The sequence below is a fragment of the Victivallis lenta genome, from assembly GCF_009695545.1.
Taxonomy (GTDB): Bacteria; Verrucomicrobiota; Lentisphaeria; order Victivallales; family Victivallaceae; genus Victivallis; species Victivallis lenta.
Map to the genome: position 1 here is coordinate 230,687 of NZ_VUNS01000001.1, position 115,343 is coordinate 346,029.

Below are 115,343 nucleotides of genomic sequence, written 5' to 3' on the forward strand. Positions count from 1 at the left end.
ACGCGGGAGTATTTCACCGACGTCGCTTCGGGACTGCCGGAGGGGACCGTCATCCTGACCGCCGGATGCGCGAAATACCGCTACAACAAACTGCCGCTCGGCGATATCGGCGACATTCCGCGCGTGCTGGATGCCGGCCAGTGCAACGACAGTTACAGTCTCGCCGTCATCGCCCTGAAACTCAGAGAGGCGTTCGATCTCGACGACGTGAACCGTCTGCCGCTCTCCTTCGATATCGCCTGGTACGAGCAGAAAGCCGTCGCGGTGCTGCTGGCACTTCTGGCGCTCGGCTTCAGGAACATCCGGCTCGGACCGACGCTGCCGGCCTTCCTGTCGCCCGGCGTGGCCAAAATACTGGCCGAAACCTTCGGCCTCAAGCCGACCGCAGAGGCGAAAGCCGACACGGAAGCCATGATGCAGGGGAAATAGCCGGGAAAGCCGCCGGGCCGGAGATATTTTCCGGTCCGGTGCGTCACTCGGGCATCGGCGCCCGATACCCGGCATCCCCGCCCTGTTTCAGAAAATTCCGGTAAACCTTGAACAGCAGCAGGATGGAGAACAGCGTCAGCACTCCGCCAAGCAGGAACAGCGACTGGTAATCGTGGTCCAGCAGATCGAGAATGCCTCCGAGCAGCGGCCCCATCACCATCGAACAGAACGAGACGATCAATCCGACTGCCGAACCGAACTGCGCGAACAGCGCGCGCGGCACAAGGCGCGACGGCAGCGAAGCGGTCACCGTCATATAGCAGCCCGACAACACGCCGTGCAGGACGAAAATAACGCCGAAGCAACGTGCATCCGCCAGCAGCACCCAGCCGACGGCCATCACCAGAAAATAAGCCGCCATGGTGACGATTCCGCAGCGGATCGGGTGAAAACGGTCTGCAACCGCTCCGAGCGGATAACTCAGCAGCATGGAAACCAGATAGGTGACGACAAGATACAGGCCGTACTTCCCCATATCGATGCCGAGCTTCTCGGCGTACTGGATCGAAAAGAAGTTGACCGGCATGAAAACGATCATCCCCAGCGTGACGGCGAGCATGTACCAGCGATAATACGGCAGTTCAAAACTCTGCCGCAGGTAGGTGACCGCCGAACGCATGACCCGAAGCAGCACGGACTCCCGGCCGGCGGCGGGAGCCGGCTCCTCCGGAGGCGGCGGATATTCCCCCTCCTTCACTTTGAAGCAGAGCAGCAGCAGCCCGAGCAGATAGAGCGTTCCGATGCCGAAGAAAATCTCCGCCGCATGCGTTTTCACCCGGTCGATCAGCCAGCCGTTGTAGAGAATGCCCGCCCCGAGGCTGACTATGCGGAAGAGCCCGAAGAAACGGCCGATCAGTTCCAGCGGAACCACGTCGTTGACCAGTGCATTGAACAGAGAGCCGGAGAGCGTGGTCCCGAAATCCAGCAGGACCCATGCCGCGCAGAAGAAGAACAGCATCCCGGCATGTTCCGAAACCGCCGGAACCGCGCCGTGCAGCCGGCTGCCCAGCATCCGGGAAAATCCGAGCAGATAGAGCCCCAGCACGATGAACGGCGTCGTGAACATCAGGAACGGAATTCGCCGCCCCCACCGCCCGCGGTGACGGTCCGAAATGTAACAGATCGCGGGTGAGAGGAAAAGATTGGTGAAATTCGGGAATCCGATGATCACCAGTCCATACACCAGTTCCGACACGCCGATCTGCCGGATCAGCAGCGTCGCCGACGGCGCCACGGCGCGGTCCTTCAGCGCCCACGGGAAGTCGCCGCCCAGGAGACAGAGGCAGAGCATGAGCAAACCGCCGGCGGTATAGGAGAGAGTGCCGACGCGCCAGAGCTTTCTTCCGGGCGCAGCCGCTGTTTCCTGATTCATCTTCCGCATTCTCCGCACAATCCGTCAATCGCGGATCACGTAATTATACATGGCGGTATGGGCGATATCCCCGATGGAGACCACTCCGGCGCTGCCGTCATTGTGCGCGACGACCGCCCGGGTGTTGCCGTTGTGACGCATATGAATATTGCGCTGCGAAGCGATCGTTCCCATCATGCCCCAGCTCCCGGAATTCGGCGTATCGCGGCCGGCAAGCGAAGAGCTCTGAAGGCTGCTCGCATCGTACCCGGTCCGGGTGCTGTCTGCCAGAATGATCCGGTCCGCCGCCAGCCGCGCGGGATCGAGAAAGACGCTGTTCGCTCCGTCGGAGGTGAGGTCCTGCGCCCCGAGCTGGTAATAGGCGGTTGCATCCCAGAGCCCGTAGGTCTGGTGATAGCCGTCGAAGCCGTCGGGCTGGTAGGCTTCGCACATGATCATGGTCTTCCGCTTCCGGACCGGTTCCGGGAGGTAGCCGTTATGGCAGATCAGATATCCCCAGTATCCCTCGCTCGTACGGATGCCCGTGTCGGCGGCGTTGTAGCGGGCGGAGGGGTAGAGCCGGAAATCACCCGCGTACATGTTCAGAGCAAGGCCGACCTGTTTCTGGTTGTTGAGGCAGGTGCTGGTCCTGGCCCTCTCCCGCGCCTGGTTCAGCGCGGGCAGCAGCATGGCGGCGAGAATCGCGATGATCGCAATCACGACCAGAAGTTCGATCAAGGTGAAGTGTCGACGCATCACAGGCGGCATATGGTGTTTGCTATTCCGGCTTGACATAATGTGATTCCTTTTGTTGAACATGGTTTCCTGCCTCCGGCGGTTAATTTGTTCGTTCTGCTCTTCAACGTTGCTCATGCTGAAATCGCGGGAAAACCCGGCTTCCCCCTTTTATCTGACCGGTTCGAGATAGAGGTAAGCGAGATTCATGGAACCGGAATTCGTATTTTCCATGGACACCGTGACTTCGCCCGCGGGGAGGTCGAAAACCAGTTCCGCGCCCTCGCGTTCAAATCCCTCCAGCACCCACTCCTCCGGCGAGTGGCCGAAGCCTCCGGTCGGCGGAAAGGCAAAGATTCCGTACTCTTTCCCCGCCACCGTCAGCTTCCGTTCCGCCAGGCGGGCGCTCGCACGGAGCATGGTCAGGCGGTATTTCCCCGCTGCCGGCACCCGGAAGCTCCAGCTCAGCGCATGTCCCTTCTCATCCCAGCCGAGCATGCAGCCGTCCTTGGCGAGCGAGCGGCCCGCCTCGATCTTGACGTTCCCGCCCTTTTCGGAAGAGAACTTCGCAGCCGGAACCGTGACCGCGCCCGGAGCGACGGTGCGCGTTTTCTTCCTATACAGGGGGACCTGCCCGCGAAGAAGCCGTTCCCCGTCCCGCCCGGCGAACTCCCCGCGCACGAGAAGCCCGGTCTTCACATCACCCGATGCCGCAACCCGGGTGACGGAGACTCCGCCCGCCTTCAGGTCCACATCCCATTCTGCGGGTTCCAGCGTGACCCCGGCCGGGGCGGCAAGCCTGACCCTGCCGGCCAGCGCGCCGTGGCGCGAAGCGCTGACCGTCACCTGGATATGCGGATCGCCGCCGGAACGGTGGATCAGGCTGAAGTTGTCCGACTCCTGCGTCGGCAGACAGGGCAGACAGGCGTCGGAGGGATAGCCCTGCGCATTGTTCAGAACCCCGGTCCGGTAAGAGTGCTCCTGCATCAGCGACGGACGACGGTCCATGGCCGGAATCGAGGTCGCGTAAATCCGCACCTCGCCAGGCAGGGAGACGACCAGCTCCTCGCGCCAGTCGCCGAAAAGGTCGGCAGTCGTGACCCAGTTCCCCGCGAACATGCCGCCGACAGGACCGCCGTCGAAATCGCGGATCAGCCCGGTGCACTCCTCCTTCTCCAGATCCGCATCCCAGTAGACGCCGCGCCGCATCGGACCGACCGAGGCGCCCCGGTTCAGCAGCCTGCCGGAGCCGGAGAAGAGCCAGCGGCGCTCCTTCGAAGGACCGCGCCCGTCGAAATCGAGTCCCATGACCTCCATCCCCGGCAGCGCCGGATCGAGATCGATCGCATAGCCGTCATTGACATGCCAGGTCTGCTCGCCGAGTCCCCAGAGAATCCGGCCCGTCTTCGCGTCGGCGACGCAGACGCCGTTCTTCCGCTGCGGCGTTTCATAAATATAGGCGACCTCCAGTCCGGGATTCTCCGGCATGATGTCGGAGAGATACATGTAGTCATTGTGACCCATGCCGGTCGTCCAGAGCACTTCGCCGTTGTCGTCGAGCGCCATGCTGCCGAGCAGGATCTCGTCGCGCCCGTCATCGTCGAGGTCGGCGACGATCGTGGCATGCGCCCCCTGCCCGCGGCATTTGTCTCCGAGTCCCTCGTTGCTGAATTTCCAGACATTTTCGAGTTTTCCGTCCTTCAGCTGCCACGCCTCGCCCTTCATCAGCCCGTAGGTGCCGCGGAGCGCGACGACGCACGGAGTTTTACCGTCGAGATACGCCATGGCAAGCTGGTTGCGGTTCACGAGATTGTAGCTTTCGAATCCCTCCCGCGACGGCCAGGGGGCGCGGGCGATCTCCTCTCCGGTCATGCCGTCGAGGATCACGAGGTACTCGGGGCCGGTGAAGACGCGGCCGTCTTTTGCCCGCGGATCGCCCTCGCCCATCTTCAGCGCGACCTCCGCCCTGCCGTCGCCGTCGAAATCGTAGACGATGAAGGGGGAGTACCAGACGCCGCGCTCGATCGCCCAGCCATAGCTCTTCGTCCAGAGATGGGTGCCGTCGGAACGGAAGGCTTCGAGCCTGTAGGGCTCCGGCGTCGGATACCAGTACGCCTCCCACGGGTCGATGTTGGCGTCGGGCGTCTTGAAAATATAGTCGTAGGTTCCGTCGCCGTCGAGGTCTCCGACGCCGACCCGCATGATGTTCGTTTTCGGGTCGGGGAGTTTGAAGCTGATGTATTTTTCTTTCAGGAGAGCGCTTTCGCCCGCTTTTCCGGTGAAGCCTGCGGCCGGGCGCACCGCGTAGCGGTCACCCTCCTTTGCGCCGGGATCGGTGAAGTCGCAGGTCCGGACGACCGCCTCCCGGTTCAGCCGGGTCTCCCTGCCGTCGCGGATGCGGAACACATCGAAGCCGATCTTCGCCGGGTCCTCCCGGAGCAGCCGCCAGGAGATGTATGCGCCGCCGCCGTCCGCCGGAAGCGCGACGACTCCGCGCCCGAGCCTTTCCCGGACCCGTTCCTTCGCCCAGCCCCTCACACGCGGCAGATCCCTGAGCTCCCGCTGTTTCATGACCTGAAAGTAGTCGAGATAGACCGCGCCGGGACCCGGGTCATGGCGGAAGCAGTTCGCGACGTAGAACTCGAAAAAGCCGGTGTCGGAAGAAACATCCTCGAAAATCGTGGCTCCATCGGAAAATTTCCGGAACTCCTTCCCGTCGCGCGATACGCCGTAGCTGCGGCCGCCCGCACAGAAAACCGTGTATTTCGCCCCTTTTTCCACGGGAACGCGGAATTTCAGCAGGGCCGAATCGGAGTCCGCCGCCGGACGGTCCGTGTCGCACGCCAATGCGCGCAGCACTTTGCGCCCCGACCAGCGGGACGCATTCTCGTCCTTCGACCAGAGCTCCCATTTGCCCCGCTGCGCAACGTCCCAGGTCAGAAGCTCCCGGTTCACAACACACTCCTCCGCCTCGAATTTGCGGCTGTTCCCGTCGTTCTTCAGCCAGTTCACGCCGGGATCGGGATACTTCACGGGCGGCGGCAGAACCGGGACAATCTTCGTCGCCGCGGCCGCCCCGTCCAGCCGCTCCAGCGTGATGCAGTCGAGATAGACCGCGCCGTATTTCGCCGGGTCTTTTTCGGCGAAACAGTTCGACAGGGTCAGTTCGAGACGGCCGTCCTTCACCTCGAAGCGCCCGGCCGCGACACCGTGCCCGGAGATGCGCCGGAATGTCTTTCCGTCAAGGGAGATTCCGAACGAACGGCCGCCGCTGGCCGAGACCCGGTAGCTGCCGTTCTCCACGGGAATGCGGATCGTGAGCGCGGCCGAAGCCGGATCACCCGGTTCCCGGTCGCGCCGGGGGCCCGCGATGCGCAGCACCCGGTCGCCGGACCAGACGCCCTTGCGGTCCTCGTCCCAGACATCCCAGGCGGCGGAGGAGATCCTGTTCCGGGCCAGTTTCTCCCGCTCCACAACGAAATCCTCCGCTTCGAAGCGGCGCGGAACACCGGGCTTCAGGACGGCCGGCGCGACCGCCTTCGGCAAATCCGCGAGCCGCTCCGCCGTGATGCGGTCGACATAGACCAGCCCGTAATTGGCCGGATTCGCCTCGGCGTAACAGTTCGCCAGCTTCAGCTCCAGAACGCCGCCGCGCACTTCAACGCGCCCGGCGACCACACCGCGCGCGTCAATCCGCGCAAAGTTCCGGCCGCCGTCCGCGGAGATTCCGAAGGTGCGCCCGCCGGTCGCGGAGATCCGGTAGACGCCGTCCTCGAGCGGCAGCCGCAGCGTCAGCATCGCCGAAGCCGGGTCCTGCGGATTCCGGTCGCTCTTCAGGCCGCCGATGCGAAGCACCGTGCCTTCCGACCAGCGCCTGCCTTCGGGATCGGTCGTCCAGATGTCCCAGGCGGAGGAGGAGAGCCGGTCGCGGTTCAGCTTCTCCCGCTCGACCACGACATTCTCCACCTCGAACTGCCGCATTTCCGCCGCCGCCAGCGTCGATGCGACGGCGCAGCACAGACATATCGCTTTCCACATTTTTTCAGCTCTCCTTCCGGAATAATACCACGTGATATTAAAACATCCTATGAAAAAACTCACCGGTCCGGCAACCGGAACCCCGGGGTCGTATCGCGCAGAACCATCCGTGCGGAAAGCTCCACCGCCGCATACTTGCCGTGCAGCAGCGCGTTTTCGAAGAGCTGCCAGCCGGAAAAGATGATATCCTCCACCGGGTTCCGGACGGAGGTGAGCGGCAGGGCATTGAACGGCATCTCCAGCCCGTCGATCCCGATCACCGGCAGTTCATCCACGCCGCTGCCGCACTCCATGAGCGCGGTCACCGCCGAGTTGGCGAGTTCGTCGGTGAAACAGCAGAGCGCGTCGGGACGGCCGGGAGCAGCAAGAAGCCGGCGCATTTCCGCAACCGTCTCTCGGTGGCAGGAAACCGCATAACGTCCCGCCAGCCGGATTCCGGCCGCCTCCAGTCCGCGAAAAATGCACTGCTCGCGAATTGAAATCGGGTTGCTGACCATCTCCGAAAACGTCAGGTAGGAGACACTTTTCACACGGTTGCCCACGAGGAAATCGATCAGCGTCGCGGCGATCCTCTCTTCGGAAACGCCCACGCGGGAGACATTCGGGCCGCCCGGCGTGTTGTGCCCCAGCATGACCAGCGGCAGGTGAAAATCGGTAAACCGTTTGTATACATCGAGATTCCGCTCGCCGCCGGTGATGGCGAAAAGCCCGTCGACCCCCCGCGAAAACAGCATTTCCAGCTTGCGGCGTTCAAGCTCCAGATTGAAATTGTAGAATTCCAGCAGCGGCATATAGCCGTGCTCGACGCAGGTTTCCGCCAGCAGGTCGCCGATCACACGGCTGAACATCACGTTGGAGGTGTTCAGCAGAATGCCGATGTTGTTGCTGCGGCCGGAGACGAGCGTCCGCGCCGAATTGTTCGGAATATAGCCGAGCTCCTCAATGGTCTTCTCGATCTTTCTGCGGGTGTCGGGGCGCAGCCCGATATTGTTCTTCGCATCCCGGTTCAGGACGGCGTAAACGGCGGTGCGGGAGACTCCCGCAGCCTCCGCAACCATCCGCACCGTAATTTTCCGCTTCCCCGAAATCATCGCACTCCCGTCTCAATTTCACGTGATATTAAAAACAGCGTCTTTCTCCGCTCAAAAGTCACTCAATGTGAGCAGAGGCAGGAAAATATCACGAGGTATCTTTCTTTAATTATACCAAACTTTCATCGCGTTGTCAATGCGCAATCGAAAAAAATTCGCATTTTTTGACCTCCATTCCGCCGCCGGCAGGCCCCCGCAAGGGATAAGGGAGGTGAAAAGCCGGCAGGGAAACAGGCGCAAACGGTTTTGCCGGCAGGCCGCCGCCCGGACACGGAATGACTGCGGCGGAAGGTCCGTTCCGCCGCACTGCATCACCCCATATTCGAAACCGGGCGGCAGACAAAGGCCGGGACTTTCGCCCCGGCCCCGCCGTCACCCCCTACCGGAAGACCGGCGGATAAAAGTCGGTGAGCGGAATCGGCACATCGAGCTTGTAATCGACCACCGAAACCCGGTTCTTCCGGCCGTTGGCCACAGTCTCGATTTCGACCGGAATCCGCACTCCCTCGTGAAGTCCGTAACGGATGATCTTCGACGAGCTTTTGCCGACCCGGTAGCCCTTGATCAGGAAATCGTCCTTGTCGATATAGATATCGAGCGACGGCAGGTTCGGATTCGAGTCATCCACCGTGCAGACGAGCTTGTAAAAATCTTCATCCCCGACCCGGCAGCCGGTGATCTTGATATCGTCGAACACTTTGGAGAGCCGGCTGCCCGGATTCGCAATCAGCGTCAGGGTCCGCACCAGCTTCATCTGGCTTTCGCCGAGCTCATTGGAGCGTTTATTCGCGTAATCGATCTGCCACCCGCGGTCGCCGTTGATGATGATTCCGCTCTGCGGCGCGTTGTCCACGATATTGACCATCATGAGCTTGTCGGGGCTGACGAACTTCACGTCGGTCAGCATCTCGTCGGCATTCTCCTCCAGCCAGCGGATCTCCTGCGTAATCTGCCGCTGCACATAGCTCTTCGCCTTGGCATAGCGGCCGTCCGGATCGAGCGCCTTCTGCATGTTCGCCTCGATTTCTCCGATGGTGATGTCCACCGGATACACCTCCTCGTCCGGCAGCGAACTGCACCCGCCGACGCCGAACACGGCCGCCAGCAGGAGCGCGCCGCCGAAACAGAATGCCCCATTCAGCCAACTCGTTTTCATGTAACCTCCCAATCCTTCTTTATATCCATTCCGTGTGAAACGTTTCTCCGCGCGGACGATCCACACGCTCGTACCGGTGCGCGCCGAAAAAGTCGCGCTGCGCCTGCAGAAGATTGCCCGCGGAACGCCGGGTCCGGCAGCTGTCGAAATAATTCAGCGCCCCCGCCATGCACGGCATCGGGACTCCGGCCAGCGAAGCCGCCGCGACGCTCCGGCGGAACCCGGGCAGATTCACGGCGAGCGCCTGCCGGAAAAATTCGTCGAACATCAGATTCTCCAGCTCCGGCTTCCGGTCGTAAGCCGCCTTGATGTCGTCGAGAAAACGCGCACGGATGATGCACCCGCCGCGCCACATCAGCGCAATCCCGCCGTAATTGAGCTTCCAGCCGTAATTTTTCTCCGCCGCCGCCAGCAGCGCGAAGCCCTGCGCATAAGCGCAGATCTTGGCGGCGTAAAGCGCGGCTTCGAGATCGGCCAGCGCCGCGGTCCGGTCGACCGGCGGCGTCGATTCGACTCCGGGCAGCAGCTCCGCCCCCCGCGCGCGCAATTCGACGTCGGCGTTCAGGCTGCGCTGGAAAACCGCGTCCGTGATGACCGGAGCCGGCGTGCCGGTTTCGAGCGCCGCAACGCCGGTCCAGCGGCCGGTGCCCTTCTGCCCCGGCGCGTCGAGGATGCGGTCGAGCAGCAGCCCCTCCCCCTCCGGATCGCCGCGCCGGAAAATCTGCGCGGTGATATCGAGCAGATAGCCCGAAAGCACCCCTTTGCTCCAGCGCGAAAAAACCTTTTCCATGCAGGAGTTATCGAGCCTCAGATAATCGCGCATGAACGCATAGGCCTCGGAAATCAGCTCCATATCGGCATATTCGATGCCGTTGTGCACCATCTTGACGTAATGGCCGGACCCCTCCGGGCCGACCCAGTCGCAGCACGGCACGCCGTCGACCTGCGCGGCGATGGTCTGCAGATATTTCTTCACGCACGGCCAGGCGCCTTCGTCTCCGCCCGGCATGATCGACGGGCCGTGGAGCGCCCCCTCTTCGCCGCCGGAGATGCCGACGCCGAGAAAACGGATGCCGCGCTCCCCGAGCGCACGCTCGCGCCGCACGGTATCGAGATAGAGGCTGTTGCCGCCGTCCATCAGAATGTCGCCGGGGTCCAGATGCGGCAGGAATGCCTCGATGCAGTCGTCGACCGCCCTGCCGGCCTTGACCATCAGCAGAATCCGGCGCGGCTGTTCAAGGGAGGCGACGAACTCCTCCGGGGTACGGCAGCCGGTCACCGGCAGGCTTCCGGCCCGTTCGAGAAAAGCGGCGGTCTTCTCATAACTGCGATTCCAGGCCGAGACGCGGAAATGGTGATTCGCCAGATTCAGCGCGAGATTTTCCCCCATGACCGCGAGACCGGCGACTCCGATTTCAGACAATTGTTTTTTCATTGATTCCTCCTCCTCGTCCAAGGCCGTCCATCCTCCGGATGACCATGTGTAATATGCACCTTCCCGGCTGAAAATTCCAGCCGGTTCCGCACTTTAATCGTCATTTTTTCCGGCGGCGGCTTGACAATCCGGTCCGGGCGGCGGTAAAGTAGTAATATACATGTGCGCACACGCGCACGGGAGATAATGTGAATTTACGAAATTGCCTGAGGAGCTTATCAATAACATGTCGAAACTTCTGATCGTCGAGTCGCCGACCAAAGCCCGGACCATCGGGAAGATGCTCGGGAAAGATTACACCATCATCGCCTCGATGGGGCATATCCGCGACCTGCCGGAGCGCGAGCTCGGGGTCGATATCGAACACAACTTCGCGCCGCAGTACGTCGACACCTCGCGCAGCAAATCGGTCGTGAAGGAGCTGCGCGCCGCCGCCAAAACCGCGGACGAAATCTATCTCGCCCCCGACCCCGACCGCGAAGGGGAAGCGATTGCATGGCACCTGGCCGAAGTGCTCGAAAAGAGCACGAAATCCCCGCTTTACCGCGTGACCTTCCACGAGATCACCCGGAGCGCCATCGAGAAGGCGATGACCGAAAAGGGCGAGATCAACCTGAATCTCGTCGACGCGCAGCAGGCGCGCCGGGTCCTCGACCGCATCGTCGGCTACCAAGTCAGCCCGCTGCTCTGGTCGCGGATCGAAAAAGGTTCGAGCGCCGGGCGCGTCCAGTCGGTCGCACTGCGGCTCGTAGTCGAGCGCGAACGGGCGATCAACGCCTTCCAGCCCGAGGAATACTGGGTGTTTGCGCTGGTCTTCCGGACTGCGGACGGCCGGGAATTCACGACGCGGCTCTTCAAGATCAACGGCAAGGATTTCAAAGTAGGCTCCGGTGTCGAGGCCGAGAAACTCATGGCGGCGGTCCGGGCCGGCGCGCCCCCCGCAGTCGGGCCGGTCACATCAGCCGAGCGCAAGCGGTACGCGCCGCCGCCCTTCACGACCAGCACACTCCAGCAGACCGCGAATACCGTGCTGCACTACAGTGCGACGAACACGATGCGTTATGCGCAGCAGCTTTACGAGGGCATGGACATCGGCGAAGGCGGCGCGGTCGGCCTTATCACCTACATGCGTACCGACTCGGTCACCATCGCCCGCGAAGCGCAGGAGGCGGCGCTCTCTTTCATCCGCGAAGCCTACGGCGCGAACTATCTGCCCCCGAAGCCGAACTTCTACAAGAACAAGGCCGCCGCGCAGGAGGCGCACGAAGCGATCCGGCCGACCGACGTGCGCCGTACGCCGGAGGCGATGGCGCCGTTCCTCGACCCGATGCAGCTCAAGCTCTACACGCTGATCTGGCGGCGTTTCGTCGCCAGCCAGATGGCTCCGGCGATCCAGAACCTGACCACGGTCGACGTCGTGATCGGCGGCAATGACGCGCAGGAGTACACTTTCCGCGCCACCGCGACGGTTCCGGTCTTCGCGGGCTTCAGCAAGGTTTACGAGGATGCGAAGAAAAGCAAGGACGAAAGCCGCGAGGCCGAAGTGCTCGGCAGCCTCAAAACCGGCGATCCGCTGACGATCCGGGATTTCAAGACCGAGCAGAAGTTCACCGAGCCTCCGCCGCGATACAGCGAAGCCGCGCTGATCAAGGAGCTCGAGGAAAACGGCATCGGCCGCCCGTCGACCTACGCGACGATCCTGCGCACGATTCAGGATCGCGACTACGTGAACCGCGAACAGGGCAAGCTCATTCCGACCGAACTCGGTTTCAGCGTGAATGACTTCCTCGTCGAGCGGCTTCCGGAGCTTTTCGACGTCGGTTTCACGGCCAGAATGGAGCAGGAGCTTGACGAGATCGAAGAAGGCAAGGTTTCCTGGACCGACATGATGGCGGATTTTTACGCGAAGTTCTCCCCGTGGCTCGAAGACGCGCGCAACAGCGACGCGCCGCCGCCCGAAGAAGCCGGTGCGCTGCTGAAGCTGCTGGAGGAGGTCGCTTTCACGGCTCCGGAAAAGGTCGGACGCCGGACCTACGACGACGGTAAATTCTTCCGTTCGATCCGCGACAAGTTTCTCGAGGACGGCAAAATCACGGCCAGACAGTTTCAGGCGCTGCTCGCGATCGCGGCCAAATACCGGAATCAGCTCGACGCCCGCATCGGCGCGCTGCCGCCCGCCCTGCAGGAAGCAGTCAACGCCGCCGCCGCCGAACACGCCGAGCGGGAGGAACGCCGCGAGCAGTCGCAGGCCGCCGCCGCCGCGATCGACTATGCCGGACTTTTCGCGGCATTCGACAAAGTCACCTTCGAGCCGCCGACGAAAAAGGGGCGGTTCACCTACGACGACAAGAAATTCTTCAATTCGCTCAAGCGGCAGGCGCTCGACGGCAAAGCGCTGTCGGAGAAGCAGAACGCCGCGCTGCGGCGCATGGCGCAGAAGTACCGCGGCGAACTGACCGATCCGGCGCTCGTCGACCGGATTCTCGAGATTCCGGCCGCGGCGGAGGCGGCGGAGAGTACCGGTTCCGCCGCGCCCGCCGCGCCGAATCCGGAAATCGCCCGGCTGCTCGAGGGGCTGTCGAAAGTCACGCAGTGGGCCGAGCCGGTCAAGCGCGGACGGTTCACTTACGACGACAGGGAGTTTTACGAGTCCATCGCCAAACAGCACGCTTCCGGGCGCATCCTGAGCGACCGGCAGGTGGCGGCGCTGAAAAAAATGGCGGCAAAATACAGCGTAAAAAGTGAGGAGTAGAGTACAGCATGAGCGAAGAAAGCAAAAAGGAAGCCGTAAAGGCTGAAAACGCCGGAGCAAAGGAAACCGGGCACGAAACGCAAACGGGGGCGAAACCGAAAAAAAAGCGGCTCTGGCTGCGGGTTCTCGGCTGGACGCTCGGCGTGATCGCGGTTCTCCTGATCGTGGCAATCATCGCGCGCGACGCGATCATCAAGACCGCCGTGACGAAGATCGGTTCGGCCGTGACGGGGACGAAAGTTGAGATGGATTCGTTCTCGAGCTCCTTCGGCGGAACGGTCGAGCTGACCGGATTCCGGGTGGCGAACCCGGAAGGCTACCGGGACCCGTATGCGTTCCAGGTCGCCCAGGTCAGGGTCGGCGTTGACGTCGGTTCGCTGTTCTCGGACAAGATCGAAGTCCGTGAGGTGCTGATCTCCGGCACGAAAGTGAACTTCGAGCTGAAGCTCAACGGCAGCAGCAACCTGACCGATATCAAGCAGAATGTCGAGACGTTCGCCGGCGAAGGCGGCGGGCAGCCGGAGTCGCCGGATCAGCCGGCTGCGCAGGAACCCGAAGCGGCCCGGGAAGCGGCTCAGAAGAAGGTCGTCATCCGCATCGTCAAAGTCGAGGGAACCGAGCTTTCCGTTTCGTCTTCGCTGCTGAATACGACCGTGCCGCTGCCGCTACCGCCGATCACGCTGACCGATCTCGGCGAAGGCAAAAACTTCGGTGAAACGGTCAATGAATTCGCGGCGAAGATGCTGGCGGCGATCCTGACGGCGGTCTCCGACTCCGGTCTGAGGCTCGACGGTCTGAAGGGGATCGGCGACTCGCTGACTGAAGCGGGAAAGGGCCTCGGCGACTCGCTCAAGCAGAGCGGCGACTCCCTGAAAGATGCCGGCAAAACCCTTGAAAGCAGCTTCAAGGATCTGTTCAAGAACAAAAAATAGTCGTTCCGACGATACAGACGGGGAGCCGGTTCCGCACCGCTCCCCGTTTTTTTCAGCTCCGGCAGAAAAATCCTCAAGGCCGTTTCAAACGGCAGGCAAAGTTCCTCCGTGTCCGGAAACAGCAGTTTCATACCAACTGCGAAACGTACCGACACTGTGTCCGGGCATGTTTCACACGATTTCAGAAAAATTTCCGTTTTCCCTCTTGACAAATCGTTCTGACTTTGTCATAATATCAATATAGTGCTTTTACTATCACCATCAGGAAACCGGTCATGTCACAGAAATATGATGAAATCAAGGCTTTTTTGAAGGCGGAGGCGCTGAAACCCGAGTCTCGGGTCAGAATGCCGACGATCGCGGAACTCATGCAGAGATTCCGCGCCTCGCAGTCTCCGGTCAGCCGCGCGGTACACGATCTCGAACGCGAGGGCGTGCTCTACTGCCGCCGCGGCGCCGGCATCGTCAGCCGCTCCGGAAGCGCGCCGTTCACCGTGAAACCGCCGGCCGAGGTGAAGCGCCGCGGCGAGGTCGCTTTCTTCAGCATCGATTATTTCGCCAACACGATCTGGGAGATGGAACATACACTGAACGCCTACGCGCAGCAGCTCGGCTACACAGCCCGGAACTACCGGCTCCAGCGCGACAGCGACCGGATCGGCCTGCTGCGGAGCACCATGGGAGCGGAGGAGCTGCGCGGCGTCGTCCTGATGTCTTCGGCCGACCGGCTCGAACCGGAACTGATCGAACTGCTCAGCAAACTCCCCTGCCCCGCCGTCATCCTCGACAGCTACTTCCACTATGACTCCCTGCCCGGCAACGTCTCGCTGCTGATGCCGGACGCGAAGACAAACGGCCGGAACTGCGTCGAATACTTCCACGCCGCAGGACACCGGAGCATCGGCTTTGTCCGCTCGGCGCCGGACGGCTCGATCCCGCAGCAGATGATCGCCGGAGCACTCGAAGCGGCCGAGGAGCGCGACATGGAGTTCACCGTCCTCTCCTGTGCGATCAAATCCTGGGAAAGCAACTGCGATGCGGGGCGCAACATCACGCGGAATTCCCTTGACATCATCCGTTCCCGGCAGATCACCGGGCTCATCTACATCGGTCCGAGCAGCACCATTGCCGGGCGCCGCGTCCTTTGGGAAAACGGAATCCGCGTGCCGGATGAAGTCAGCCTGCTCTCCCACGGCAACGATTCGCTGCTCGGCGACTGCATCCCGGCCCTCACCAGCACAAAGACCGATTTCACGGCCATGAGCCGCGACGCTCTGGATATCGTCGCCGGCGGACTGCCCCGGCAGGAGCTGCGGCTCTATCCGGCAGAAATCATCGAACGCGAAAGCATTGCCTCCCGGTAAATAACTTCAATAAGGAGCCACCATGAAATCCGCAAGACGCGCCTTCACTCTGATCGAACTTCTGGTTGTTATCGCCATCATCGCGATTCTCGCCTCCATGCTGCTGCCGGCCCTGAACCGGGCCCGCGCCCAGGCGCAGCAGAGCAGCTGCATGTCGAACCAGAAACAGATCATGGCCGGCATGCTGATGTACGCCGGAGACAATGACGACCTCACGACACCGCTGAACCTCGCCAAAAGCTTCTCCGGCAGCAATCCGTCCCGCGCCTACAACTGGTGGACGAGCCTGCTGATCCGGGGCAGTTATCTGCCCGCGCCACGCGCCTGGGAGAACGAGTACGAGGGGAAATGCAGAGACGGCGTCTTCATGTGTCCGTCCGGGCAGGTCGATTCCGGGCGGATCGGCATTTATGAAAGCGCAATTTACGGCGTCAGCTATGACCATTCGATCAAACTGACCCGGATCCGGGACAATTCAACCCGGGTCCTGATCGGGGATACACGCGGCGGAATGTCCTTCTACTCCTCAAAAACCACAACCTGGAGCCCGACGCTCGTCCAGAGCTTTTCGGAACGCCACAACTTCGGCGCGAACGGCGGCTTCCTCGACGGTCACGCCGAATATCGCAAGCATACCAGCTGGCTCGCCGGCGACAGGCAGTGCTTCGGCAACTGAATTTACCCAACCGGAGGCAATCCCATGCGAAAATACTGGATCATGCTCGCCCTGTGCCTTGCCGCCTGCTGCGGCGGAGCCGAACTCAAGCCGTTTCACGGCGATAACTACATCCTCGACTGCCGGAGCGGCATCGCCATCTCGGTGAAACAGAAGAACGGCGATTTCGCCCCGTTTCTCTCCGGCATCGGCTTCGACGCGACAGACAAGGACTGGAAGACGTTCTTCCGTTCCGCCGGATTCCGGGCGGAGTGTGTGAAACAGACGCCGGAATCCGCGCTTTACCGCTTCGAATACCGCTTTACCGGCCCCGATGCGAAACGAATCAGGCTCGGCGGCACGCTCGAAGCACATCCGGACTACATGCGGATCAATTTTGAAGGGAACTTCCGCGGCGACACCGACAAGTTCTTCCACCGCCGGATTCTGTTCCGCTATCCGAAGGAGGAGCTCCGGCTGCTCGGAGCGGCGGCCGACAACGGCCCGGAGGGCGGCCAAAGCGGCATCCGGCTGGAGTCTTCGCCGCAGCTCCGGCTCTTCTACAACCGCAAGGAAAAAAACAGTACGGGTTCGCAGATCTGGACCGGCCGGGACGAAGAGCGCTTCTTCCGGCTCGAAATCACGCTGGAACCGTATTCCGGCCGGATTCCCGAATTCAGCCGCCTGTCGAAAGAGCCGTATGAGGCCCGCTTCGATTTCAGGCGTTACTGCAACGTCCTGCTGGACGAAGACGAACGCACGGCGGAGCTGAAAGTGCTGAACCGTTCGGCCGAACCGCTCGACCGCGAGGCACGTCTGACCATCCGCGACCACCGCGGCCGGAACCTCGAAACGAGGAAGCTCCGAATCGAAGCCGCTCCGGGAAAAACCGTCTCTCAGGCAGTTCCGCTCCCATCCGGCCGGTACGGCTGGTTCGAGCTTGAATTCGACCTGCCGGGCAGTGCGCCGCTCCGCCGCAGCTGCTGCATCCTGCCGCCGGCCGGACGGAAGTTCGGCAAAGGGTCGATCTTCGGCGGCATCATCTATCCGTGGAACCGCAAAACCGTCGAAAAGCTCGACCTCATGCATTGGATCGGCATGAGCACGATCCGCCGCGCCTACCCGATCGCCCGGGAGGGGAGCTCTCTCCCCGCCGGACCGGAATATACGCCGGACGAAGCCGCCCTCGTGCTGCGCGAGCAGGCCGCACGCGGCATCGAGCCGGTGCCGCTCACCTCCGAAAGCTGGAACTATCCGGCCGGAACCTTCCGCCTGACCGAATCGTCGAACGAGGCGAACATCCGGCGGCTCCCGGTTGACTATGCCGAGGAACTGAAGATCGAATATGTCCGAACCAAACTGCACGATCCGGAACTGCAGGTCGGTTCGACCGGAACCGCCGGAATCGATCTCCACTGGTTCGAGGAACTGCAGGAGAACGGCGCATGGGACTACTTCGATGCGCTTTTCGTCCATCTGCACTGCTTCCCGCGCGCTCCGGAGGTCAACAACACGATGACCCGCGAGTTCTGGCTGCACGACCGCGTCACGCTGCTGCGCGAACTCATGGACAAATATGGAGAAAAACCGGTCTACGACAGTGAAAACGGCTACCTGACCCGCTTTCCGGACCGTCGGGTGGAGAAGTATCCGCTGCGCTCCGTCTCCGACAGCAGCATCGCGGCGGCCTTCATGGTCCGCAGTTATCTGCAGTGCCTCGCCTACGGCGTGTCGAACAAGATGTGGTTCACAGTGGACAGCTACGGCGGCTTCGGCATCACCGAGTACGGCCAGCCGCTGCCGGCCTATCCGGCTTACGCCGCGATGACCCGCATGCTCGACGGCGCCCGATATGCCGGGGAGCTCCTGTCGCCGGGGCGCGTGTCGAACGCGATGGACCGCAATGCGGAATTCAGCCGTTCCTGGTTCGGACAGGCCACCCCGGGACTGGAGAAGGAGCTGCTCGGTGCTGACCGCGACTATACGGAGAACGACCGGAATCCGGAGCTGAAGCCGTATGTCTATATCCGCGCCTTCCGGACGCCGGACGGACGGCCGCTGCTCGCCTGCTGGGCCACGCTCTACCGTCAGAAACTCGTTGACACTTCGATCGACACCCCCGCCTGGCAGGATCAGAAGCCAGGCATCTCGCTGCTGTGGAACGGTTTCCCCGCGACGGAACCGCCGAAGCCGCTGCCGGTCCGCTTCCGGGTCGGCGTCCCCGAAGTCGAGGTTGCCGACCTGATGGGCAACCGCCGCAAAGTTGCCGCCGACAATGGGTTTCTCACGCTGGCGCTCGACGATTACCCGCAGTTCGTCTTCGGCGCCGACCCGGCGCTGCTCGGCGAAGCGGAACAATTCAGTTTGCGCCTTTTCCCGGAAACCTTCCGGAAAAACGACCGTTGGAAGACGCTGGTCCAGGCCGTGCTCCCCGCCGAAAAGAAGCATCCGGCCCGGAAATCGGTCTTCGACCGGGAAAACCTCTCGGCCGGGCTCGAGGCTGGAAAGCCGTATCCGATCCACGTCCGGCTGACCAACCTCGGCAAGGAGGCCGAAAGCGGAACCATCTCGCTCAAGCTGCCGGAGAGGTGGCGCTGTGAACCCGGCTCCATCCGTTTCGAAGCGGCAGCCGGGGCGGAGAAAACGGTCGCCGCGACCTTCCTGGTCACGCCGGACAGACCCGCGGCGAAGGTGAAAATCCGCAGCATCGTGCAATCCGACCGCTTCGGCCGGATCGCGGACTCGGTCATGAATGTCGGGGTAAAGTAAAATCCAGCGTCCGTGCCGGAAAACCCGGCACGGTGATTTCGACCACGCCGGAATCCCACCCGGAACGGATGAGCGGAGAATCGTAGAGCGGCCAGTCGAACCGGGCCGGAACGCCGTCGACGCTGCGGCTGCCGTCCGCACCGAGCCCGATGCGCCCGCAGCGCTTCGACTCGTAGACGAGACGGCGCGCGCCGCGGTCGAACGTCAGGCGGTTTGACAGGATCTCTTCCCGGAACGCAGCGAACGAGGCATAATCGGCAGCCTCCCCCGCCTCGCAGACCGCCGCATTCACGGCGCCGGGACTGGTCACTTCGATACCGGCCCATTCGCCCTCCTCCGTCCGGCTCCAGCCGTTCGGCAGCAGAAGCGCGGCATAGGCGGCCGGGCCGGCGGCGAACAGCGCGAATTCGGTTTCGGCGACCTCGCGGAATTCCGCCTTCGGAAAACAGGCGTGGATAAACTGCATCGGCTGATCGGCCGGAATGTCGTAGAGCGCCAGCACGGCTGAACGGTGCTGAAAAAAACGGCCGCAGCGGCAGCCGAGGTCGCCGGTCCAGTAATTGTGTTCGCCGAAATCGCCGGGATGGTGGGTGAAAATCCGGCAGCGCGTGCTTCCGCCGCGCAGAAAAAGGTCCCAGTCGTGCTGCTGGTGGAACGCATAAACCCGCGAAGCGTCGTCCGGATAATCGTCCTGATAAACCACGCTGCCGAGCAGGAAGTTCGCGCTGCGGAACGTCAGCTTGCGGACCGACCCGTCGAGCGGCCGCTCCGGCTGCATGTCGCAGATGTTGTGCAGATGCTTGCGCTCCCGGATCTCCACCGGCCGTTCCGGTTCCCATGCCGCGATCGCCGCAACGGCCGGATCGGGCCGGAACGAGCAGATCAGCGCCTCGTAATTCGCCGCCGAAACGGCATCTGCTCCGGTTCCGGCATAGAGCCGGCAGAGGAATGTCGTGCCGCATTTCGCATAATCGAGCGCGTTGTCCGGGTAGATCCGGCCGTGCGCGCCGCCCTGGCAGCCGTCGAACGACTCCTGCAGCAGATCGGCCAGCAGCAGGTTGAACATATCACCGCAAAGCTGGCGCAGCTCCGGCACGCCGGAATAGTCGTAAAGCAGCGTCATGCACTCCCAGACCGGAATCATGTAACAGCCCGAATCGAACTCCCCCCAGCCGCGGCGGGCGCGGAAACGGAGAAAGTCGGCAAGCCTCCGCCGGTCCTCCTCAAACAGCTCGCGGCCAGTTTTCCCGTACGCCTGAAACAGCCGGTCCGGGTAGACGCGCGATGCAATGAGACGCGAACTCAGGAACAGAAGCCAGTGGTTTTCGGAGCAGTAGATGCTCGAAAAATCGAAGGCCGTGAAGAAGCGCTCAACCGCCGCATGCGTCTCCGGCTCGAGTTTCTCCCCGAAGCGGACCAGAGCGAGCGCAAGCTTCTCGGCCGCGAAATCGCATTCGCCGCGCAGATCGCGCCCGGTCGGGTGCGGCCGGTCGAACCACCCGGCAAGCCCGCGCAATTCGCGGTTAGCAACTCCGGCGTCTCCGTCAAGCTCGAACCGCAGCAGCGGCAGTTCCATGTTCAGCGGCCCCGGAACCGAATCTGCCAGCATGCGCCGCAGAATATCGCTGCGGCGCTCTTCGAAAATGCTCATTTTGATCCCTCTGTCAGAAATTCCATACGATCCACATCGAAAACGCCGCGGTCGGTCAGCCGCAGGTGCGGAATGACCGGCAAAGGCAGAAACGCCAGCGCCTGGAACGGTTCGTGCAGCGGGCAGCCGAGGCTGTGCGCCGCGGCGATCACCTGCCCGAGCTGCGCCGCGACCTCCGGCCAGGGGCGGTCGCTCATCAGTCCGCCGACCGGCAGCGGAAGCAGCGCCAGCACGCGCCCCTCCGCCGCCGCGACGAAGCCGCCTCCGGCGGCGGCCAGCGCGTCGAACGCGAACGCGATCTCCGCATCGCTCACGCCGACCGCGCAGAGGTTGTGGCTGTCATGGCCGACGCTCGAAGCCAGCGCACCGCGCGTCAGGCCGAATCCCCGGACGAACCCGGCGCCGGCATTCGTATTCCGGCCGTGCCGGTGAACGACCGCGCACTTCAGGATGTCGCGCTCCGGATCGGGCCGCAACACGCCGTTTTCATGCGGCAGCCGGTGCATTTCGGCCCCGGTCATCAGGGTGCCGTCCCGCACGGCGATGACCGGAAACTTCTCCGCGGCGCCTTTTACTGCAAGCTTTTCGGGAGCGATCCTGCCGCAGCGGACGCTGCCCGCAAATGCGGCGGCGGAGGGCGGCTCCGGGCGCGATGCGAAAAGCGCCTCAGTCACCCGGCGGCCGTTCCTGATCACATGAAGGACATTCGCACTCCGGAGCCCGTCGAGCAGAACGATGTCGGCGCGATATCCCGGCGCAACAAGCCCGCGGTCGAACAGCCGGAACGCCCGCGCCGCGCTCCAGGAGCCGGCGCGGAAAACCGCGAGCGGTTCGCAGCCGGCCGCAAGCGCCCGGCGCACCATCGCATCGATATGCCCCTCCGACCGGATATCGGCCGGATTCCGGTCGTCGGTGCAGAAGAGGAGGAACGGCGAAGCCGCGACCGTCAGCAGCGGCAGAAGCCGGTCGAGATTCCGCCCGGCCGACCCTTCGCGGAGCATGACCGCCATTCCCCGGCGGAGCTTCTCCTCCGCCTCCGCGCGCGTGTCGGTTTCGTGGCAGTTGCGGATTCCGGCCGCCAGGTAAGCATTCAGCGCCCGGCCGGAGAGCAGCGGCGCGTGACCGTCGATGTTCCGGTCCTCGAAGAGCGCGAGCTTTTCCAGGACGCCGGGGTCTCCGCAAAGCACGCCCGGCACATTCATCATCTCGGCCAGCCCGGGCACGCCGGAACGCCCGCGGTACGGCGCAAGGTCCGCGGCGGAAAGCTCCGCTCCGGCCGTTTCAAACGGCGTCGCCGGCACGCAGCCCGGCAGCTGGAGGAAAAGATCCATGGCCATCTTCGCCGCGCTGTCGAAAAAGTAGTCGAGCGCCCGCGTTCCGGCCACATTCGCCAGCTCGTGCGGATCGCAGAACGCCGCCGTCACGCCGCGCGGCAGAACCATGCGTTCGAATTCGAACGGCGTCACCAGCGACGACTCGACGTGAACGTGGCTGTCGATATATCCCGGCACCGCGACGAGGCCGTCCGCGTCGAGAATGTCCGCTCCGTCATACCGCTCGCCGATGCCGACGACCGTATCGCCCGTGATTGCAATGTCGCCCGGCAGCAGCGCACCGGTCGCCAGGTCGAACACCGTCGCGTTCCGGATCACGAAATCGGCGGGCTCCTCCCCTTTCGCCTGCCGGATGCGCCGTGCCAGAATCCGTTCAAACTCCGTCAATGCGTCACCTCTCCGAAAATTCGCAGCCGCAGAAATTCTGCAGATAAAAACCGTGCTCCCGGGCAAGCTCCCGGCTGCGCCGGAACCCGTCCTTCTTTTTGAAATCCCACGGTTCGAAATGCTTCCAGATCGAAGCGGTCTCAAAGATCACCCGGCTCGGCTTGTGCGGACTCACGGTCAGGGTCGTAGCGAAATTCGCGCCGAGCGCGGCGGCGCGTCCGGCAGTCCGCCCGAGCGACCAGCCGAAGCAGAGCGGACAGCGCAGCCCGCGCTCCGGCTCGGATTCGAAGCCGGCGACCGCGCCCCGCCAGCCGTCGTGATCATACGGATCGACCTCGAGCGCAAGGCCGAAGATTCCGGCCAGCCGTTCAACCGAATCGAGGCGGCGTTCGAACTCCTCCTTCGTCGTGATATTGCTGTTCGAGTAGTAGAGCCGGACCTCGCGCCCGGTTTCGAGCAGACGCTCGACGCAGCCTGCGGCGCAGGGAGCGCAGCAGACGTGCAGCAGCAGCATTGGTTCCGTTGAATTGGTCATGCTATATTTTACCGCCGGAAACATGCTTTTTCAATTGCAAAAACGCGCTTTCGCACCTATTTTATAATATGTTGAATTTTATCATCCGCAGAACGCTCTATTCCGTACTGATCCTGCTGGGTGTGGTGCTCCTGACTTTTGCGCTGTTCAACGTCGCGGCGGGGGACCCCGCCGCCGCGGTGCTCGGCAAAAACGCCCGCCCCGAAGAGGTCGACTCGCTGCGCCGCGAGCTCGGCGCGGATCTGCCGCTCTTCTACGGGCGCTACTGCAAGACGGAGGCCCTGCCGTCGTGGAAGGCGGGCGAAGCGCTGCAGCCCGGCGTTTCGATCAGCGAACCGGACGGAATCAAGGGCCCTTATCTGGTCGTAACCCCGCAGTTCGAATTGCCTGAATACGCCTGCCGGACGGTCCGCTCCGGCCAGACGGGCTACACCGAATTCACTCTGGACGGCGAACCCTTCAGGACTCCCGTGACCGGCCTGGAGGAAATCACGTTCTACCGGATTCAGGAGTCGCCGTGGAATTCGCAGTTCCTGCGGGCAGTGAAGGAGATCGTGAGCTTCACGCCCGAGTTCCCGTACCTCCGGATTCTCGACTTCGGAAAAACCATCACCACGCGGGAACCGATCTCGACGATCCTGCTGCGCGGCGTCTGGCCGTCGCTCTGCCTCATGCTGCCGATCTTCCTCGGCGAACTCGTCATCGGGCTCGCGCTCGCCCTGGTCGCCGCCGCGTTCAAGGATACGCTGATCGACCGCGCACTCGTGCTGGTTTCGGTGGCGGGGATGAGCGTGTCGTACCTCGTGGTCATCATCTTCGCGCAATGGTTCCTCGGGTATTATTACGACCTGTTCCCGGTCTGGGGCTTCGAGGGGATCGCGTATCTCTGTCTGCCCGTCCTGGTCGGCATTCTCTGCGGCATCGGCGGGAACGTCCGCTTCTACCGCACGGTCTTCGTGAACGAGCTGCGGCGCGAATACCTGCGGACCGCAGCGGCCAAGGGGCTGTCGCCGTTCAGGGTTTACGGGAAGCACCTGCTCCGCAACGCGGCGATCCAGATCATCACGCGGGCCAGCGCGGCGCTGCCGTTCCTGTTCACCGGCAGCCTGCTGCTCGAATCGTTCTTCGGAATTCCGGGCCTCGGCTTCGCCGGGGTCGATGCGCTCTACAATTCGGACCTTCAGCTCCTGAAGGCGCTGGTCATCACGAGCGCGATCCTTTTCGTCGTCATGAATCTGCTCGCCGACCTCGCTTACGCGTGGGCCGACCCGCGCATCCGCCTGGAATAGAGAGAATGGAATCGGAACTTGCAAACGTGCCGTTCGGCAAACGAATCCGGCTGCTTTTCTGGAACTTCTTCAAAATCGCGCTCTTCGTGGTCGGCGGCGGCTATGCGATCATCCTCGCGGCCGAGGAGATCTTCGTGCGGAAGCTGCGCTGGCTGAAGGACGGCGAACTGCTTGAAATGCTGACCGTGATCCAGGCCATTCCGGGGCTCACGGCCGGGAACGCGGCGATCTACGTCGGCTACCGCACCGCCGGACAGTGGGGAGCACTGGCGGCGCTGGTCGCCGTAGCGCTGCCCTCCTACATCATCATCTGCCTCGTGTCGCTCGGCTTCGGCGTGATCCCGATGGAGAATCTCTACGTGCAGGGCGCCTTCATCGGTGTGCGGACCGCGCTTTCGGCACTGACCATCGTCGCGATCGTCCGGCTCTGGCCGAAGGTCATCCGCGGCGCGATCGGGCTCGGCGCGGCGCTGTTCACGATCGAAGCGGTCTATTTCTACGCCGTGAATCCCGCCATTCTGCTCGGAGCGGGCATCGCGGTCGGCACGGCGCACGGCATCCGGCAGCAGCTGCGGAAGAACACCGTGAACACCGAAAGCGGCATGGCCGAAATCATAACGCTGTTTCTGCTTTTCTGCTGGTTCGGGCTGCTCTGCTTCGGCGGCGGCAGCGCTTTGATGCCCCTCTATATCCAGGAGCTCGTCGACTCGCGCCACTGGCTCACGCTGCACGAGCTCAGCGACTTCGCCGCGATCTCGCAGGTCACGCCGGGGCCGATCGGCGTGAATCTTGCGACTTTCCTCGGCTTCCGGCAGGGCGGATACTTCGGAGCGCTGATCTGCACGATCGGGCTCCTGCTGCCGAGCTACCTGCTGATGCAGCTCGCCTTGCGCTCGCTCGCGCGGTGGGAGGAGAGCCCGGTCGTCCGCGGCATCATGGACGGAATCGGCCCGGTCACGATCGGGCTCATGGCCGCCACGACGGTCATCTACCTCGAGCTCTCGCTCTTCACGGCTCCGCTGCCGTGGGCGTACCTGACCGAGCTCGCCACGGGGAAGCTCGAGGCTTATCACGGCCCGTTCCGGCTCTGCCTCGGCGCACTGCCGATCTTCCTCCTGTCCGGCTGGGTGCTCTACCGGAACAAATGCAGCATCATGGTCACGATCTTCGGCTCGGCGGCGCTCGGCGCGCTGCTCTGCCGAATTTGAGAAAAATTCGACGAACCCGCATTGATTTTTACGGAAGTTGCCATATAGTTAGAAAAACGGAAAGATTCCTGAAGAATGAAGATAACAACCAATTCCGGCGTTCGGCCGAATCCCGAACTGCTGGCGCCGGCGGGCAGTCCCGCCTGCGCGTTGGCGGCGTTTGAGGCGGGGGCGGATGCGATTTACGCCGGACTGGCCAAATTCAACGCCCGCGAGCGCGGCGAAAATTTCACGCCGGAACGCATGAGCCAGATCATCGCGCACGCCCACCGGCTCGGCCGGAAGGTCTACCTTACGCTGAATACGCTCGTCAAAGAGTCCGAGCTGCCCGAAGTGGCCGAAACGCTCGCGATGCTCGAGGAGACGGGGCCCGATGCGCTGCTGGTCCAGGACCTCGGCATCATCCGCATGGCGCGCGAATATTTCCCGAAGCTCGTGCTGCATGCCTCGACCCAGATGGGATTCCACAACTCAGCCGGACTCGAAGTCGCGGAAAAGCTCGGCGTAACCCGGGTCGTGCTCGAGCGGCAGATGACGCTCGAGGAGATCGCGGCGGTCCGCAGGTCGACGAAGCTCGAACTCGAGGTTTTCGTGCACGGCGCGCTCTGCGCCTCGCTTTCGGGAGCGTGCCTGTTCTCTTCGTATCTCGGCGGTTACAGCGGCAACCGCGGCAAATGCAAACAGCCGTGCCGCCGACGCTATTTCGGCAAAGGGGGCAACGGTTTCTTCTTTTCACCGCAGGACCTCTGCACGATCGAGCTGCTGCCGCAGCTGCGCGAACTCGGCATCGAATCGCTGAAGATCGAAGGGCGGCTGAAGCAGCCGGACTATGTGAAGCAGACGGTCGGCGCCTACCGGATGCTGCTCGACGCACCGCCGGACGAATTTGCGAAACGTCTCGGAGAGGCGCGCAACATGCTTTCGAAGGGGTGCGGCCGCAAATGGTCGCTCGGCTTCTACACAAAGGAGTCCGGCGACACCTTGATTTCGCATGATTCGCTCGGCGCGGCGGGGCAGCTTTGCGGCTCCGTCAGCGAGCTGCGTGAGAACGGCTTCGGTTTCACGACCTCGAAACGGCTGTTTCTCGGCGACCGCGTGCGCGTCCAGCCGCAGTCCGGCGACGAAGGGCCGGCATTGACCGTCACCCGGATGTTCGTCGACAACGAACCGGCCCGCAAGGCGCTGCCGGGACAGCGGGTGCTCGTGCTCTGCGACAAGCCGGTCGCGCCCGGCGGGCTCGTCTTCAAGATCGGCGAAAGCTTTGCGGATTACTCGAAGGAACTTGCGGCCCTGCCGCCGCCGCGCGAAAAGCTGAACCTCGCCTTGAAGCTCACGGCCTCAAAAATTGAAATCGAACTTACGAATGCGCCGTTCCCGCACTGGGAACGCGCCCTTTCGCTTCAGGCGGCCTCGTCGCGTCCGGTCACGGCGGAGACGCTCGAAAAGGAGTTCGCGGCGGCCGATTCGGAGCAGTTCGCGCTCGGCAGCTTCCGCTGCGAAATAGACGGCGGCTATTTTCTGCCGGCGAGTGAATTGAAATCGCTGCGCCGCGCCTTCTGGGACGAAGTGAAGAGCGTGCTCCGGCCCGGCAGCACCTTCCGGGAGTCCGCGGTCGGGCTGGAAAAGTTCCGCCGCGCCTATCTTGAGATGAAGCCGGCCTACACGCTGCCGGAGCACCTGACCGAAACCGTGGCGATGAAACCGAACGGCGCGGAGCCCGGCAACCGGAAGGCGATCCGCGCCTGCGGCGTTTTCGACTTCAACAAGCTGAGCAATGAAGCGATCCTGCCGGAGTTCTGTCCGGAGGAGAAGCTCGAGTCGGTGCGCCGGGCGGTCCGGAACGCGGCTGCCTCCGGCATCCGCCGCTTCCGGATCACCTCGCTCTACGCGCTCGCGCTGCTTGAGAAATATCGCGGGAACGAAATCATCGCCTCGCCGCCGCTGCCGGTCTGCAATTCGATGGCGGCGCTCGAACTTTCCCGCTTCGGCGTGACGCGGGCGACCGCGCACCTCGAACTCGAAAAGGAGTCGGTCGAAGCGCTGCGGGACAAATCGGTCCTGCCGGTCGAACTTTACCGCTACGGCCGGCCGGTTCTGCTCATCACCCGGGCGCGGATTCCGGCGGAAGGGGAGCTGCGGGACGCACGCGGCAACGGTTTTGTCATCCGCTTCGACAAGCGCAGCGGCCTCACCCGGCTCTACCCGCAGAAGATTCACTCCGTGCCGCGGCTGGCCGGAGTCTACGATTATTACGATTTGCAAAACGCTCACTGGAACAGTCAGGAGACCGGCACGTTCAATTATGACGGCAGCTGGTTCTGACGGGTTCCGCACAGGAAAGAGACAAGACAAAATGCCGACACCGATAGAAAAACTCGCAGTTGTTGAATCCGAGCTGAATCGGATCATCCGCGGCAAGGCCGATGTGATCCGCCATTTGCTGACCGCCTTCGTGGCCGGCGGCAACATTCTGCTCGACGATGTGCCGGGCGTGGGCAAAACCACGCTGGCCAAGGCGCTCGCCCGGCTGGTCGACGCGAAGTTCAGCCGCATTCAGTTCACGCCGGACCTGCTGCCGGCCGACATCACCGGAACCTCGATCTACAACCCGAGCACGGGGCAGTTCCAGTTCCGGCCCGGCCCGGTCTTCACGAACATCCTGCTGGCGGACGAAATCAACCGCGCCTCGCCGCGCACCCAGTCGGCGCTGCTCGAGTGCATGTGCGAGCATCAGGTTTCGCCGGACGGGCAGAGCCGGATTCTCGAAGCGCCGTTCATGGTCATCGCAACCCAGAACCCGATCGAATATCAGGGGACCTACCCGCTGCCGGAGGCGCAGCTCGACCGCTTCGCGATGCGCCTGACGCTCGGTTATCCGGATGAAGAAGCCGAACGCGAAATGCTCTACGACCGCCGTCACATCGACCCGCTCGAATCGCTGAAGCCCGAAATCAGCTGCCAGGAGGTGCTCGATCTGCAGGCGGACATGAAGAAGGTCGGCATGGAGGCGTCGGTCTCGGCCTATTTGCTCACCATTGTCCAATCGACCCGCCGCGATGCGCGGCTGACGCTCGGGGCGAGTCCGCGCGCCGCGATCCGCCTGGCCGACTGTTCGCGCTCGCTGGCCCTGATCAGCGGCCGCGAATTCGTGCTGCCGGACGACGTCCGCGAACTTGCACCGCTCGTGCTGTCGCACCGTCTCGTGGTCGATGCCAAGACCCGCTATGCCGGTGTGTCGGCGCAGGAGATCGTTGCGGAAATCGTTCAAAGCGTCAAGGTTCCGCTTTAAAATAGAACCGTACACAAACCGCTTTCCGCCGGGGAGAACTCCCGAAAACGCATTGCTGCAACGGCAGATGCGCTCTCCGGCGGCGGCGGAATTCCCGGAACAGCGGCGCCGGAAGCTTTGCGCCGAAGGTGCATCCGCCGGCCGGAAGAGAGAGGAGAACAGATTCATGAGTAAAAAAACCTTCGAGGTGCGGATCGCGCCCGATGAGTGCAAGGGGTGCGAACGGTGCGTCATCGCCTGTCCGCGCAGCGTACTCAAAATGGGTGTGCAGTTAAACAGACTCGGAGTCCCGTTCGTGATTCGGACGGAGCAGGAGTGCATCGGCTGCGGCGGTTGTTTTCTGACCTGCCCCGAGCCCGGTGCCATCACCGTCGTTCAGATCGAAAGCGCGGAGGCATGATGGACTACACGAATCGAATGCTGCTGAAGGGCAACGAAGCCGTGGTCTACGGCGCGCTGCTCGCCGGATGCGAATGCTTCTTCGGCTACCCGATCACGCCGGCCAGCGAAATCGCCCACACCGCGGCGCGCTGTTTCCCGAAGCTCGGGCGCACGTTCCTGCAGGCGGAGTGCGAGATCGCCGCGATCAACATGGTCATGGGCGCCGCCGCGAACGGCCGCCGCGCGATGACCGCGAGTTCGGGGCTCGGAATCAGCCTGAAGCAGGAGGGAATCAGCTATCTCTCCGGCAGCGAACTGCCCGCACTCGTGGTGGATATCATGCGCGGCGGCCCCGGGCTCGGCAACATCGGGCCGGAGCAGTCCGACTACAATCAGGTCGTCAAAGGCGGCGGGCACGGCAGTTACCGCTGCATCGTGCTCGCGCCGGCCTCGGCGCAGGAGATGTGCGACTTCCCGCGCCTCGCCTTCGAGCTGGCCGAAAAATACCGCATCGTCGTCTATCTGCTGACAGACGGCGTGATCGGCCAGACCATGGAGACGGTCACGCTGCCGGAGCCGCTGCCCGGCCGGGCGCCGATTCCGGAGTGGGCGCTCGACGTCACGAAGCCGCGCACGAACATGATCAGCTCGATTTTCCTCGAGCACGACGACCTTGAAGCCGTGAACCGGAAACTGCAGGCGAAATATGCCGCGATCCGCAGCGCCGAACAGCGCAGCGAGGAGTACAGAACCGAAGACGCCGAAGTCGTCCTGATCGGCTACGGCATCTCGGGGCGGCTCTGCCGCTCGGCGGTCGACGAGCTGCGTGCGAAGGGGATCAAAGCCGGGCTGCTGCGCCCGGTCACGCTCTGGCCGTTCCCGGTTGACGCGATCCGCAAGCAGACGCAGGCAAAGGAGTTCATCGCAGTCGAAATGAGCGACGGGCAGATGATCGACGACGTAAAGCTCGCGATCAGCTGCGACCGGCCGGTTCACCTGATCAACCGCATGGGCGGCAACATTGCGACCATCGACGAAATCGTGGCGCGGACCATCGCGGCCATCGGCGCGAAGGAGGCATGAGCATCATGAGCGAAAAAGTACTTTACGGCCGTTCCAACGGCTTTTTCCCGAGCTTCGAACGCCGTCCGGGGCCGGTCAAGACGAATATGCACTACTGCCCCGGCTGCGGCCACGGCATCCTGCACAAGCTCATCGCCGAGGCGATCGAGGATTTCGGAATCAAGGACAAGACGATCATCATCGCGCCGGTCGGCTGCGCCGTGTTCAGCTACTACTATTTCGACTGCTTCGGCATCTCGGCGCCGCACGGACGCGCTCCGGCGGTCGGAACCGGGCTCGCGCGGGCGAATCCCGACAACCTCGTGATCTCGTACCAGGGGGACGGCGACCTTGCCTCGATCGGTTTCAACCACATCCTGCAGGCCGCGAACCGCGGCGAAAACATGGCGGTGTTCTTCGTGAACAACGCGATCTACGGCATGACCGGCGGGCAGATGGCGCCGACCACACTGCCGGGCCAGAAGACCCAGACCAGTCCGCTGGGGCGCAGCGTCACAAGCGAGGGGTATCCGCTGAAGGTCTCCGAAACGGTCGCGGCGCTCGACGCGCCGGTTTACGTCGAACGCTGCGCGCTGTCGACGGTGCAGAAGATCCGCAAGGCGCGGCTCGCGATCCGCAAGGCGCTGACCAACAGCATCGAGCGGAAGGGGTTCTCGCTGGTCGAACTGCTCTCCGGCTGCCCGGTCAACCTGAAAATGGGCGCGCGGGAGATGAACGAATTCCTCGACAACCAGATGAGCCGCTATTTTCCGCTCGGCGTCTACAAGGATGCCGCCGAAAGCCGCGACCCGATCTCGAGGCCGGAGGGCATCTACGAGCCGACGGCGGTGCGCGAGCTGCTGTATCCGGTCCGGGTGGCGGACGGAGTCAGCGAATCGTTCCGCAACCCGTCGCGCATCTTCCAGTCCGAGCGGCGGATCAAGCTCTGCGGCTCGGGCGGACAGGGGGTGCTGAGTCTCGGTTACATGCTCGCCACGATGGGCAAGCTGCGGAACTTCAACGTCTCGTGGCTGCCGAGCTACGGCCCGGAGATGCGCGGCGGAACCGCGAACTGCTCGGTCGTGCTGAGCCGGAATCCGATCGGTTCCCCGGTGGTCGACAAGGAGTGCAACCTTCTGATCGCGCTGAACCAGCCCGCGCTCGAAAAGTACCTGCCGACGCTGAAGCGGAACGGCATCCTGCTCTACGACGAGTCGAACGGCAGCTGCCCGGAAGAGGTGCAGGAGCGGGTCATCTACACGCTGCCGGCCTCGGATCTCGCCAAACAGCTCGGCGACCTGAAGTATGCGAATTCGGTGCTGCTCGGGGCCGTGGCGGTCATGATGTGCGACCTGTTCCTCGACGACGAGGACAAGGCCGATTTCGACCGGGTCTTCGAGGAGGCGATCATGGACTGCTTCCACGAGAAGGAGCACGTGGTCAAGAACAACATCAAGGCGTTCTACATCGGCAAAGCCAATGCGAGGCGCATCCGCAACTGAGCGACGCCGGGGCGGGAGGAGTTTTTCCTCCCGCTTTTTTTCGCAAAAAAATAAAAAAAACGATAAGAGCGGGCGGCATTCACACGTCATAACAGCAGAATGTCTCCGGAACGGCGGAACATTTGATGAAACAGGAGGGAATGGACCCATGTTTATTCTGACTTTGCTGATCGCCATTATTCTCCAGGCCGGCATCGCATTCTGCGTCTTTTTCTTCGGGTCGAAGCTGACCCGGCAGCCATTGACATGGGGCGAATCGCTGACGGTGGCGCTGGTCATGTCAGCTTGCTCGATTCTCCTTTCGTTCGCGGGAATCCTGGGGCTGGCGGGAACGGCCTTCGTCACCCTTTCACTGCTGATCAAATGGTGCGACTGCGAGGTCAGCCCGAGCCTCCTGCTGATGCTCGGCGCGATGTTCGCTCCGTTTTTCATCCATTTGGCGCTGCGTTCCTGCATCGCCGGCTGAGGTCAGCTCCGGGAGAATTCATGAAGTGCCATCACCGCGAACCGCATGACCAGCAGGCCCGCCGGAAAAGGGGATCGGGCCGGGAGGACAACCGAAAATGAATCCGTTCCCTCTGCTTGTTCAAAGTGGTCTTACTCCCCTCTATCTGCTGATTCTGTACGGCGTCATCAGTTTCCCGCTTTTCTTTTTCGGTTCACTGCGGACGGAGCGGCCGCTTTCGTGGAAGGAAGCGCTGGCGGCGGCGGCCCTGCTCGCCTTCCTGGTGATGCTTTTTTCCATTTTTCATTCCAGTTCCATCTATCTCCGATCACATTATTACCGGATTCAGTTTGCCGGAATCATCCTCCCGGCTTACGCAGTCCTGTCGCTGCTGATCAAAAAATACGATTGCGACGTGGTCCCGAGCCTGCTGATGGTGCTCGGCGGGCTTTTCCTGCCTTTGCTGATCCTGATGTGGCTCATATCGCTGTTTCATTAACATTTGGAGGATATTCGCATGACCGCCCCATTGTCTCCGGCCGCCTCTCCCGCTTACACCGAAACCGCGTTCCGCTTCGCCCCGGAATCCACTTCTCATAGCCGGAGCTGACAGGATGCGGGAATTCACCAGTTCGATCATGTTGCTGTTTTACCTGACCGCCTTCTTCGGAGCGTCGTTCGCCGCCGGCGCGTTCCTGCTGCGCCGCTGCGGGAAAAAATTCAATCTGGAATTGAGCCGGAAACGGGTGCTGCTTCTCTCCGGCACGGGGATTCTCGGTCACCTGATTCCGCACACCTTCGGCGTCATCGGTGTGCTGCTGCTCCTTCTGCTGCTGACAAAATGGTGCAAGATCAGGTTCCGGCCGGCGCTGATACTGACCGCCGCGGTCTGGGCAGTTCAGTATGCGCTGTTCTGGATCGTCTATTTTCTTCTTTTTTATCGTCGCTGAACAGAGGGAGAATCTCTTCATGGCCGCACTGTTCTCCGGTCCGGGAGTATCACCGACAGTTCTGCAGCTTTCGCTGTTCGCAATCCGGCTCCTGTTCGGGTTTGCCTGCCTGCATGAATCCACCCGGAAATGCGAAAATCCGCTTTCCGCCGGAGCGGCATTTCTCATCGCCCTGATTTTTGCCGCATTCCTTCTCATGATCCCGATGTTCTACGGCCTTCTGATCGCCCTCACACTCGGAACCATGTTTCTTGTCCGCTGGTGTCAGCTCGGGCTTTTCATCAGCATCGCAATACTATGGACGATCTACATCGGCTCCTGGGCAATTTATCTTTTTATCCGGGAAACTTCTCCGGGCCTGACCGCCGTTATCGGAATTGCCCTGGCCGCCGTCTATTCGGGGCTGCTCTATCTCTTTCGGCAACGGGAACGATCAGAGCAGTGAAACCAGGACAAGCCCGAGAATGACCATGCCGATGCCGCAGAGCTTGACCGGGTAGCGCGGTTCGCGCAGCAGGAAGATCCCGGCCAGCACGCCGAACGGCAGGCTCAACTGCCGGAACGCCTGAATATAGCTGACGTTGCTCACGAAACGCATCGAAAGCAGGATCAGGACGTAACAGCCCGACGCGCAGAGCCCGCAAAGCGGCGGGTAAACCGATTTCAGGAACAGCTGCCGGAACGCAACCCGCTCACGCGGCCGGCTCCGCACATAAAAGCCGAGCCCGATCACAATCATCGACTCGATGCCGAACAGATAAGCGCCGCTCTGGAACAACGCAGCCCCGACCTGATTTTCCAGGTACGGAACCGCCATGCTGTCGAAAACCGTGTATCCGGTGGTTCCGGCGGCGGCAATCAGAATCGCGGCGACGGCCGGGGAAAGATAGCTCTTCAGCCGGAATTCGCGCAGGCTCCGGAGCGGCAGCAGCAGGCAGCCGACCGAAATGACCAGCATACCGAAAAGCGCTCCCGCACCGGGCGCCCTGCCGAGCCCGAACAGCAGCGTGACCGCCGCAGTCATCAGCACAGGCAGCGCCCGCGCCAGCGGGTAAGCCATCGAAATGTCGCTGCGGCTGTAAGCCCGGAAAAGCCCGAGGAAATAGATGCACTCGCACATCCCGCTCGCCAGAAAGCAGAGCCAGAAGCGCCACGGCAGGGCCGCAGCATCCAATCCCGAAAACAGCAGCATCGGAAAACAGAGCAGCACGGAGGTCATCGAAGCGAGCATGTAAAAAGCGGCCGACGGCCGTTTGCTCTTCGAAATGAAATTCCAGCTCGCATGCAGGATCGATGCGCCGAACACCAGAAAAAACGCGGTCCAGGTCATTCCGCCGCACTCTCCTCGCGACGCAGCCGGCGCTCCGCGCCGGGGCGGCTCCAATAAGTCTCGGAATGGGCGGCCGGAACCGCCTCCAGAAATGCGTCGAATTCGGCTTTCGTTCCCAGAAACGAGATGCGCGAGCGGATTTCACTGTGAAAGCCGCGCCCGCGGAAATAGTCGTGCAGGATCTTCCGGGCGATCCGCATCGCGGGCTCCTCGCCGTACAGGCCGATCATTTCGCCGATATGCGCGCGCATGAGTTCCAGCCACTCCGCGATCGTCGGCGGACGGTAGGCGTCGCCCTCGGCAAGCTCGCGAAACAGCCACGGATTCCCCATCGCACCGCGCGCGAGCATGACCGCGCCGCAGCCGGTTTCGCGCCGGATCTCATCGTATTTTTCCCGTCCGGTCACGCCGCCGTTCGCCACGATCCGCACTCCCGGCAGCGCTTCGCGGACCTGCCGGATGATGCCGTAGGCGACCGGCCCGGCATAAAACGCCTCCTTGATCCGGCCATGCACGGTGATCGCCTGCGCGCCGAGCTCCGCCAGCCCCTTCGCCAGCGCCAGCGTCGGAGCCGGGTCCTCCGCGTCGACAATGCGGATCTTGGCCGACAGCACATGCTTCGAGCGCTCCCGGAACAGGGAGAAACAAGCCAATGCCCGGTCGATATGCCGCCCGAGCTCAGCTCCGGCCCCCTTCTTCGCAACTTTCGGAACCGGGCAGCCGAGATTGAAGTCGAGCACGTCGAACTCGTATTCGTTCAGCACGTCGAGCGCGATTTTCAGATGCTCCTCGTTCGCGCCGACCAGCTGGACGCCGAGAAACGGCTCGTCGCCGCCGCGCAGCAGCATCGACTCCGATCGTTTCCGGGCATAGGCGAGCGACGCGGCATCGACCATCTCGGTAAAGGCGTAAACGCAGCCGCACTTCCGTGCCGCCCGGCGGTAAGGCAAATCAGTATAACCCGAAAGAGGCGCCATCAGCAGCGCCCCTTCCGGATACGGGAACAAACTCATTTCATCACTTCATTTTTATGATCTGCTGCTGCAGCTTCCGCAGCGCCTGATTCTGAATCTGGCGGACCCGCTCGTTCGTGCAGCCGATGATGGCGCCGACCTCTTCGAGCGTGCGGACCGGTTCGCCGTCGAGCCCGAACCGCAGGCGAAGCACCTGCTTCTCGCGCTCCGGCAGCGTCTCGAGCAGCGCGAGCAGCTGCTCGACGTCCTCGAGGTTGATCAGTTCCTGGTCCGGGCCCGGTGCGGTCTCATCATAGACGAACTCCATGAATTCGCCGCTCTCGGACTCCTCTCCGGAGACCGGCGCATTCAGCGAATGGACCTCGACCTGGTTGCTGCTGCGCAGCCGCTGGATCGTCGCGACCGGAAGCTTCGCCTCCGCGGCCACCTCCTCGTCAGTCGGTTCGCGCCCGAGCTTTTCGGTCAGCTCCTTCGCCACTTTGCGGATTCGCCGCCAGTTGATCTGCGTGCCGATCGGAACCCGCACCGTGCGGGCCTGCTCGGCGATCGCCTGGCGGATCGCCTGTTTGATCCACCACGCGCTGTACGTGCTGAAACGCGCACCGCGCGACGGATCAAACTTATGGGCCGCGGTGATCAAACCGCGGTTCCCCTCCGAAACCAGGTCCTCCCAGGACAGGCCGCGCCCGAGAAAGTCGTTCGCAATCTTCTGCACCAGTCTGAGATTCTGCTCGATGAGCGCATTGACGCGCTCTTCCTCAGTCTCCTGCTTCGTGCCGGTATTCTCCTCCATTTCCGACCTCGCTTTCCTGAGTATATGCGGGGAATCTTCCGGAACCTCCGTCTCCGGCGCCTCTCCTGAAAACTCCCGGTTAGATGGAATCGAGCGTGCCCTTATACTCCTCGAGCAACGCATCGAGTGCAATCGTCTTCCTGCCGTTCCTGGAACGAAGAATCAGTTCGTTCCGCATCGTGACCGTCCCGATCAGGGCGCAGGTCACGCCTTTGAGCTTCTCCTCGAAAGCCGCGCGGTTCGCCGGCGGAACCGTCGCAACGAACCGGCTGTTCGACTCCGAGAAAAGCTTCTCAAGATCGCTGCAGTTCTCGGCCGGAATCGCGTCAAGGTCGATTTCGAGCCCGAGACGGCCCGCCATCGCGGTCCGCGCAAACGCCACGGCCAGGCCGCCCAGCGCCGGCGTGGTCAGCGAATGGACCAGTTCGGCCTCCGTCGCAGCCGAAACCGCCTTGTAAATCGCCTTCGCCTTCCCGGCGTCAACCTTCGGAACGTTGTTGCCGAGCGCGTCGAGCATCGCGAAATATTCGCTGCCGCCAAGCTCGGGACGGGTCATGCCGATCACGTAAACGAGGTCGCCCGGCTGCTTCGCATCGGGCGTCACCGCCTTCGACACGTCGTCCATCTTCGCAATCATGCTGAACAGGAGCGACGGCGGAATCGAAATCTTGCGTCCGCCGCGCGTGCTGTCGTTCTTCATCGAGTCCTTGCCCGAGATGCACGGAACCAGAAACGCCTTCGTGTAGTCTGCCAGTGCCTGATTCGCGCGGACCAGCTGCGCGAGCTTGTATTCGCCGTCCGGCGTCTTCTCGCTCCGAACCGGATCCGGCCAGCAGAAGTTGTCGAGGCAGGCGAGCCGGTCGAGTTTGCCGCCGACCGCGATGACCCGGCGGATGCCGAGATCGATCTCGCTCGCCGCCATGTGGTAGGTGTCGATGTCGCTGTAACGCGGCAGCAGAGCCGACGAGAGAATGACGCCCTCGGTCGACAGCGGTTCGATCATGGTCACCGTCGCATCGCCCTGAACGTCGCGGAACTTGCCGACGAACGGCTTCACGACGCTCAACCCCTTCACCTCGTGGTCGTACTGGCGCGCCTTGTATTCGTCGGAACAGAGATTGAGCCGCCCCATCATCTTCACGAGGTCTTCGGCATAGTCGCGCGTCGAGAGATCCGGCTCCTCGAACTTCGGCGCCTTCCAGACCGCCTTCAGGTGCATCTGCGGCAGGCCGTCATGCATGAATTCGAGGTCGAGCAGGCAGACGGTCTTGCCGTCGTACTGCATATGGAACTTGCCGTCATCGGTAAATTCGCCGAGGACCGACACTTCGACGTCGCGTTCGGCCGCGAGCGCCTTGAATTCTTCGATCTTTTCGGGCGGAACCGCGAAGCTCATGCGCTCCTGCGCCTCCGAAACCAGAATCTCCCACGGCTGAAGCCCGGCGTACTTGACCGGCGCCTTCGCAAGATCCATGCGGCAGCCGTTGCAATGCTCGGCCATCTCGCCGACGCTGGACGAAAGGCCGCCCGCGCCGTTGTCGGTGATAAAGCGGTAGAGCCCGCGGTCGCGCGCTTCGCGGATGAAATCGCCGAGCTTCTTCTGGGTGATCGGGTCACCGATCTGCACGGCCTGCACGGGACTGTCCTTATGCAGCTCCTCGCTTGAGAAGGTCGCGCCGTGGATGCCGTCCTTGCCGATGCGTCCGCCGCCCATGACGATGAGGTCGCCCGGCTCGATCTTCTTGGTCCAGCCCGGAACGCCGTTGACCGCCTTCGGCAGCGTGCCGACCGTGCCGCAGTAAACCAGCGGCTTGCCGATGTAGCGCGCATCGAAATACTCGAAGCCGTTGCCGTACGGGATGCCGGACTGGTTGCCGCCGTCGATCACGCCCTTGTGGACGCCGTCGCGCAGCCGCCGCGGGTGCAGCAGCCCCTCCGGCACATCCTTGTCGTCGGTGAACGGCGAACCGAGGCAGTAGCCCCAGACGTTGATCAGCAGATCGGCCCCCTGCCCGGTGCCGAGCGGATCGCGGTTCACGCCGACGATCCCGGTCATCGCGCCGCCGTACGGGTCGAGCGCCGACGGGCTGTTGTGCGTCTCGACCTTGTAGACGAGATCGACCTTGTCGTTGAATTTGATGACGCCGGCGTTGTCCTTGAAGACCGAAACGAGGAAGTCGACCTTTTCGCCGATCTCCTTCGTGCTCTTCTGGATGAAGGTTTTGTAGCAGGAGGTGATCTCCTGCTTCTCGCCGGTCTCCTCGTCCGTATAATCGACCTTTGCGGCGAAAATCTTGTGTTTGCAATGTTCGCTCCAGGTCTGGGCGATGACTTCGAGCTCGACGTCGGTCGGGTTCTTCCCGAGACCGTACTCCGCGCGGTTCTCCGCCTTGCGGAAGTAGTTCTGGATCGCCTTCATCTCGTCGAGCGACAGCGCGAGAATGCCCTTGCGGCTGATCTCCATAAGCTCGTCGTCGGAGACTTCGAGATCGTACTCGCGCACCTTCACGTCGTTGACGGCGGTCACAAACGGCAGATTCATCGGAATCCCGTCGGCGACCTCTTCGCCGGAGAGCACCCGGACGGTCTGGATCAGCTCATTCGCCAGCAGCTTCGACGCGATCGTCCCGGCCTGCTCCCGCGTGAGTTTGCTGCCGTAGAACAGATATTCTGTCGAGCTGAAGACGGCCTCGTCCTCGCCGAGCTTCCGGCCGAGGATATCGCCGACGGCGGACTTGGCCGAGCGGCCGACATTGTCAGTCACGCCCGGACGGAAACCGACCGCAACCAGATATTCGCACTCCGGAAGCTCCTGGAAATTCTCGGATTTCGCAGCCGTAACCCGCCACCCCTGAAGCACCGGATTGTAAAGAAGTTCCGCAACTTTCTGCGCTTCCTTTTCCGTAATATCGGCCGCAATCGTGTAGATATCGCGGGTCCAGACCTTCTCCACCGGGAAGCCGAAGAATTTCTCGATCTGCTTCTTCACGCCCTCCCCGCGGGCGTCGCGCCACTGCGGCAGCGGCGAAATTTCAATCCTGTAATTCATTGTAAACCGGGCCTTTCAATCAGTTGCATCGTCATGGGGGTAATTTACACCCGAACTCGTCCGGATACAAATTCGTTCCGTCATTTTTTCGGCATTCCGCCCCCCGGCGGAAGGACGGCGGTAAAATGCATCGGCACAATGTGCGTCAAGCGCTTGAAAATCCGGATTTTCCGGGGTATATTACATAAATTTTTTTGTATATCAACATCATACACTCATACAGAGGAATCGCCATGCCGATCACATTCAATGAAAAAAACCGGGTGTTCAAGCTCGACGCGGGGAACTCCACCTATGCGTTCCTGATTGAGCCCAACGGTTATATCGCCCATCTCTGCTACGGCGGAAAAATCGACTCCGACGCGCTCGAATACCTGTACCGGCCGATGGACCGCGCCTTTTCGCCCGCCGCGCCCGGAACTCAGGCCCCCGAATCGCGCGACGTGATTCCGCAGGAATTCGGCACGAACGGCATCGGCGACTTCCACGCCCCCGGCGTCATCGTCCGGCAGGAGAACGGCCATACGGTCACCGACTTCAAATACCGTTCCCACAAGATCTACAAGGGCAAGCCGACCCTGGAGGGGCTGCCGGCCACCTTCGGAGCCGACGGCGAAGTCGATACGCTCGAACTCTCGCTCCACGACGCTGCGAGCGATGTCGAATTCATCCTTCTTTACAGCACATTCACGAAATACAACGCGATCGCCCGGGCGGCGAAAGTCGTGAACCGCTCCGGCGAAACCGTCCGGATTGAGAAGCTCTCCAGCGCTTCCGTCGATTTTCCGGGCGCGGATTTCGAGCTGCTGCACCTCCCCGGCGCGTGGGGGCGCGAACGCGCCGTCGAACGGCGGAAGCTCTCTCACACCCGCACCGTCATCGAGTCGGTGCGCGGACTTTCGAGCCATCAGCAGAATCCGTTCTTCGCCCTCGCCGCCCCGCAGACGACGGAGACGGCCGGCGAAGCCTACGGCATCACGCTGCTGTACAGCGGCAACTTCGCGGCGGAGCTGGAGCTCGACCAGTTCAACCTGCTGCGCGCCCAGATCGGCATCAACGAACGCACCTTCGAGTGGGTCCTCGCTCCCGGCGAGAGCTTCACTGCTCCCGAGGCGCTCCTCGTCTACTCGGCCGACGGCCTCGGCGATATGAGCCGCACCTTCCACAATCTCTTCCACGATCACCTGATCCGCAGTTACTGGAAGGACCGCAAGCGGCCGATCCTGGTCAACAACTGGGAAGCGACTTACTTCAACTTCAATGAAGAGAAGCTCCTCGCCATCGCGAAGGATGCGGCCGATCTCGGCATCGAGATGCTCGTGCTCGACGACGGCTGGTTCGGCAAGCGCGATGACGACCGCACCAGCCTCGGCGACTGGTTCGTCAACGAGTCGAAGCTCAAAGGCGGGCTCGGCCGGCTCGTCAGCGAGGTCAACAGACTCGGGCTCAAGTTCGGGCTCTGGTTCGAACCGGAGATGATTTCGCGCGACAGCGAACTCTACCGCGCGCATCCGGACTGGTGTCTGCATGTGCCGGGCCGCGGCGCTTCCGAGGGACGCAACCAGCTTGTGCTCGACATGTCGCGCCCGGAGGTGGTCGACTACCTCTTCGGCGTCATCACCGGCATTCTCGACAGCGCGAACATCGAGTACATCAAATGGGACGCGAACCGCCATCTGACCGAAGTCGGCTCGGCCGCGGTCCCGCCCGAACGCCAGAAGGAGATCGCGCACCGCTACGTGCTCGGCATGTACGAGCTGCACGAGCGGCTGCTGAAGCGTTATCCGAAGCTCCTCATCGAAGGGTGTTCCGGCGGCGGCGGCCGGTTCGACGCGGGCATGCTCTACTATGTTCCGCAGATCTGGACCAGCGACGACACCGACGCGCTCGAACGGCTGAAGATCCAGTACGGCACGAGCATGCTCTATCCGTGTTCGACCATGGGCGCCCATGTTTCGGACTGCCCGAACCACCAGACCGGCCGCACGAATCCGTTCCCGACCCGCGGCATCGTCGCGCTCTCCGGAACCTTCGGCTACGAGCTCGATCTGAACAAAATGACGGAAGAGGAGCGCAGCTTCATCCGCGAGCAGGTGGCGGCCTATCATAAATACAACCGTCTCGTCACCGGCGGAGATTTCCACCGGATCACCGATCCGTTCGATCCCGCCACGGTCGTCGTGATCTGGGAGCACGCCGCCCGCGACCGCTCCGAGGCGCTGGTCACGATGGTCCAGCCGCGCAACATCCCGAACGGCCCGGTCTTCCGCTGCCGCCTGCGCGGACTCGATCCGGCGGCGGTTTACGAGCTCGAGCAGACCGGAGAGCGCTTTACGGGCGAAATGCTGATGCAGGCCGGCTTCCACGTTCCGCGCTTCGACCGCGACGGAGGCGCCGCCCTCTACCATTTCAGGCGCATCTGATCCTGCCCGGAACCGGAGCGGTCCGTCCGAAAAACGCCGCCCCGGCTTCCGGCGCCTGTCCGGCATTCACGGAACGCCGCACTCTCCCTTCCGGACAGAAATCCGCGGAGGGGGGGGAACCGGACTGCCTTCAGCAAGTCCCCGCCATCGGGCAAGCATGGGTTGCGGCGGGTGGAGCCGCAGCCGCACGGAGCGCCGCGCTCCGTTATTCAGCTTTCGTTTTTTCCGCTTTCTGCGCCATGCGCTTGGCTTTGAGCGCCGCCTTGATGCGGCGATAGCGCACAACCAGATGGTACACGCCGAAGTAGGTGATCGGCGTACAGACCGCCGCCAGCAGGAAGCCGCCGATGAAGAAGGAGGCGATCAGGTCGCCGCCGAGATGCAGGAAACCGGAGAAATCCAGCTTGACGATCCCCCGGGCCGCCTTCTCCGTCGCCTCCCAGGTCAAATCGCCGCCGATGATCTTGTTGCCGACCCAGCACTGGGCCGGATAAATGAAAAGCACCGTAACCGGATTCGTGATGAACGTGCCGAGCGCCGCACCGATCTTCGAGCCGCGCAGAACGAACGAAAGCGGAATCGAAATCACCAGCTGCGCGGACATCGGAATCACGCAGCCGATGAACATGCCGATCGCCCAGCCGCGCGCAATATAAGAGGGAGACCCGTCGTCCCGCACGATTTTGGCATACAAGTAGATCAGCTTCCGCTTCCAGTGATGCGCCATGAATCCCCCCTCTTTCCATTCAGAAATTTTCTTAATATAGCCGCAGTTTCCCGAAATACCAGAAGAAATCCCAAAAAAGCGGCAGATTCCACTCCGGGACCTGACTGTTCTGCGGCTGCCCGGAATCGCGTTCACGCTCCCCGCAAGGCGGATTTCAAACAGTTCCGCGACTCCCCGCGAACTCAGCTCGACACCATGCAGAAAACGGTTCGTCCCGAAGCGGAGGAGCTGAGTGGACAAGGCGCTCCATCAATCCGTCATCGGCGCGAACCGACCGCCGCGCCCCGTCCGGCCGGCGGCGCAGCCGGAGCCGCCGGCGGCTGGTAGCGGATCGACTGACGAATCAGGTTCGAATCGTTCCAGAACCGGCTCAGATCCCTGCCGAGCTGCTGCAAATCGACGCCCTCCCAGGCGGCGGCGTTGGCCGCACCGGCATCCCGGGTCTCGACCAGTTTGTCGTAGTAGCGGACCGGAATCTGCGCATACTCCGGTTTTCCGGCGACCGGCGCGCCCTTCCACAGATAGTAGACGAGCGCCTGCGCAAGCGGGTAGTTCACGTTCCGCTTTTCGCCGTAGAATTCGGTACGGTCCATTTTGACCAGCGCCGCAATATCGTGAACCCGGTCGCCGTCGAACAGAGCGGTCAGCGTCCGTTCGATGTATTGCGGCAGCACAACGATCCCCTTTCCGGTACGGAATTCGATCCCCTCGAAAAACTGGGCCGTCCCCTCGTTGAACCACATGCCGGCCTGCGCCTCGCCGGTCGCAAAGTACAGATACTGGTGGAACCCCTCGTGGAACGCAACCTGCCGCATGATCATCTGCTGGACCGAATCGCGCGCGCCGCGGTCCAGCGGAGAGATGACCAGCTCCCGTCGCGCAGGCGTCCAGATGCCGCCCGACCACTGCATGTCGGCGCCGACATACTCCTTGTACTGGTCGCGCTTGTTGAAGATGCGGACCACACTGACCGACTGAAGCGGAATCTTGAGCGGGAAATAGTCCGCAAACACCTCCCGGGCATTCTCGAGCTCGGTGCGGAGCCGGGTCATGGCGCGCCGGTCGGTCTGGTTCGAGACGAAAATATAGTTGTCGGTCTCGACATACCACCAGTCGCGGAAATTCCGGATGCTCTGAATCACCCGCGCCCGGCTCGCCTCATACTCCGGCGTCCCCTTTTTCCGGTTCCCTTCGGCCAGAGAGACGGTTTCGCGTCTCGGGGCCACGAACTGCACGCTGCCGAGCGTCTGCCGGATCACGCGCTCCGCACGGTCGTCGAACCGGCTTTTTTCGATGGAGAACAGGAGCAGGACCTTCCGCAGCGGATCAGTCCGGGGAGAGAGCAGATAGGCGACCTGATGAGCGCCGTCCCTCTCCTCCAGCTCGTAAACCTGCGCCGAACAGCCGTACAGCGATTGGGAAAACGGCTTCACCTCAAGCACTTCGGATGCGGCGAACTGCCGGACCCACTTTTTCATCTGCTCCTCCGGCAGCTCCCGGTCGAGCTCGGTGAATTCGGCGAGGAGCTCGCTTTCGGGCTTCAGCTCCGGCTTCTCGAACGGAGCGATGGTCACCGTGCCGACCCGGATGACGCAGCTGTCGTTGAACCAGACTCCGGCGGTCTGCCGGAAACGCCAGTATTCGTGATTGCTGAGCAGCTTCGCGCCGTCGCCGCGACGCTCGGCGCGAATCGCCGGCATCGGCAGCGGCATCGGCTTCATCTCCCGGAAGGCGCGGAAACGCAGTCCGACCGCCGGCAGCGAAACCGGGCTGCCGAGCGTGATCGGCGGCGGCGCGGCCTGACAAAGTGTCGCCAGCAGGAGAAAACCGAACAACAAGCGTTTCATGAGCTCTTCCTTTCGAAAATGAATCTGCACTTACCTGTTCAATAAGACGCTTCCGCCGCCTCAATCTTACCGGCAATAACGAAAAACCTCCGGACGGACGCTGCTTGCGGCCAACCGGAGGTCGTGTTTCCGATGCGGATTTTACCGGTCGACGCGGGCGCCGCCGCCTTTCATGAGTTTCTGAACCTCGTCGAAGGTCGCCATCGAAGTGTCTCCCGGCGTGGTCATGGCCAGCGCGCCGTGCGCCGCGCCGCAGTTGACCGCGTAGTCGACGTCTCCGGTGGTCATAAGCCCGTAGATCAGGCCCGAAGCGAAGCTGTCGCCGCCGCCGACCCGGTCGAAGATTTCGAGGTTCGGGCGGTGGACCGCCTCGGCGAATTTGCCGTCCTTCCAGGCGATCGCGCCCCAGTCGTTGCAGCTGGCGGACTTGACAGCGCGCAGCGTCGTGGCGACGACCTGGAAATTCGGATAGAGTTTCACGGCCTCTTCGATCATCGCCCGGAAGCTCGCGGTGTCGAGCTTCGAGAGATTCGCATCGACTCCCTTGACCTCAAGCCCGAGGCAGGCGGTGAAATCCTCCTCGTTGCCGATCATGACATCGACGTATTTCGCAATCTCGCGGTTGACCGAACGGGCGCGCTCGACGCCGCCGATCGCCTTCCAGAGGCTCGGGCGGTAGTTCAGGTCGTAACTCGTGATCGTGCCGTACTTCTTCGCAATCTTCAGCGCTTCGATGACCACATCCGGCGTCGTATCCGACAGGGCCGCGAAGATGCCGCCGGTGTGGAAGTGGCGCACGCCGCACCTGCCGAAGATATACTCCCAGTCGATATCTCCGGCCTTCAGCTGCGATACCGCCGTGTTGCCGCGGTCGGAACAGCTCTTCGCGCCGCGGCAGCCGAAGCCGCGCTCGACGAAGTTAAGGCCGTTGCGGACCGTCCTGCCGATGCCGTCGTACGGCACCCACTTCACGAAATCGGTCGCCACTCCGCCCTGCAGGATGAAATCCTCGACGAGCCGGCCGACCGCATTGTCGGCAAACGCGGTCACGACCGCGGTGCGCAGCCCGAAGCAGCGGCGCAATCCGCGCGCGACGTTGTATTCGCCGCCGCCTTCCCAGACGGTGAAGCTGCGGGCGGTGTGAATCCGCCCCTCGCCCGGATCGAGGCGGAGCATGATCTCCCCGAGGCTGAGTTCGTCAAAACGGCACTCTTCGGCTTTCTTATACTGCAGCATGGCTTATTTTCCCTCCTTGAGCGCGACCGCCTGCTTCACGGTCTCGCGGATCTTGTCCCAGTTCCCGGCCGCGATGTCGTCGGCCTTGCCGAGCCAGGTGCCGCCGACCGCGACGACCTCCTTTACGCTCAGATACTCCATGACGTTCGCGGTCGTGACCCCGCCCGTCGGCATGAAGCGCACGCCGAGATGTTTGTACGGCGCAATGATCGACTTCAGCATCTTGGTTCCGCCCGCGGCTTCGGCCGGGAAGAATTTCAGGAAGCGGCAGCCGAACTCCATCGCCTGCTCGGCCTCGGACGGCGTGCAGACGCCGGGCGCGAACGCGAAATGGCTTTCGACGGCGGCGCGAACCACGGTCGGGTTGAAGCCCGGTGCGACCGCGAATTTCGCGCCCGAATCGAACGCCCGCTTGAGATCCGCCACATTCAGGATCGTCCCGGCGCCGAGATAGAGCTCCGGAAAACGCTCCGACGCCGCCTTGATGATCGAAGCCGCCGCCTGGGTGCGGAAGGTGATCTCCGCCGCCGGCAGCCCGCACTCCGACAGGACTTCGCACATCTTGAGGCCCGTGTCGAGATCGTTCAGCACGAGCACCGGCACGATGCGGATCTTCTCCAGCTGCGCGAGAACCGTGTCGCAAACCATCGAAAAACTCATTTTCAACTCCCTGTTTCAGTCTTGAAACCGTTACATACGGTCACTTTCGTTCCTTACAGAATATACGCTTTCCCGCGCGATTATGCAAGATCCCGCCCCGGATTTTCAGCCGTAAATTGTTCCGGCGCGTTCAATGAAGCGAGTCCCCGAACGCGGCAGAAAAGAAGGCTCGCCGCCACGCCGGCCGTGCCGGAGAGCAGGAACATGACCGCCATGCCGGAACCGGGTCCTCCGCCGACGATATGTTCCAGCAGCTTCGCCCCGGCGGAGCCGCCCGCCATGAACGGCTCGAAAACCCGGTCGGCGAGCAGCCCTCCGGCCAGATAGCCGAGCGGCATGGTGCCGAACTGCAGGGCGCTGCGCAGCGCGAAAATCCTCCCCTGCATCGCGACCGGCACCTTCGCGCGGAAGATCGCAAGATCGCAGGCGATGACGAACGGCAGCGGCAGGTTTCCGAGCAGGGCGGCCGGAATCCAGAACGCGAGGCTGCGCCCGGCCGCGAAAAACGGGTCGCCGGCCAGGAACGAGACGGCGCAGCCGAGAAAGATGACCCGCACCCTGTTCCGCGGCGGCGGCAGCAGCGCGACGAGGCAGCCGCCCGCGATGCCGCCGGCGCCGATCACGGCGTTCACGATGCCGAGCATGAGTTCGCTTCCGCCGGTCCGCGCGAGAATCATGGCCGGAAGAATGCTGAAATAGCTCAGCGACGCAAGCAGATTCACCTGCGCCATAAAGACGAGCAGCGTCAGCAGCGGCCGATTCCGCCGCAAAAAGCGCCACCCCTCGCGGCATTCGGCGAAAAAACGGAACGCGCCGGAATCCGCCGGCCGCCGTTCCGGAACAGGGACCGCCAGAGCCAGAGCCGCAAATGCGAAAACGAATGCCGCGAGATCGACCGCCAGCACCGAAGCAAGTCCGCCGAAAGCCAGAAGTGTCGCCGCCCCGAGCGGCGCGGCGACCGCCTGCACCGAATCCGCCAGCGACTGAAACCCGCCGACCCGCGTATAATATTCGGGCTTGACCAGCAGCGTCACGGCAACATTCGAAGCCGGACGCTGGAACGCGTTGGCCAGCCCGATTCCGAAATTGATGCCGTACAGGAACGGAATTTCGAGCCGGTCCGCCGCATGCAGCAGCAGGACCGCGAGCGTGCAGCAGGCCGCAGCGGAGTCGGCCGTCAGCATGAGCGCCTTTTTCGGCAGACGGTCGACCAGCGGTCCGGCGAAAAAACTCACAAGCGTATACGGAATCGCGGCGGAGGCCGTCAGCAGCGTGACGGCCGTTGCGCTGCCGGTCTCCCGATAGGCGTAAATCACCAGCGCCAGCGCGGTCATCGCGCTGCCGATCTGGGAAAGCGACTGGCTGAACCAGAGAATCAGAAAGACCCGGAGGTCACGAAGATAAATAGAAATATCCATAAGACTTTGCTCATTTTGACGACTGAATCATTGCGGGAAAGGACGAGCAAAGTCCCGGCGGGAACGGTCAGACGAGCTTTCGGACTCCATGCGAACCGTCGTCGCGGCGGGACTTCGCATGGAGCTCGGCAAGGCAGAGCGGTTTCCGGACGCTTCTCATGGAGGGTTTCCTTCTACTGTTTCATTTAAAATAAGCGTTTTCCGGCCGTTTTCAAGAAATATACGCGGGATTTTCCGAAAAAATCGCGGCATCCCGCGGTTCCCGGAGCAAAGTGTTTCATCCGGTTGAAAAACGGCACGGGCGGTCTATATTGAACCGTATCCGAAAATCATTTCACTGAAAAAACGGGAGTTTTCATCATGGTCAGTTGCGACACCCTGATCCTCGGAAGCGGGTGCTGGAGCGCCGGGGCCGCGCTCTCCGGCCGCGGCTCGCTCCTTGTGGTCGACCGCGGCGCGGTGATCGGCGCCGAATACTTCGACACCTTCCGCCCGACCTCCGGCTGGAAAAGCGAACTCAAATCCGCCGAGGCGCGCGAGCTCTACCGGGCGATGGCCGACCGCGGCGGCATCGACGGCGAGCGCAGCGACAGCTATCTGCTCGCGCCGTTTCTCTACAAAATGCTGATTCCGCACCATTCGAAGTTCCGGCTCTGGACTGAAACCGTGTCGATCCGGCCCGACGGCGACGGCTTTCTGGTCACGCTCTTCGACGCCGACGGCAGCGAAGAGATCCGCGCCGGACGCATCATCGACACCACGCCCGACTGCATCAGCAATCCGGACTTCGGCCGCGCCAACCGGAAAAACGCCGCCCTCGCCGCAGCCGTAATCGCCCCGGCCGCGGCTGACCTCATGCGCGAATGGCGGCCGGCCGACGGAACGCTCCGGCCCGGCCGGACCGCGGACGAACTCTTCTTCACCGTCCCGGTCGGCGCGGACGACAGCTGGCCGGAATCCCGCGAAAAACTCCTGAAGGCGTGGAACCGCCGCCGCGAGATCTTCTTCCGGAGCTGCAAAATCGCCTCCATCGCCAAACAGCGGCAGGTCGAGGTCCGCGAGGACGACCATTGCTTCGCGCCGAATCACCACTACTTCAACGCCGGCCGGTTCGCCAATCCGCTCAGCGCCGTCGACGCCGGCATCAGCTTCGGGAGGGCCTGACCATGCTTCTGTCTGAAATGATCCGCAAAAAAGCCGTGCGGCGCGAGGCGGTTCCCGCCTTCTCCGGCCATTGCGACGTGCTCGTGGCCGGACTCGGCACATCGGGAGCCCCCGCCGCCCTCGCCGCAGCCGAAGCCGGAGCGCGCGTCTGCGCCGTCGAAAAGCTGAACCTGCCGGGCGGCACCGCCACGGCGGGCGGCATCTCCGGATATTATTACGGACTCCCCGGCGGCCGTTTCGAGAAAACCGACGCGCTCGCCCAGCAGCTGCGCGTGCTCTCCTTCATCGAAGGCGGGCATTTCCACCCCGACGCGAAAATCATGGCGACCGACCGCGAGCTTACCGCCGCCGGCGTCGAACTCCGTTACGAGACCGGCATCTGCGGCGTCTGGCTCGACGACGACGGAGCGACCGTCCGCGGCGCACGGCTCGTTTCGAAGGAGGGAGTCTCCGACGTCGAATGCAGGATCCTGATCGACGGAACCGGCAACGGCGACGTCTGCGCGCTGGCCGGAGCCGGATTCACCGAAGGACGCGCCTCCGACGGCCAGCCCCAGCCGTTTTCGAGCGTCCGCGTGTTCCGGTCCGAAAACCGCTTCGCCAGCGCGAATTTCGACGCCGGTTTCACGACCTCCACCGACGCCGCCGAACTGAACCGCGCCGTCATCGACTCGAACTCGCTGCACTGTTTCCCGCCCGGCGGCGCTCCGCCGGCCCGGCTCTACTATATCACCCAGCTTCCAGGTCACCGCGAAGCGAGGCTCATCGAATGCGACCATACACTCACGGCGCGGGAGATCATCGAAAAGAACTGGAACGTGCAGCCGTTCGGCTACGCCTACAGCAACTTCGACAGCCACTCGATCGACTGGGCGTTCGAGGACGACCTCGGCTGCGACTGGATGGTCGGCGCCAGCCTCTGGGGCAAGAATATGCTCGCCCCGCTTTCGCTTGAATTCATGACCGTAAAGAGATTCCGGAATCTCCTCGTCGTCGGCCGCGCCGTGTCGGTCGATCACCTGACCGCCAGTCTGGTACGCATGCAGCGCTGCCTCCAGAAGATCGGGGAAATCGCCGGGAACGCCGCCGCCCTCGCCGTCCGCGACGAAAAAAACGACGTCCGCGAGATCGACCGCGCCGAACTCGAAAAGCGCATGCGCGCTTCGGGCTGCCTCGATGAATCGCTCCTGCCGGAGTGCCTTTTCCCGGTCGAACACTGGGCGGAGGAACTTGCCACCCGCAAACCCGGCGAAGCGATCTTTTATGCCGCGCAACACCTCGACCGGACCCGCGACACCCTGCTGGCGCTGCTCGCGGGTCCCGATCCCGACGCGGCCATCCATGCCGCGCTCGCGCTTGCCATCGGCGGCGACGACGCGGGCGCGGAACTGCTCCGGGAACAGATCCGCAAGCGCGATCCGTATGTGCCGGCCACCAGCCGGAACCACAACTATCCGCGCCTCGAAGCAGAAGCCTACCTGCTCGGGCGGGTCGGCACACCCGCCGATGCGGAGCTGCTGCTCGAACTCGCCCGCGAACGGCTGGCCGACTACCAGACCTTCTCCGAAGCGTGGCGCGGGCTGCTGACTCTCGGGGAACGCTTCCCCGAAGCGCGGCCCGGAATCGCGGCGGGAGTGCTGCCCATCCTCGAAGCGGAGGATTTCCGGCTGCCGGTGCTTTTCCGCAACCACCTGATCGCGAGCCAGGCGCGCTACGAGCCGATGCACAATCTGTTCCGTGCCGTCACCGCCGTCAGATTCAAGAAGTGGGGCATCCCGAACCGATTGAGCGCCGTTCTCTCCAAAGAAACGCTCAGCTGGCGGGAACAGCGCCTGTTCGAACAGCTCTGACCGCCGGCAGGAAAAAGCGAGGGGAAGCTTTCGGCCTCCCCTCGCTTTTTCGCCCGGAACCGGGCTGTCAGCCGATGGCTCCGAATTTACAGAGCTGACGGCAGAGGGAACAGCCGTTGCAGAGCTGCGCGTTGATCGCGGGCCTGGCCCCTCCGGCGGTCTCGATGGCGGGGCAGCCGAGCTTCAGGCACTGCTTGCAGTTCCGGCACTTGTCCGGATCGACCGAGAGCACCGGCCCGAGCGGTTTGCGCTCCTTCAGGATGCACGGCGCGCGGCTGATGATGAGCGAGGGCTCGTCGACCGCCAGTTCCTCCGACAGCGCGGCCCGGACCTGCGCGATATCGTAGGGATTCACGACCCGGATCCGCTTCATGCCGCACGCTTCGGCGATTCTTTCGATCGAGGCGGCCGCGGTCGGTTCGCCCATCAGCGTCATGCCGGTGCCGGGGTGATCCTGATGGCCGGTCATGGCAGTGGTCCGGTTGTCGACCACGATCAGGGTCGAATTGCCGCGGTTGTAGACGATGTCGAGCAGCCCGGTGATTCCGGAATGGAAAAAGGTCGAGTCGCCGACGATGCCGACCACCGGACGCTTCTCTCCGGCCTTGACCATGCCCTGCGTCATCGAGAAGCCGCCGCCCATGCAGAGGATGATGTCGGTGCGCGAAAGCGGCGGAAAGACGCCGAGGCTGTAGCAGCCGATGTCCCCGGCCACGATCACATCGAACTGCGCGAGGCCGAAGAAGACGCCGCGGTGCGGACACCCGGCGCAGAGAATCGGCGGCCTGCCCGGCAATCCCTCCGCCGCCGGGGCCGGAACCTCAAACGGCTCGCCGCACACTTTCGAACGGACTTCGCGGATGCGCACAGGCGTCAGCTCGCCGCAGCGCGGCACGAGGTTCTTGCCGTCGCACGCGATGCCGAGCGACTTCACATGCTCTTCGAGGATCGGGTCGGCCTCTTCGATGACGACGACCCGCTTCACGGTTGCGGCGAAACGCCTGATGAGTTCGTCCGGAAACGGCCACGCCCAGCCGAGTTTCAGGATATCGGCTTCGGGAAAAATGTCGCGGCAGTGCAGCGCGGCAATGCCGCCGGAAATAATGCCGAGACCGTGGCCGCCGTCCCCCTCGAAAATCCGGTTCAGGCCGGACCCTGCCGCCTCCGCCGCCTGCGCGGCGATCCGCTCCTCGACCTTCGCGCGGAGCTTGCGGCCCCAGACCGGGATCGGCACGAACTGCGGCGGGTTGCGCTCGAACTTCGCCTCGGCGGCCGGAAGGCGTTCCCCGGTTTCGACCAGCGCGCGCGAATGGCTGACGCTGGTCGTGCTGCGCAGGATCACCGGGCAGCGGAACTTTTCCGAAATTTCAAACGCCTCCTTCATGAACCGCACTGCCTCGCGGGCGCTGCCCGGCTCGAGAACCGGAAGCTTCGCAAGCCGCCCGTAATGCCGGGTGTCCTGCTCGGTCTGCGACGAATGCATGCCGGGGTCGTCCGCGACAATCACGACCATGCCGCCGACGATGCCGATATACGAAAGCGTCATCAGCGGGTCGGCCGCAACGTTGAGCCCGACGTGCTTCATGGTGACCAGGCTGCGGACGCCGGTCACCGCAGCGCCGGCCGCGACTTCGAGCGCGACCTTCTCGTTCGGCGCCCACTCGCAGTAGACGTCGTCTTTGAACTTCACGAGGTTCTCGAGAATCTCAGTCGAAGGCGTGCCGGGATAACCGGAGGCGACCTTCACGCCCGCCTCCCATGCGCCGCGCGCGATGGCCTCGTTGCCGGAAAGCAGCTCTTTCATGCCTTCCCCTCCCCGGCTTTGCGGTGGAACACCCGCTTCGCCTTCCCCTCCTGCCGCGGCAGGGTGCCGGGGGCGTAAACGTCGCCGTCCGGCGAAAAGCCGAGGTCCTCCTTCAGCTGCTTCTCGATCATGTAGCCGGTCACGCCGGGCTCGGCTTCGACGTTGATGTGCAGATTCCTGACGCCGTGCTCCTCCTCGATGATGATCTGGTAGGTCGGATGCACGCCCGGAATCTTCAGCAGCGACTGCTCGATCTGTTTCGGGAAGAAATTGACCCCCTTGATGATCAGCATGTCGTCGACCCGGCCGGTCACGCCCGCGATCTTCAGGTGGGTCCGGCCGCAGGCGCACCTGCCGCGGTGAATGACCCGGGTCAGGTCGCCGGTGCGGAAGCGGATGACCGGCAGCGCCTCGCGGGTCAGCGAAGTCACGACCAGTTCTCCCTCCTCCCCGTCCGGAACCGCTTCGCCGGAATCGGGATCGACGATTTCGACCGCATACTGATCCTCCCAGACGTGGATGCCGGAGTGATCTTTGCAGTCCATGCCGAGCGTGCCGATGCCGCCGGTCTCGGTCATGCCGTAGATGTCGAACACCTCGATGCCGAGGCCGGAGGAGAGGCGTTTCTTCATCTCGTCCGAGAAGGTTTCGGCGCCGAAAATACCGATTTTGAGCTCCGGCAGCGAACTCTTCTCCTCCTCCAGAACTTCCATGATGCGGATGCCGTAGCTGACCACCGCGGTCAGCACCGTGCTGCCGAAATCGCGCGCGAGCCGGATCTGCCGGAGCGTATTGCCGGGGCCGCACGGCACGATGAACATTCCGTATCTGCGCGCGCCGTGGTAGCAGCCGAACCCGCCGTTGAAGAGCCCGAGCCCCGGCGTGATCTGGCAGATGTCGTGCGGCTGCGCGCCGGACATCGCATAACAGCGCGCCATGCACTCGGCCCACTGCTCGAGGTCGGCCGCGGTATACGGCATGACCACCGGGGTTCCGGTCGACCCGCTCGACATGTGCATTTCGGCAAGGTCCTGCCGGTCGACGCAGCACATCCCGAGCGGATATTCGCGCCGGAAATCTTCCTTGCACATCGTCGGCAGTTTCGCAAGGTCGTCGAGGCCGCGGAACTCCGCGACGTCGATCCCGGCCCGTTCGAAGTGTTCCGCGAAGAAACGGCTGTTCGCGGCGGCGTGGCGGACGCCCGACTTCAGCCGGGCGTTCCGCAACGCGTGCAGTTCATCGGCGGACATCGTCTCCGCCGCAGGGTTGAAAAATTCTACTCGACTCATTTCAAAGGGTTCTCCCATATTCAAACGCATGCAGGTTCAACTCGGCATAGGCGGGCTTGACGCACTCCGCAATCGCGCCGCGCCACGCTTCGTCCGGCAGCGGGAGGCCGGATGAGAGGGCGCCGAGAAGAATCGTGTTCGCAGTTTTCGGATTGTTGAATTTCTCAAGCGCCGCCGCATCGAAATCGACGTACTTGAGGCGGGGGAACGTACGTCTCAGCCGCTCTTCGACATCGGCCGGGTAGACGGCCTGCCCGCTCGATACGGTGACCGGAATGATCGGGCGCGACGCAACGACCGCAGCGCCCTCCGGCTTCAGGTAATGGCTGTAACGCAGCGCCTCGATCGGCTCCAGCGCGCCGAGCGCGTCGGCGGTCCCCTCGAGGATCAGCGGAGAAAGCACCTCTTCGCCGAAGCGGATCTGGGCCGTGACCGAACCGCCGCGCTGGGCCATGCCGTGAATTTCATTGGTCGTGACATCGAACCCGGCGCTCCGGGCCGCGGAAGCGATGATCCGGGCCGCAAGCAGAATCCCCTGCCCGCCGACGCCGGTCAGCAGAATATTCGTAATCATAAGCACACGCCTTTCGTGGATTCATCCTGATAAAATAGCGCAAATGAGGACTCCTTACAACGTTAGGTCTGTAAAAAGTCACAAAAAAACGCCCGGCGAAATGGGCGTTTCGGCGCGCGGCCGGTCATTTGAGCGCAATGGAACGGACCTCTTCCGGGGCGAGCGCGCCGGAAGCAAGTTCGGCGCCGTCGCAAAGCAGCCGGAACGGCTTCTCCTCCTGCGACGCATTCCAGAGCCGGAATTCGCGGCAGTTCTGGCAGAGCGCGATGACCTCCGGCGGCTCGACCGTCCAGACCGGACGGCGGAAGGCCGCACCGTCGGCGGCGGCCGTGATCTCCATATGCTCCGCGCCCCACAGCCGCCCGCGCGCCGCAGCGGGGAGCTCCGCAGCCGGACGGCCGTCGGCAATCCAGAACTCCTGCTCAACTTCGCCGAGATCCGCATACCCCTCGTCGCCGTGCGGCGGGAACGGGCGGTGCTCGGCATAGCAGACCGGACGCAGCAGCGTGAGCCGCAGTTCCGCGCTGCCGAACGAATCGTATCCGTGCAGCGCCTCGGCGAAAATGCCGGAGCTGCGGCCGTTTTCATCCACCGCCGCCGCAAAATCGATGAACGGCTGCTCGCATTCGTCCGGCGTGCGGACAAGCACGGTCGCGGCCTGTCCCGAAACGATGGAGCCCGAGGCGATGCCGGTTTTCCAGTTGAATTTGACCGTGTCGTCCTTTTCGCGCCACTCCGCGCTCCAGCGCGCGAAGAGCTCCGGAACTCCGGCATAGGCGAAGAGGTCGAGCTTGAAAGCCGACTGCTTCCAGCGGTAGCGGGCCCGCAGACAGCTGACCGCCGGACCGTTGTCGATCTCCTCGAAGCCGAGGAACTCCGCCTCGCCTTCGGTTTCGCCGAGCCGGGCAAGGCCGTGCCCCCAGGTATCGCCGACATCCGCGACCACAGGGAACGAAATGCGCCTGAAGGCCGCCTTCTGCCGCTCGAAGCCGACCGCGTCCGGCTGTCTGCCGCCGTAACCGTAAGCGAACACGCGAAGTCCCGACGGCGGCAGGTCGACCACGGCGGCGGCGCGCCCCCAGGCGTTGTTCGGCCCGAAAGCGGCGGCGGAGCGAATCCACTGCAGAGGAACGGTATTGCCGTTCTCATCGCGCAATGTGTCGAACCGCTTCCCGTTGCAATTCGGGTCCGCGAAGGTGTCGAAGCCGAACACGGCCCGCACCGGAACCGGCAGCGGGTTCCAGAGCAGGATGCCGCCCTCGGTCAGAAAATCGCTCTTCGACTGCGCCGCATAGCGCTCAAGCCGTTTTTCGAGAATCGAAGTCGCGGTCCACTGCGCATAGCCTGCGAGGTCGCGGACTTCGCCTTCGAAGGATTTCCGCACCGCCGTGCCGGGGTAGACATCGTGAAAATAGTTGAAAAGGAACTGGTTCCATGCGTCGTCGAGCTTCGCCGTATCGGCTTCGGCATCCGGCCCCGGCGACTCGAGCACGAGCTTCTCGGCCTTGAAAAGCGAACGCTCGACGGCGGCGAACTGCCGCTTGACCATCGAAACGGCCGAATAGCAGCCCGGCGAATGGTGGGTAAGCTCGCCCTCGTACACCGGCAGCTCCGTCTTTTCGATCGTGTCGAAATAGTGCGCCAGCGTCGAAAATTCGATGTCGCGGGTTTCGGCCGCTTCAAGCAGCCACTCCAGCTGCCGCTCGTAGATGCCGCCGCCGTGGTCGCCGACGCCGAAGAAGAAGGTCTGATGCTCGTCGCCTTCCGCGATCAGCCGGTCGATCCAGTCGAAAAGCTGCGTTTTCTCCTTCCAGCCCGGCATCGTGCAGTAAGCCTGCCGGACGCGCAGCGTGACGACCTCGCTGCCGCCGTCGCCGCGCCAGCGGAACAGATACGGCATGGTCTTCTCCTCCGCCATCGGACGCATGAAGACGTAACGGTCGAACCCTGTTGCATTCAGGATTTTCGGCAGTCCCGCATTCTGGCCGAACGAATCGACGCTGTAACCGATCCGGATGTCGCAGCCGAATTTCTCCCGGAAATAGCGCCTGCCGAACTCGGCCTGCCGGAACAGGACCTCTCCCGGCGTGATGATCGTGTCGGACTGCTCGACCCAGCCGCCGACCGGCTCCCAGCGCCCGGCTCCGATCAGCAGGCGGATCTCCTCAAACAGCGCCGGATCGCACGCTTCGATCCACTCGTAGCAGGAACTCGATGAGCGGCAGAACTTCAGGAACGGATACTTCTTCATGATCCGCACGACCGACCGGCAGGTGTTCAGCCAGGTCGAACGCCCCTCGCGCAGCCGCCAGAGCCAGATCGGGTCCATATGGGAATTGCCGATGACATAAAGTTTCTTCGCACTCATATTGCTGTCCGCTCCATCTGTTGATCGTTGTAACCGATCATACAATATAAAGAGCGCTCCCGAAAAAGCAAATCGGATTCCGTTATTTCGCGCCGATCAGCGAAAACGACACGTCCGCCGTATCCTTCCGGTGCCGGGGCCGGTTCCGGCCGCCGTCGGCTCCGCCGCAAGTTCCTCCGCTGTAACCGCAATATCCGGATAAGCGCGGCGAGCCGCCTCCCACCGGAAGTGATTCACCAGCAGAAACGGTCCCGCGCCGAGCAGTCCGAAAAGCAGAACCGCCGCCGCAAGCAGCGCCACTCCGCGCAGCAGGGAACGCCACGGCCGCGGCCCCCACATCAACCGGCGGAAAAGCGGCGGGTTCCAAAGTCCGGAATACGGCTCCACCGGATTTTCGCGGAGAAACGTTTTTCCCCGCCGGTACGCCGCCGGAGCAATGAACCCGTAAAACGCCGACTCAGCAAGGCCGATCCCCGCCAGGAGGCAGCCGACCCATAGCCTTCCCGCACGGGTCGCCGGAGCGATCCAGAGCGACAGCATGAATCCCGCAAAGGCGATCCAGAGCGCGGCATTGCAGATTTGCAGCGCCGCCCGCCGCCACGCAGGGAGTTCCGGAATCGCGGCAGGCAAACGCCGCCCGTACCGGAAACCGTATGCCAGATTGACATAGGGGAGCAGCGGCCATAGGGACGCCGGCGACGGCTTCGGCTTCCGGAACAGAAAATCCGGATATGCGTAAAGCAGGGCGGTCCCGGTGAAAGGCAACCAGAATATGGAGGCAACAAACGGCGGCCAGCTCCAGGAAGAACACAACAGCAGGAGCCCCGGCAAAACGACGGCAATCAGGCAGAAGAGAGGCGTCTCCCATAGAAAAACAAGCAGGCTTCCCCGGTACGCTTTCACCAGCACTGCCGCGCTCTCCGCGATTCCGGGCGCCTCGTGAAGCGGCCGCCAATCGTCCGTCCCGGCCGGGGCGACTTGAACTGTCGTGCGGACTTTCTCCATGCGCAGCCATCCAAGCAGCTCAAGCGCATCGACCTCGCGTTCGCCCTCCGGCAACCTCACACGATAACAAGGCAGCTCCATGCTCCACCTCCCGGCACACCGGTGACGCCTCCTGCAGAATTGCGTTTGAAACGGGCCGCACTCCCGGGCAGGCCCGTTTTCCCCATGCCGTCACTTCTCCGGTGCGGCGGACAGCGGCAGCGCTCCGGCCTTCAGGTCGGTCCACAGCGTGCCGGGCCCGGCATAGATGATCCGGGTCTCGACCTCCGGATTCAGTGAATCGACCAGCTTGAGTTCCGAAAGCTTCGCGGCTCCGCCGAGCGCTTCGGCCTTCAGGAGTTCCCCCCGCGCCGTCTCGTTGTCGACCAGATACCGGGTCTTGACTTCGGTCTCGCCCTTGAGCTGGGCGATCTTCGCCAGCAGCTCGGATTTCTTGAGCTTGAGCTCGGCGACGGTCAGTTCGGTCTCCGCCTTCAGTTGGGCGACCGCCTGATCGCGTTCGGCCGCGATGCGGGCCACGAGCTTTTCGGTCTCCTGCACGACTTCGCGGCGACGCTGCTCGATGAGCTCGGTCTCGATATTCAGTTCGGCGAGCTTCTTCGCGGTTCCCTGCAGCGACTCGTTGGTCAGATTCTGCTCCTTCGCAAGGCTGACCGCCCGGATCGGCGACAGGATGTTGATCGGAATATCGACGTTGCGGATGATCGCGTTATGCACGATGATGCTGCGTCCGGCCAGCGTTTCGCCGAGCACCTGCGACAGATCGTACTGAAAGGTCTCGCGCCCCTCGCCCATGATGAAATCCTGCGCGCGGTAGCTCGAGCCCTTGAGCCGCGACACCGACAGCACCTGCGGCAGGATGATCTTCTCGACCACCTGCGGCAGATCGCCGTACAGCAGGTAAATCTTCGCAAGATTCTCCGGCATGAGCTCGAATTCGACGGTCATGTCGAGCGCGACCTTGAAACCGTCGCGCGACGGGAATTCGACCGCGCGGCTGATGCCGAAAATCTGCGCCTCGGCCGGCAGCGGCGCCGCAGCTTTCGGGAGCGGAAAAGCGCCGACGGCACTTTTCCGGTTCCCGTCGGACACCGTGACCGCCGGCGCCGCGTTCATCCTCTCCGCCCGCTCGCGCCGCAGCTTCTTCTGGAAATTCAGCGTGTTGGACTCAAGCTCGGCCAGCGCGTCAGTCGCATTCGACAGCCGGCTGCGGGTCGAAACCATGCTCTCGTTCGAACCGGCGGCCATGGTGACCTGGTTCATGCCGATCTCGATCACATTGACCTGATAGGCGTAGCGGTTCAGGTAGTAAAGCCCCGGCTGGAGGATGTCCGACAGCACACCGCGTTCGCCCGGCCTGGCGAATTCTCCCGGCGCGGCAGGCCTGCCGCTCTGAGAGGTCACCACGCCCGCGTAACCGGCCGGGATATTGATCGCGTCGGCCACTTCGACCGAATACCCTTCCGGATTCAGCCGGTAGACGCCGGGCCCGAGCACGTCGCGCCAGACGCCTTTGCTTTCGCGGTCCGGCGCGATGATTTCGCCCGGAGCGAGCTCTTTGCCGACCTTGGCGGTCACGATGCCGACCTTGCCGAGCGGGATGCTGACCGCCGGAACGATCTTCACATCGTACTGGACCGGATCGAGGAAATGCCGCCCCTCCGGCAACACTTCGCGCCAGATGCCCTTTTCGCCGCGTTCGACGAGGATCGTTCCCGGCGCCGGAGCCTTGCCGGATTTCGCGGTCACCACCGCCATGTGTCCGGCGGGAACGTAGAAGCGGCAGAAGCCCCACAGATAAACCAGATAGACCGCCAGCGCGATGAATCCGAGAACAGCCACCGCCATCACCGCCGGCTTCACCGGAGACTGGACCGGCACGACTTTTTCCTCCGCCTGGCTCATTTCAGACCTCCTTCCGCCGGCGCGGCCGCCGGGAACTCCGAAAGCGGCAGCCCGAAAATACCGCCTCCCGCACTGTTGCCGATGATCGACTTCACGCCCGGCATGAGCTTGGCGTACAGCATGGCCCGGATATATGCGTCGCCTCCGCCGTAGGCCTGCACCTGCCGCTTCAGCACCTCGGCCTCACGCAGATTCCGTTCTGCGACGACCCGGCGTTCCGCCTCAGCCGCATTGAGCGCGGCCTGCGCGTCGGCCTCGGCGGTCTTGAGGGCGACCTCGGCGACCTTGAGCTCGGTTTCGGCCGCGATGACCTGCTCCATCTGCTTCTGCCGGGCCGAGATGGTCGCGGTGATCCGCTGCGTCTCGGCCTCGGTCTTGCGGCTGTTCTGCTCGGCAAGCATCTTCTGTTTCTGAAGTTCGGCCTCCGAACGCGCCTGTTCGATCTGCTCGGCATACTTGCGCGCCTCCTGCTGGGCGAGCTCGCGGTTGCGGATGATTTCGGCGACCTCCTGGGGGACGATGATATCACGGATCAGGACCGAGTTGATCCGGACGCCCCACTTGCGGCAGTTTTCGCGCAGGTACTTCTCCAACTGCGTCTGGAACACCTGCCGGCTCTCGCCGATGATGAACTCCGTCGCGGCCTTCTTGCTGCCTTCGAGCCGGGCGAACCCGTGCACCGACGGGAGAATCAGCTTCTTCAAAATATCCTCCATATTGCCGACCTCGTGGGCCAGCCGCGGCGCAAGCGATTCGTCGATATTGAATTCGACGGTTCCTTCGAGCGAAACCGAAAAACCGTCCACGGTCAGGAACGAAATCGCATCGTCCCCGCTGAATTCATGCCGCTGGCTCTGGATGTTGACCAGAGCGACGCTGTAAATAAACGGATTGATGCGATGCGTCCCCTCCTTCAGCACGTCGGCCAGCACACCCTTGCGTCCGGGTCTGACCAGAAATCCGTGCTGATAGGCGTTTTCGTTGCGGACGCCGTTGAAAACGTCCTCGCCGGAGACGGAAGTCACCACGCCGATGAAGCCCGGCATGATCCTGACGTCGTCGTAAATCCTGACCTCGTACGCATACGGATTGATGCGGTGCTTGCCGGTGCCGAGCACATCGGCCAGCACGCCCTTGCTCTCGTCGTCGGGAGCGATGATCCTGCCGTCCGTGAGATCCCGGCCGAACTTGCGGACAAGGACGGCGAACTTTCCGGCCGGAACGTCGGTGATCGGCAGAATCTCCCAGTCCCAGGTGTAGGGGTTGCGGAAATAACGCCCCTCGCCGAGCACTTCAAGCTGGATCCCCTGCTGCTCCGGCGAGCGCGCGATAAGTTCGTCCGGCGGCAGCGGCTTCCCGGTCTTGCGGATCAGCACGGCGATTTCACCGTTCCCCGGCTCAATGCGGCAGCCGAACCAGACGAACAGCGGCAGCAGCACGAGCAGCACCAGGAGCAGTATGATTCCGAATGCGGCCAATTTCATTGGCGTTCCCTCCCTTCCTTGTTTCCGCCTTCCGGCGATTTGCTTCAACCGTTTGACGGAATATTCCGGCGTTTCTTACCGAAGTCAGGAACAAAGCCGGCGGAATTCCGAAAACCGCACCATGCGGCAGCGGACCGGGCAGACGCCTCAAAACTCCAGCTGCTGAAACAGCGCCGGGTTCCGGAAATCTCCCCATGAGAGACTGCCGCTGCGCCCGTCGGCGGCGGCGCTGTTGACTTTGAGCGAAATACCGAACATCATCCCCTTTTCCAGCGCCGGAACACCCAGCGCCGAAGCCGGTATATCGATCACATAATACGAAGAGACGCCGTCATTGCGCGAAAACGCGAGCGCCGCCCCCTCTGCCGGGCCGGAACCGCCGCCCGGAGCTTGCCGGACCATTTTTTCCCCCTCCCTCGACCGCGCAGCGCAGAACGCCTGAACCGGCGCGGAAAAGTCGCCGGCGCTCCGGCGAAGCTGCAATGCGATCTGGACGGAATCTCCGCGCCACGCCTCCGCCGCCGGGAAATCGCATTCCTGCGTCTCATCGAGCACCTGCACTTCAAGCCGCAGACCGCCTTTCCGGGCGGAAGCGCGAAATTTCGCGCGGATATCCGGCCCGGCCGACGGAATCCGCTCCGACTTCCAGTCCGCCGGGCGGCTGAAATCGATCCAATCGGTCGGCCCGGCGCCGGGAGAAAGCGCAATGCGCTCCACCTGATACGGCTTGACCGCGATCACGAGCGGCGTCGCGTTGCTGTTGCGGTCGGCCACCGAGAAGGTCGTATACTCCCGGCGGTCGAGCGACGGATCGAAGCGGACGCGAAACACGTATTCCGCCTGCGTTCCGGGCAGGATATCGAGCTTGAGCCGTTCCGCCTTCTTTTTCGCATCCTTCTCCTCCTCCGGCTTCTTCTCCTCAATGTACCGGATTCCGGCCGGCAGGTTCAAATACGGCTCGACCGTGACCTCCTTGTCGGAGAGATTGTTGAAAAATACCTTGAACAAAACCGTTTCCCCGTTTTTGACCCGGTAGCCGAAGCGGTCGTAAAGCATGCCGTCGAGCTCATAGCCCGGCTGAATCACGACCGGCTTCGCGGCGCGCGCCGCAGGCTTGAATCCCCGGGCCAGCCGATACAGCTCCATGGCGGGCGTTTCGACCTCAAGATACGGCAGCAGCCCGAAGGTGTCGCAATACAGATAGACAATGCCGTCATCCATCGGGACGAGGCCGTCCCGGACCTCGAGCGTCCGCCCGTCGGCGCCGGCGGCCTTCAGAATCTCCAGCCCCTCCGGCAGCTTCAGCGGGGAACGTTCGCCGCCGGCGTACAGACAGGCGACGGCATCCCTGCCGTCCGTAAAGACGCGCGAACGCATCACGCCGCCGATTTTCAAATCGCCGACATACTCCCGGTGAGCCAGCGCCCTCGGCAGATAGGCGTATGCCGCCATCGAACGCAGCGGAGCATCGTTCCGGTCCAGCATGCCGAAGTTCCGCTCCCCGCCGCGATCGTCTTTGCCGGTGAACGGAAAAAACTTCTCCGCGCCGAGCGCCCGGAACTCGATCGCCCGGGCGACGAGCTGCGCCGCAATGCGGCGGTCGGTTCCGGCTTCGGGGCGGCCCGTTCCGGATTCGTCGGTCCACGAACCGCCGCTCCCGGTGATCCAGTACGGAATCCCGGCCCGGTTGTTCTTCCGCGCCCGCTCCGTCGCCCGGAGCCCTGCGACCCGGTATTCGATCTCCGAAATCTCCTCTCCGGACTGCAGGCTCACCGCATCGACGTCGTCGAGCAGGCCGCCGGATACATATGCCCGGTACAGCATGTCGTCTTCGCCGCGAATACCGGCCAGCCCGCCGCCCACCAGCAGGACCGGAACCTTGTCGAGCGAAAAACGCGTCGAAACGGCCTTGGTCAGCGCGGTGACGAACTCGGCCGGAAACCCGTTGCCGAAACCGGCGTCGGGAGCGTCCCAGACCGCAAGCGCCTTTCCGCTGCTCCAGCGGGAAGCGACGACCGCCAGACTCCGCGCCGCGTCGATCAGATTGCGCGGAAACACGTTGCATCCGTAGCTGTAGTGTCCGGTCTCGCTCCCCTCGGCATCCCGGTCCGTGCGCAGCCGGCGATTCCAGGCCGGAGCTTCCCGGAAGGTGTCGAAAATCGAAATGCCCGCCTCTCCGGCGAGCCGGTGCAGCGTCTCACTGCGTTCTCCGCGGCCGTCGAAATCGAAACGGCCCGGCTCCGGATGAAGCTCCCCCCACGCAAAACGGTCGCGGCCCCAGCCGATTCCGTTCCGGGCGAGAACCCGCAGAAATCCGCCGAACGCGGCGGTGTCGAAGCGTTTCCGGCCGTTCAGCGAAAAATCCATCGCAAAATACTCCTCGGCGACTCCGGTGTACGGCTCACCGGCCACGACCGCCGAACGAATCCCGAGCGCCGGGAACTCCAGATCGTAATAACCGGGCTTCTGCGGCGACGGCACCGAAAGAATCCGCTCCTTCGCATCGAAGGAAGCGGTTCCCGACGCCGTTTCGTTTCCGCTGTAGTCGAGACAGCGATAGCGCAGCTCCTCCGGAGAAAACTGTTCCTTGCCGGCCAGAACCGACAGCCGGAACGGCGCGGCATCCCCCGGCGTAACAAAATGCTCCTCCGGCGACGCCGCCCGGCAGGCGATCACTCCCTTCGCCCCCGAAACGCCGGTCAGCCGGACGTCCCTGATCTCGGCGAATCCCGCATCGGTCCGGAACCCGTTGGCATGAATCAGGATGCGGATCGACTTCAACGGCGGCGCGAACGGTTCCCCGCCGTTCTGCGCGGAGGCTGCCACCGGGAAACCAACCTCCTGGAAATCCGCATCGCTGCCGCTCAGCTTCGCCGAATGTTCATGAATCCGGCCGGCCGCATCCTCAAACCGGACGGCGATCCGCGACGCAGCCGTCCGGACCTTGAACCGGAACTCTTCGGCATCCGGATAATCCATGGCGAGAGCAACGGCGGCGTAACGGCCGCCGAACGCAAAATCCCCATCCAGCCGCAACACACCGTTCCCGCGGGTCAGCCCGCCCCCGGCTCCCACGGAAAATTCGCGCGAACCGTCATCGAACGCCCAGGCCGGATTGCCGGCCGAAAGCGCAATCGTCTCCGCCACGGCCGTTCCGGCCGCCGCGGCCAGCAGCGCACACGCCGCAAGAAAAGAAACCAATTTCATCGGCCGCCGCCCTCCCGAACTGAATCCGCTGCGGAAACGGCGGTTCGAATCTCTAAATCAATCATGATTCCACGTCCTGTTCATCATCTTCCGGTTGATGGAATAAAGATAGCACCGTTCCTTTGAAAATACCAGCGGCGAAACCCACAATCGCTTTTCAATACGCCGAATATGCCGCCGGTTTTCCGGCCGGAAAACCGGCGCAGGGATTGAAAAGCGCAGCGGAAGTGATATGTTGAACGGGAGAAGCAACCGCCGGAAAGGATCGATCCGCATGAAAGAAACGCCGTCGCACCGCCGTGCCGCCCTCTTCGCCGAACCGCTGCTGATGCCCCGGACAGTCTGGGAGCAGGTCAGCAGCGACCTGCCGGCGGCCCCTGCGGCGCTGGCCTGCCTGAAAGCCGAAGCGGACCGCTGGCTCGGCCTCGAACCGCTCACCGTAACAGCCAAGCAAACGCCGCCGCCGAGCGGGGACCTTCACGATTACACGAGCATGGCCCCCTATTTCTGGCCGAATCCGGAGACAACGGACGGTCTGCCGTACATCCGGCGTGACGGCGAAACCAACCCCGAATTTTACACGCTGGACAACGCGCGCCTCGAAAAACTCTGCGCCGCGGTTCCGGCGCTGATCCTCTACCATAACGTGACCGGTTCCGAGCCGCACGCGGAAAAGGCGGCAGAGCTTCTGCGCGCCTGGTTTCTCGCTCCGGCCACCCGGATGAACCCGAATCTGCGCCATGCCCAATTCATCCGCGGCGTAACCGACGGGCGCGGCATCGGCATCATCGACACAAACAGCCTGATCTTTCTGCTGGACGCGGTCACCCGCCTGCCCGCATCATCGTACTGGACGGAAGACGATTACCGGCAGCTGCAAAGCTGGTTCGCAGCATACACCGGGTGGCTGACTCTTCATCCGTTCGGTCTCCAGGAGGAATCCGAACCCAACAACCACGGCAGCTGGTACGACGCCCAGGTCATCGCGTTTTCCCGCTTTTCCGGCCGTGAGGAACAAATTGCCCGGCGGCTGGAACGGACCCTCGAACGTATCCGGCAGCAGATCCGCCCGGACGGGAGCCAGCCGGGAGAGCTCGCCCGCACGCTTTCCCTGACTTACAGCACCTACAATCTGCTCGCCTTCGCATGTACGGCGGAACTGGCGATAAAAACCGGAGCCGACCTCTGGAACGAATGTCCGGAGCTGAAAAACGCCCTGAATTACCTGAAACCGTACTACTCGGCGCCGGAAAAGTGGAGCCATCCCCAGATCCGCCCGTTCGAGCCGCGCAGTGCCGCACCGCTGCTGACGCTGGCCGCCGGACATCTGAACGACGCGGAATTGCGGAGAATGCAGAAGGAGCTGTATCAACCGCAATACCGCATTCTGTTCTCAAAATCGGCGATATCCGGCCGCAAACATCCCTGAAATCCCCAAAAAATTTTAATTTTCTCGCAGAAATAATTTGAAAATCCCGAAAAACGGGTTACTTTATGAAACAAATAAGCCAATGTAGCTCAGTCGGTAGAGCAATTCACTCGTAATGAATAGGTCATCGGTTCGATTCCGATCATTGGCTCCAATTTGATCTTATCAGCTAGGCGTTTACACTGCTTGGCTTTTTTCATGCCGAAATTGCGAAAGATACCATCCGCCACCACCGCTTACGCTCAAACACCAAATCATAGACATACAATAGACTGACATGGTTTTGAGCGTAGCTTATCTACTGCAAGTTCAATGATCACATAGCTCACAAGGCGTGGGGCAACAAACCATTGGAACAGATTTAAAGTTTAATCGAAAATCTGTACAGCTTGCTTATATTCCTCGATTTTGACATTTTCAGAAACTCAATTTTCCTAAAAAATTTTTTGACCGCCTCAAGGCGAAGGTTATCCATATTGGGATTTCTCCGTATAGGCGACACATTCCCAATTCTTCCCTTATGGTATTTCTGAATTTCGTCCATTGAGCTATTGATGGATCAAAATAACTGATTTTTTGAAATCTGTCCATTCTTTGGAACCCGTTCCAATTCTGTCTTTTCTTGCCCTAAATTCTCCCTTTTTGAAACGGTTTTATATTATTATCGATAATTATATAAATGCTCTAAAAATACTAATAATTTTATCTATATTTAGACTTGAAATCTGCGGTCCATCATCTATCTTAAGTTATTGTAATATCAATACTTTAAGATGTAAAAATGGACAAAATTGCAGAACTTTCAGGAATGCGGTTTGGAGTTGAAATCGAAACTATCGGAATCAGCAGAAAAGACACCGTTTCAGCCATTCTGACAGTGGTTGGCGGTGAAGTCAAGCATGAGGGCGGTTCTTATGATAAGTGGAGCTGTGCGGCTCCTGACGGTCGTAAATGGAATGCTGTTTCCGATGCTTCGATTGGTCGTGGGAATGCGGAGGTCGTTTCTCCGATTTTGAACTATCCTGACGACATTTCAGTTCTGCAAAATGTGATTCGAGCAATCAGAAAAGCTGGCGGCAAAGTCAATTCGAGCTGTGGTATTCATGTTCATGTCGATGCCTCCAGCCTCAATGGGCGGCAATTGGGAAACCTTGCAAAAATTGTTTACAAGCAAGAACCGCTGATTCTGCATGCGCTCCAAATTTCGCAATCACGCTTAAATAGCTACACAAAGCCGACAGAGGAGAATTTTATTGCCGATATCAACAAACATCGTCCGCAATCACTGACTGAACTTTGTCAACTGTGGTATGGGGAGAATAACCTTGATGAAATGAGGCATACGCACTATCATTCGAGCCGGTATCATGGAGTAAATTTTCATTCATTGCTGTATAGGGGAACTGTTGAGTTCAGATGGTTTGAATCGACATTGCATGCCGGAAAGGTGAAATCCTATATCCAATATTGTCTTCTGCTTGTCAACCGTGCAAGAGAAGTGAAATTCGCTGCCTCAAAGAAGCGTTGCCTCTCCATGGAATCGGCAAAGTATGATTTGAGAGTTCACCTCTTGAGAATCGGAGCCATTGGCGATGAATATAAAACCATGCGTCATTTCTTACTGGAAAATATGCCTGGTTGCGCCAGCTATAAACACAAACCTGAATCGAAAGTTGCTTGATATGTGCGGACAATGTGGAATCATTCTTGGAAAGAAGCGTTGGACTCGGGAAGAACTGGAGGCTCTCGGCAATATGTTCACAGAGTTGTTGAGGTATAACGAGCGTCGTGGTCGTGATGCGACGGGAATTTTCATTGCCGATCAGAGTGGGGCAGGAAAAATATTGAAAGCTCCGGTTTCGGCGATGTACTTGACTGAATCAATAGAATATCAGGAAGCAATCCAGAGTATCAGTAATAAAACTATTGCCTTGCTTGGTCATACTCGGTTTCGGACGGTGGGAACTCCCATGATCAACGAGAATAATCACCCGATTCAAACTCAATTCTGTGTCGGTACTCATAACGGAACCATTACCAACCATGAGGAATTGTTCCGTATTCACGATTGGGAAAGAGTCGGTCAAGTAGATTCCGAAGCAATTTTTCGTTGTGCGGACAATTGTATCCATGATGGAAAACTTGATATGGAGGAATTTTCGAAAAAATTGAAAGGATTCAGTGGAACGATGTCCTTCATTCTTTATAATCGGCGGGAAGCCAATGTTGTTTATATCGGAATCGGCAATATGCCGTTATGCTTGCAGTATCATGCGAAACTGCAGTGCTTGTGCTATTCAAGTGAACTGATGCCTCTGGCGATGGCGGGGAAAGGCTTCAAAGGTTGGAAACTTATTTCCAATACCCCCATGACACTTCTTCGTTTCGACACTACCGATTTGATGAGTCGGGATTCAGTTTCAATGCCTTTCAATATTTCATGAATGGGAGTGTATAGAAAAGGGTATCGAAAAATCAGAGAAAATCACGCTCAGAAAAACGCTGAAAACTGTTGTCAAAAAAATGGTCGTTTATTTGACAGCTCTAAAATGGAGATTAAAAAAATGCGCTGTGTCATTTATACTCGGGTCAGCACGGAAGATCAAACAGTGGAAAATCAGATATCGCAATTGAAAGAATATGCAGAACATCAGAACTGGAACATCATTGACATTGTTTCTGATGTTGCCTCTGGAGGAAAATCGGCAAATGAACGTTCTGGCTTGAAAAAAGTTCTTGCCATGGCAAGGCAGAGAAAATATGACGTTCTGTTATTTTGGAGCCTCGACCGTTTTTCTCGTGAAGGCTCTCGGAAAACTTTGGAGTATTTGACCAAGCTGGATGACTTTCAGGTGAAGTGGCACAGCTACACAGAGGAATATATTTCAAGCCTCGGCATTTTTGCGGATGCCATCATCAGCCTCATGGCTTGCCTTGCCAAGCAGGAGCGGATTCGGATTTCGGAAAGAACTAAAGCTGGACTTGAAAGAGTTCGCAGCAGAGGGAAAAAACTTGGTCGTCCACAAACTGCCGATGTCGCCGCAATCAGGGAACTTCGCCAGCAAGGATTCAGCCTGGCTCAAATCGCTCTTCGCTGTAATATATCAAGAGCAAGAGTTCACCAAATCCTTTCAGCCTGAATCCGATTCAATTTTTTTGAAAAAAATAAAACGAATCCATTTCCTAAAAAAGTGTCTTTCTTGGCTATTCATCTCCAGAGCCTTCTGATCAAAAGGTCTGCAGGTTACAGAGAAAAGACACTTTTCCCCATTACCGACTCCGCTTCTATTTCTTTCTAAGCTCAGAACGGTTTTTATATTATTATCGATTATAATATAAGAACTTGAAAAGAAATTATTATCGAAAATAATATACGAGATCAATTGATCCGCTCCGTTGTCCAGTGATTGATCAGAACCGGGTCGTCATTGGTGGTTTGACAGTCGAATTTCTTCTGATGGAGTTTACCGCCTTGGTCAAGAAAAGACACTTCTACCATCCCTTGGGAGATAGAAATATTTTGAACCGTGATTCTTTTGCCGACCAGAAAATTAGCAACATTCTCCCCATTTTTCCAAATGGATAAATTGGATTCTGTACCTTCGCCGAACGATGATCGTACATGGTAATTCGTTGGTTCGATGATGCTGATCCAGAAAGTGTCTTTCCCCATTTTCAGTTCACGGCAAAAGGGAATATTAAGCTGAGCAATGGTTTCGAATTCCAGAGTGAAATCATCTTTTTTATTATCAGGAATCACGAAATCTAACTCGCCATGAGTCAAGGTAACGATTTCCCCTTGAAAGCGGATCGGCGTATTCCGCATGGCGATAAATGCTTGTCGCACCTCTTCGGGAACGGTCAGTTCCGTAAACCGATTTTTCAGCCGGGATTCTTCACGTTGACTCTGCATCATCGGAGCAATCGAACCATCGCCCATGGATTCGGCATTGCGGCGATCCATCAGGCGTTGCCATTCGGCTTGCTCCATGAGGAGTTTGATACGCTCTGATTTTGGAAGAACAGAGAGCTTATATTCCAAGGCAGCAAGCATACGTTCTTCTGCATTGGCCGCGATAGCGGCCATTGCAGAGGTCATCTCAAGTTGGGTTTGAGCATCTTCAAGTTCAGCTTCGGCAGCTTGCCGAAACGGAGTTTCCCACTGCGGAATTTGGGTGCATCCAGTAAGCAACAGAATCGGCAGGATGGAAAAATATTTCACGATTTACCTCTCGTTGGGCAGTTTATATTGTTTCTTCGGCGGACACTTCGGATCGTGGAGAATTTTCAGCAGTTCAAAGTTTTTCAGCTCGACAAAGTTTGAGTTTCCCGCTCCTTGATAGAGGATCGTGAAATATCCTCCGAGGAAGAAGCTCGGAGCGTAGAGAACCAATTCGCCATCGATGTATAGACGGAAGATTTTTGAAGTCTGGAGCATTTCGACCTTGTGGAAGCCGGAAGTGTCTTTCGGCTGTTTGACCGGTTTGATCTGGAATTTGCGTTCACCGTTCTCAGCTTGATACTCCAGCGGTTTCAGCGTCAATTTTTCTCGGGTTTTCAGCAATGTCCATTGGTAAAACGAACGGTCGAAGCCTTTAGTGTTTAGAGCGGCGACTTGAAATATCAGCAGGTCTTCGAGCTTGGAATAGTCTATTTCGAAGCGAATCGTATAGGCATAATCCAACGGCAGCATCAACCGTATGCCGCCCTCGGCATTGGCGTAGAGGCGAAGCGTGTTGCCGGACAACCAAAAGTTTCTGGAATGAATGTTCTGCCACTCTTTTCCTGAAAAACGGTTGAATACCACCTCCTGACTGCGGGGAGCGAAATCCAGTTTATGCGGAGAATATTTACGGAATACCGGATCAACGTAGCCGGTTTGGGATGAGTCCGTCTCGGGATCGTTTGCATCGACATTCAAAGAAAAGTAGGTGCGGTGTTGGATTTCTCCGAGCTCCAACGGTTTCTCCGGAGAAAACGGTAAAACAATTTTCGGTTTCAGAAGCAACCAAGCACCGCCGAGTATAATCGAAAACAGCAAGCCGATTCCCCAATAACGCATTCTGAAAAGCGTACTCCATAAGCGTTTTTGCCGTGGAATGCCGTTGGTCAGGGCATTTCTGAACTCTCCGGCTGTTTTGAAGCGCAATGAGGGGTTCTTGTTGCAGGCAGTCAGAATCACTTCGTTCAGATGGCTGTATTCATCGTTCAGCAATGAAAGCGGAAACGAGGGATACTCCTCCACATTGTTGCCGGTCAGACAGCAGTAGAGAACCTTGCCGAGAGCATAGAGGTCGTCGGCATTGCTCCTGCCGCCGGAACCGGATTTCAACCGCTCCGGGGGGATGAAACCCAATGTGCCGCCCAGACTCAGCGATTGCGAAACGGAACGTACCAGACCGATGTCGGAAAGCTTGGGTTCGTTATGGACATAGAGAATGTTTTCCGGCTTGATGTCCCGGTGAACCAATCCGGCTTGATGCAGAGTTTCCAACCCGGAGAGCAGTTTTTCTCCCAACTCAACGGTTTCGGCGGGAGTGAAACGCTTTTTTCGGTTCAGCAAATTCCCAAGCGTTGCCGGAACATAAATTTCGTCAGAGCTGAGATTATCGGCAAGCTCCATCGTGTAATAAAGAGTATTCCCGATTTCCCCGATATGGAAAAGCCGGATCAGGTGCGGAGAATCGGCAGTCCGGGAATAACAGCGGAGTCCGGCGAGTTCTTTTTCGATCTGTTCCGACTTTTCGATCGTTTTCAAGGCGACAAGAGCCCCGGCACGGTTACGGGCGATCCATACCTCGCCATAGGCTCCATGCCCGCATTTTTTCAAAATCTCATAGTCGGGAATATCGATCATTTTTTCGGAAGCACTGCTCCGATTTTTGCGCCGGGATATTGTTTTTTCGCCAACTCCCTGGCTTGTGAAACATTCCTCGCAGAAATCTCCACCTTGACCGTGCCGCTCTTCTTCGTCATTACGGTCACGATATAGGTCTGTTGACCATGCTGATTGCTTCTGGCTTCGGCAGCTGGAACAGTCAGACAGATACTCAATCCGGCAACAACAGAAAATATGATTTTTTTCATGGCTTACACCGTTGATTTATGTTCTTTCATTTCATCATGAAATATATCACAGAGGCGATGATACTCCAGCGGATTTTCCGGAATGTCCATCTTTTGTTCTGATTTTTTCAAATCAAGAATCAACATGTCATCCAACCTCAAGCGAGTCAGGCGTTCCCGGCAACGATGACAATGCAGAAGGTGTAATCGGCAAAAAGTGCGACGAAACCATGACATGGCATGATTCCGGTATTGGTCGAGTTCGAAGATGGTATAGTGCATGATTATTCCTCCTCCCGCAATTGATTGACGATTTTTCGGAGTTTGGCAAGCGCCCGGCTCTTGGCGACATAAACCATATTGACCGGGATTTTCAGGAATTTCGCCACTTTTTCCGGGGATTCTCCTTTGATCGCATAAAATTCGAACGCCTGAAAAGTGGAGTCCTCCAGTTGAAGTCTCAACTGCTTCATCGCCAGCGTCAGGATATGTTGCCGCCACTCCTCCTGCCAGCGGTCGTGGTCATAGGCTTCCAACTCCACTGCTTCGCAATCTACCTCATTTTTGCGCCGCTGACGAATGATGTTCAACGCACAATGATAAATCATCACCCCGAGATAGTCACGGAATTTTCCCTTGGAACGGTCATAGACGAAACTTTTGCTCCGGTCGAAAAAGCGCAGCATGACCGACTGAACCAGCTCGTCGATTTCGGCGACGTTGAGCTTGTAGTCCCGCCCACGTACCACGATCAGCGGACGATAGGTTTTATAGAACTCATGCCACGAAACCTCGTCACCGCTGCAAATTGCCTCCAATAATGATTTTTTCGTCGTATACGCCATTCAATTCGTGCTTTACTGCATTTTGCTGATGAACTGTAATATACTGTTACAGGCCGAAAGATCTCATTTGGTTTGTTTTCTAAAATTTGTCTGAATGATTATTTATTTCTCTCTTGAGGTTCGAACGACAGGTCTCAAGCCATATCGCAATTAAAATCAATATAACCGAAGTGATTCCATTTTTCAGAAAGATACTTAGGTGATTGATAAAGTCTCTGGAGTTTTTGACGTGACGTATGATCTCAGATGTGTTTGATAACAATTGAGATGTATTTTGAGCTGTAGCATAGGAGCTATCCCCCACTGATACGCTTGAACTATATGCATTTGCCCCGGTCCTTCCAGAAGAATAACCGCTACCTCCAGTTGGCGACACTTTTGTTTTATTTGCTCCTGCGAAAGCATATCCGATAAAAACAATTGAACCGGTAATTAAGATCACTTCTAGAGTATAGAGAATTTTATTCCAATTCTCTATGCTGAATCGCACAAGCTTTTTTCCCAGTTTTACTGTTGCATTTACAAAAATACCGGTAAGTTCTTTTATGCTGCAATCGGTTAATTTCTTTGCAGAAGATATTTCTTTTGTGATCTTATTTCCAGAATTTTCCCGGGTCACAATAATCTCCGCATTGCATTTGGGACATTGAGTATCCATTCCCTCCCAATCATCCTCGGCTTCAAGTTTTGCATTACAACTGACACATTTAAAATAGAATGACATTTCTTTTTCTCCCCGGTCGTTTCTTAAGGTTATTTATGGTAAGAAATCAAGTGTCCCGCCGTAAGTTTTAAGCGGCGGTGCGAATATTTTTTGCTCGAACGTATTCAGCATCATATATTCCACATGTTGAAGGACCCGATGATAAGCACGTATCACGACTTCGCCCTGAGTGTAGCTTAATGTTACAGAAATATCCTCCTTCACAAACATGAGAAATCCCCAATCACCCGGCGTTTCAGATATAAAATCCGGTTTACCGAATTTTTCAATCAGCATCTCTTTGAGTTCCTGAAGATTATGCTGATCATTTTCAAAGAAAACGGCAATGGAAAGCAAGCGCCTTGCCAGAAATTTAAGTTTGGTCCGAAGCGCCCGGTTGGAGAATTCCGGATTACGCCCTACCCGGACGCAATCAAACAGCCCGTTCACGCTGACAATATTATACTCTCTGGTATCACGGCGCCAAGTTTCATTCGCCGCTTTGTTGGCTTCATTCATCTCCATTCCTAAACGAAATCCGAAAATCTCATAGGAAGAACGTGGAAACGTATAAAGCGGAGAAATTCTCCACGGCCCCCAAAAGGGTACATTGTATTTCGCCAGCCCTTCGCATTCGCCGCAATACTCGTGTAAAGGCGGGTTTACCCCTCTTCCGGTTCCCGGAATCGGAACTTTTCCAGTGCCACCGCATTGCGGACAGGTGAACTTGTTTCTCCTTTTCTTCTGCAGTAATTGAAAAATCTGTTCAGCGGAAGAAATTTCCTCAGCCGTCAATTGAATCGGGCAGGCATGAATAAAACAGGAAATTGCGGCAAAAACCCTCAGCTGCTGTTCCAGAATGCGTTGGATAATCGATAACGATGCCCGGTAATTGAAATGTGTTTTGAAGTCCGTCTGATAAAAATGACTGTAGCAATAAAGGTAATTACTGATGTTCTGGTAGTCGTCGATCGGGTGTGGTTTGAGCCAAGGCCAATACAACCGCCACTTATAATGAGGAGTGGTCACTTCGTTCAGGCATAATCGTTTCAGCTTCTCAAATTTCTCATAACAGGCAAGGTCCTTTTGCTGGGCGATTTCATCGAAAAGCTCGAAGTCATTAAGATCGATATGGTCGATACGCAAAGCAAAACGGCGAATCAATTTCAAATCCAAGGTGCCGGGAGCAAAGCGTGTGCCAGCCAGAATATCGGCACTAGCAGTCAGTTTCCGAAGGTAGGTGGAAACACCGACGACCTCAAAGCTGTCGTTCAGAACCGGTCCCCCAGAATTGCCGGGAACAATGGAAGCGCTGATTTCGATTTCATCGGGTCCGATTCCCAATAACTTGCCATCCGCCTTCACGATCACCCTCTCACCGAGACTGTCGCCGTATGCGGTGATGCCTGAACCGATCTTATTTCCTGACACATCGGGAGCTATTTTCAGAAGCGGCAAATCCTCCGGCAATGATTTCACTTCGAGAATAGCTAGATCACGAATTTTTCCGATCAATGCCGATTGGATTTCAAAGCGTTCCTGATTTACATTGGTTACTTCCGGCTTCCTCATTAAGGCGAAAACATGAGCGTTGGTAATAACGACGGGCTTCCCCCACAGGCTTACCAGAAAACCACTGCCACGGGAATTGGAATCACCGATCAGGATCAAGGCACGGTTCAGGTTGGAGTCGTCAATCGGAAGAAGCTGTGAAGGACCGGGTGATCTCTGTGCTTTCCGTAATTCTTCCAGAAAAACTCCGGCGTTTTCAGCGGACAGAATCGTTACCGGGCTTGCCAACAAATTACCTCCAAGCATAATACAGGTAATTCCCAACGCAACTCTTCTTTTTATCATTATCTTGGCTCCTGCTGTTTTGGCATAAAAGAAGGCACATCTTAAGAAGTGCCCTCGCCAACGCCTACCACAGCGTACAGAAAAACACCAGTCAAGATGTGCCAAAATATGGACACACCAATCGTGCGTTTTTCTGTTGACGTCATGTTGAAGTGGTAGTTCAGGCGAGGACGTCGATCTTCAGTTGTAAAAATTACGATTTATTTACTTCGGTTTCATTTCCTCCATTGATTAGGATAGCCCTAATTTACTTCAGAAACCTACCGAATGCAAATAAAAACTGATCTCAACGTTCTCTTTTTTCATAACGTCTTGCTGTTTCAATGCTGACGAGGACTCAAACAAGTCTTCAGAATGTGATACACAGGAACTTTCGACATTCTTGCATCATATTCGCAAAAATAATGGTTTTTATATTCGATAACATCCCCCAATAGTTGTGTTGGGATATTGCTGTTGAGCGATCAGCCGTGCCCGAGCCATATCGACCGCCTCAATGATGGTTTCGAATACCGTGGTGCGAGTTTGGACGACAACCTTGAATTTCATGAAAAATCCTCCTTGGTTTGTGTCGTCTACAGATAATCCCAATTGGCTAAATTTCAAGTCTTGTATTGAAGATAAATCATTAATAAATAACGATATATACAATTATTAAAAACAAGGGTGATCCGGGGCATTCTGGGAGCGATTGCGATTCTGACGATAAAATAATCATAAGAGCTGTTGATCACGCCCAGAATCGCCCCGGGATGGCTTTATGGCTTTGAGAAAACGAAATCGATAAGTTCTTGTTGTTTCTGGCGGGCTTCTTCCGCATCTCCATCGTTCAAGGCGGTGATTTCACGATATTGCTGGTATTCTAATTCTCTCCCGATCATTTCAGTTATCGTTCTGGATAAAATTCGATACTCACTGTCATCATCTGCCCTTCTGAGTTTCTTGATAGCATCCTGGGCTGATTCTTCATCGTCGAAAGCATAATATTTTAATCCTCTTCTCTTATCAGAAAAAAGGGCAAAATATTGTTTCCCCTCACAGAAGGTCAAGAAAAAATCATTGACCATTTCCCAACCGATTCGATGAAATTGCTCTGTATATCCAGCATCAATGAGTCCTCTTATTACGAATCCAGCTTCTTTGATGAACTCTGAAATTGCTCTATTTCTTTTCATGGCATCCCTCCAACATTTTTTCAATTATCGCTTCTTCGTAGTAAATTTTCTTACCTAATTTGATCTTCGGCAAATTCCAACGACGGAGTGTTTGGCTCACAACTCCCAAGCGTTTTGCTGCTTCTGAAGCCGACAATAAATAACCATTCGCATTCTTTAACATTTTTTGCCCCTTACTGGCGTTCATTCGCCATCAATAAAGAAAAAATATAAAAAAATGTTAACATTGGGTGTTTTTCTGCTCAAAGGGAATTAAGAAATCATATTTTCAGAAAGTTGTTTTTCCAAAAAATTTCTTCATGCGGGCTGGATTTTATGGAAAAATCATAGCCGCAAGGATAAACAATAGGTTGTCTTCTCTGCTTGACTCTATATATTATGACTGATAATAGAATGCGCTTGAATCAACTTAGGTGAAAAAATGAATCGACATGCTCCGTACAGTGCTGATTATACTTGGGATATTATCAGCGGTATTCCTCGCAGTCGTAATCCATTTTTTCATGAAGAGCGCCTTGAAGAGCCGATTGGGAAAAAATCGCCTCAATTAATTGTTGTTGCTCCTCATAGGGATCTATTCCATGAGTATGTCAGCAGAGAGAAGATTTTGCATGTATGGGCAATTATGACTGAACTTGCCCCATGGCATCAGTATATGATTCGAACGCAATTTCCTCAACGCTTATTGGAACTCCAAACCTCTTTGAAATGGACTCCGAACCTTTGGATTGGGGTACCGTTGAGAACGTCTAGGGATGTGGAGCTGTTGGAAATATTGAAATCATTACCGATAGTCGTGAAATTTGCGACACTCCTTCCTCCACGGGAAGATTTGTCTTTTCTCGATTTTTCTGGACTCGATTGGGTCATTGCTGGCGGCAGTGAGGATCAGCGTTTGAAAATCTGGTATCATGATGATTGGATCGAAGCACTTTATCAAAAAAGCCGAGAACAGAAAATTCCGTTTTATTTTGCTGAGGCGGGAAAATATGTAGAAACGAATCGAGATCGAACTTACCATTTTTCAGAAGTGCGACAACTTCCATTTAAATCGGAATGGATTGATTATTACCGTCAACTGGATAAGGTTCTAACGATCAGTGATGGTGAATCATGGGGATGGCGGGAACCATTTCCCGAAACTATGAAAACCGTCCGTCAACGTCGTCAACGTTCAATAGCGACGAATCAACAACCGGTTATCCCGGAAGTAGTAGAAGTGTCTAATTCCGCAGAACAACCTACTCTCTCTTTGGAACAACAGCGAGAGGCGTTGACGCAGTTGGAACAAATTATCAATAAGAGTGTCATCGGATATTTCGCAACCGGGGAGGCATTGGCAAAAATTCGGGATGAAAAATTGTACAGAGCTGCTGGATTTCGTTCTTTCTCGAAATATTGCAAAGAACGTTTCAGCATGAGTCGAATTCATGGGTATCGCTTAATTGCACAATATCACATGAATCAATTTTTCGTAACCCATGGGTTACATATTTTACCGGAACGCCAAACTCGATTACTGCGTGGAATTCCTCCCGAAGAGGCGCTGACATTGGTTAAGGACGCTCAAAATACAACAGCAGAAGGCTTCTTGAGCTTCAACGATAGTTTGGAATCGGCTGTTGAGGAATATCGGCAAAATCATATCCGACAATCCTCCAATGACATTGCCTCGGATGGAACATTCTACTGCCGAACCTTGAAGCGGCGAGTCCAATACTGTGAGTCCATCCCAACCATGATTGCGGAATTGTCCATGGGAAAACTTGATCTTGCGATCAAGCTGGTTGCCGAATTTTCAGAAATTGAACATTTCGGCAAGTTGGATAAGGCAGCCATTGTCGAAGCTGTCCTTGCCAAACACGGAGAAACAGAAATCGCCGAGTTCGGCAAGGCAATGGGAATGAATTCCATTGAGCTCAATTTCAACGTTGACGAACTCGGCTTTTGAACTATTTTGCTTCTACGATGCAATCGAATCCCATATAACGACAGTAAACGCTCTGCATGACCTCTGCGGCTCGATTTTGAGTATGGCGTGGCACAATCACAGAATCATGGACGGGAAGCGCCGGGATGCCTTCCTGAGCCAATACAGAGAGGATGTGGAGCATCATTTCTCCGTCCAAACGTTGAAGAAAAATCCCGCAGTCGCTGCCGAAATAGCGTTGAATCACACGATGGCGTTCCATAAGTTCAGAGATTAGGATTGACCATTTAGGTTTATATTCATGGATGCAGTCCAAGAGTTTTAAGTCTCTTGGAGAAAGAAGAACCTTGTGCTTGAGTGTATAAACTGTATCAGACATTGATCTGATTGTATAACAAACACTCTTAGCGTTGAGTAATCGAAGCATGAGCGTTTTATATAGCGGTCTTAACTCTGCTGATAATCCAGAATAGGGGTCTTCTTTGATTTGGACACCCATAATGGCATATAGCATCGAAACATGCAATCCCTTGAAATCCAATTCAACAGTTGCTTCCTCATTAATTGTTATTGTTTTTCTCTGTTCTTGTGAAAGTCCTTGCCATCCTATACCCTTCTGAGGAATAGAATATAAACGTCCTCCACATGAAAAACTACTTCTTGAAAATATTGCTGATATTCTAGGATATAGATTATCATTTGTCCCTAGTAATGGATATGATTTATTATTTATATAAGGAATATCATTAGGATTATTATATATATTATATGGATTAATAAGTTTATGTTCATATTTATTAATATATTTAAATGTATTAGATTTATAGAGTTCATTGATAAAAATAATTTTTTCAGAAAAAAATTTGGAAATTTTATTTTCGGAAAAATCGATTTCATTACCTTGGTTATCATGAAGAATTACCGATTTTATTGTTTTTAGGACACGAAAATCAGATGGTTTCAACGTTCGAAAATGATATTGTAAAATCTTCGTTGCCCAATATCGACTGGTCTGACCGCATTGTTCATTGCGATCAAAATGTCCCATATGTTCACAAATATACCCAGAATCCCTTAAAAAATTTAAAATGAGCAAAAAGGTTCTCTTGGATAGCTTGCGTTTTGAAATCGCCGTTTCTCCATTGAGAAATGAATTAGAGCGTGGAATTGCAACACAGTTCTCCTGCAAAAATGCCTTTCCGACGTTGGCAATAATCATGAAGAGATATTCCACTGCTTGTTCGTAGGTTTTTGCCTGAGCTTTCGAGCTGATCGGCAAGTTTGGAAGTAGGTGCTCGATCATTTTCTCGACTTCTGGATTATGAACAGTCAAATCCACATCAAAGCGATTGGAGTCATCGAACCAGCAAAAATATTCAAAGCGGTCATTATATGAGAGTGTCATCATGTACCTCCGTTTTGGCAAGAATACTGGCTTTCGCCACTTGATGAACGTGTTTTGCAATTTCCCTTTGGAGAGGGCGTGATACTTCTGAGGACAAATCCAAGAGCTCATCGATTTTATCGGATGGGATCATTGCAATCAAGCGCTTTGCAAAATCAGTTGTTGTCATGATAATCCTCCTCCATGGCATGAAAGCAGTCCATGCAGCATACGTTGCTGACTTCTTCCTCAATTAGATTAACTCGATAAGCGACATTTTCATCCTGAGTAATTGGGCGGAAACAGTTCGCACAGATTTTTTCATTCTTTATATTCTTCATTTTAATTTCTCCCATTTTAAAGCGCAAAAAGGGCGTTCCGAATCATACATGAACAATTCTGCCGCGACTGCGGCAGGTGTCATATACAATTCAGAACGCCCCTTGCGCTCTGTTTTAACTTTATACTAATTAATATAGCATCAATATTCCAAAAGTCAAATCATGTTGTATTGATTTAATATTGATCATGTTACATCATATTTTACCCAAACAATACAGATATATAAATTAGTGTTTTATATTTGATTTTTCATTTTTTAATGCTATATTATTCCTACAGCTTGGGACTCAGTCCCTAACGGTTAAACTGAAACTGTTGCCGAAGCTGATAGGAATTCTAACTATGGAGAATGATTTAAGGGAAAAACTTCTCACTATCGTCAAAAATGGCATCATGTTCGGAACTTTTACAGAAGATGAATTTGTAAAAATCAAAGCCAGCCTTGAAACTCAAGGTCAATTACAGCCTTCCGAACAAAAACTTCCTCGCCTCGTGGACAGTAAGACCGCAATGGCAGAGCTTCATTGCAACAAACACCGCCTCAACGATTATCTCAATCGAGGCTATCTCAAGAGAGTAAAGTTTGGGCATCGCAAGATCATGGTGGAGTATGACAGCCTTCGCAATTTCATGAAAAACGGCATCGCTGTTGGCGGAGGTGAGGCATGAGTCAAGCAAGAAAAAGCCTTAATACCGTTTATCTCCGTCGTGGCAGATGGGTGGTTGAGTATATCGACTTCGAGGGAAAACAGAAAATAAAAACTCTCAAAGGCGAGAATGGCAATTATCCCGCCAATAAGCTTCAGGCGAAGCGTTTTGCCGAACGAATATTGACGGATATCCGTACCATGCAGAATTTACGTTCTGAGCAGGAATTTTTGAACCGTGTTGCAGAATGTCAGCAGTTGATTCAGCGTATTCAGTTTACTCTTGATGATGTATTGCCGATCATTGTAAACAATCCTAAATTGAAAAATGGGACTCGCCTTCAACATCGTAAATATCAGTGGGAGAAATTTTATAACTGGCTCAGAGCGCATTATCCTCGTGTCACAGTTCCGCACGACGTAACACCACTCATGGCGCAGCAGTTCGCCAATGATCTTTATGCGGAAGGGATGGCGAATTCGACTTATAACGATTACATTACTTCGTGCAGAATGTTTTTCAAGATGATTATGATCCATGCGGGCTTGACCTCCAATCCATTTACTCATGTTGAGCGTTTGCCGAAGAATACAATTTCGCACAAGCCGATTCCGAGAGAGTTCATTCCCAAAATTCTTGCGGCATGTGATGATCCCAATTTCCAAGTATTGGAAACACGTCGCCTTGCTCCTATCACTAAAGCGGAGTTGAAGACATTAATTGTTGTGGGACTCTGTACCGGAATGCGATTGAAAGATTGTGCTTTGTTGGATTGGAGTTGCATTAATTTTGAAAATAATTACATTAAGACGGTTGCCTATAAGACAAAGAAGTATGACAAGGGATACCTCTGGATTCCAATGATGCCATATTTGAGAAAACATCTTTTGAGCATTTATGACTGGCAGGCAGCAGGGCCGATAATGCCGAATATCGCTTGCCGTTATGAGGATAAGGATCGCAAGGAATTGTTAAAAAAATCAAACAAGCTTTCAGTTTCCGTCCCGATGATTCCCGATGACGACAGCGAGGAATTGAATCTGCCTGAAATCAAAAGCGATAACGGCAATATGTCGAATGAGGTAAAAAATCTTTTGAAGTTCGCAGGATTACCTGTTTCGACTCGCTTAACGAAAGCGGAAAAGGCGAATGGCGTAACCAAGCCGATTGGGCAACGTAAAAAGAGTCCCAATCTATATGGCTTCCACTCCTTCAGACATTATTTTGTTTCGACATGTGCCGAGTGCAATATTCCCATGGCATATGTTGAGGCAATTATCGGCAATGAATCGGAAGTAATCAGACAATATTATACGCACATCGATACTGCTGAAATGATGCGTTCCATTTCGAGAATTGAACCTAAGTTCATCGGAATGCCAACACAAGCGGCATTACCTCAATTGCAAGAAACAATGGGATAATACCGCTATCTTTACAGAAAACGGTTCATATGCTCCACCAGTTCCGATACATTGGTCGATGGATTGGCTTGGTGGAGTCGATTTTGCCAGTTTTCCCAATTCTCCAACAGCTTTTGGGCATTCCGAAAAGCGTTGGGTTGTAATTCCAATAGACGCTCATAAATTCCAGGCATCGTTTCGTGATATTGGTCGATATGCTGACAAAGCAATCTTCCTTTCAGAGAATGGGCATCAGTTTCCGTTTCATGCAACGCATAGTGAAGCAGAAACCACAATTCAAAGCATGGATTGGAGAAAATCCATTCCATTCGATGTTTCTTTGCAATTTGAATCGCTTCTCGAATTTCATCGGCACTATTGGCATCACAGTCAAAGACCAGATAATACTTGTCGAAGTTGCGGTATTGTTCCGTTTTTTTCTTGCATACCGCCTCTTTAGCCAAATATGGTGCATTTCCGCCGCCCAATCCAATACAGCGAATCCTTGCTGAACTCAAATGAAACGCATTGAAATAAAGCGCCTCGGTTTCTCCTTCGGTAAATATGCAGAAGCTATCTTTCCGAGGCTGTTTTCGCACCAATCTGCGATTATAATTGTTCTCCCATGGTTTCTTTGACATACTCAGTTCACCTTCAAGTCTTGAATGTAGGGGACACCTCCGAAACACCCTCGCAAGTAATCTTGAACAATTCGATGATAATTCCCTCGAATATGGGTGAAATCAGCAAGAGAAACCAGATGAGAACCGCCATCCGCTTTTTTATCCATGAACCAGATTTGATCACGACGAAAATTATTCTCCGTAAGCATTGATGGTGAATGGCTCGTAGCAATCAATTGAGCTCCGTTGAGATTTTCATCATGGAATAACTCAATCATGTGTTTTAACAAAAGGGGATGCAGACGAGCGTCTAATTCATCAATCAAAAGAGTTTTTCCAGTTTTCAGAACATCAATCAGAAAAGATGACAGAGCAAAAATCTTCTTTGTCCCTTCGGATTCATGACGAAACATATCCAATGTATAAGCACGTCCATTGATGGTATGTTCCGTTCCGATTTGAGCATTGAAGTGTCTTTTGGGTTTTCCGTTCTCTTCCGTTGTTGGTTTTTCTTCGATCTTATGAATTAAATTCGTGATTCCAAGATCTGCTTTTTGAATCAGTCGAGCGATTTCATGAGTATTTTTCCCTTCTTTCAAAGCTAAAAGGGTATTACCGTAATAGGATTCAAAATCATCGGCAACAATCACCCGCAGTTTCTGTGAAAACCAATCCAATACATTGGCACAGATTCCTCCATCGAACATTTTTGCCGCAGTAGAAACAAATAATGCTTCCGAGGATAATGATAAATGAGTGTTCTCAATGACCTTGTTCCAAGCATTCAGCTCTTGAAAAACCGATGATTTTTCCGTAAAAGTATTCTTTTCTCGTATAAAAAGAGTCCTCATTCTCTGTCGTTTTTCCATCAACCATTCGGATTCGATGGATTCATTCGTACATGAGAAACCATAACGATAGCGACGGTTGTTGTAAATGAACTCGATTTCAAATACCACCGGTTCTTGCCGGTTTTTCTCCGTAAGCAGAAACGGTTCCAACAAATCTTGAATTGCGTTTCCTGAAATCCCGCCCTGCAATACAATATACTTCATGGTTGTAATTGCTCGAACCAGATTGCTCTTGCCGCTGGCGTTGGCACCGTAAATAATTGCCGATTTCAGTAATTTCTCCTTTGGCGATAGCCCTTCACAATGGAAGGCATTGGTATCACTGAATTTTTTGGAGCCGACCATTTCAAGCGAGAACACATTTCTCTCTCTGAAAGAACGAAAGTTTTCAACGGAAAAACGTATCAGCATAGCGATCACCTCTCATTATATGATTATAGTATACATCTAATTCCAAAAAATGCAAATATTTTGCAAATATCAAAATTAGCATCATTCCTCATATGAGAAAGATTTTGTCGACGTCAGCAGTGAAAACACCATGCATCACCATGCGATACTAAAGCTCAAAAATGAGAAAGAAGACATACAATAGACAGACAAATGGGTAATTTATGTAAGCTATTCAGCCCTCGTAATGAATAGGTCATCGGTTCGATTCCGATCATTGGCTCCAGTTTAAAACACTGGAATCCAGCAGGTTGCAGAAGCAAACCTCGCTGGATTCCTTCTTTTTCACCCAAATTGCCAGTTACCACACGTTACCCTCAAATACTATTCTAATTTCCGTCAAACTGCAACCAAATTGCAACCACGATTTTGAGGGGACACTGCAACCCGGCAAACTGGAAAAATCCGGCGCAATTGCAACCCACTGTAAAAACAGCCTTTGCACGGTGTTGAGGACAAACTGTCGGCAGCGGCACTGCCGTGCGGCGTCTGCCGGACCGGATACAGGCAATACGGTTCATGGATGTGGAAAGCGTCTATACTCTCCGAAAAACACGGTTTAACGGTCGAGTGTCAAATTGTCGATACTTGGTTGGCTTTCGGCTTGACAAATGGATTTCCCGGTGTATCTTCCACGTCGATTCCGTCGGAAGAGTTCGGCGTGGGTAATGGAAGATGAAAGGCGAATAACCGCGAGGGTATGGAACAGATATGAATGTGAAAGAGTTGTTCAGCGATCAGGTGTTCAACCGGAAGCTGCTCCGGCTGGCTTTCCCGATCACTTTGCAGAACCTCATGCTCGCGCTTGTCGCGGCGGCCGATGCGATCATGCTCGGACGGGTCAGCCAGAATGCGATGGCGGCGGTTTCTCTCGCCACTCAGATTCAATTCGTGCAGAACATGCTGCTCGGCGCGATTGTCAGCGGCGTCGGAATTCTCGGTGCGCAGTATTGGGGCAAGCGGGATTCTGGAAAGATGGGCGAAATTTTCAGCCTGAGTATCCACGAAGCGGTGTTGGTCTCGGCGGCGTTCTTCCTCGGCTGCCGCTTTATTCCGGAAAAACTCATGCTGCTTTTCGCCCACGATCCGGAACTTGTGGAGATCGGCGCGGAGTATCTGCGGGTAGCAAGCTGGTCTTATCTGCTGACTGGCATTTCGCAGTGTTATCTTGCGATCATGCGCGTGAGCGAACATGCTTCCCGGTCGGCATGGATCAGTTCAGGTGCGGTGATTCTGAACATCGTTTTGAACGCAGTCTTCATCTTCGGCTGGTTCGGGGTGCCTGCGATGGGAGTGCGCGGAGCCGCATTGGCAACGGTCATCGCCCGCGTCATTGAACTGGCCTGGTGCATCGTCTCAAGTTACGAGAAGAGCTTCATCCCGCTGAGAATCAGGGAACTGCTTCGGTTTAACGCGGTGTTGTTCCGGGATTTCTGGCATTACACGCTGCCGGTGCTCGGGAGTTTCCTGCTCTGGGGAATCGGATTCACCTCGTATACTGCGATCATGGGACATCTCGGGCCGGACGCGGCGGCGGCCAACGCGGTCGCTGCGGTGGTGCGCGATTTGATGTGCTGCCTCTGCAACGGCATTGCCGCAGGCGCGGGCATCCTGATCGGCAACGAGCTCGGGGCGGGAAACCTCTCCCTCGGGAAAACCTACGGACAGAAGGCGATGATTCTCGCGTTCCTCATCGGCGGACTCTCGACGCTGGTGATTTTAAGTTCGATTCCGCTGGTTTCCGGTTGTCTCGAACTGACGGAACAGGCGCATCACTATCTGGTCGGCATGTTCGTGATTCTCTCGGTCTACATGATCGGGCGCTGCGTCTGCACGGTGGTGATCAATGGGATCTTCTCCTCCGGCGGGGACACGCTGTTCGATGTGTACAGTCTGGCGGTCTGCATGTGGGGAATCGCGCTGCCCTGTGCGTTTCTCGGCGCATTCTTCTTTCATCTTCCGGTGCTTGTGGTTTACGCCTGCACCTGTCTGGACGAGGTGGGCAAGATTCCGTGGGTGATGCTGCATTACCGCAAATACAAGTGGGTCAGGAATATCACCCGGAATTGAACGGGATATTGCAGCAGGGCGGTAAGTCCCGAATCCATTCATGCTTTTCCTGTTCGTTTGGAAAACAGCTTCAGTTTCATGTAGTTCAATGTTTTTTTCACTTAGAGCTTATCCCTGAATAAGCTTTTATGGAGTTTGCGAATACTATTTTTGAATGGAACTGCAAAATGCGAGAATTCATAGACATCTGCCGGTCTCGTCTTCTTCGCATTGCTGCAACTGTTTTTTGCCGCGAAATGTAAAAAAAAACGGAACTCCCTCTTGACATTTCAATCGGAATCCGGTATAATTAAATAAAGTTGGCTGATGGTTGGCGAAAATAAAGGAGCTCAGCGATATCATCATGAGAAAACAGTCCCCTCAGACGATCAGCGAAGTCCAGAAGATCTGGCACCGGGTCATGTCGATCCTCTACCGCTCCGGCGGCTGTTCGGTGAAGATTCCGTCATCGAACGAGCTTGCGCGGGAGTTCGGCGTCGCACGTTCAACGGTACGCATCGCGCTTGAGAAGCTCACGGAGGAGGGATTCCTCGTTACCCGGCGCGGCAGCGGGACCTTCACGAATCCGCGGCAGCGGCTGAACGCCGACTGGAGTGCCCCGCTGATCGGCCTGATGGTGCTTGACTGCAATTTGTTCTTCTACTCGCCGGAGCTGCAGGGCGAGCTGGAGTGCTTTTTCGGCGAGTTCCGGAACACCGGCTGGAACATCCGGCTCGTCACGGGCCAGATGGATACGCCGGAGGCGGCACGGGAAATTTTGACGCACAGTTATCTGGACGGCGTCATTTCCTTCGGCTGCAAGGAATTTGTCGTCAGGGCCGCGGATGAGATGATGCCGACCGTCAGCATGGGGTATCGGGTATCGGGCGTCACGAATGTCCACCCCGACTACTCGCGGGTCATCCGGGAGCTTTTCGCCCGCACCGGGCGCAGCCGGGATATCTTCGTCTGGAGTTCATTCCCCGATGAGAGCCGGAACGATTTCCTGAGCACGCTTCGCCGGGAACCCGGTGTGGAGATCATCGGTTCCCCCCATGAGGCGGATATCGTCGGCGGTGGAAGCTATGCCGCCGTGCGGAAGCTCTTCAGCAAGCGCTGTCCGGACTGGATCGCCATCCACCCGATGCACCTGCCGGAGCTGCGGCGGATCGTCATTGACCTCTATGGAGAGGAGCGCGCCCGCAGGCTGCTGTGGATTTTCCTGACGCTGCCGAATCCGGACCCGGAGTGGCCGGGCTTCACCATCCGGGCGGACCGACGCGCCGAAGTCCGGGCGGCCATCGACATTCTCAGGAGGAAGCTCGGCGGCGAGGCCGGGCCGATTCCCGATTTTGCGGTGGAAGGCGGAATGATTTTCTGAAGCAGGCGAACCATATAACAGGGAGGTGTATCATGGAAAAATCCGGACGGCGATTCACATTGATTGAATTACTGGTTGTGATTGCGATCATCGCGATTCTCGCATCGATGCTTCTGCCCGCGCTGAATCAGGCGCGGGAACGGGCGAAGATGACGCAATGCGTGAACAATCTCAAACAGATCGGAAATGTCCTGACCTTTTATCAGGAGGATTTCGCGGGGTTCGTCCTCGCGGCCCGGAAACCGACCGCCACGCATATCCTGTGGAATGACTTTCTTGTGAACACGGACCGGCTCGACATGAAGGTGCTCTCCTGCCCGGTATCCCTGCCGTACTCCGGCGGCTCCGGCTACTTCCTCAGGAACAAGAAGCTGCCGGCAGGGAATTCGTCATGGTTCAAGGGCGGGTACGGGATGAACAACTGCCGCGCCTACAACGGAGTGACGGCCGTGCGATGGATCAGGAACTCGCAGGTCCGGCGCCCGTCGGTCTATATCTCGTGCGCCGACGCCGCCACCGACGAGGAAGGGGGCGCACCGGTTACCGGCGCGGTCATGTACGAGGGAGCCGGGCAGCACTACTTCGCATATCCGTGGCATCATGGCAGCTGCAACATCCTGCGGTTCGACGGGCATGTGAGCGCCGTGCGCGGCGTCAATGAGAAGGAGCTTTACGCCGGTCCGCTCAAAGGCGGCTGGAACGGGGCCGGCACGCCGTGGTCGGCGTGGCAGTACTAAGAGAGGATAGACGCATGAATATGAAAAGAACCGCACCGTTTTTCGCCGCGCTTTTCGCCGGCTCCCTGCTTGCGGGCGCCGCAATCGACAACTCCGCGCTGATGCCGCCGTACAAACCGGATGCCGAAGTCGTCATGGAGAAGGATGCCGAGGGCGGCGAGACGCCGGATTGGATCAAAAGCCTCATCATCGTCGAACTGCGCATCCACTCCGCTTCGACCGACGGAACCGTAAAGGGGCTGCTCCCGGCCCTCGACCATCTGGCGGAGATGGGGGTCAACGGCGTCTGGCTCACGCCGCCGATCAACGGCGGGAACGGCTACGGAAACTTCGGGATCCACACCCTGAGCCCGCTGCTGACCGGAGAGAAGAATCCCGTGAAACAGTGGCAGGTGCTCCGCAACTTCGTGGACGAGGCGCATAAACGGAATATCCGGGTCTTCTTCGACGTCGTAAACTGAGGCGCCACGAAGCATGAGGGAGGCAGCAGACTGCTGAAGGAGAAGCCGGAGTGGTTCGGAGAGTATTTCGCTCCGTATGCCGGCTGGTTTTTCAACTGGGAGAACAGGGAGCTCAACGAGTGGTTCTCCTCCCGGCTGGTCGAATGGTTCCTCATGACCGGGGTCGACGGCTTCCGCTGCGACTGCGCGCCGAACTATTCGGGCTTCGGCCCGTTTGAGACGGCGAAGAAGCGCATGCGCAGCTTCGGCCGCAAGGTCGTCTTCATGGCGGAGTGGACCTCGAGCGGAAAAAATGTATTCGATCTCGACCAGCTCACCTTCTGCTTCACGGACGCGAAGGGGAAGAGACGCACGCACTGGGTCGGGGACGTCTATTTGAAGAAGAACATCGTCGATATGGTCAGAAGCGGCGAGGAGCTCCGCGCGTGGGACGACATGGAACGCGAACCGGGGACGAAACGCTTCTACACCTATATGCTCTCCTGCCATGATTCCGACCATTATATCGTGAAGGGCAGTCCGATCACGATCGGATATCAGGCGATCTTCGCGCCGTTCATCCCGCTCTGGTATGTCGGCGAGGAGTGGGACAATGCTCCGCGTTTCTTCGTGGACTACTTCTACAGGCGGGACAAACACCCGGTCCCGAAGAAATGGCGGCTCTACGGCAACGTGATCGACTGGGCGCAGAAGGAGGAGAACCGCGATTTCTTCGAGCTCGTGAAGAAGATGATCCGCATCCGGCGGCAGCACCCGGAGATCTTCGAATATTTCCCCGGCAGCCACCGCGACTCAAACATCTGCAAGGTTGCGACGGACCGTCCGGGACTCCTGCAGGCGTATGCGCGCTTCCGCAACGGCCGGGCGGTTCTCATTGTGCCGAACAACACGGAGAAGGCGGAACGATTCCGCATCACGATCCCGTTCCGGGAAGCGGAGCTTGCGGCCGGAAAGACGTACAGAGTCACCGACCTGCTGGAGGATCGCACCGCCGCAGAGGTGCGAAACGGCTCCTTCGAAGCAGAAATCGCGGCCGGACAGCTCGGCGTCTTTCTCGTCGCCCCCGCGGAATGAGAAGGCTGCTGTTTGCCGCGCTCCTGCTGCCTGTTTTTGCCGGCTGCCGCATTCCGGAGGAACCGGGGCTGCTGGTACACGACACGGGGACGCTCCGGATCGAGCTGATCGACCCGGCCATTCCGGCCGACGTGAGAAAGACGGGCTGCCGCTTCCTGCGCGGCGGCTGGCTCCGGGGAGTCTATCCGCACGGCTCGCAGCGGAGCATCCTGCGGACCCGGTCGATACACCCGAGGCTCCCCGCTTTCGGATTCCCATTCGAATTCTATCCGGCCCCGGAGCTGGCGTTCGGAACGGAGCCGGGGCATTCGACCCGGCTTCAGCTCGGCGTCGGCATTGTCCGCGAGAAGGGCGAAGGCAGGTTCGAAACCGTCCCGGTCGAACTGTTCCCGTGGCGGAGCTCGAAGGAGAGCGCGGGGGGAGTGACGCGCTTCACGTTCCGGCAGAACTCCGGACTGCATGCCGGATATGCGTATGAGCTGAGCGTGCGCGTCACACTGGAGCAGGGAGCAGATTCCATCAGCTTCGAGCTGGAGCTTGCCAATACCGGCGGGAAACCGATCGAATCCGAATTGTACGCGCATCCGTTCTTCGAAACGGTTCCCGGTTTCGGAGCGGGATGGTTCCGCCTGCCGGGAGCGCCCCGGGAGGCGATCGCCGCAGCTCCCGGCACCAGGGAGCTTGTGAAGCGCGCGGAGACGGTTTCCGCCGGAAACTTCTCGCCGCTCTGCAATGCGGTTGTGATCCGCACCGTTCCTCCCATGTACCGGGCTGTCTTCTGGAGAAACTCCGTGGACTGCTTCTCCCTGGAGCCTTTCTGGCCCGTTTCCCTCCGCCCAGGCGAGCGGCGGAAATGGGTGTGCGTGCTGACGCTCATCCGGTAGCACGCCCCCTCCCGCGGTCGGGCTTGCATTTTTCCGCGGCGGCGATATAATATGGCCGGCGTTTTGAGAAGGAGAACAGAAACTCCGGAGGAATCCCGACGCAGACGATTCACCGGAAGAGTTATGTCGCGGGCGGTCACACTTTGAGCAAATGCTCGTGGCCTGCGGTTAAGAGCTTATTCAGGGATAAGCTCTAAGGATTCTCCATTCCGATAATTTTCCCTGATTCCGCCTGTTCTTGAAGAGTACACTGTTCGAGGAAGAAAAAAAAATTCTTTTTTTCCAGATCATCTCTTGACTTTTCGTTAAAAAACTCTCATAATATTAATGAAACAAATTTCATATGCAATGAAACAATTCCCAAAAGTTGGATGAAAGTGATATGAGCCGCGATTCACAAAGTATTTATACCGTTGCCAAAAAGGCCGGTTGTTCGCCGAGCACGGTGTCCCGGGTACTGACGAATTCCACCCGGGTCAATCCGGATACGCGAGCCCGGATTCTGGCCGCAATGCGCGAGATGAAATTCATCGCGCGGAAACGAGTGCCGCAAATAGGGATACTGGTTTCCAATCTGTCCGGAGCCAAACTGACGAGTTATATTTCGCAATTGCTTCGCCTGACGATGCTGGAATTGGTGAAACGCGATTGCGTGATTCGCCTGCTGAACGGAGAACTCGAGGACTGGGGACTCGATGATCATTTTGATGCGATTATTTCACTGGCATACGATGAGAGCGTCAACCGTTTGATGTCGGAATATCCGGCGCCGGTAATTTCATTGAATAATCCTTTGGCCGCAAGCTGTTTATATGAAATTCACTCTGATCACCGCCAAAGTGCCCGGATCGCGACCGAATATCTGCTGACCATGGGACACCGGAACATCATGATGATCTGCTATAAAAAAGCGGTCGGCGGCATCGGGGACTGGGGGATGCTGGAACGGATCGCCGCATTCCGGGAAACCCTCGAAAGATTCGGATTGCGCGCTGACCGGATCGCGTATACCGACGCAGAACCAATTGATAATATTCTGCTTCGCGCCCGGGCGGACAATGTCACCGGACTTGTGGTGTTCTCTGAAGATGAAATGCGGATTCCTTATTTGCTCGGGCATGTCATGAAAGTACGGATTCCTGACGAGATGTCGGTGATTATGGAAGATTTGCCGGGCGTATTAGACCAGACCATTCCTCCGATTACCGCGGTGCGTCAGCCGTTTGCGCGGATGATCGCTGAAATCATGACACGTCTGGATAAAATTCTGGCCGGAGACCGCGAACCGGCGGAACCGGTGATTTTCGAGAACGAACTCATTATCCGGGAGTCCGTGTCACGGATCGGGGATGCATTGCGCCCTGCGAAATAGAACCGCATACAAAGGAGGTTGCTGCTTCATGGGTATCAAAAAGGTTACAAGGGCTGAATCACAAGAGGAATTCATCATGAAACATCCGGTTCCCGCCTCGCAACGTTCCATTTTTACATTGATTGAATTGTTAGTCGTGATTGCGATCATCGCCATTCTTGCCTCCATGCTGCTGCCGGCCCTGAACCAGGCGCGCGAGCGTGCCAAAACCATTTCCTGCACCAACAACCTGAAACAGCACGGTCTGAGCTGGGCCGCGTATCAATCCGGCAACGACGATTATTTCATAGCCCAGACACAGACTTGGGGACATGCGTTTTACATGGCGGGAATGCTGTCAGTTCCCACATTCGCCTGCCCGAACCAGAGGAACAGCGCGTGGGTCAGTGGAACTCAGCAGACCGATATTGCAAACTGGACCTCCAACAACTTTTCTCTGGGGACCCAGTATGCGTTCAACTACCGTTTTTTAAGTGACGGCAAAGTCACGCAGATCCGCAAGCCGTCGGATACCATTCTGCAAATTGAAGCGCGGAGAGGAAGCACAGCCTCCATTGAGGATACCGGTTACTGCATTACGACCGGTTATATCGCGGTAAATACCAATCCATACAGCGGCCAGGTCTATCCCGGACACAACAATAGCCAGACCATCAATGCGCTGTGGGTCGACGGCCATGTGATATCGGCAAAGCTCTCCAAACCCGGAATCGCCGGAGTGCAGACGGCCATGGCCGATGTGGACGGCGCAGTGTTCCGCGCCAAGGCGGCGACCTGGCTGCCGACACCTTGCGTCACCAGGCAGGGAGAATCCAAATGGGACCGCTTCTGAAAATGAATTTCCGCTACCCTGTCCTTGCCGTTGTGCTGGCAATCGGAAATCTTCTGCCGGCCGCTCCGCAAATGGCGGTCACCCGCGATGCCGATGGAGTCATCCACGCCGGCGACAGCGATTTCAGGATCGTTCACTGGAATAAATCCTGGAGCGGCACGCTTCAGAACAATCGCAGCGTCATCCTTTCCGGCGAAGGCGGCGACAATATCAGCGGCAAAGGCATTCGGCGCACCGGAACCTTCAACGTCGCCGGCGGCGCATTCCGCTATGCGGAAACCGTGCAATCCCCGGCTCCCAATCGGCTTGATGTGGAATATGAGCTGGACTCCGATACCCCGGTGCCGACCGCCATGGTCGCTCTCTGCGCCACGTTTCCCGCGGATACGCTTCTGAAGCGTATGCCGAAATACAACGGAAAACCATTTGCGATTCCCGAGGCGTTTGACGAGAAACGCTTTCAGATCTGGACCGAAACCAGGAAACTTAACACACTGGAACTGCCGCTGCCGTCGGGAATCCTTGTGATTCGCGGAAGATTCTCGGCGATGTGGCAGGACAACCGCAAATACGGGGAAAATAATGCCCAGCTGCGACTCTGTTTCCTGCCGGAAATGAATGGCGGCATCCGCCATGCCGAAGCCGCATTCTCGTTTGAAATGTGCCCGTATGAAGTGATTCCGCTGGACCTGTCATCGGCAATGAACATGGGATTCAAGGATGAATGCGCAGATGACCAAAAGGGCGGCTGGACCGATCAGGGCCCCGACAACGACCTTGCCATGATGAAGCCCGGCGCTCAATCCATGGGCGGAATCACATTCCGGATCGTCGACCCGGAAAAAAATCAGGGCAGATCCTGCATCGCGCTTCGCGGCCGGCAGCGGGAATATTTCCCCGCAGAAGCCAGAGTCAAGGTCAACGGACAGGGGCGGACGCTCTTCCTCCTCAACGGCCTTGCGTGGCCTCCGGCCCGGAATCAGGTCTGCGGTGAAATCGAAATCGTTTACGACGACAACTCCTGTCAACGGGTGGAATTGCACAACGGCATCGACACCGGTAATTTCTGGTTCCCCTCCCCGCTGAAAAACGGCGTCGTCGTCTGGGAAAATATGAATGCGACTTCCAATATCGGCCTGTACGCCACCGGAATCCCGCTGAAAAACCAGCCGGTGAAGGAGCTGTGCTTCCGAAGCCGCGGCACGGTCTGGATGATCGTTGCGGCCTCCATCGCCAAAACGGAAATGAAACCCGAACTGGCCGGCCCCATCGAGATCAGAGCCAACGCCGTCTGGGGAGCCATTGAGCAGGACAATGACGTTATTCCGGGTTCCATCGCCGACTTTTCGAATCTTCTCGATGCACCGGCGGGAAAATACGGTTTCTGCCGTGTCAACGGCGATCATTTCGAATTCACGGACCGGCCGGGAATCCCGGTGCGGTTCTGGGGAACCAACCTGACCTTCCTTGCCAACTTCCTGAGTCATGCGGAAACAGACCGAATGGTTGACCGGATCGCCGCTGCCGGTATGAATATCGTGCGGCTGCATCACTTCGATCAGGAATATGCGGCCGGAACATATTGCAAAATCGCAGACTTCATGGAACGGCGCGACCGGATCGATTATCTCGTTGCCGCCTGCAGGAAACGCGGCATCTATCTGACACTGGATTTGTACACCTACCGTTTTGTGAACGGCAAGGAGTTCGGGTACCCCGACCGCCGCCTGACGCCCCTGGAATACAAGGCGCTGGTTCTTTTTGATTCCAGGGTGCGGGAAGATTTTCTGGCCTTCACCAAATCCCTGGTGGAGCCGGTCAATCCCTACACCAATCTGGCCTGGAAAGACGATCCGGCTTTTGCGTTCATCGGGTTGATCAACGAAACCATGCTCCCGGATTCGGTGGAACGCAGTCCGCTTCTGCAGAAAATCGTCGATCGGCAATTTGCGGCGTACGCCGCAGAACACAAGCTCGATGTCACCCCCGATAACCGGAACACGCTCCGGGAGCGCTTCGTCATGGAGAAGACCCGCACCAGTGTGGCGGAGCTGGCGGAGGAAGTTCGGAAACTCGGGATCAAGATTCCGCTCACCGACCTCAACGTGGGTTGCGACCCGCGCATCGGCATCATGCGGAATGATCTGGAATTTGCCGATAACCACATGTACTGGGGGCATCCCACCTATCTCAGGAAACTTTGGCAGCCGCCGGTGGCCATCACCGCCGCCAGTGCCGCGGGAGCGTTTGCCGGCGGACTCAACGTGATGTTCCCCGCCAGGATGTTCGGAGTGCCCTACACCATCACGGAATGGAATTTCGTTGATCCCAACCCCTATAATGTCGAAGGCGCATTTCTGACCGGAGCATATGGCGCACTCCAGAATTATGCGGGCTTCTGCCGCTTTGAATGGGGAATCGTGGCGGATCGCAGCAAAATGGGCGGATTCGGGTTCTGCAACGATCCCCTGCAGCTGCTGGCAATGCGAGCCGGAAGCTGTTTTTTCCTGCGCGGGGACGTGCGTTCCGCGACAACGGCAATCCCGATGCAGGTTCCCAAAGTGCTGCCCGAAAATCCCGGCTGGCGGAGATTCCCCGAAGTCATGCAGCGGCTCGGGCTGCTGGTGAAAACCGGCATGCTGGTTCAAGGGAGTCCAATCCCGGCGGGAACCCGTGCATTCATCGCCCCCGAAGCCATGCCGGATATCGATGGGAAACCGGTATTTTCCGGACATTTTGCTTCAGATGTGTTGACGGCTATGGCGGCAGGCAATATTATCCCTGCACGGCTCATCGATTTGAAAAAAGGCCGGTTCACCTCGGAAACCGGCGAGATTGAGCTGGTTTCCACGCAAAGAAGCCTCAAGGTTGCAACCGGCAGGAGTGAAGCGGTTCTCGGTGATGCCGGAACGGAATTCCACGGCAAATTTGCCCGGGTGAAAATTCAGGAGGCATTCGGCGCCGTACTGATTGCCGCCCGGGACAACAGGCCGCTGACGGAAAGCCGCCGGATCTTCATCTGTCACCTGACCGACCTGAAGGGCGACGGGATGCGCTTTCTTGACCGCGGCATGTCCATTGTCGATGACTGGGGGACGGATACCATGCTGATGAGACGCGGCAGTGCCGAGATCACGCTGAAAGGCGGAGCCGGAATGAAGCTCTACGCCTGCACCACCGCCGGGAAGCGTCTCTTCCCGGTTTCGACGACCCCCGGCGGCGACGGCGGAATCTCGTTCCTCGCCAGAAATTTCGTTGGCGATCAGGCCGTCTGCGTTTACGAACTGACTGCGGAATAAAACAACTGAAAAGGAAATCGTTTATGAAGCCGATGGATGACGACATTCACTCCCGGCAGCGAACCGGATGGAAGGTGCTTGCTTCCAATTCGGCCTTCTTTTCGAAGCTGGGTTTCACCTACGATCCGCCGCGTTTTGATGCAAACGGCGAACTGATCCGTTTCTACGACACCGAAAGGATGCTCCGCTACCACCGCGAGATGTTCGCCCGCGGTGTGAAGCTCCACTCTTCGCTGTTATTTTCCGGCTGGATCGGTGACGGAAAATTCGATTATGCCGAAACCGACCGGGTGCTGTCCGCAATTGCCTCGCTGGGGCCGGGAGTGCGCTATCTGCCCCGCGTCAAGTTCAATGCTCCGCTGGACTGGGGGAAAAACCACCCGGAGGAGCTCTGTGTCTACTTCGACGGTCCCCGGGACCGGGAAGGGATCCGGAATCTCGCCGGAGGTCTGCGTCAGGATATTCTGGGCTACGACGGCGACGGCTACTACGCCATCAATTACCGCGATGACCGCCCCAACCGCAATGGTCTCATTGCCAATCAGAGTTTTTCCTCCGAAGTCTGGCGGCGGGATGCGGTTGACGCCCTGATCCGGCTGATCCGCCACGTTCAGGCAACGCCGTGGCACGATATGATTATCGGCTGGCACATCGCTTACGGCAACTGCGGCGAAACCGCGTTGTGGGGCGGCTTCAATCAGCCGGTGATGAGAACGGGCGACTTCGGGATCTCCCATCGCAAAGCATTTTTCGACTGGGGGATGAAGTGTTACGGATCGCTGAAAAAAATGCGCGAAACCTGGCTGCTGCCGGAATTGACCCGGGAGAACATCGAACCGCCGCCGCCGTCCCTGCGGCAGGGCGGCACCCGGAATGCCGAAGAATTTTTCCGAACCTCTCCCGCGGCTCAAATCTGCATCGACTATGACCGTTTTCTTTGCGAAAAAGATGCGGAATCCCTTGAAATTCTCTGCCGGGCAGCCAAAACAGCCGATGACAGGCCGGCGGGAGGTTTTTATGGATATTACCTGACGCTGCCCCGGGCGGCCTATGCCGGTCACTGCGCCTATGACAGGGTTTTGAATTCTCCGTGGATTGATTTTCTCTGTGCTCCGGCCGGATATTACCGCCGGGGGGTCGGGGAACCCGGCGGCGAACAGGTTTGCGCCCAGTCGATCACCCGCCGCAAGCTCTTTCTGGACGAACTGGATCTGCGTACCCATCTGGCGCAGGAAAAACCCCGTGCCGCCAACTGGCCGGAAACCCGCTATCTATTGTGGCGCGAATTCGCCCGATGCCTGATGTATGACAATAATTTCTGGTGGATGGATCTGGGCGGCGGCTGGTTCGATTCCCCGGAGATCGCGGCGGAAATCGGCAAGCTCGAAAAACTGGCGCGCCGCCTGCGGAAACGTTCTGTGCCGCATTTCCCGGCACAGGTGCTGATACTGTCCAGCGACGAGGCGTTTCTGTATCATCGTCCCAGTTTCGATCTGCACCGCGATCTGATGCAGGAAACGCCGGCCGAGCTTCAACTGTGCGCGGTGACAATCGACCATTACCGCACTTCCGATCTGAACTCCTTGCCGCTGGACCGCTATCGTCTTGTGATCATTCTGAATTCCTTTGAACCGGATTCCGATGCGGCGGCAATATTGGCAAAAGGAGTTGCTGCGGAAACACCGATTCTCTGGATGTACGCTTCAGGCCGGGTTCACGGCGACGATCCATCCGGCTTGCCTTTGAAGGCCTTTACGCCGCCGCCGGAGTTCGGAATCAAATTCGGGAATTTGCCGGAGCGGCGGTTTCTGAGCGAAGAACATGAATATCCGATGTTCGGCATAGATGTCTCCGATTCCGAAGATATTACAGTTCTGGCACGCTACTCGGACGGAACTCCCGCCGCAGCCGAATGCCGGCGGAATGGACGCCTGACGCTCCGGGTTGCAGTACCGCTTCTTAGCAAGTTCGAGTTCCGGGAGATTCTTCGCCGCGCCGGAATCCAACCGTACCGGGAGGGCTTTGCCGCCTGTTACGGAAATGACCGGTTCCATGGAATCTTTGAAGACGGAGGCTCGTCATTCGAATTTTACGAAAAATTGCCTGGAAATCAAAGCCGGCATCTGGCTTGACGGAGCTTCCCACAAATTTGCAGACAAATGTTCGACTGGAACAAACTCCAGGTCGGGCGCTCTTCCGGATTTCATCGGCCGTGCCGCGCGGCACGAAGCCGGATATTCTCCGTTCCAGCCGGACAGATTCGGAGCCGGATTTTCATTCCGCCGGCCTCCCAGTCTCCCGGCACAATGAAATCGATGTAAGACAGCCTCCCGTCACCGATCCATGCCGCAGAATCGTCGTTCCCGGTTCCCCGCGAAACCATCTCTCGAAATCAATACTCTTATTATTCGCATAAACCATCTGTTTTCACTTCACTTTTGCGGTAATCGTCCGGAGCACCCGAAAATAAACTTAATGAATAGATAATTTTATTGATCTTCGACATTCCCTCTCCGGACAGAACGGAATTCCGGGCCGTTTTTCAAAACAGCCGCTTCGGAAATTTTTGAAAACACGGGAGCCGCGAAGCATGAAACATGATGGACGTTTGCGGTTTCCGGTACATCGGACCGCCGCCGCCGGAAAAGCCCGCGGCCGGAATTCCTCAGCCGGAACGATCCGAGCGCACGAAAGCGCCTTTCCGCCGTTTATTATTATAAGTCCAAACAGATTCACTCGATAAAATTATTGTCACATTTTCATAATTGTCCGGTTTTTCGACTTGTATTTGCGAATTGTATTCATTATATTGTCCTCGGTATCCGATAACGATTAAAACAGGGAAAACAGAAATGGGTGCAATATATAATAATAAGGACAAGTTCAGCTATTCCCTTTTGCGGGACTATCATTCGCTCCTGGAACTGCGGCTGCTGGAACTTGCCAACGCGCGTTTCGTATGGAAGGGAAAGAACTCTTTTTCGTTCAACCGCTGCTTCCTGATGCTCGAAGGCGGCGGCCGCATGATCAACCATACCGCGAACCAGGAATACGAGCTGCGGCCCGGCTATGCGTATTTCATTCCGCCCAGGGTGGAGCTCTCTTATGATTTCCAGCCCGGCATCAGTCTGCTGAGTTTGCATTTCCAGCTTTATATCCTGCCGGGCGTCGACGTCTTCGACGGTGAAACCCGCTGCCAGGAGCTGACGCTTGATCCGGACCGGCTGAAGGAGTTCGCCTGCGTCATGGCGAAATCGCCGGACTGGGACGCATTCTGCCGGTTCGAATCCCTGATCTGGAAGCTGCTCTCCGGCATCAGGGAACCCGATTCGAAACGGCTTGAAAAGCTGACCAGCCTGCATGAAAAATACGGCAAGGTTCTGCAGTACATTCACAGCAACATCAGCGCCGACATGGGGGTGGAGGAGATCGCGCGGGAAGCGGGCGTCAAGCGGGACACCTTCTCGCGCCATTTCTCCAACGACTTCGAGGTTCCGCTCAAAACCTTCATCATGAACGAGCTGGTCGCCATCTCGGAGCGTTATCTGCTGCACAGCGAACTGCCGGTGCGCGAGATCGCTTCGGAGCTGAAATTCAGCAGCGAATTCTATTTCTCGACCTTCTTCAAACGGCTGAAGGGCGTCTCCCCGACCCAGTTCCGCGCGATGCGCCGGAAAATCTGACCGGAAAGTCAGGTCCCACGGAAAAAACAGCGCCTCCCGCTTCAAATGAAACGGGAGGCGCCGTCGTGTCGATTTCTCAGAAATGGTCGGCGATATAATCGACCGCATTGCGGAAAAACACCACGCCTTCGCCTTCGCGCGGCAGCTTGCCCGCCGCCTTGTCGAACGTCCAGGTCGGGGAGTTGTAGGGCGACAGAAACGCCTCCGGATGCGGCATCAGGCCGAAAACGCGGCCGGTCGGATCGCAGATGCCGGCGATGGAATTCAGCGAGCCGTTCGGATTCGCGGGGAATTCGGTCGCCGGCGTGCCGTCCTGATTCACATAACGCACCGCGGCCAGGTGACGCGCCTCGATCTCCCCGAGAACCGCGTCGTCAACGACGAACTTGCCCTCTCCATGGCGCAGCGGCAGGCGGATCTTGTCGATCCCCTTCGTGAACACGCAGGGCGATGCCGGGTCGGCCTTCAGGATGCACCAGTCGTCGCGGAAGACCCCCGAATCATTGTGGGCCAGCGCCGCGGTCTGCGTGAAATAGTCGCCGTCGAGCGCCGGGACCATGCCGAGGCGGGTCAATGTCTGGAAACCGTTGCAGACGCCCATCACCAGTTTGCCGTCCGCAATGAACTTCTCGAGCTGGTCGCGCAGTCTGAACTTGACGCGGTTCGCAAAGATCGTCCCGGAGCCGAGATGATCGCCGAACGCGAAGCCGCCGATGAAGATCAGGAACTGATATTCGCCGAGCGTATGTTTCCCGGCGATCAGGTCGTTGAGGTGAACCAGTTCGGGAGTCGCGCCGACCAGCCTGCACGCCGCGGCGGTCTCACGCTCGCAGTTCAGCCCGAATCCGGTGATGATCAATACTTTGACATCAGATCTTTTCATGTATGATACCCTGAATTTTAGGTGTGGTAATCCGCGTTGATTTTGACATACTCGTAGGAGATGTCGTTGGTCCAGACCCAGTAGCTTTCGTCACCGTCGTGCAGGTCGACCGAGACGGTGAATTCCCGTTTCCGGACGATATCGACGAGATCCGATTCGGGAGTGCCGGCGTCTCCGCCCTCCCGCACGACCGGAACGCCGTCGTAAAAGACATCGACCTTCTCCGGCTTGAACTTCGCGCCGGAATAGCCGAGTGCCGCGACAACGCGGCCCCAGTTCGGGTCGCCGCCGAACCAGGCGGTCTTGCAGAGCAGCGAATTCGCGACCGACTCCGCGCAGAGTTTCGCATCTTCCGTGCTGCGCGCGTTGAACACCTCGACGTGAACGAACTTCGTCACCCCCTCGCCGTCCATGACCATCTCGCGGGCGAGCTGCTGCATGACGGCGAGCAGCGCCTCGCGGAAGGTCGCGGCCTGCGGCGTATCCGGCCGGATTTCGACGCCGGAGAGGCCGTTCGCCATGGCGATGACCGTGTCGTTCGTGCTCATGTCGCCGTCGATGGTGATCCGGTTGAACGACTGCGCGACGTTCTCCTCGATCATGTCGGAAAGCAGCGCATTCGAAATCTTCACGTCGGTCGTGATGTAGCAGAGCATCGTCGCGTGCGGAACTTTCAGCGACGGGTCGATCATGCCGGCCCCCTTGGTCATCGCACCGATGCTGCAGACGACGCCGTCAAGTTCGAGCTCGACCGCGATCGACTTCGGCACGGTGTCGGTGGTCATGATCGCCTGCGCGGCGAGCTCGCCGCCCTCCTCCGAAAGCGACGCGACCGCAAGCTCGATCCCCTTCTTGACCGTATCCATCGGCAGCTGGGTGCCGATCCGGCCGGTGGAGGAGACCACCACCTCGTTCGAGTTGATGCCGAGTTTGTTGGCGGCCAGCACGCAGGTGGCTTCGGCATTCGAAATGCCGGTGTCCCCGGTGCAGGCGTTCGCGTTGCCGGAGTTGATGACCGCCGCGCGGATCGTGTCGCAGAACAGCACGCGCTTGCGGCAGACCTGAACCGGAGCGGCCGCAAAAGTGCAGCTAGTGAAAGCTCCGGCGAAGTTGGCCGGCACGTCGCTGACGAGCATCGCGAAATCGGGAGCGCCGCTCCGCTTGAAGCCGGCCGTGACGCCGGCGGCCCGGAAACCGCGCGGAGTCGTAACCGACCCGTTGGCAAGACGTTTGAAACTACTCATCGATTTTATCTCCGTAGGTTGCTTTGACATTGATCGCGATGCCGCCGCGCGGACGGAACCGGCCGATGACCTCGGCCCGGCGCGGCGAACAGGTTTTCACCACGGCGTCGAGAATCGTGTTGACCGACTCCTCGTGGAAGGTATTCGTATTGCGGAACGAATACAAGTAGAGTTTCAGCGATTTGCTCTCGATGCACTTTTTGTCCGGCACGTACCGCACGATGATGTGCCCGAAGTCCGGCTGGCCGGTCACCGGGCAGAGCGAGGTGTATTCCGGGCAGTCGAACTCGATGACGTAGTCGCGGTCGGCGTAGACGTTCTCAAACGCCTCAAGCCGCGCGGCGTCGGGGGAGTTCGGATAGTTGCGTTCCGAGGCCGACAGCAGCGTCAGGTCGCGAAACCGTTCCCGGTTCTTTTCGGAGTTCATATCGGTCCTGTTTTGTAATAAGTTCAAGTTTCTGGATATTTTCCCTATAAAATAGCATCTTTTCGGAGTATTTTCGATATTAAACTGAAAAAATGAGATTTTTTTTCTTGAATTTTGTGGAATCAGTCATTATATTGCACTCAGGATTGGGAAGAATAAGGTTATCGTGACAGACGATTTATGTCCGTAAATTAAACTTGTGAGGGATGAACCAAAATGAAATTCGGTAAGACAATTCTGGCGTCGGCGATTTTTGCTGTGATGGTGATCGGTGCGTCGACCTCCCAGGCGGCTGACGATCCGTGGATCATGAAACCGGTCGAAAAGCTCGGCCGCGGCATCGCCAACGTTGCATTCGGTCCCCTCGAAATCCTGATGAAAGGTTATGACGTCACGCAGGAAATGGGCGGCATCGCCGGCCTGACCTACGGCCCGCTGAAGGGCGTCAGCTATACGATCGCCCGTGAAATCGTCGGCGTGGTCGATATCGTGACCTTCCCGTTCCCGCTGCCCGGCTGCCCGGACGACCCGAACGACGCCGGCTGGGGCTACGGACCGATCATGCGCCCGGCATGGGTGGTCGACATCCAGCACAACTGGGGCGACTTCGTCTACGATTCGAACGCGATCGTCTCCAGCGACTACTGAGTCTGTCGCCGGTATTTGATTCCGCTTCCGGAAGCTTTCGGGTTTCCGGAAGTTTTTTTATGCCCCGTCCGCCGGGAGTCCGACGCACCCGGCTTGAAAGAGCAGTCATGTTGTGATATATTATTGATTTTATGAATCATGGAAGCGACGGGGCGGAGCCCTCATCAACAACGGACTGTGAATTATGAGCTTTTCCTGCGGATTCGTCGGGCTGCCGAATGTCGGAAAGTCCACTTTGTTCAATGCATTGTGCAAGGGGGGCGCCGAAGCGGCCAACTTCCCGTTCTGCACGATCGAGCCGAATACCGGCATCGTGCCGGTGCCGGATGAACGGCTCCAGGTCCTTTCGGATCTCGAAAAATCGGGGCGCATCGTCCCCTCCACGCTGAAATTCATCGACATCGCCGGACTGGTCAAAGGGGCGAGCCAGGGCCAGGGGCTCGGCAACCAGTTTCTCGGACATATCCGCAGCGTCGACGCGATCGCCCATGTCGTGCGGCTCTTCGAGGACGGCGACGTCGTGCATGTCGACGGCAGGATCGACCCGGTGAACGATCTCGACGTGATCCTGACCGAGCTCATGCTCGCCGACCTCGAGTCGCTTGAGAAACGGCGCGACAAGGCGCACAAGCTCGCGCGGGCGAACGATCCCGACGCCAGGCTCGAATACGAGCTCATCAAGTCGCTGGCCGGGCAGCTCGGCGACGGCAGGATTCCGGAATACGACAAAAACAATCCGAAACTGGTTGAATGGGTGAAGGGCTACGGGCTCCTGTCGATGATGCCGGCTTTCGTCTGCGCCAACACCGACGAAGAGAATTTCCGCAACTTCGGCACCTCGGAAAAGGCCAAAGCCCTGGTCGAATTCGCCGCGAAGCACGGCATGGAGGTCGTTCCGGTCTGCGCGAAGCTCGAGGAGGAGCTCGGCCAGCTTGAGGAGGAAGAAGCCGCCATGTTCATGGAGGAGCTCGGAATCAAAGAGACCGGTCTCGCCCGGGTGATCCGCACCGGCTACCGGCTGCTCGATTACATCACCTTCTTCACGGCCGGGCCGATGGAGTCGCGCGCCTGGACGGTCACCCGCGGCACGCCCGCGCCGCAGGCGGCCGGGAAAATCCATACCGACCTCTGCCGCGGCTTCATCCGCATGGAGACGGTTTCGTACGAGGATCTGGTCGCCGCCGGCGGATGGGCGAAAGCGCAGGCGGCCGGAAAGCTCCGGATCGAAGGGAAAGAGTACCTGATTCAGGACGGCGACGTCATCCACGTCCGTTTTTCGGTCTGAGTCATTGAATTCATATGTGAAAATGCTTTAGCGGGAATAGTTTTTCCTGTTTCATCATTGAAAAATGATAAAAAAGGTGTATGTTATGATTCCCCGGGGAATGACAACGGTTGCATTCCGGAAAAGGGGCAGAGCACGATTATAACATTTCAGCGATAAGAGGTTCAAGCATGGCGAAAAAGAAAACCGAGCTTGCCTTCGAAGGCAAGGATAAGGAATATTACGAGGCCCTGATGCATGCCCGTGATATCGTGACCAAACAGATGCAATACCATGCCGAAGACGCGCTGGACTGCACCAACGCCGACAAGCGCGGCGTGACCACTCACATGGCCGACGTCTCCAGCGACAACTCGCGGCATGAAATGGAGCTGCGGATGCTGACCGAAGAGGGCAATGTGCTCCAGCTGATCGAAGACGCGCTTCAGCGCCTGGCCGACGGCGAATACGGCCGCTGCCAGGAGTGCGGGGAGATGATCTCCGAAGGGCGTCTCAAGATCCGTCCGTACGCGGTCTTCTGCGTAAAGTGCAAATCCCGGCACGAACAGATGAGGTAGCGTGTGACGGAGCGGTGTTCCGGAACAATGGAGCCGAACTCCCGGCGCGAGCGCACGGTGCTGGGCTGGGCGCTGGGAGTCTCCCTCGCGGCGCTGCTGCTCGACCAATGGACCAAAATCGTCGTCGAGCGGCAGTTTGTCCTCGGAGAGAGCCGGCCGGTCTGGGAGCCGTTCTTTTCGCTGACCTTCGTCCGCAACGAGGGAGCCGCCTGGAGTATTCTGAGCGGCCACGGCTGGTTCCTGCTGCTGGTCGCCGGAGTGGTGACGCTCGGCGTCATCTGGTATTTCCGCCGGCTGGCCGAAGGGTACGCCGAGCGTTATTTCGCGCTGCTGCTCGTACTCGGCGGGGTGGTCGGCAATTCGATCGACCGCATCTGGCGCGGCGCGGTCGTCGATTTCTTCGATTTTCACTGGTATGACAAATTCCGCTGGCCCGTATTCAATGTGGCCGATATCGCGATCTGCATCGGAGTCGGGCTTTTCGTCCTCTCGACCCTGCTGCGGCCGTCGGGAAAGAAGGAGGAGCCGGAGTCCGGCGCTTGAATTCCGGCCCGCCGAATGATATTTTACTCCTGTTCCGAACCAAACGCGAACAGGAGTTTTTTTATGAAGATCATTCGAATCGATACCATGCGGAAGCTCGAACAGCAGGCCATCGCGTCCGGCGTGCCGGGCTACGAACTGATGCGCCGCGCCGGAGAGGGGGCCGCCCGGGAGATCCGCGCCTTCGCCCGCGGCCGTGAATTCGGCCGGGCGGTCGTTCTGGCCGGCCGCGGCAACAACGGCGGAGACGCGCTGGTCGTCGCCGCCCGGCTCGGGCTGCCGGTGACAATCTATGCGACCGGTCCGCTGAATGAACTGCGCGGCGAAGCCGCCGAAGCCGCGCGCGACCTGCCCGAAAACATCGAGGTCCGGGTATGCGACGGCCTGACCGGGCGGGATTTCCGCCGGGACGACCTGATTATCGACGGGCTGCTCGGCACAGGATTTACCGGCGAACTGCGCCCCCGGTTCCGAAACTGGATCGAGACGGCCAACCGTTCCGGCTGCCCGATCGCGGCGCTGGATCTCCCCTCCGGGATCAACGGCGATACAGGCAAGGCCGACTCCGGGCTCGCAATCCGGGCGGAGCTGACCGTCACCTTCGGCTGCCCGAAATGCGGCCTTTTCCGAGCGGACGGTCCGGCGGCTTCCGGGCGGCTGCGGCTGGTCGATATCGGGGTGCCGGAGCCGGAGGAGTCCGAGGGCGAGGCGTTCTTCGCCGCCGACGCGGAGGAACTGCTGCACCGGCCGGCCTACGACACCTACAAGAACCTGCGCGGCCGTCTGCTGATCGCGGCGGGGTCCTCCGATTACAGCGGAGCGGCCGTGCTCTGTTCGCGCGCCGCGCTGCGGGCCGGCGCAGGAATCGTGCGCCTGGCCACTCCGGTGCGGCCTTACGCCGCGCTGCCGGGCGCACTGATCGTCCGCGAAGTCGACACGGCCGCCGGGAGCTTCGACAAGGAGTCGATCCCGGCTCTCGCGGAAATGATGCAGCAGTCCGATGCGGTGGCGGCCGGTTCCGGCTGGAGCCAGTGCCGCGGCAGCGCGGCCGTTCTGTCGGCATTGCAGGAGTTCCCGGGGCCGCTGCTGCTGGACGCCGACGCGCTGAATACGGCGGCGCGGGAACCGCAGCGCTGGCTTCGGCACGGAAAAACCGTCATCACGCCGCATCCGGGCGAAGCGAAACGGCTGGCTGAAGCGTTCGGTGTTCCGCAATTCGAGGATCGCACGAACTTCGCGCTGGCGCTTGCGGCGAAGCTCGACGCCGTGACCGTGCTGAAGGGGCCGCACACCGTCGTCGCCGATCCGTCGGGGCGCTGGAGTCTGAACACCTCCGGCTGCGCGGCACTCGCCACGGCGGGTTCGGGCGACGTGCTGGCCGGGATCATCGGCGCCCTGCTGGCCGGAAATCCGGAGCATCCGTTCGAAATGGCGAAGCTCGGCGTCTTCCTGCACGGCCTCGCCGGTGAAACCGGAAAGGCCGGGCTGATCGCCGACGACCTGCCGGAATTCGCCGCCGAAGCCAAAGCGCGCCTGACCCGGTAATGCCGGAGGCAAAAAACACGTCGGAAACTTGAGGACGGACATGTGTCCGCTCCGCCCGGAAAAATAGCCGGTGCTGCGCCGTTTTTTGCATGACGGCGCGTCTTTTCATGGCCATGGGATACAATAACGGAGGAACATTTGACTGTTTTGCAAAAACTGCTGACTGCCGGATTGCCGGCAGTGGGACTGATGATCGCCGCATGGGCGAATCCGACGCTGAATGTGACGACAGCCGCACCGTGTTGACGGTAGAAGTGCAGCTGAAACCGGACAGCGAATACCGGCTGTGGCTGAATCGCAACGTCAATAAAAACTTTGCCAGCTCCGACGGCGGCGTGCTGCCCGATACGGAATATGTGTTCTACACCGGGCCGGCGCGATGACACCGTGTTGACGGTTCGGCCGCATGGCCCGGCATCGGTCCGGCGACGACCGGAAAAACCGCCGGAATTCCCGGCGGCATCATGGATCAGTCAGCCGTCTCAATGAGGTAGACCATCGTTCCGCCGAACTTCGCGGTGTCGATCCGGAACTTCAGGCCGTCCGCCGTGTATTCCGCGGGGACCTCCCCCTTCGGCACTCCGTCGAGCCCGACGGCCCGGACCGTATGGCGGCCCGGAGCGAGCTTCAGCGTCACATCGGCGGAGGCGCGGCGGATCAGCGCCTCCCTCTTCCCCCAATGCTCGACCGCATTCATCGACTCCGAACTGTAACGGATGTGGCGGCTCGTCACGTCGCTCTGATGGAAGAGCAGAATCCTGCCGCTCTCCCGCAGCGGCCGGCCGTCCATGCCGCTCGCGGTCACGACCTGAAAGGTCGGCGTGCCGTTCGCTATCTGCAGCACGTTCCCGGAAAGGGAGCCGTCGAAAAAGCTCAGGCTCTCGGAACGCGGCGAGACAATCCGCAGCGTCCCCTTCGCGGTATCGTAGACGATCTCGCCGGTCTCGCTGGTCTTGACCGGTTCCCTGACCGCCTGCAATTCGGCGGGGGAGAGCTCCTTCATGAACTCCTTCGGCGTTTTGATGAGCTTTACGCCCGGGAAACCGCGGTTTTCGCGAAGGCTCCCGATGCGGCAGTAGAAACCGAGCATGCCGAAATCAACCGGGAAATTGCTGTCGCCGAGCGCATTCATCTCGCGGAAGGTCGACTCGCCGTACGGCCAGCCGACGCCGGAGGCGGCCGGCTTCACATCTCCGCGCATGAACAGCAGATTCGTCACACGTTCCGCGATCTGCGAAAGGCTGTCCTCGGCGATGTCGAACCGGTTGATCGGCTCCTCGTGACGCACGCCGGTATCGTTGTGGGCCCAGGCGAACCGGTAGAGCCCGTCCCAATCCTGCAGCGCGGCATAAGCGCCGAGGATCGGTCCCGACTCGGCCCGGTGCCGGTTCGGATAAACGAAATTGATCTCGGTCACCGTGAACGGCTTGCCGAAGATGCGCGACGGCATGAGCATGCGCGCCGCCCACGATGCGGTTCTGAGCGCGCTGGTCTGGTTGTGCAGGAACGGGAAGCTCCAGGCGTGTCCCGGCAGAGAATTCGGGTGATCCCAGTAGTTGTGGTTGTCGACAAATGCGAGCGAATCGCGGATCTCCGAAATCGCCGCGTTCTGCTGAAAGTTGATCTCGGTAATCAGCCCCTTGTAGCCGAGTTCGTCGCGGACGAAACCGCTCAGGTCGCGGATCATTTCGACATTCAGGTCGGCCAGATAGCGGTAGAAGAGGCCGCCGCGCGATTCGAGGTTCTCCTTCGTCGCCAGGCCGCGCTCCTCAAGATACGCCCTGTAGCCGTCCAGATAAAGCTGTTTCGCCTTGCCGCTCCAGTTCCCGAAGGTGATGTTCTCGTTCGAGAGCGACACCGCGAAAAGCGCGGGGTCTCCGCCCCAGGTCAGCCCGGTGTATGGGTTGCGGTGGGTCAGCAGATTGCGCACGAACTTCTTCCAGTTCTCCCGAGCGGGGGCGTAGACCGGCAGGAGCTGCTTCATCGCGTAACCGTCGCGCACCGGGGCCTCCGGCAATTCCCCGTCGCGGAAGCGGCGGCTGCAGTAGAGATCGAGCGTGATGTAGATGCCGCGCTCCTTCATGCAGTAGAACAGATAGTCGAGCCGGTCGAGCTTCTCCGGCAGCAGTTCGGTCGAATCGCCCCCCTTCCGGTCCGACAGCGCATCGTCATAGTGGTGAAAGCGGACCGATGTGTAGCCGAGGCGCGCCAGCTCGTCGGCCAGCTTTTCAGCAGTCGGCTTGTCGAGGCAGAGAGCCGAAAAACAGAGGTTCGGGCCATAGAACCGGAACCGTTTCCCCGCCGCTTTTTCCGCGGTGAAATGGCCAGCTTCGTCGGTCGTGATCCAGCCGTACTTTCCGGCCGGCGCGTCGAGCATGCCGGAGAAATCGAGGATCGACCCTGCGACGACCGGCTTCACGGCTTCCATCGGCGCCCACTCCTCACCGGCATCGACGTAATAGATGCTTTCAACGGATTCGGGGCGGGTCACGCCCTCGGCCAGCGTGGCCGCGGCAAGAAGCCAGCCGTCCGTGCCGCCGTTTTCCAATTTCAGCTCCTTCAGACTGCCGGGGCGCAGCGCGAAATACGAGAAGTAGAAGCCGTCGAACGTCGTGTTGTCCGAGGTGGCCAGCGCCCCGTTCGGCAGCCGTCTGAGCGGTTTCTCCGTACCGAACTCCCGGCCGGGCGCGAGATCGAATTTCTGAACGGAGCCGTCGGCATAAACGGCGGTGACGGCAGGAGCGGCGCCGGGACCGGCCGCGTTCTGCAGCAGATAGAGCCCGGAGGCCTTCGCTCCTCCCAGCGGCAGAACGGCCGTTTCCCCCGCCCCGAGCCGCAGCAGGGCGCCGCTTTTCTTCTTCGCATCGCCGAGGCGGAACTTCACGCTGCCGACGGTGAAGTCGCCGCCGTTCGTCCCGTGCCGCCGCAGCAACTGCGCCATTTCGCTGCCGGTCACTTTCGCGGCCGAAGCATCCTCCAGCACAAGCGGCGTCACCGCAAGCGGCGTTACGGAAACCGAAAACTCAAGTTTCGTCTCCTTCACCAGTCCGGACGGCGGAGCGAACAGCAGCCGCAGCGAAAAGTTCGGAACCGAAAATTTACGGTTGTCCTGAATGACGACGGTGAAATCGCCCTTCAGCGCAATCCGCCGGTCGCCGTTCGTAATCTCAAGATCCTTCACGTGATATGCCGGCTCCCGGAAGTTTTCAACTTTGCGCTCCCGGCCGTTGACGACGATCGTTTTACCGTCGAACAGATGGGCGGGGAGCGCAATCGAATAAGCGACGGCCTGGCAGCGGATGCCCTCTTTATTCTTCATGGTCATCGAGTAAGTCGCGGTATCCGGCCCGGCCTCCTTCACCCACTGCTGAATCGTGAAGCCGTCGCTGTTCGGCACCTTGAGTGTCCCCTTGAGCTCATAGACCTTCGCCGAAGGGACCGGGTAGCTCGGTTCCGGCACAATCGAACTTTTCCCCTGAATGCTGACGCGCCAATCCCTGTCGTAAACATTGACTGCGGCGGAAAGGCCGCCAAGCGTCATGGCGCCGGACTCATCCACCGCCACTCCGGGCGGCAATGCGGCAACGGAGAGAGCGAACGCGGCGGCAAAGGCCGTTGAAATCTGTCTGATCATACGATTGTTTCCTCCTGTATTTCGGGACTTATCTGCCGACAAGCTCCTATTTTCTGCGATTCCGGTCAAGCTCTTTCCAGAGATCGCGCATCTCCCACCAGAGCCAGCCGCACTGCGTGGAGGTGACCTGGCTCTTCACGCTGCCGTCCTGATAGCAGACGTTGACTCCGACCGGCGTGTGGCGCCGGCTCTTGAACTGAAGATCGTCGGTGATCATCGGCAGATTCGGCTTGTTCAGGCGGTACGAAGTCCCCGACCACCCCTTGTCGGACGGAAAACCGCTCCTGTAGGTCGTCTCAAGGTCGAACGGCACGAAATAGTATCCGGAACAGAGGTATTTGCTGCCGAGATTCTGATCGTACTTCGAAACGTCATAAAAGTCCTTGTAGTTTGCCACGCCGTCGAAATTTCCGGCGGCGCCGTACAGGTTGGTCAGCAACGGGCAGCCGAACACCTTGCCGCCCGCCAGATACTTCAGCTGGGTCAGCCGCCCCATGCCGTAATAGATATTCCACCCCTTCAGGCGGTTCGCTTTGAGGATGATGTACTCGGGCGTTTCCTTCTTCGGGTCGCCCGGTACGCTGTCGCCCCAGTACGGATTGGTCAGGCCGTTATAGTCGCCCGTGTAGGTGATTGCGGCAAACCCGATCTGCTTGAGGTTGCTCGTGCAGTTCGCGCTCTTGGCGCGGTCCCGCGCCTTCGAGAGCGCCGGCAGCAGCATCGACGCGAGAATCGCGATGATCGCGATAACGACCAGCAGTTCGATCAGGGTGAACAAATGTGCTTTCATAGGGTCCTCCGAAAGTTGGTTGACTTGTCTAAGTGGTTTCCCGGATCATCAGCAACGGCTGGATCAGCTGAATCGTCCGCGGCCGGTTCGGGTGGTCCAGCTGGTTCATCAGGATGCGCAGCGCATGCCGGATCTGCTCCCCGAACGGCTGCCGCATGGCGGTGACCGAAAGCCGCAGCATGCGCTGAACCGCATAATAGTCGTCGTACATCAGCAGCGCCACATCGCGCGGTACTTCAAGGCCGTGTTCCCTCAGTTCGGTCACGGCGCCCAGCGTCGCCCAGTCGCCGTGTACGATCAGCGCATCGAATTTCTGCCCTTCGTCGAGCAGCCGGCGGACGACGGCGGCCCCCTCCTCCTCGATGTACGGGGTGCTCTCATAGTGGCGGCGTTGTTCCGGAGAGGTCAGTCGGAACTCGTCGAGCGCCTGTAGGAAACCCTCCACCTTCTCGCAGTTGATCTTCTCCTGCAGGCTCTTGTGGAGAAAAACGATATTCCGGTAGCCGCGTTCGAGCAGATGGCGCGTCGCGGCATAGGCTCCGTTGAAATTGTCGATCGTGATGTAAGAGATTTCGCGGTCGCCGGCGGGGGCCTGCAGCGCGACGAAATTCCGGCGGCCGCCTTCGAGTGCGTCGATCTCCTCGTCGGAAAGCTGCTTTGCGAAAATGAGTCCGTCGTAGTCGGAGAGATTGATGTTCTGTCGCCCGAACGCCTCCATGAAGCTCTGCTCCTCCGGCCGCATCGTAATCAGGTTGGCCGCGTAATCGTAGATATTGCCGTGGCGGAGCAGGCCGCTCATCAGCTGTCCGAAATACGGATCGACCTCGTCGAAGTCGTTCGCCCGGACCTCAACCGCGACGATTGCGATGTTGCGGCGGCCGGAGAAGCGCACCCCTTCGCTGCTGACATAGGTTCCGTTGCCGCGCACGCGCCGGATCAGCTTGAGTTCCTCGAGCTGACGCAGCCCCGACCGCACGGTGATGCGTGAACAGCCGTACTGCTCGGCCAGCTCAAGCTCGGTCGCCAGACGCGCACCGTTCGGAATCTCTCCGCAGCGGATCGCCTCGTAGAGCTGCCGGAACAGCAGTTCGTTTTTGTTGAGTTCTTTCTGTATCATCCCGGTCTCCCGCTTCGATTGTTCTGATTTTAATTATACCGGAAACCGGAGCGAATGGCAATACCTTCGGCCGGAAAACAAGATATTTATATACATCACAATACAAATATATAACATATTAAGTTTCCTCCGATACCGGAAACTGCGCGAAAAACAATCCGTTCCTTCTGAAAAACAGCAAAAGGCGTTAATGGCCCTTAACTTTTCCGCCGATATTTCCCATAATTATATTTAAGTTCACACGAAACAATTTCAAATAACTGTTCAGGAAGGCGAATCATGAGGAAGAAGCGTAGCATTTGACGGCATTGCGGACAGGCATCCCGCCGAAGGGCCGGAATTTCGTTCACGACCATTTTCGAATTCCGGCAAGGCATCCGGAGTTGATCCGGGACTTGAAACTGCCCGCCGCCGTGGCGGAGCACCTCTCCGAAGCTCTTCGCATCCGATATGAAGATCCGGAAAAACCGTTCCCAGGCAGTCCGGACATGGAACCGGAACGGAAGGGACTCGCCATCCTGATCCGAAACAATCTGAAACCGGAAACGGGGCAGTATACCGGATTCCGGTAAATAAACAGCTCCTGCGCGTACCGATCGGAATCGATATCAATCCCATTCCCTTCGAATGGATATCAGACCCGGATTACCGGCAGTCGCTCCTGCCGTAATTCACTCCATACCGGGCGAACAGGCCGAAGCAGCCGGAATTCCGGTTATTTTCGATTGAACTCGAGCTCGGGGTAATGTTCTTTGAGCTCGTCCGTGTATTTCGGGTTGCCGGGGAAGCGGCGGCACGCTTCGAGCAGGAGTTCACCCGCCCGGCGACGGTTGCCGCGCACCCGTTCGATGCGCGAAAGCCGCTCGTAGGTCGACGGACGGGCCATCGTCCGCTTCTGCGCCTCCGCAAAACAGCGCTCGGCTGAACGGTAGTCGCGCCGCATCAGGTAGAAATCTCCGGCGCTCTCCCACGGGAACGGCGAATACGGGCGCGCTGCGACCGCATCGCGAAGCGCCCGCTCGATCTTCTCCGGCGTCACCCGCAACTCAAGGTCGCCGGGCGTCTGCGGCTGCAGGTATTTCATCAGGCCGTCGTAAGCGAGTTCGGCCCGCAGCGTATACCAGCTGCCGCCGAGAGCAGCAACTCCGAGCAGCACGCCCGGAAGGAGCCAGAGCAGCCACTTCTTCGACCCAACGGCGGAAGCCGCATCGTCCGCCGTTCGCGGCACGACGAGCGCCGCAATCAGAAGCCCCCCGGCCAGCGCCATGCAGGCCGGGATCTGCAGATCCACATCCATCAGCGCATGCAGAAGAAACGCAGCCTCTCCCCAGAAGATCGCAACCGCAAAGCCGTCCGCCTCCTTCCGGAAGATCCGCCGCCCGAGCGCCGCCAGCGGATAGAACAGTGCAAAGGCGACCAGCAGCCCGGCCGGAATCCCCGCCTGCGTCGCAAAGGCGGCGACGATGTTGTGGGGATCGTGCGCCGCTTCGTCGGTGCCGGTGGTTTTGAGCTGCATATGACGGTAGAAGAATCCCCCCCAGCCGTGCCCTGCCAGCGGTTTCTCCATCACCATCGTGAACGAAGTCTTCAGATAATCGACCCGCTCCGCGACCGATCCGAAACCGCGACCGGCGCAGTGTGCAAACACGACCCCGCCCGCAATGGTGAAAACGGCAAGCGCAATCAGCCCGGCGCGCCAGAGCCGGCGCATCGGCAGCGTCAGCACGAAACCGGCGGCGGCCAGCACGGCGGCAAGCAACGCGCCGCGTCCCCGGGTCAGCAGCAGCACGGCACCGAGAAAAACGGCGCCGATCCCGGCCAGCAGCGGACGCGACACCTTCTCCGGCTCGAACCGGTCGCCGAAGCGCCAGAGCGTATAGCAGACCGGAGGAATCACGAGAACCAGGTAACCGGCCAGCACGTTGCATGAGGCGAAGGTCGCAAACACACGGTCGTCCTCAAGCTTGATGCGGAGGATTTCGCTGATCAAGATTCCCTCCTCATACTGCCTCCGGGCGAACTCGCGCGTTTCGGCAAAGCCGACGAAGTACTGCCGCAGCCCCGAATAAACCACCAGGCCGGCCCCGGCGGCCAGCAGCCAGAGGAACGTCTTCCGCCACTCCGGACGGCATGCGAGCACGAGGTACAGTGCCCAGAGATACGCCCCGACTCCGGCCAGATGCAGAATCTCCCAGATACCGTAATCGGGCGTATCGCAGTTGATGAGTCCGGGCAGCGCCGCCAGCGGAAGCCCGAGCGCCCAGAGCAGCATGGTCCGGCCGCACGGCGACCGGAGCGGAGATGCGGCGCGCCACCCGAAAACGGCGAGCGCCAGAAAGAGCGCCGCGCCGGAGAAAAGCCCGAAGCTGTGAGCCGGCCAGGTGATGTCGATGTAAGCCGACCAGTAACCCGGAAAAAAGCTTGTCGCCTCCGGCATGACCGCGAGACTCGCGAACTTGAGCGGCAGCAGCAGCGTCAGGAGCCCGACGACTCCGCCCGCCGCATATTCGAGCGGTCCGATCCGGCCCGGTGTTTCCGTTTTCTTCATGAGAACACGATCGTCCTGCGGCCGGAGACGATCACGCGATGCTCGAGATGGGCGCGCACGGCCCGGGTCAGCACGCGCCGCTCGATGTCCTTGCCGATCCGCTTCAGGTCTTCCGGCAGGTTCATATGGCTGATGCGCTCGACATCCTGCTCGATGATCGGCCCTTCGTCGAGTTCGGCCGTCGCATAATGGGCGGTCGCGCCGATCATCTTGACGCCGCGCTCCCAGGCGCGCTCATACGGGTTGCCGCCCTGGAAAGCCGGCAGGAAGGCGTGATGGATGTTGATGATCCGCAGCGGGAAATGCGCGATGAAGTCGTCCGACAGAATCTGCATATAGCGCGCCATGACCACGAGGTCGATGCGATGGCTCTTCAGGAGGTCGATGACCTTCGCCTCCTGCTCCGCCTTCTTCCCCTTCTCCATCGGGCAGCAGAAATACGGGATGTTGAACCGGTCCGCGACATATTCGAGATCCGGGTGGTTGCTGATGACCAGCGGAATATTGCAGTTCAGATCGCCCTCGTCGGCGTGCATGAGCAGGTCGTACAGGCAGTGCGAGGTCTTGGAGGCCATAATCGCGACATTCGGCTTCGACTCCTGATAGAACACCGAATATTCGAGCCCGAGTTTCGACGCAAACCCGGCGAACTCCTCTTCGAGCCGGCGGCGGGTGACTTCGGGCCGGAGTTCGAGCGCGATACGCATGAAATAGCGTTCCGTCCGGACGTCGGAATA

Annotated in this window: 92 protein-coding genes and 1 tRNA gene (2 of these 93 running past the window's edge); 45 read left to right on the forward strand and 48 right to left on the reverse strand. The window is 58.6% G+C overall.

The features are described from left to right. Positions 1-429 carry the final stretch of a hydroxylamine reductase gene (gene hcp / locus FYJ85_RS00915; protein ID WP_154416824.1) on the forward strand. 1,104 nt of this gene lie to the left of the window's left edge, so 429 of the gene's 1,533 nt are visible here — the last part of the coding sequence; the start codon falls outside the window, past its left edge; its stop codon occupies positions 427-429. A gap of 43 nt (positions 430-472) precedes the next feature. On the opposite strand, the gene FYJ85_RS00920 is transcribed toward hcp, so the two are convergent. The 6 genes from FYJ85_RS00920 to gnd all read right to left on the reverse strand — a co-directional run bounded on the left by FYJ85_RS00920 (position 473) and on the right by gnd (position 10,295). Beyond that, the gene (locus tag FYJ85_RS00920) at positions 473-1,861 is read right to left on the reverse strand and encodes an MFS transporter (RefSeq protein ID WP_158703922.1); all 1,389 of its coding nucleotides are present in this window, start codon (positions 1,859-1,861) and stop codon (positions 473-475) included. 24 nt (positions 1,862-1,885) lie between these two features. Then, entirely contained in the window at positions 1,886-2,635 is a 750-nt protein-coding gene (locus FYJ85_RS00925) for a DUF1559 family PulG-like putative transporter (protein WP_154416691.1), read from the reverse strand. 111 nt (positions 2,636-2,746) lie between these two features. After that, the gene (locus FYJ85_RS00930; RefSeq protein ID WP_154416692.1) at positions 2,747-6,613 is read right to left on the reverse strand and encodes a rhamnogalacturonan lyase family protein; all 3,867 of its coding nucleotides are present in this window, start codon (positions 6,611-6,613) and stop codon (positions 2,747-2,749) included. 59 nt (positions 6,614-6,672) lie between these two features. Then, a complete protein-coding gene (locus tag FYJ85_RS00935; RefSeq protein WP_154416693.1) occupies positions 6,673-7,704 on the reverse strand; it encodes a LacI family DNA-binding transcriptional regulator in 1,032 nt (343 codons plus the stop codon). A gap of 379 nt (positions 7,705-8,083) precedes the next feature. Then, positions 8,084-8,860, reverse strand: a complete 777-nt coding sequence (locus FYJ85_RS00940; RefSeq protein ID WP_106053161.1) for a hypothetical protein — start codon at positions 8,858-8,860, stop codon at positions 8,084-8,086. 19 nt (positions 8,861-8,879) lie between these two features. Beyond that, complete coding sequence (gene gnd / locus FYJ85_RS00945) at positions 8,880-10,295, reverse strand: decarboxylating NADP(+)-dependent phosphogluconate dehydrogenase (protein WP_106053162.1); 1,416 nt, start codon at positions 10,293-10,295, stop codon at positions 8,880-8,882. 226 nt (positions 10,296-10,521) lie between these two features. Between gnd and topA the strand changes: the two genes are divergently transcribed. From topA to FYJ85_RS00970, 5 genes are all read left to right on the forward strand, one after another. Further along, positions 10,522-13,047, forward strand: coding sequence for a type I DNA topoisomerase (gene topA / locus FYJ85_RS00950; RefSeq protein WP_106053163.1), 2,526 nt, complete (start codon positions 10,522-10,524; stop codon positions 13,045-13,047). Positions 13,048-13,055: 8 nt separating this feature from the next. Then, positions 13,056-13,979 carry an AsmA family protein gene (locus tag FYJ85_RS00955; protein ID WP_106053164.1) on the forward strand — a complete coding sequence of 308 codons (924 nt, stop codon included), beginning with the start codon at positions 13,056-13,058 and terminating at the stop codon, positions 13,977-13,979. A gap of 275 nt (positions 13,980-14,254) precedes the next feature. Beyond that, a complete protein-coding gene (locus tag FYJ85_RS00960; protein WP_106053165.1) occupies positions 14,255-15,343 on the forward strand; it encodes a substrate-binding domain-containing protein in 1,089 nt (362 codons plus the stop codon). Between the two features lie 22 nt (positions 15,344-15,365). Next, a complete protein-coding gene (locus FYJ85_RS00965; RefSeq protein ID WP_106053166.1) occupies positions 15,366-16,019 on the forward strand; it encodes a prepilin-type N-terminal cleavage/methylation domain-containing protein in 654 nt (217 codons plus the stop codon). Between the two features lie 24 nt (positions 16,020-16,043). Continuing rightward, on the forward strand, positions 16,044-18,767 hold the full coding sequence (locus tag FYJ85_RS00970) for a hypothetical protein (RefSeq protein WP_154416694.1): 2,724 nt from the start codon (positions 16,044-16,046) through the stop codon (positions 18,765-18,767). On the opposite strand, the gene FYJ85_RS00975 is transcribed toward FYJ85_RS00970, so the two are convergent. From FYJ85_RS00975 to FYJ85_RS00985, 3 genes are read right to left on the reverse strand one after another with little or no spacing between them, the layout of a single operon-like run. Continuing rightward, on the reverse strand, positions 18,745-20,418 hold the full coding sequence (locus tag FYJ85_RS00975) for a hypothetical protein (protein ID WP_106053168.1): 1,674 nt from the start codon (positions 20,416-20,418) through the stop codon (positions 18,745-18,747). The genes FYJ85_RS00970 and FYJ85_RS00975 overlap by 23 nt on opposite strands. Then, positions 20,415-22,139 (reverse strand): adenine deaminase, encoded by a 1,725-nt coding sequence (gene ade / locus FYJ85_RS00980; RefSeq protein ID WP_154416695.1) that lies wholly within the window; start codon positions 22,137-22,139, stop codon positions 20,415-20,417. Before ade ends, FYJ85_RS00975 begins: the two co-directional genes overlap by 4 nt. A 4-nt stretch (positions 22,140-22,143) precedes the next feature. Further along, entirely contained in the window at positions 22,144-22,674 is a 531-nt protein-coding gene (locus tag FYJ85_RS00985) for an epoxyqueuosine reductase QueH (RefSeq protein WP_158703924.1), read from the reverse strand. 68 nt (positions 22,675-22,742) lie between these two features. On the opposite strand from FYJ85_RS00985, the gene FYJ85_RS00990 reads away from it, so the two are divergent. The 11 genes from FYJ85_RS00990 to FYJ85_RS01040 all read left to right on the forward strand — a co-directional run bounded on the left by FYJ85_RS00990 (position 22,743) and on the right by FYJ85_RS01040 (position 33,245). Then, entirely contained in the window at positions 22,743-23,963 is a 1,221-nt protein-coding gene (locus FYJ85_RS00990; protein ID WP_154416696.1) for an ABC transporter permease, read from the forward strand. Positions 23,964-23,968: 5 nt separating this feature from the next. Continuing rightward, entirely contained in the window at positions 23,969-25,171 is a 1,203-nt protein-coding gene (locus FYJ85_RS00995) for a chromate transporter (protein WP_154416697.1), read from the forward strand. A gap of 75 nt (positions 25,172-25,246) precedes the next feature. Next, positions 25,247-27,493, forward strand: a complete 2,247-nt coding sequence (locus FYJ85_RS01000; protein ID WP_154416698.1) for a U32 family peptidase — start codon at positions 25,247-25,249, stop codon at positions 27,491-27,493. A gap of 31 nt (positions 27,494-27,524) precedes the next feature. Beyond that, the gene (locus FYJ85_RS01005) at positions 27,525-28,460 is read left to right on the forward strand and encodes an AAA family ATPase (RefSeq protein ID WP_106053173.1); all 936 of its coding nucleotides are present in this window, start codon (positions 27,525-27,527) and stop codon (positions 28,458-28,460) included. 166 nt (positions 28,461-28,626) lie between these two features. After that, positions 28,627-28,860, forward strand: coding sequence for a 4Fe-4S dicluster domain-containing protein (locus tag FYJ85_RS01010; RefSeq protein WP_106055696.1), 234 nt, complete (start codon positions 28,627-28,629; stop codon positions 28,858-28,860). After that, entirely contained in the window at positions 28,857-29,924 is a 1,068-nt protein-coding gene (gene vorB, locus FYJ85_RS01015; RefSeq protein ID WP_206212908.1) for a 3-methyl-2-oxobutanoate dehydrogenase subunit VorB, read from the forward strand. The genes FYJ85_RS01010 and vorB overlap by 4 nt, the downstream gene beginning before the upstream one ends. A gap of 5 nt (positions 29,925-29,929) precedes the next feature. After that, entirely contained in the window at positions 29,930-31,405 is a 1,476-nt protein-coding gene (locus tag FYJ85_RS01020; protein WP_106055698.1) for a 2-oxoacid:acceptor oxidoreductase family protein, read from the forward strand. A gap of 148 nt (positions 31,406-31,553) precedes the next feature. Beyond that, positions 31,554-31,871: a hypothetical protein gene (locus FYJ85_RS01025; RefSeq protein WP_154416699.1), complete on the forward strand. Its 318-nt coding sequence runs from the start codon at positions 31,554-31,556 to the stop codon at positions 31,869-31,871. A 97-nt stretch (positions 31,872-31,968) separates the two neighbouring features. Then, positions 31,969-32,349: a hypothetical protein gene (locus FYJ85_RS01030; protein WP_154416700.1), complete on the forward strand. Its 381-nt coding sequence runs from the start codon at positions 31,969-31,971 to the stop codon at positions 32,347-32,349. A 115-nt stretch (positions 32,350-32,464) separates the two neighbouring features. Further along, positions 32,465-32,800, forward strand: coding sequence for a hypothetical protein (locus FYJ85_RS01035; protein WP_154416701.1), 336 nt, complete (start codon positions 32,465-32,467; stop codon positions 32,798-32,800). Between the two features lie 19 nt (positions 32,801-32,819). Continuing rightward, a complete protein-coding gene (locus tag FYJ85_RS01040; RefSeq protein WP_154416702.1) occupies positions 32,820-33,245 on the forward strand; it encodes a hypothetical protein in 426 nt (141 codons plus the stop codon). Here the strand turns inward: FYJ85_RS01040 and FYJ85_RS01045 are convergent. From FYJ85_RS01045 to FYJ85_RS01060, 4 genes are all read right to left on the reverse strand, one after another. Further along, entirely contained in the window at positions 33,234-34,130 is an 897-nt protein-coding gene (locus FYJ85_RS01045) for a GRP family sugar transporter (RefSeq protein WP_154416703.1), read from the reverse strand. The two genes, FYJ85_RS01040 and FYJ85_RS01045, sit on opposite strands and share 12 nt — an antisense overlap. Beyond that, on the reverse strand, positions 34,127-35,143 hold the full coding sequence (locus tag FYJ85_RS01050; RefSeq protein WP_154416704.1) for a tRNA dihydrouridine synthase: 1,017 nt from the start codon (positions 35,141-35,143) through the stop codon (positions 34,127-34,129). The genes FYJ85_RS01045 and FYJ85_RS01050 overlap by 4 nt, the downstream gene beginning before the upstream one ends. Positions 35,144-35,147: 4 nt before the next feature. Next, entirely contained in the window at positions 35,148-35,897 is a 750-nt protein-coding gene (locus FYJ85_RS01055) for a sigma-70 family RNA polymerase sigma factor (RefSeq protein WP_158703925.1), read from the reverse strand. Between the two features lie 79 nt (positions 35,898-35,976). Continuing rightward, positions 35,977-38,946: an AIR synthase-related protein gene (locus FYJ85_RS01060; RefSeq protein WP_154416705.1), complete on the reverse strand. Its 2,970-nt coding sequence runs from the start codon at positions 38,944-38,946 to the stop codon at positions 35,977-35,979. Between the two features lie 233 nt (positions 38,947-39,179). On the opposite strand from FYJ85_RS01060, the gene FYJ85_RS01065 reads away from it, so the two are divergent. Next, positions 39,180-41,369, forward strand: a complete 2,190-nt coding sequence (locus FYJ85_RS01065) for an alpha-galactosidase (protein ID WP_106053182.1) — start codon at positions 39,180-39,182, stop codon at positions 41,367-41,369. A gap of 205 nt (positions 41,370-41,574) precedes the next feature. On the opposite strand, the gene FYJ85_RS01070 is transcribed toward FYJ85_RS01065, so the two are convergent. From FYJ85_RS01070 to FYJ85_RS01090, 5 genes are all read right to left on the reverse strand, one after another. Continuing rightward, positions 41,575-42,096 (reverse strand): DUF2062 domain-containing protein, encoded by a 522-nt coding sequence (locus tag FYJ85_RS01070; RefSeq protein ID WP_154416706.1) that lies wholly within the window; start codon positions 42,094-42,096, stop codon positions 41,575-41,577. A gap of 257 nt (positions 42,097-42,353) precedes the next feature. Continuing rightward, positions 42,354-43,943, reverse strand: coding sequence for a DUF1570 domain-containing protein (locus tag FYJ85_RS01075; RefSeq protein WP_154416707.1), 1,590 nt, complete (start codon positions 43,941-43,943; stop codon positions 42,354-42,356). 141 nt (positions 43,944-44,084) lie between these two features. Beyond that, positions 44,085-45,179, reverse strand: coding sequence for a sugar kinase (locus FYJ85_RS01080; RefSeq protein ID WP_106053185.1), 1,095 nt, complete (start codon positions 45,177-45,179; stop codon positions 44,085-44,087). A 3-nt stretch (positions 45,180-45,182) separates the two neighbouring features. Next, the gene (eda, locus tag FYJ85_RS01085; RefSeq protein WP_154416708.1) at positions 45,183-45,839 is read right to left on the reverse strand and encodes a bifunctional 4-hydroxy-2-oxoglutarate aldolase/2-dehydro-3-deoxy-phosphogluconate aldolase; all 657 of its coding nucleotides are present in this window, start codon (positions 45,837-45,839) and stop codon (positions 45,183-45,185) included. A gap of 80 nt (positions 45,840-45,919) precedes the next feature. Beyond that, the gene (locus tag FYJ85_RS01090; protein ID WP_106053186.1) at positions 45,920-47,257 is read right to left on the reverse strand and encodes an MFS transporter; all 1,338 of its coding nucleotides are present in this window, start codon (positions 47,255-47,257) and stop codon (positions 45,920-45,922) included. A gap of 360 nt (positions 47,258-47,617) precedes the next feature. Between FYJ85_RS01090 and FYJ85_RS22885 the strand changes: the two genes are divergently transcribed. After that, positions 47,618-48,421, forward strand: a complete 804-nt coding sequence (locus tag FYJ85_RS22885) for an FAD-dependent oxidoreductase (protein WP_206212909.1) — start codon at positions 47,618-47,620, stop codon at positions 48,419-48,421. Between the two features lie 2 nt (positions 48,422-48,423). Further along, on the forward strand, positions 48,424-50,271 hold the full coding sequence (locus FYJ85_RS01095; RefSeq protein WP_206212910.1) for an FAD-dependent oxidoreductase: 1,848 nt from the start codon (positions 48,424-48,426) through the stop codon (positions 50,269-50,271). 67 nt (positions 50,272-50,338) lie between these two features. Here FYJ85_RS01095 and iorA read toward each other — a convergent pair whose 3' ends face one another. From iorA to FYJ85_RS01135, 8 genes are all read right to left on the reverse strand, one after another. Further along, positions 50,339-52,075, reverse strand: a complete 1,737-nt coding sequence (gene iorA / locus FYJ85_RS01100; RefSeq protein WP_154416710.1) for an indolepyruvate ferredoxin oxidoreductase subunit alpha — start codon at positions 52,073-52,075, stop codon at positions 50,339-50,341. Next, the gene (locus FYJ85_RS01105; RefSeq protein ID WP_154416711.1) at positions 52,072-53,364 is read right to left on the reverse strand and encodes a phenylacetate--CoA ligase family protein; all 1,293 of its coding nucleotides are present in this window, start codon (positions 53,362-53,364) and stop codon (positions 52,072-52,074) included. Before FYJ85_RS01105 ends, iorA begins: the two co-directional genes overlap by 4 nt. Position 53,365: 1 nt before the next feature. Continuing rightward, entirely contained in the window at positions 53,366-53,938 is a 573-nt protein-coding gene (locus FYJ85_RS01110) for an indolepyruvate oxidoreductase subunit beta (RefSeq protein WP_106053190.1), read from the reverse strand. A 124-nt stretch (positions 53,939-54,062) separates the two neighbouring features. Further along, on the reverse strand, positions 54,063-56,306 hold the full coding sequence (locus tag FYJ85_RS01115) for a glycoside hydrolase family 38 N-terminal domain-containing protein (RefSeq protein ID WP_154416712.1): 2,244 nt from the start codon (positions 56,304-56,306) through the stop codon (positions 54,063-54,065). Positions 56,307-56,402: 96 nt separating this feature from the next. Further along, positions 56,403-57,392, reverse strand: coding sequence for a hypothetical protein (locus tag FYJ85_RS01120; RefSeq protein ID WP_154416713.1), 990 nt, complete (start codon positions 57,390-57,392; stop codon positions 56,403-56,405). Positions 57,393-57,482: 90 nt separating this feature from the next. After that, complete coding sequence (locus tag FYJ85_RS01125; protein ID WP_154416714.1) at positions 57,483-59,216, reverse strand: SPFH domain-containing protein; 1,734 nt, start codon at positions 59,214-59,216, stop codon at positions 57,483-57,485. Further along, on the reverse strand, positions 59,213-60,700 hold the full coding sequence (locus FYJ85_RS01130) for an SPFH domain-containing protein (protein ID WP_106053194.1): 1,488 nt from the start codon (positions 60,698-60,700) through the stop codon (positions 59,213-59,215). Before FYJ85_RS01130 ends, FYJ85_RS01125 begins: the two co-directional genes overlap by 4 nt. Positions 60,701-60,847: 147 nt before the next feature. Continuing rightward, the gene (locus tag FYJ85_RS01135; RefSeq protein ID WP_154416715.1) at positions 60,848-63,907 is read right to left on the reverse strand and encodes a DOMON domain-containing protein; all 3,060 of its coding nucleotides are present in this window, start codon (positions 63,905-63,907) and stop codon (positions 60,848-60,850) included. Between the two features lie 232 nt (positions 63,908-64,139). Here FYJ85_RS01135 and FYJ85_RS01140 point away from each other — a divergent pair, with 232 nt between their 5' ends. From FYJ85_RS01140 to FYJ85_RS01160, 5 genes are all read left to right on the forward strand, one after another. Continuing rightward, positions 64,140-65,336 (forward strand): alginate lyase family protein, encoded by a 1,197-nt coding sequence (locus tag FYJ85_RS01140; RefSeq protein WP_154416716.1) that lies wholly within the window; start codon positions 64,140-64,142, stop codon positions 65,334-65,336. A 78-nt stretch (positions 65,337-65,414) separates the two neighbouring features. Further along, positions 65,415-65,490: transfer RNA gene (locus tag FYJ85_RS01145), tRNA-Thr, on the forward strand. A gap of 627 nt (positions 65,491-66,117) precedes the next feature. After that, positions 66,118-67,017 (forward strand): amidoligase family protein, encoded by a 900-nt coding sequence (locus FYJ85_RS01150; RefSeq protein WP_154416717.1) that lies wholly within the window; start codon positions 66,118-66,120, stop codon positions 67,015-67,017. A 1-nt stretch (position 67,018) separates the two neighbouring features. Then, on the forward strand, positions 67,019-67,780 hold the full coding sequence (locus FYJ85_RS01155; RefSeq protein ID WP_206212911.1) for a class II glutamine amidotransferase: 762 nt from the start codon (positions 67,019-67,021) through the stop codon (positions 67,778-67,780). Positions 67,781-67,786: 6 nt separating this feature from the next. Next, entirely contained in the window at positions 67,787-68,476 is a 690-nt protein-coding gene (locus FYJ85_RS01160; RefSeq protein ID WP_206212912.1) for a recombinase family protein, read from the forward strand. Between the two features lie 239 nt (positions 68,477-68,715). Here FYJ85_RS01160 and FYJ85_RS01165 read toward each other — a convergent pair whose 3' ends face one another. From FYJ85_RS01165 to FYJ85_RS01210, 10 genes are all read right to left on the reverse strand, one after another. Beyond that, positions 68,716-69,558, reverse strand: a complete 843-nt coding sequence (locus FYJ85_RS01165) for a lysozyme inhibitor LprI family protein (RefSeq protein WP_154416720.1) — start codon at positions 69,556-69,558, stop codon at positions 68,716-68,718. A 3-nt stretch (positions 69,559-69,561) separates the two neighbouring features. Next, a complete protein-coding gene (locus FYJ85_RS01170; protein WP_154416721.1) occupies positions 69,562-71,193 on the reverse strand; it encodes a serine/threonine-protein kinase in 1,632 nt (543 codons plus the stop codon). Beyond that, on the reverse strand, positions 71,190-71,423 hold the full coding sequence (locus FYJ85_RS01175) for a hypothetical protein (protein ID WP_154416722.1): 234 nt from the start codon (positions 71,421-71,423) through the stop codon (positions 71,190-71,192). The genes FYJ85_RS01170 and FYJ85_RS01175 overlap by 4 nt, the downstream gene beginning before the upstream one ends. Positions 71,424-71,426: 3 nt before the next feature. Next, positions 71,427-71,684: a hypothetical protein gene (locus tag FYJ85_RS01180; RefSeq protein ID WP_154416723.1), complete on the reverse strand. Its 258-nt coding sequence runs from the start codon at positions 71,682-71,684 to the stop codon at positions 71,427-71,429. Positions 71,685-71,686: 2 nt separating this feature from the next. After that, positions 71,687-72,247, reverse strand: coding sequence for an RNA polymerase sigma factor (locus tag FYJ85_RS01185; protein WP_154416724.1), 561 nt, complete (start codon positions 72,245-72,247; stop codon positions 71,687-71,689). A gap of 79 nt (positions 72,248-72,326) precedes the next feature. After that, positions 72,327-72,971, reverse strand: a complete 645-nt coding sequence (locus tag FYJ85_RS01190) for a hypothetical protein (protein ID WP_154416725.1) — start codon at positions 72,969-72,971, stop codon at positions 72,327-72,329. Between the two features lie 33 nt (positions 72,972-73,004). Then, positions 73,005-74,807: a S1 family peptidase gene (locus FYJ85_RS01195; protein WP_154416726.1), complete on the reverse strand. Its 1,803-nt coding sequence runs from the start codon at positions 74,805-74,807 to the stop codon at positions 73,005-73,007. Positions 74,808-75,218: 411 nt separating this feature from the next. Further along, a complete protein-coding gene (locus tag FYJ85_RS01200; protein WP_154416727.1) occupies positions 75,219-75,356 on the reverse strand; it encodes a hypothetical protein in 138 nt (45 codons plus the stop codon). Positions 75,357-75,565: 209 nt separating this feature from the next. Continuing rightward, the gene (locus FYJ85_RS01205; RefSeq protein ID WP_154416728.1) at positions 75,566-75,982 is read right to left on the reverse strand and encodes a hypothetical protein; all 417 of its coding nucleotides are present in this window, start codon (positions 75,980-75,982) and stop codon (positions 75,566-75,568) included. Beyond that, complete coding sequence (locus tag FYJ85_RS01210) at positions 75,969-76,169, reverse strand: helix-turn-helix domain-containing protein (RefSeq protein ID WP_154416729.1); 201 nt, start codon at positions 76,167-76,169, stop codon at positions 75,969-75,971. The genes FYJ85_RS01205 and FYJ85_RS01210 overlap by 14 nt, the downstream gene beginning before the upstream one ends. 234 nt (positions 76,170-76,403) lie before the next feature. Between FYJ85_RS01210 and FYJ85_RS01215 the strand changes: the two genes are divergently transcribed. Further along, a complete protein-coding gene (locus tag FYJ85_RS01215) occupies positions 76,404-77,933 on the forward strand; it encodes a DUF5131 family protein (RefSeq protein ID WP_154416730.1) in 1,530 nt (509 codons plus the stop codon). Between the two features lies 1 nt (position 77,934). On the opposite strand, the gene FYJ85_RS01220 is transcribed toward FYJ85_RS01215, so the two are convergent. Both FYJ85_RS01220 and FYJ85_RS01225 read right to left on the reverse strand, forming a co-directional pair. Beyond that, positions 77,935-79,320 (reverse strand): hypothetical protein, encoded by a 1,386-nt coding sequence (locus tag FYJ85_RS01220; RefSeq protein WP_154416731.1) that lies wholly within the window; start codon positions 79,318-79,320, stop codon positions 77,935-77,937. Beyond that, positions 79,301-79,486, reverse strand: coding sequence for a hypothetical protein (locus FYJ85_RS01225; protein ID WP_154416732.1), 186 nt, complete (start codon positions 79,484-79,486; stop codon positions 79,301-79,303). The genes FYJ85_RS01220 and FYJ85_RS01225 overlap by 20 nt, the downstream gene beginning before the upstream one ends. A 494-nt stretch (positions 79,487-79,980) precedes the next feature. Between FYJ85_RS01225 and FYJ85_RS01230 the strand changes: the two genes are divergently transcribed. Beyond that, positions 79,981-80,307 (forward strand): hypothetical protein, encoded by a 327-nt coding sequence (locus FYJ85_RS01230; protein WP_154416733.1) that lies wholly within the window; start codon positions 79,981-79,983, stop codon positions 80,305-80,307. Then, entirely contained in the window at positions 80,304-81,710 is a 1,407-nt protein-coding gene (locus tag FYJ85_RS01235) for a tyrosine-type recombinase/integrase (protein ID WP_154416734.1), read from the forward strand. Before FYJ85_RS01230 ends, FYJ85_RS01235 begins: the two co-directional genes overlap by 4 nt. An 11-nt stretch (positions 81,711-81,721) precedes the next feature. Here the strand turns inward: FYJ85_RS01235 and FYJ85_RS01240 are convergent, their stop codons facing one another. Both FYJ85_RS01240 and FYJ85_RS01245 read right to left on the reverse strand, forming a co-directional pair. Next, positions 81,722-82,330, reverse strand: a complete 609-nt coding sequence (locus FYJ85_RS01240; RefSeq protein WP_154416735.1) for an RloB family protein — start codon at positions 82,328-82,330, stop codon at positions 81,722-81,724. Between the two features lie 2 nt (positions 82,331-82,332). Then, entirely contained in the window at positions 82,333-83,574 is a 1,242-nt protein-coding gene (locus tag FYJ85_RS01245; protein WP_154416736.1) for an AAA family ATPase, read from the reverse strand. Between the two features lie 750 nt (positions 83,575-84,324). Between FYJ85_RS01245 and FYJ85_RS01250 the strand changes: the two genes are divergently transcribed. From FYJ85_RS01250 to FYJ85_RS01300, 11 genes are all read left to right on the forward strand, one after another. Beyond that, entirely contained in the window at positions 84,325-85,683 is a 1,359-nt protein-coding gene (locus FYJ85_RS01250) for an MATE family efflux transporter (protein WP_154416737.1), read from the forward strand. Positions 85,684-86,026: 343 nt separating this feature from the next. Further along, positions 86,027-87,043, forward strand: coding sequence for a winged helix-turn-helix domain-containing protein (locus tag FYJ85_RS01255; protein WP_154416738.1), 1,017 nt, complete (start codon positions 86,027-86,029; stop codon positions 87,041-87,043). Positions 87,044-87,075: 32 nt separating this feature from the next. Further along, positions 87,076-87,780, forward strand: coding sequence for a type II secretion system protein (locus FYJ85_RS01260; protein ID WP_106053197.1), 705 nt, complete (start codon positions 87,076-87,078; stop codon positions 87,778-87,780). A gap of 14 nt (positions 87,781-87,794) precedes the next feature. Beyond that, complete coding sequence (locus FYJ85_RS01265) at positions 87,795-88,241, forward strand: alpha-amylase family protein (protein ID WP_154416739.1); 447 nt, start codon at positions 87,795-87,797, stop codon at positions 88,239-88,241. 153 nt (positions 88,242-88,394) lie between these two features. Next, positions 88,395-89,315: a hypothetical protein gene (locus tag FYJ85_RS01270; protein WP_154416740.1), complete on the forward strand. Its 921-nt coding sequence runs from the start codon at positions 88,395-88,397 to the stop codon at positions 89,313-89,315. Next, on the forward strand, positions 89,312-90,199 hold the full coding sequence (locus FYJ85_RS01275) for a hypothetical protein (RefSeq protein ID WP_154416741.1): 888 nt from the start codon (positions 89,312-89,314) through the stop codon (positions 90,197-90,199). Before FYJ85_RS01270 ends, FYJ85_RS01275 begins: the two co-directional genes overlap by 4 nt. A gap of 382 nt (positions 90,200-90,581) precedes the next feature. Next, positions 90,582-91,571: a LacI family DNA-binding transcriptional regulator gene (locus FYJ85_RS01280; protein ID WP_154416742.1), complete on the forward strand. Its 990-nt coding sequence runs from the start codon at positions 90,582-90,584 to the stop codon at positions 91,569-91,571. Between the two features lie 28 nt (positions 91,572-91,599). Beyond that, positions 91,600-92,403, forward strand: a complete 804-nt coding sequence (locus FYJ85_RS22890) for a type II secretion system protein (protein WP_206212913.1) — start codon at positions 91,600-91,602, stop codon at positions 92,401-92,403. Next, positions 92,388-95,702, forward strand: coding sequence for a glycoside hydrolase family 5 protein (locus FYJ85_RS01290; RefSeq protein WP_154416743.1), 3,315 nt, complete (start codon positions 92,388-92,390; stop codon positions 95,700-95,702). The genes FYJ85_RS22890 and FYJ85_RS01290 overlap by 16 nt, the downstream gene beginning before the upstream one ends. Before the next feature lie 23 nt (positions 95,703-95,725). Then, positions 95,726-97,834, forward strand: a complete 2,109-nt coding sequence (locus tag FYJ85_RS01295; RefSeq protein WP_154416744.1) for a hypothetical protein — start codon at positions 95,726-95,728, stop codon at positions 97,832-97,834. Positions 97,835-98,554: 720 nt separating this feature from the next. Next, on the forward strand, positions 98,555-99,385 hold the full coding sequence (locus tag FYJ85_RS01300; protein WP_154416745.1) for a helix-turn-helix domain-containing protein: 831 nt from the start codon (positions 98,555-98,557) through the stop codon (positions 99,383-99,385). A gap of 76 nt (positions 99,386-99,461) precedes the next feature. On the opposite strand, the gene FYJ85_RS01305 is transcribed toward FYJ85_RS01300, so the two are convergent. From FYJ85_RS01305 to queF, 3 genes are read right to left on the reverse strand one after another with little or no spacing between them, the layout of a single operon-like run. Continuing rightward, positions 99,462-100,268 (reverse strand): phosphoribosylformylglycinamidine synthase subunit PurQ, encoded by an 807-nt coding sequence (locus FYJ85_RS01305; RefSeq protein WP_154416746.1) that lies wholly within the window; start codon positions 100,266-100,268, stop codon positions 99,462-99,464. A 17-nt stretch (positions 100,269-100,285) separates the two neighbouring features. Beyond that, a complete protein-coding gene (argJ, locus tag FYJ85_RS01310) occupies positions 100,286-101,512 on the reverse strand; it encodes a bifunctional glutamate N-acetyltransferase/amino-acid acetyltransferase ArgJ (RefSeq protein ID WP_158703932.1) in 1,227 nt (408 codons plus the stop codon). Continuing rightward, a complete protein-coding gene (gene queF, locus FYJ85_RS01315; RefSeq protein WP_106053207.1) occupies positions 101,505-101,939 on the reverse strand; it encodes a preQ(1) synthase in 435 nt (144 codons plus the stop codon). The genes argJ and queF overlap by 8 nt, the downstream gene beginning before the upstream one ends. 216 nt (positions 101,940-102,155) lie before the next feature. Between queF and FYJ85_RS01320 the strand changes: the two genes are divergently transcribed. From FYJ85_RS01320 to FYJ85_RS01345, 6 genes are all read left to right on the forward strand, one after another. After that, the gene (locus FYJ85_RS01320; RefSeq protein WP_106053208.1) at positions 102,156-102,587 is read left to right on the forward strand and encodes an exosortase system-associated protein, TIGR04073 family; all 432 of its coding nucleotides are present in this window, start codon (positions 102,156-102,158) and stop codon (positions 102,585-102,587) included. 184 nt (positions 102,588-102,771) lie between these two features. Further along, a complete protein-coding gene (ychF, locus tag FYJ85_RS01325; protein WP_106053209.1) occupies positions 102,772-103,872 on the forward strand; it encodes a redox-regulated ATPase YchF in 1,101 nt (366 codons plus the stop codon). 170 nt (positions 103,873-104,042) lie between these two features. Next, a complete protein-coding gene (locus FYJ85_RS01330) occupies positions 104,043-104,429 on the forward strand; it encodes a TraR/DksA family transcriptional regulator (RefSeq protein WP_106053210.1) in 387 nt (128 codons plus the stop codon). 27 nt (positions 104,430-104,456) lie between these two features. Further along, positions 104,457-104,972, forward strand: a complete 516-nt coding sequence (gene lspA, locus FYJ85_RS01335; protein ID WP_154416747.1) for a signal peptidase II — start codon at positions 104,457-104,459, stop codon at positions 104,970-104,972. Positions 104,973-105,035: 63 nt separating this feature from the next. Continuing rightward, positions 105,036-106,517: an NAD(P)H-hydrate dehydratase gene (locus FYJ85_RS01340; RefSeq protein ID WP_206212914.1), complete on the forward strand. Its 1,482-nt coding sequence runs from the start codon at positions 105,036-105,038 to the stop codon at positions 106,515-106,517. A 107-nt stretch (positions 106,518-106,624) separates the two neighbouring features. Beyond that, on the forward strand, positions 106,625-106,900 hold the full coding sequence (locus tag FYJ85_RS01345) for a hypothetical protein (protein ID WP_154416749.1): 276 nt from the start codon (positions 106,625-106,627) through the stop codon (positions 106,898-106,900). An 86-nt stretch (positions 106,901-106,986) separates the two neighbouring features. On the opposite strand, the gene FYJ85_RS01350 is transcribed toward FYJ85_RS01345, so the two are convergent. The 5 genes from FYJ85_RS01350 to purU form a co-directional block, all read right to left on the reverse strand. Then, entirely contained in the window at positions 106,987-110,151 is a 3,165-nt protein-coding gene (locus FYJ85_RS01350) for a glycoside hydrolase 5 family protein (RefSeq protein WP_154416750.1), read from the reverse strand. A 46-nt stretch (positions 110,152-110,197) separates the two neighbouring features. Further along, positions 110,198-110,941 (reverse strand): type II secretion system protein, encoded by a 744-nt coding sequence (locus tag FYJ85_RS01355; protein ID WP_154416751.1) that lies wholly within the window; start codon positions 110,939-110,941, stop codon positions 110,198-110,200. A 28-nt stretch (positions 110,942-110,969) separates the two neighbouring features. Further along, complete coding sequence (locus FYJ85_RS01360) at positions 110,970-112,058, reverse strand: substrate-binding domain-containing protein (RefSeq protein ID WP_106053215.1); 1,089 nt, start codon at positions 112,056-112,058, stop codon at positions 110,970-110,972. 715 nt (positions 112,059-112,773) lie between these two features. Further along, positions 112,774-114,606, reverse strand: a complete 1,833-nt coding sequence (locus FYJ85_RS01365; RefSeq protein WP_154416752.1) for an O-antigen ligase family protein — start codon at positions 114,604-114,606, stop codon at positions 112,774-112,776. Further along, on the reverse strand, positions 114,603-115,343 hold the 3' portion of the coding sequence (gene purU, locus FYJ85_RS01370) for a formyltetrahydrofolate deformylase (RefSeq protein WP_106055703.1). Its footprint extends 108 nt past the window's final position; the window shows 741 of its 849 coding nt (coding positions 109-849); its start codon lies beyond the right edge, outside the window; the stop codon is at positions 114,603-114,605. The genes FYJ85_RS01365 and purU overlap by 4 nt, the downstream gene beginning before the upstream one ends.

Excerpts from the sequence above, each read along its gene's own strand:
- FYJ85_RS00920 (WP_158703922.1), bottom strand. The coding sequence starts at position 1,861 with ATGAATCAGGAAACAGCGGCTGCGCCCGGAAGAAAGCTCTGGCGCGTC.
- FYJ85_RS00925 (WP_154416691.1), bottom strand. The coding sequence starts at position 2,635 with ATGTCAAGCCGGAATAGCAAACACCATATGCCGCCTGTGATGCGTCGA.
- FYJ85_RS00930 (WP_154416692.1), bottom strand. The coding sequence starts at position 6,613 with ATGTGGAAAGCGATATGTCTGTGCTGCGCCGTCGCATCGACGCTGGCG.
- FYJ85_RS00935 (WP_154416693.1), bottom strand. The coding sequence starts at position 7,704 with ATGATTTCGGGGAAGCGGAAAATTACGGTGCGGATGGTTGCGGAGGCT.
- FYJ85_RS00940 (WP_106053161.1), bottom strand. The coding sequence starts at position 8,860 with ATGAAAACGAGTTGGCTGAATGGGGCATTCTGTTTCGGCGGCGCGCTC.
- gnd (WP_106053162.1), bottom strand. The coding sequence starts at position 10,295 with ATGAAAAAACAATTGTCTGAAATCGGAGTCGCCGGTCTCGCGGTCATG.
- topA (WP_106053163.1), top strand. The coding sequence starts at position 10,522 with ATGTCGAAACTTCTGATCGTCGAGTCGCCGACCAAAGCCCGGACCATC.
- FYJ85_RS00955 (WP_106053164.1), top strand. The coding sequence starts at position 13,056 with ATGAGCGAAGAAAGCAAAAAGGAAGCCGTAAAGGCTGAAAACGCCGGA.
- FYJ85_RS00960 (WP_106053165.1), top strand. The coding sequence starts at position 14,255 with ATGTCACAGAAATATGATGAAATCAAGGCTTTTTTGAAGGCGGAGGCG.
- FYJ85_RS00965 (WP_106053166.1), top strand. The coding sequence starts at position 15,366 with ATGAAATCCGCAAGACGCGCCTTCACTCTGATCGAACTTCTGGTTGTT.
- FYJ85_RS00970 (WP_154416694.1), top strand. The coding sequence starts at position 16,044 with ATGCGAAAATACTGGATCATGCTCGCCCTGTGCCTTGCCGCCTGCTGC.
- FYJ85_RS00975 (WP_106053168.1), bottom strand. The coding sequence starts at position 20,418 with ATGAGCATTTTCGAAGAGCGCCGCAGCGATATTCTGCGGCGCATGCTG.
- FYJ85_RS00985 (WP_158703924.1), bottom strand. The coding sequence starts at position 22,674 with ATGACCAATTCAACGGAACCAATGCTGCTGCTGCACGTCTGCTGCGCT.
- FYJ85_RS00990 (WP_154416696.1), top strand. The coding sequence starts at position 22,743 with ATGTTGAATTTTATCATCCGCAGAACGCTCTATTCCGTACTGATCCTG.
- FYJ85_RS00995 (WP_154416697.1), top strand. The coding sequence starts at position 23,969 with ATGGAATCGGAACTTGCAAACGTGCCGTTCGGCAAACGAATCCGGCTG.
- FYJ85_RS01000 (WP_154416698.1), top strand. The coding sequence starts at position 25,247 with ATGAAGATAACAACCAATTCCGGCGTTCGGCCGAATCCCGAACTGCTG.
- FYJ85_RS01005 (WP_106053173.1), top strand. The coding sequence starts at position 27,525 with ATGCCGACACCGATAGAAAAACTCGCAGTTGTTGAATCCGAGCTGAAT.
- FYJ85_RS01010 (WP_106055696.1), top strand. The coding sequence starts at position 28,627 with ATGAGTAAAAAAACCTTCGAGGTGCGGATCGCGCCCGATGAGTGCAAG.
- vorB (WP_206212908.1), top strand. The coding sequence starts at position 28,857 with ATGATGGACTACACGAATCGAATGCTGCTGAAGGGCAACGAAGCCGTG.
- FYJ85_RS01020 (WP_106055698.1), top strand. The coding sequence starts at position 29,930 with ATGAGCGAAAAAGTACTTTACGGCCGTTCCAACGGCTTTTTCCCGAGC.
- FYJ85_RS01025 (WP_154416699.1), top strand. The coding sequence starts at position 31,554 with ATGTTTATTCTGACTTTGCTGATCGCCATTATTCTCCAGGCCGGCATC.
- FYJ85_RS01030 (WP_154416700.1), top strand. The coding sequence starts at position 31,969 with ATGAATCCGTTCCCTCTGCTTGTTCAAAGTGGTCTTACTCCCCTCTAT.
- FYJ85_RS01035 (WP_154416701.1), top strand. The coding sequence starts at position 32,465 with ATGCGGGAATTCACCAGTTCGATCATGTTGCTGTTTTACCTGACCGCC.
- FYJ85_RS01040 (WP_154416702.1), top strand. The coding sequence starts at position 32,820 with ATGGCCGCACTGTTCTCCGGTCCGGGAGTATCACCGACAGTTCTGCAG.
- FYJ85_RS01045 (WP_154416703.1), bottom strand. The coding sequence starts at position 34,130 with ATGACCTGGACCGCGTTTTTTCTGGTGTTCGGCGCATCGATCCTGCAT.
- FYJ85_RS01050 (WP_154416704.1), bottom strand. The coding sequence starts at position 35,143 with ATGAGTTTGTTCCCGTATCCGGAAGGGGCGCTGCTGATGGCGCCTCTT.
- FYJ85_RS01055 (WP_158703925.1), bottom strand. The coding sequence starts at position 35,897 with ATGGAGGAGAATACCGGCACGAAGCAGGAGACTGAGGAAGAGCGCGTC.
- FYJ85_RS01060 (WP_154416705.1), bottom strand. The coding sequence starts at position 38,946 with ATGAATTACAGGATTGAAATTTCGCCGCTGCCGCAGTGGCGCGACGCC.
- FYJ85_RS01065 (WP_106053182.1), top strand. The coding sequence starts at position 39,180 with ATGCCGATCACATTCAATGAAAAAAACCGGGTGTTCAAGCTCGACGCG.
- FYJ85_RS01070 (WP_154416706.1), bottom strand. The coding sequence starts at position 42,096 with ATGGCGCATCACTGGAAGCGGAAGCTGATCTACTTGTATGCCAAAATC.
- FYJ85_RS01075 (WP_154416707.1), bottom strand. The coding sequence starts at position 43,943 with ATGAAACGCTTGTTGTTCGGTTTTCTCCTGCTGGCGACACTTTGTCAG.
- FYJ85_RS01080 (WP_106053185.1), bottom strand. The coding sequence starts at position 45,179 with ATGCTGCAGTATAAGAAAGCCGAAGAGTGCCGTTTTGACGAACTCAGC.
- eda (WP_154416708.1), bottom strand. The coding sequence starts at position 45,839 with ATGAGTTTTTCGATGGTTTGCGACACGGTTCTCGCGCAGCTGGAGAAG.
- FYJ85_RS01090 (WP_106053186.1), bottom strand. The coding sequence starts at position 47,257 with ATGGATATTTCTATTTATCTTCGTGACCTCCGGGTCTTTCTGATTCTC.
- FYJ85_RS22885 (WP_206212909.1), top strand. The coding sequence starts at position 47,618 with ATGGTCAGTTGCGACACCCTGATCCTCGGAAGCGGGTGCTGGAGCGCC.
- FYJ85_RS01095 (WP_206212910.1), top strand. The coding sequence starts at position 48,424 with ATGCTTCTGTCTGAAATGATCCGCAAAAAAGCCGTGCGGCGCGAGGCG.
- iorA (WP_154416710.1), bottom strand. The coding sequence starts at position 52,075 with ATGAAAGAGCTGCTTTCCGGCAACGAGGCCATCGCGCGCGGCGCATGG.
- FYJ85_RS01105 (WP_154416711.1), bottom strand. The coding sequence starts at position 53,364 with ATGAGTCGAGTAGAATTTTTCAACCCTGCGGCGGAGACGATGTCCGCC.
- FYJ85_RS01110 (WP_106053190.1), bottom strand. The coding sequence starts at position 53,938 with ATGATTACGAATATTCTGCTGACCGGCGTCGGCGGGCAGGGGATTCTG.
- FYJ85_RS01115 (WP_154416712.1), bottom strand. The coding sequence starts at position 56,306 with ATGAGTGCGAAGAAACTTTATGTCATCGGCAATTCCCATATGGACCCG.
- FYJ85_RS01120 (WP_154416713.1), bottom strand. The coding sequence starts at position 57,392 with ATGGAGCTGCCTTGTTATCGTGTGAGGTTGCCGGAGGGCGAACGCGAG.
- FYJ85_RS01125 (WP_154416714.1), bottom strand. The coding sequence starts at position 59,216 with ATGAGCCAGGCGGAGGAAAAAGTCGTGCCGGTCCAGTCTCCGGTGAAG.
- FYJ85_RS01130 (WP_106053194.1), bottom strand. The coding sequence starts at position 60,700 with ATGAAATTGGCCGCATTCGGAATCATACTGCTCCTGGTGCTGCTCGTG.
- FYJ85_RS01135 (WP_154416715.1), bottom strand. The coding sequence starts at position 63,907 with ATGAAATTGGTTTCTTTTCTTGCGGCGTGTGCGCTGCTGGCCGCGGCG.
- FYJ85_RS01140 (WP_154416716.1), top strand. The coding sequence starts at position 64,140 with ATGTTGAACGGGAGAAGCAACCGCCGGAAAGGATCGATCCGCATGAAA.
- FYJ85_RS01150 (WP_154416717.1), top strand. The coding sequence starts at position 66,118 with ATGGACAAAATTGCAGAACTTTCAGGAATGCGGTTTGGAGTTGAAATC.
- FYJ85_RS01155 (WP_206212911.1), top strand. The coding sequence starts at position 67,019 with ATGTGCGGACAATGTGGAATCATTCTTGGAAAGAAGCGTTGGACTCGG.
- FYJ85_RS01170 (WP_154416721.1), bottom strand. The coding sequence starts at position 71,193 with ATGATCGATATTCCCGACTATGAGATTTTGAAAAAATGCGGGCATGGA.
- FYJ85_RS01175 (WP_154416722.1), bottom strand. The coding sequence starts at position 71,423 with ATGAAAAAAATCATATTTTCTGTTGTTGCCGGATTGAGTATCTGTCTG.
- FYJ85_RS01180 (WP_154416723.1), bottom strand. The coding sequence starts at position 71,684 with ATGCACTATACCATCTTCGAACTCGACCAATACCGGAATCATGCCATG.
- FYJ85_RS01185 (WP_154416724.1), bottom strand. The coding sequence starts at position 72,247 with ATGGCGTATACGACGAAAAAATCATTATTGGAGGCAATTTGCAGCGGT.
- FYJ85_RS01190 (WP_154416725.1), bottom strand. The coding sequence starts at position 72,971 with ATGTCATTCTATTTTAAATGTGTCAGTTGTAATGCAAAACTTGAAGCC.
- FYJ85_RS01195 (WP_154416726.1), bottom strand. The coding sequence starts at position 74,807 with ATGATAAAAAGAAGAGTTGCGTTGGGAATTACCTGTATTATGCTTGGA.
- FYJ85_RS01200 (WP_154416727.1), bottom strand. The coding sequence starts at position 75,356 with ATGAAATTCAAGGTTGTCGTCCAAACTCGCACCACGGTATTCGAAACC.
- FYJ85_RS01205 (WP_154416728.1), bottom strand. The coding sequence starts at position 75,982 with ATGAAAAGAAATAGAGCAATTTCAGAGTTCATCAAAGAAGCTGGATTC.
- FYJ85_RS01210 (WP_154416729.1), bottom strand. The coding sequence starts at position 76,169 with ATGAACGCCAGTAAGGGGCAAAAAATGTTAAAGAATGCGAATGGTTAT.
- FYJ85_RS01215 (WP_154416730.1), top strand. The coding sequence starts at position 76,404 with ATGAATCGACATGCTCCGTACAGTGCTGATTATACTTGGGATATTATC.
- FYJ85_RS01220 (WP_154416731.1), bottom strand. The coding sequence starts at position 79,320 with ATGATGACACTCTCATATAATGACCGCTTTGAATATTTTTGCTGGTTC.
- FYJ85_RS01225 (WP_154416732.1), bottom strand. The coding sequence starts at position 79,486 with ATGACAACAACTGATTTTGCAAAGCGCTTGATTGCAATGATCCCATCC.
- FYJ85_RS01230 (WP_154416733.1), top strand. The coding sequence starts at position 79,981 with ATGGAGAATGATTTAAGGGAAAAACTTCTCACTATCGTCAAAAATGGC.
- FYJ85_RS01235 (WP_154416734.1), top strand. The coding sequence starts at position 80,304 with ATGAGTCAAGCAAGAAAAAGCCTTAATACCGTTTATCTCCGTCGTGGC.
- FYJ85_RS01240 (WP_154416735.1), bottom strand. The coding sequence starts at position 82,330 with ATGTCAAAGAAACCATGGGAGAACAATTATAATCGCAGATTGGTGCGA.
- FYJ85_RS01245 (WP_154416736.1), bottom strand. The coding sequence starts at position 83,574 with ATGCTGATACGTTTTTCCGTTGAAAACTTTCGTTCTTTCAGAGAGAGA.
- FYJ85_RS01250 (WP_154416737.1), top strand. The coding sequence starts at position 84,325 with ATGAATGTGAAAGAGTTGTTCAGCGATCAGGTGTTCAACCGGAAGCTG.
- FYJ85_RS01255 (WP_154416738.1), top strand. The coding sequence starts at position 86,027 with ATGAGAAAACAGTCCCCTCAGACGATCAGCGAAGTCCAGAAGATCTGG.
- FYJ85_RS01260 (WP_106053197.1), top strand. The coding sequence starts at position 87,076 with ATGGAAAAATCCGGACGGCGATTCACATTGATTGAATTACTGGTTGTG.
- FYJ85_RS01265 (WP_154416739.1), top strand. The coding sequence starts at position 87,795 with ATGAATATGAAAAGAACCGCACCGTTTTTCGCCGCGCTTTTCGCCGGC.
- FYJ85_RS01270 (WP_154416740.1), top strand. The coding sequence starts at position 88,395 with ATGACCGGGGTCGACGGCTTCCGCTGCGACTGCGCGCCGAACTATTCG.
- FYJ85_RS01275 (WP_154416741.1), top strand. The coding sequence starts at position 89,312 with ATGAGAAGGCTGCTGTTTGCCGCGCTCCTGCTGCCTGTTTTTGCCGGC.
- FYJ85_RS01280 (WP_154416742.1), top strand. The coding sequence starts at position 90,582 with ATGAGCCGCGATTCACAAAGTATTTATACCGTTGCCAAAAAGGCCGGT.
- FYJ85_RS22890 (WP_206212913.1), top strand. The coding sequence starts at position 91,600 with ATGGGTATCAAAAAGGTTACAAGGGCTGAATCACAAGAGGAATTCATC.
- FYJ85_RS01290 (WP_154416743.1), top strand. The coding sequence starts at position 92,388 with ATGGGACCGCTTCTGAAAATGAATTTCCGCTACCCTGTCCTTGCCGTT.
- FYJ85_RS01295 (WP_154416744.1), top strand. The coding sequence starts at position 95,726 with ATGAAGCCGATGGATGACGACATTCACTCCCGGCAGCGAACCGGATGG.
- FYJ85_RS01300 (WP_154416745.1), top strand. The coding sequence starts at position 98,555 with ATGGGTGCAATATATAATAATAAGGACAAGTTCAGCTATTCCCTTTTG.
- FYJ85_RS01305 (WP_154416746.1), bottom strand. The coding sequence starts at position 100,268 with ATGAAAAGATCTGATGTCAAAGTATTGATCATCACCGGATTCGGGCTG.
- argJ (WP_158703932.1), bottom strand. The coding sequence starts at position 101,512 with ATGAGTAGTTTCAAACGTCTTGCCAACGGGTCGGTTACGACTCCGCGC.
- queF (WP_106053207.1), bottom strand. The coding sequence starts at position 101,939 with ATGAACTCCGAAAAGAACCGGGAACGGTTTCGCGACCTGACGCTGCTG.
- FYJ85_RS01320 (WP_106053208.1), top strand. The coding sequence starts at position 102,156 with ATGAAATTCGGTAAGACAATTCTGGCGTCGGCGATTTTTGCTGTGATG.
- ychF (WP_106053209.1), top strand. The coding sequence starts at position 102,772 with ATGAGCTTTTCCTGCGGATTCGTCGGGCTGCCGAATGTCGGAAAGTCC.
- FYJ85_RS01330 (WP_106053210.1), top strand. The coding sequence starts at position 104,043 with ATGGCGAAAAAGAAAACCGAGCTTGCCTTCGAAGGCAAGGATAAGGAA.
- lspA (WP_154416747.1), top strand. The coding sequence starts at position 104,457 with ATGGAGCCGAACTCCCGGCGCGAGCGCACGGTGCTGGGCTGGGCGCTG.
- FYJ85_RS01340 (WP_206212914.1), top strand. The coding sequence starts at position 105,036 with ATGAAGATCATTCGAATCGATACCATGCGGAAGCTCGAACAGCAGGCC.
- FYJ85_RS01345 (WP_154416749.1), top strand. The coding sequence starts at position 106,625 with ATGGCCATGGGATACAATAACGGAGGAACATTTGACTGTTTTGCAAAA.
- FYJ85_RS01350 (WP_154416750.1), bottom strand. The coding sequence starts at position 110,151 with ATGATCAGACAGATTTCAACGGCCTTTGCCGCCGCGTTCGCTCTCTCC.
- FYJ85_RS01355 (WP_154416751.1), bottom strand. The coding sequence starts at position 110,941 with ATGAAAGCACATTTGTTCACCCTGATCGAACTGCTGGTCGTTATCGCG.
- FYJ85_RS01360 (WP_106053215.1), bottom strand. The coding sequence starts at position 112,058 with ATGATACAGAAAGAACTCAACAAAAACGAACTGCTGTTCCGGCAGCTC.
- FYJ85_RS01365 (WP_154416752.1), bottom strand. The coding sequence starts at position 114,606 with ATGAAGAAAACGGAAACACCGGGCCGGATCGGACCGCTCGAATATGCG.